We start from the raw sequence: 110446 nt of genomic DNA on the forward strand, positions 1-110446 counted from the left end.
GGGCGATGTTGAAGAAGTACCCGGACACCTACCGCATCGACGTGTACAAGACGCACCGAACCGCCGCGGCGCCGCAGTGGGTGTACGAGAACACGTTCAAGAACGCCACCCGCGCCAAATGGGAGAACGGCACGTTGAGCGGGGCCTACGGCGGCATCCCGTTCCCTGTCCCGAAGACGGGCGAGGAGGTGATGTGGAACCACATCCTGCGCTGGGGCGGGGAGGCCGTGCAGTACGTCGCCAACTGGTACGTGCTGTCGGCCGACGGAAACGCAGTGCTGGTTTCCGACACCCGGAACGAACAGCAGTTTCCGTACTACTACCGCGAGGGCTCGCCCGAGCAGTTCGACAAGGGTGACGGCGCGTACTGGCTGGTGCGCATCCTCAACGTCGGCCCGCCGCTGCGCGCGGGCGAGGCCCTGCTGGCGCGCGAGAGCACCGACTTCAACAAGCTCGCCACCTGGGTCTACCTGACGGGCCAGCGCCGCGTGCGCAAGCTCCCCAATGCATGCTGTGACGTGCCCACGCCCGCCGCTGCCGGCGTCATGAGCTTCGACGAGATCGACACCTGGACCGGGCGGCTGGACCGCTTCGACTGGAAGATCGTCGGCAAGAAGGAGATGTTCATCCCCTACAACGGCAACAAGTTCCTGCAGCCCAAGACCGATGCGGAGGTGCTCACCAGGCAGCACTACAACCCGGACCACATGCGCTGGGAACTGCACCGTGTGTGGGTGGTGGAGTCGAACCTGAAAGCGGGCCAGCGCCACCAGGCGCCCAAGAGCCGCTACTACTGCGACGAGGACACCTGGGTCTGCGTGCTTGGCGACCGCTGGGATGCGAAGGGCCAGCTGTGGAAGACGCTGTGGGCGCAGACCTTCGTCGCGCCCGACCTGCCGGGCAACCCGATCGGCTCGTTCGGCTTCAGCGACCTGATCTCGGGCCAGGGCTTCATCGGCAATCTGTACAACGCGAAGTCCTCGCAGTACCCGGTGAAGCCGCGCTTCCCGGACAGCGTCTTCTCGCCGGACGCGCTGGCCGGCGAAGGCGTGCGCTGAGGTCGGGCGAAGCATCATGCGTTTGTCCACCTTCGCACTGCGCCGGCTTGCGGCCTGCACGCTGGCGGCTCTGCCAGCCCTGTCCGCCGCCACGCCCACGGGGCCGGCGCTGGAGCGCGCGGCGCTGGCCGTGCGTGCGCCGGATCGGGCGGTGCTCGTCGGTGCAGCGCTCGCCGGCGAGCGCATCGTCGCGGTCGGCGAGCGCGGGATCGTCGCGCTGTCGGACGACGGTGCGCACCACTGGCGCCAGGCGAGCGTGCCCACCAGCGTCACGCTGACGGCGGTGCGCTTTGCCGACGCGAAGCAGGGGTGGGCCGTGGGCCACGGCGGTACCGTGCTCGCCAGTGATGACGGCGGCGAACGCTGGAGCCGCCGGCTCGATGGGCGGCAGGCCGCCCAGGCCGTGCTCGACGCCGCACGCACCGGTGGCGACGCGCGCGCGGTGCAGGAGGCCGAGCGCCTGCTCGCCGACGGGCCCGACAAGCCGCTGCTCGACCTGCTGCTGCTCGGCGGGCAGCGCCTGCTGGTCGTTGGCGCCTACGGCTTGGCGCTGGCCAGCGAGGACGGCGGATCGACCTGGCAGTCGTGGATGCCGCGCCTGCCCAATCCGAAGGGCCTGCACCTGTACGCCGCGCGCCAGCGCGGGCAGACGCTGCTGCTGGCCGGCGAGCAGGGGCTGGTGCTGTTGTCCACCGACGCCGGGCACAGCTTCCGCCGTGTCGACACGCCGTACAAGGGCAGCTTCTTCAGCGCTGAGTTGCTGGGCGAACAGGACATCGTGCTCGCCGGCCTGCGCGGCACCACGCTGCGCTCGACCGACGGCGGCGCGAACTGGACCTCGGTCGCGGTGCCGATGCCGGCCTCGATCACCGCGACCGCGATCGCACCCGACGGCCGGCTGCTCGCGGCCAACCAGGCCGGTTTCGTGATGGCGCTGCAGGGCGACCACATGGTGCCGTTGAACACGAGGCCGCTGCCGCCGCTGAACGGGCTGCTGCCGCGCGCGGGCGCGCCGCTGCTCGCCTTGACCGTGCAAGGCGCACAGCGCGCCGAGACTGAACCGGAACGCTCGAAGTGATGGCTGCGTCGAACACCCCTTCCCCGGTCGGGTCCACCGACTTCGATCCGCGCTCTGGCTCGCTGATCGAGCGCGCGCTGTTCAACCACCGCGCCATCGTCGTGCTGCTGTGCGCGCTCGTCACCGCGCTGCTCGGCTGGCAGGCCACGCGGCTGCAGCTGAACGCGAGCTTCGAGAAGACGATTCCGGCGGAACACCGCTACATCCGCAACTTCCTCGCGCACCAGGGCGAGCTCAGCGGCCTGGGCAACGCGGTGCGCATCGCGGTGGCGAACCCCCAGGGCAGCATCTACGACGCGAAATACCTGGAGACCCTGCGCCAGCTCTCCGACGAGGTCTTCCTCGTGCCCGGTGTCGCGCGCAACCAGATGAAGTCGCTGTGGACGCCGACGACACGCTGGGTCGGTGTCACCGAGGAGGGCCTGGAAGGCGGCCCGGTGATCCCGGACGGCTACGACGGCTCGGCGAAAAGCCTGGAGCAGCTGCGCGCCAACATCGCGCGCTCCGGCGAGATCGGCCAGCTCGTCGCGCTCGTCGCGAAGTCGAGCGTGATCTACGTGCCGCTGCTCGCCCACGACGCCGACGGCCGCGCGCTCGACTACACCGCGTTCGCGCAGCGCATCGAGGCCCTGCGAACGAAGTACGAGGTGCAGGGCGTGCGCATCCACGTCACCGGCTTCGCGAAGATCGTCGGCGACCTGATCGACGGCGTGCGCGCGGTGCTCGGCTTCTTCGCGCTGGCGGTCGCGATCGCCACCGCGATGGTGTTCTGGTACACGCGCTGCGTGCGCTCGACGCTGCTGGTCGTCGCCGCGTCGCTGGTCGCGGTGGTCTGGCAGCTCGGGTTGCTGCCGGCGCTGGGCTACGCGCTCGACCCTTATTCGATCCTCGTGCCCTTCCTCGTCTTCGCCATCGGCATGAGCCACGGCGCGCAGAAGATGAACGGGATCATGCAGGACGTCGGCCGCGGGCTGCCCAAGCTCGTCGCCGCGCGCTTCACGTTCCGGCGCCTGTTCCTCGCCGGGCTGACCGCGCTGCTGGCCGATGCGGTGGGCTTCGCTGTGCTGCTGGTGATCGACATTCAGGTCATCCGCGAGCTGGCGATCGCGGCGTCGATCGGCGTCGCGGTGCTGATCTTCACCAACCTGATCCTGCTGCCCATCCTGCTGAGCTACACCGGCGTCAGCGCCAGGGCCGCGCAGCGCAGCCTGCGCGCCGAGGCGGCCGACGCGGCAGGCGCCGGCAAGCAGCCGCTGTGGGCCTTCCTCGACCGCTACACGCAGCGGCGCCACGCGACGCTCGCGATCGTCGTCGCGCTGCTGCTGGGCGCGCTCGGGTTCGCGGCGAGCACGCAGCTGAAGATCGGCGACCTCGATCCCGGTGCGCCCGAGCTGCGCGCCGACTCGCGCTACAACCGCGACGTCGCCTTTGTCAACGCGGCCTATGGCGCCTCCAGCGACGTGCTGGCGGTGATGGTCACGGCCCCCGAAGGCCAGTGCTCGCAGGTCGAGACGCTGAACAAGGTGGACGCGCTCGAGTGGCAGCTGCGTCAGCTCGACGGCGTCGAGAGCACCAACTCGCTCGCGCTGCTGAACCGCCGCGTGCTCGCCGGCCTGAACGAAGGCAGCCCGAAGTGGTACGAGTTCCTGCCCAACCAGGACATGCTGAACACCGTGACGGCCGGCGCGCCGCGGGGCCTGTACAACGACGCGTGCTCGTTGCTCACGCTCTCGGTCTACCTGCGCGACCACAAGGCGGAGACGCTGGCGCGCGTGGTCGAGCATGTCGAGGCCTTCGCCGCGGCGAACGACACCGATGAGGTGAAGTTCCTGCTCGCCGCCGGCTCGGCCGGCATCGAGGCGGCGACCAACATCGTCGTGAAGGACGCCTGGCGCACGATGCTGGCGCTGGTCTACGCGGCGGTCGCGCTGCTCGCGTTCGTGACCTTCCGCTCGTGGCGCGCGGTCGTCGTCGCGATCCTGCCGCTGGTGCTGACCTCGGTGCTCGCCGAGGCGCTGATGGTCGCGCTCGGCATGGGCGTGAAGGTCGCGACGCTGCCGGTGATCGCGCTGGGCGTGGGCATCGGCGTCGACTATGCGCTGTACATCCTCAGCGTCACGCTCGCGCAGCTGCGCGAGGGGCGCAGCCTGTCGGAGAGCTACTACCGCGCGTTGCTGTTCACCGGCAAGGTCGTGATGCTGACCGGCGTGACGCTCGCGATCGGTGTGATCACCTGGGTCGCCAGCCCCATCAAGTTCCAGGCCGACATGGGGCTGCTGCTGGCCTTCATGTTCCTGTGGAACATGCTCGGCGCGCTCGTGCTTCTGCCGGCGCTCGCGCACTTCCTGCTGAAGCGCTCGCCCCCGGTCGCCGAGGACTCGGCCGCCTTCTACGGCGCGCTGAAGGCGCGTTCCTGAAGAGCAAACATCATGGACACCAACACCCCTGCACCCCGCCGCCGCGTGGCGATCGTCGGCGCCGGCCCCGGCGGCCTCGCGGCCGCGCTCGCCTTCCATCGTGCGGGCCACGAGGTGCGCCTGTTCGAGCGACAGGAGGCCGTGCAGCCGCTCGGCGGCGCGGTGCTGCTGTCGCTGCCGGTGCTCTCGGTGCTGCGCGACATGGGTGTCGACATCCGCGATCTCGGCGCCTACGGCATCACCGAGTTCCGCAACCACCGCGGGCGGCTGCGCACGCGGCTGCCGTTCAATCCGCGCGCCGAGGCACGCGCCGGCATTCCCGGCTGGCACTACGGCATGCTGCGCTCGGCGGCGATCGAGCGCATGCTCGCGGTGACGCCGCCCGGGCTCATCCACGCCGGCAAGCGCTTCACGCGCTACGACGAGACGCCAGACGCGGTCACCGCCCACTTCGACGACGGCAGCCAGTGGGAAGCCGACCTGCTGGTCGGCGCCGACGGCATCCGTTCCACCGTGGCGCAGCAGACCCTCGGCGAGCTCGGCCTGTTCCACTGCGGCATCCAGGTCTGGCTCGCGTGGTGCCACTGCGACGACGTGCCGCGCGACGTGGGCTGGATCTCGCACTCGCGCAACGTGCAGGCGAGCTTCTTCCCCATCCTGCACGACGGCAAGCCGGCCGTGGAGTGGTGGGTCGTGGAGCCGTGGAACGATGGCCAGCGTTTCGACGGCGACGTCCGCACCCACCTGATGCGGCACCTGCGCGGCTGGGCCGACCCGCTGCCGCGCCTGGCCGCGGCGACCGACTTCGAGCGCAACTGCTTCCGCTGGGAGATCTACAACCGGCCGGCGCTGTCGAGCTGGTCCAAGGGCCGCGTGTCCTTCGTCGGCGACGCGGTGCACCCGGTCTCGCCCTACGCTGCCTACGGCATGGGGATGGGCATCGAGGACGGCTGGTGGCTCGCGAAGTGCCTGGACGGCGTGGACTTCGCGCAGCGCGACGCGCTGGCCCAGGGCCTCGCGCAGTACGACCGCCAGCGCGTCGCCTACACGAACAAGAACGCCAAGATGGCCCGCTACATGGGCTACCTGTTCCACCGCGCGCCGTGGCCGCTGTCGGCGCTGCGCGATGCCGTGTTCGACCACACGCGCTTCCTCGAGGCGATGCTGGTCGAGAACTACCTGAAGGACGCCGAGATGCAGATGGAGACGCTGCCGATCTCGGCGCACTGATCCCTGGAGCCCCACCCCATGTTCAAGTACTTCCCCACCAACTACGTCTGGAACCTCTCGGTCAACCTCGCCATCGAGATGGGCGCGCGCATCGGCGAGATCGAGACGATGTGCGCGCCGCTGCAGGAGGCCGCCAAGGCGCCCGATGCCGCCGGCACGCAGGCCTTCCGCGAGACCTGGGTGACGATGGCCGACACGCTGTGCGAACTCGCCGCCGAGGACGAGGCGCGTGGCCGCCTGCGCTCGGCCGGCGAGAAGTACCGGCGCGCATCGGCCTACCTGACCACGGCCGAGCGCCTGCAGGCCCACGGCTCTGCGGGGCGCATGGCCATCTATCAGCGCGAACTCGCGCTGTTCCAGAAGGGTCTGCGCCTGCTCGGCGACCCGGTGCGGCGCGTCGAGATCCCCTACGAGGGCAAGCATCTCTCGGCGCTGTACCGCCCCGCCGATGGCCTGGAGCCCGGCCAGTGCGCGCCGATCCTGGTGCAGCTCAACGGCCTGGACTCGACCAAGGAGATGAAGTACCTCGTGGGCCTGCCGGGCTGGCTGGCCCAGCGCGGCGTCTCGTCGCTGATCGTCGACCAGCCTGGGACCGGCGAGGCGCTGCGCCTGCAGGGCCTGACCGCGCGCTTCGACGCCGAGCACTGGGCCAGCCGCGTGGTCGACTGGCTCGAGACCCGCGACGACGTCGATCCCCAGCGCATCGGCTGCGAAGGTGTCTCGCTCGGCGGCTATTACTGCCCCCGTGCGGTGGCGATGGAGCCGCGCTTCGCCTGTGGCGTGGCCTGGGGCGCCAACCACGACTGGCGCGACGTGCAGAAACGCCGCCTGGAGAAGGAAGGCGACTTCCCGGTGCCGCACTATTGGGCGCACGTGTGCTGGGTGTGGGGCGCGAAGGACACCGCCGACTTCATGCGCATTGCCGAGGACGTGCACCTGGACGGCGTGATCGAGAAGATCCGCGTGCCCTTCCTCGTGACGCACGGCGAGAAGGACAGCCAGATCCCGCTGAAGTGGGCACACCGCACCTACGAGCAGCTCGTCAACAGCCCGAAGCGCGAGCTGAAGATCTTCACCGACCGCGAAGGCGGCGTGCAGCACGCGAGCTTCGACAACAGCATCAACGCCGGCCAGTACATCGCCGACTGGGTGGCCGAGACCCTGGGCGGCCGCACCGGCGCCTGAGCCTCTTCTTCCTCAACCCCGACCTCCGAGACCCCTCATGAACATCATCGGACTGGACGCCCTCGTCTTCGCCGTCGACGACCTCGGCGCCGCATCGCAGTACCTGCGCGACTACGGGCTGCACGACGCCGGCCAAGGGCGCTTCGAGGCGCTGGACGGCACCGCCGTCGTCATCGCCGCCGAGACCGACCCGGCACTGCCCGCGCCGCCGGCACCGGGCTGCCGCCTGCGCAAGACGCTGATGGGCGTGGCCGACGCGGCCGCGCTGCAGGCCATCGCCGCGGAGCTGGGCCGTGACCGCGAGGTGCGGCGCCTGGCCGACGGCTCGATCGAGTCGGTCGACGACGAAGGCTTCGTCATCGGCTTCCAGGTCACGGTGCGCAAGCCCCTCGCGCTGGCGGGCGAGATCAGCAATGCGCCGGGCTCGCCGGTCCAGCGGCCTGTCAACGCCAAGGGCGTCGATGCGCAGGCGCCGCAGATCCGCCCGCGCACGCTGTCGCACGTCGTCTACTTCGTCGCCGACGCGGCACGCGCCGAGGCCTTCTACGTGCAGCGGCTGGGCTTTCGCTGCACCGACCGCTTCGTCGACGTCGGGCCCTTCCTGCAGCCGGCCGGCACGCTGGACCACCACACGCATTTCTTCATCGGAGCGCCGGCCTTCATGAAGGGCTGCGAGCACTTCACCTTTCATTTCGGCGGCCCGACCGAGGTGCTGCAGAACGGCAGCCGCTTCGTCGAGAAGGGCTACCAGGCCTTCTGGGGCCCGGGCCGCCACGAGCTCGGGTCGAACTGGTTCTGGTACTTCAACAGCCCCTTCGGTTGCCACATGGAGATGGACGCCGACATGGACCAGCACGACCCCACCTGGCAGCCGCGCGCCAAGCCGCTGGCGGCCGACAACTCGCAGGTGTTCCTGCTGCGCCACCGCAGCAAGTGGATGCCGGGCCCCGGCACGCCGGAGACGGGTGACTATGCGTGACGCTGCGTTGCGGCTCGGGCCGGCGGCCGAGGTGCCCGAAGGGGGCGCCCGCGGCTACGACCCCGAAGGCCGCGGCCAGGACACGCTGTTCGCCGTGCGCAGCGGCGGCGAGCTGCGCCTGTGGCGCGACCGCTGCCCGCACGCGGGCACGCCGATGGCGTGGCGCCGCCACGCCTACCTGAACGCGGCCGGCGACCGCATCGTGTGCGCCGCGCACGGCGCTCTGTTCGAAACCGGCACCGGGATGTGCGTGCAGGGGCCGTGCCTCGGCCAGGCGCTGCAGCCCGTGGCCTTCACCGTGGACGACGTGGGCGACATCGTGCTGATGCGCCACGCGTCCGCTACACAGGAGACATCCCCATGACAGCAGCAGTGAGCCGTGTGCTCATCATCGGCGGCGGCTTTTCCGGCATGGCCGCGGCCATCCAGCTTCGCAAGGCGGGCATCGGCGTCGACCTCGTCGAGATCGACCCGCAGTGGCAGCCGCTGGGCGCCGGCATCACCGTCGGCGGCGCGACGCTGCGCGCGCTCGAGACCCTGGGCGTGTACCGCCAGGTGGTCGAGCAGGGCTGCGTGTCCGACGGCGTGGACCTGTACACCGCCGATGGCCACAAGATGGCCGAGCTGCCGACGCCGCGCCCGGTGGGCTCCAGCGTGGCCGGCGGCGCCGGCATCATGCGCCCGGTGCTCGCGCGCATCCTCGCCGAGGCGACGCGCGCGGCCGGCGTGGACGTGCGCCTGGGCTGCAGCTTCACGCAGCTGGCGCAGGACGATGCCGGCGTCGACGTAGCCTTCACCGACGGCAGCCGCCGCCGCTACGACCTCGTCGTCGGCGCCGACGGCGTGCACTCCAAGCTGCGCGCGCTGCTGTTCCCCGAGATCAAGCCGCTCGAATACATCGGCCAGGGCGTGTGGCGCGCGGTGATGCCGAGGCCCGCCGAGATCGTGCGCCCGCGCATGTGGTTCGGGCCGCACATCAAGCTCGGCGTGAACCCGGTCTCGAAGACGCACATGTACATGTTCATCACCGAGGACCGGCCGACGAAGGAACACATCGCCGAGGCGACCTGGCCCGAGGTCTTCGCCGGGCTGATGCGCCCCTTCGCCGACCCGCTGGTGCAGGCGCTGATCCCGCATGCGCTGCTGCCGCAGGCCGCGATCGACTACCGCCCGCTGGCCAACCTGCTGGTGCCCGCACCGTGGAACCGCGGCCGCGTCGTGATGATCGGCGACACCGTCGCGGCGACGACGCCGCACCTCGCCTCGGGCGCCGGCATCGGCATCGAGAGCGGCATCGTGCTGGCCGAGGAGCTCGCGCGCCACGCCGATCTGCAGACTGCGCTGGACCGCTTCCATGCGCGCCGCTGGGAGCGCTGCCGCCTCGTGATCCACAACTCCGAGCGGCTGTGCCGCATCGAGATCGAAGGCGGCGACAAGCAGGAGCACGCCCGCATCATGCGCGAGTCGCTCGTCGCGCTGGCGCAGCCGATCTGACAGGCGGCTGCGATGGTCACGACGGATTCGCGCCGCGGGCGCGTGGCGCTGATGGTGGCGCACTGCGCCGGCATGGTGGACCTGGTGGCGCTGCCGGTGTGGGTCGGCACGCTGATCGGCCACTACGGCTTCGACCCGCAGCAGGCCGGCGGCCTGGCGACGTTGTTCCTCGCCGCGGCGGTGCTCGCCAGCGTGGCGCTCGCGCCGCGCTTCGGCCGGTTGCCGAGGCGCGCGATCGTTGCCGCGGGCTTCGGCGTTGCGGCGCTGGCCTTCTTCGGCGCCTCGCTGCGGCAGGACTTCGCGGCGATGGCACTGCTGCACGCGCTCGCCGGCCTCGCGGCCGGCTCGGCGCTGAGCGTCACGCACGGCACGATCGCGCGCAGCGCGAACCCGCACCGGCTGTTCGCGATCGTCGGCATTGCGCTCGGCGTGTTCGCGATCGCCTTCTTCGCGGTCGTTCCTCCGCTGCTCGCGGCGCTCGGCGGCGTGGCCCTGTTCCGCGTCTTCGCGGCGGTGATGGTGGTCGCCGCGTTGGTGGCGCTGTTCGCCTTCCCGCATGCCGACGGCGCGCCCGCGGGCGGATCCACACCCCCATCGGCGAGCGCCCCGCCGATGCCGCGCGCCGTGTGGTTCGGCATCGTCGGCATCGCCTGCATGGGCCTGGTGCAGGCGATGACCTTCGCGTTCCTCGAACGGGTCGGTACCGAACGCGGCTTCGGCCTCGCGGCCGTCACCGGCGTGCTGGTCGCGCTCAGCTTCGTCAACCTGTTCCCCGCCGCGCTCGCCGCGCTGCTGGAGAGGCGCTTGTCGGCACGCGCCGTGCTGCTCGCCGGGCCGGTGCTGCAGGCGGTGCTCGTCGCGCTGATCATGCAGTCGACCGTGTTCGCGCCGTACGCGGCGGCGGCCTCGGTGTTCGCCGCGGTGATGATCTTCACGCACACCTTCGGCTTCGGGCAGCTCGCGCGGTTGGACGCGAGCGGCCGCGTGCTGGCCGCGACGCCGGCGATGCTGATGACCGGCGCGGCGATCGGCCCGATCCTCGGCGGCACGCTGGTCAAGACCTTCGGCTACGGCAGCCTCGCCGTCGCCGCCGCGGCGATCGCCGCGATCGCCGTCGCCTGTTTCTCGCGGCTGCCCGTCCCGGCAGCCGTCGCCTCCCGGAGCGCCCTCGCATGACACCCCGCCGCCGTTTCGTCGACCTGTCGATCTACCTCGAGAACGACGTGCTGTCCGACCCGCCGCCGCTGGCCCCGAAGATCACCTACCAGAAGCACGCCGACACGCTGCCCGAGTTCATGGCCATGCTGCCCGGCACGAGGCCCGAGGACTACCCCGACGGCGAGGCCGCCGCGGCCGAGTGGGTGACGCTGACCACGCACAACGGCACGCACCTGGACGCGCCGTGGCATTTCCACTCGACGCAGGATGCCAAGCTCGGCGGCGCGCGCCCGTCGATCACGATCGACCAGGTGCCGCTCGAGTGGTGCTTCCAGCCGGGCGTCAAGCTCGACTTCCGCCACTTCCCCGACGGCTACGTCGCGACCGCGGCCGATGTCGAGGCCGAGCTGGAGCGCATCGGCCACGAGCTGCAGCCGCTGGAGATCGTCGTCGTCAACACACGGGCCGGCTCGCGCTATGGCCACCCCGACTACCTCGGCGCCGGCTGCGGCATGGGCTACGAGGCGACGATGTACCTGCTCGAGCGCGGCGTGCGCCTGACCGGCACCGACGCGTGGAGCTGGGACGCGCCGTTCTCGTACACCGCGAAGCGCGTCGCCGAGACCGGCAACAAGGCGCTGATCTGGGAAGGCCACAAGGCCGGCCGCGACATCGGCTACTGCCACCTCGAGAAGCTGCACAACCTCGAGGCGCTGCCACCGCACGGCTTCACGATCAGCTGCTTCCCGCACAAGATCCGCGGCGCCAGCGCCGGCTGGACGCGGGCAGTGGCGATCTTCGAGGAGTGACGGTGCTGCGCCGCCCGTTCGTCTCGATGCGTGGCCGCCCGCTCGGCGTGCGCCAGCGGCTGTGGCTGGCCGTGGGCTCGCTCGTCGCGCTGCTGCTCGTGCTGGCCTGCGGCGCGGTGTGGCAGCTGCGCGAGATGAGTGCGCAGTTGCACACCATCGTCGAGGGCCACCGCCAGCGCGGCGAGCTGGCGCACCGGCTGCATGCCGCGCAGCTGAAGTGGATGGAGCGACTGCGGACGTTGCTGGTGGTCAGCGATGCGGATGACCTGAAGGCCCAGACGGCCGAATTGAAGGCGGCCGAGCGCGCGTACCTGGACGCCGAGGCCGCGATGGACGCCGCGCTGGAGCGTGGCGCCGCGGACCCCGCCATGCGCGCCGGCCTGGCCGAGGTGCGCCAGCTGCGCGAATCCGTCGCCCCGCTGTACGAGGCAGCGATGAAGAGCCTGCAGGGCGGTGCCGGTGCCGAGGGCGCGCTGGCCTTGCTGCTGCCGGCGGAGTCGGCCGAGGGGCGCTGGCGCGCCCAGATCGACACGCTGGTGGAGAGCGCCAGCCGCGCCACTCACGACGAGTTCGCGCAGGCGACGCGGCGGCAGCGGCTGGCCACGCTGGGCCTGGCGGCGGTGGCCGCGTTGGCGATCGGGGCGGCGCTCTCGATGGCCGCCGGCCTGGTGCGCGGCATCACCCGGCCCATCGCCGGCGCGGTGGCGGTGGCCGAAGCCATCGCCGACGGCCGGCTCGACGGGCCGATCGACACGGGCCGCGGCGACGAGTTCGGCCGCCTCGCCGCCGCGATGGCGACGATGCAGGGCCGCCTGCGCGACACCGTGCGCGCGCTGGGCCACTCGGCCGATTCGGTGCACGGGGCCAGCCGCGAGATCGGCGCCGGCAGCCAGCACCTGTCCGACCGCACGGAGCAGTCGGCCGCGCGCCTGGCCGAGGCGGCAACGGCCGTGCGCGGCCTCGGCGCGACGCTGGCCGCGGGCGTGGACGCTGCGCGCGAGGCCGCCGCGCGGGCCGGCGGCGCACAGCGTGATGCGCAGCAGGGCCATGACGCGGTCGCGCGGCTGGTGGCGCAGATGCAGTCCATCGAAGCGGCCGCGCGGCGCATCACGCAGATCGTCGAGGCCATCGACGGCATCGCCTTCCAGACCAACGTGCTGGCGCTGAATGCCTCGGTGGAGGCGGCGCGCGCCGGCGAGCACGGGCGCGGCTTCGCCGTCGTCGCGGCCGAGGTGCGCCAGCTGGCGCAGCGCGCCGCGCAGGCCGCGGGCCAGATCCGCGGACTCAGCAGCGAGACCTCGGAGCGCATCGGGCAGGGCTCGGCCAGCGTGGCCGATGTGGATGCCGCCGTGAACCGCCTCGTCGACACGGTGCGCGGCGTCGCGCAGACGGTGGAGGGCATCGCGGCCACCTCGGCCCAGCAGAGCGAGGTGCTGGCTCGCATCGACGACGCCGTGCTGCAGCTGGACGGCAGCACGCAGCAGAACGCCGCGCTGGCCGAGCAGCTGACCGCGGCCGCAGCCTCGCTGCAGCAGCGTGCCGGCGAGCTGCAGGGCGTGATTGCCGGCTTCCGGGTCGGCGTGGCGACGCAGAGCGCGCCGGCCGCGGCGGTCGCCGCCGGGCTGCGCGGCCTGCCGCTCGACCGGACGGGCGAAGCGTGATGGCCCCTGGCCGCGCTTTTCATGCGTTGGCAGTGCTGCTGCTGACGCTCGCTTCTGCGGCGCCAGGCGCGCAAGCCCAGCCGCTGGCCATCGGCTTGACGGCGCCGCTGAGCGGCCCCGATGCGGCCTACGGCCTGGGGCTGCGCCATGGTGCGCAGCTGGCCGTGGCGCGCGCCAACGCGGGCGGCGGCGTGGCCGGCCGGCCGTTGGAACTGCTGGCGCTGGACGATGGCGGCGACCCGCAACGCGCAGCGGCCAATGCGCAGCTGCTGCTGGAGCGTGGCGCGGTAGCGCTCACCGGTGTCCACGGGGCGCGCGCCACCGCCGCGGTGGCGGCGGTGCTGGCACCGGCCCCGGGCGAAGCACCGCGCGCCGCACTGGTGGGGCCGGCCACCGGCGCCGAGCCGCTGCGCGATCCGCCGCGCCCCGGCGTCTTCCACCTGCGCGCCGGTGCGGCGGAGGAGGCCAGCGCGGCGTTGCTGCACTTGGACACGCTGGGCGTGAGCCGCTACGCGCTGATCGCGCAGGCCGATGCGCAGGGCGAGTCCGGCCGCGAGCGCGTGCTGTTCGAGCTGACGCGCATCGCGACCCGGCCCGTGGCCAGCGAACGCCTGGCAGAACGCGCCACGCCCGCCGAGCTGCGGCGCCTGGTCGACCAGGTCTGCGCGCTGCGGCCCGAGGCGGTCATCCTGGCCCTCGATGCCGTGCAGGCCAGGGCCGCGCTGGCCGCCGCACGTGCGCAGCCCTGCGCCGCGCACTACCTCGTGTTCAGCGAGGCCGGGGCCGCGCTGGCCGCGCGGCCGTCGGGCAGCAGCGGGCCGCATCCGCTGGCGGGCCTGCTGGTGACACAGGTGGTGCCGCATCCGGGCAACGTGCTGCATCCGCTGGTGGCCGAGTACCAGCGCGCGCTGGTGGCGCACGGGGCCGCCCCGGGCAGCCATCCCTCGCTGGAAGCCTATACCGCCACGCGTGTCATCCAGGAGGCGCTGCGTGCCTGCGGCCGTGAGGCCGGGCGCGCCTGCCTGCTGCAGGTGCTGGCCGCGCGCGCGTTCGAGCTGCCGGGGCTGAAGGTGCAGTTCGGCCCTGCGCAGCGCCAACCGCGGCCCTTCGCCGAGATCACCTTGCTCGATGGCGAAGGGCGCTTGCGGCGCTGAGCCGCCGCCGCTTCGCCGCGACCTCGCGCGCACCAGACAAGACATCACCATCCCACCGGAGAAATCAGTGACCTTTCCCCCCATCCACCGCGTCGTCACCGGCCACGATGCCGATGGCCGCGCGATCGTCGCCAGCGACGGGCCGCTGCCCACCGTCGTCGAGATCCAGGCCATCCCCGGCACCGTCTTCCACGAGGTGTGGGAAACGGGCGCGACCCCGGCGCCAGTGGACAACGGCGCCGACCCCACGATCGGCCCGTTGAAGCTGCCACCGCCTAAGCAGGGCACGCGCATCCGCTTCGTCGACATCCCGCCGGACACCGAGGACTTCCTCGCGAAGGGCGCGGCCCGCATGAAGGACGCCTTCACCCAGGCCGGCGATGCCGCGGCCTCGACGGTGCGGCGCGACTCGCCGCATCCGCTGATGCACCGCACCGAGTCGATCGACTACGGCATCGTCATCGACGGCGAAATGACGCTGGTGCTGGACGACGGCGAAGTGCTGCTGAAGCGGGGCAGCGTCGTCGTGCAGCGCGGCACCAACCATGCCTGGGCCAACCGCTCCGGCCGGCCCTGCCGCATGCTCTTCGTGCTGGTCGACGGCGCCTACGAGCCGACGATCGCCGCCGCGCTGGCCCGGCGCTGATTCAACGCAAGGACACACGCCATGAAGCTCGCCACCTTGAAGGACGGCACGCTGGACGGCCGGCTCGTGCTGGTTTCGCGCGACCTGGGCCGGGCCGTCGCCGCGACGGCCTTCGCGCCCTCGATGATCGATGCCCTGCAACGCTGGGACGCCGTGCAGTCGCCGCTGCAGGCCTTGGCCGACGCGCTGGACGCCGGCACCGCGCCCGGCATCTTCGCCTTCGACCCCGCCGCCTGCGCCGCGCCGCTGCCGCGCAGCCCGCAGTGGCTCGACGGCTCGGCCTTCCTGAACCACGGCCGGCTGATGGAGCAGGCGTTCAACACGCCGCCGATCCCCGATTTCGACACCGTGCCGGTGATGTACCAGGGCGCGAGCGACGACTTCCTCGGCCCTCGCGACGACGTGCCGCTGCCCGACGAGGCACACGGCATCGACTTCGAAGGCGAGTACGGCGTCGTCTGCGGCCCGGTGACCATGGGCGTGTCGCCCGAGGCCGCGCTCGGCTGCATCCGCCTCGTCTTGCAGCTGAACGACTGGAGCCTGCGCGCGCTGGGGCCCCACGAGATGAAGACCGGCTTCGGCTTCCTGCAGGCCAAGCCGTCGACCGCATTCGCGCCGGTCGCGGTGACGCCCGACGAGCTGGGCGATGCCTGGCAGCACGGCCGCGTCGCGATGCCGCTGCACGTGCAGTGGAACGGCGCGCGTTTCGGCGAACCGAACGGGCGCGAGATGAACTTCCACTTCGGCGAGCTCGTCGCGCATGCGGCGCGCACGCGGCGGCTTTCGGCGGGCACGATCGTCGGTTCGGGCACGGTGTCGAACGTCTCGCGCGCCGCCGGCTCGGCGTGCATTGCCGAACGCCGCGTGATCGAGAAGATCGACGAGGGGGCGATCCGCACCGGCTTCATGCGCTTCGCCGATCGCGTGCGCATGCAGGCGATGTTCGCCGACGGGCGCGAGGGTCCGTTCGGCGTGATCGAGCAGCGCGTCGTGCGCGGCTGAAGGCGGGGTCGACATGCGTGTGCTCGTCACCGGGGCCGGCGGCTTCATCGGCCGCGTGCTCGTCGCGCGGCTGCTCGACGCGGGGCTCGATGGCCGGCGCGTCGATCGGCTGGTCGGGGTCGACCTTTCGCTGGACGATCTGCCCGAGGATGCGCGGCTGCGTCCCGTCACCGGCTCGATCGCCGATGCCGAGGTCCTCGAGCAGGCGCTGCGCGAGCCGGTGGACGTGGTGTTCCACCTCGCCAGCGTGCCGGGCGGCGCGGCCGAAGCGGCACCCGACCTCGGCCGACGCGTCAACCTCGATGCGACCGCGCGGCTGCTCGCCTTGCTGCGCGAGCAAGGCGGCTGCCCGCGCCTGGTATTCACGAGCACCGTGGCGGTCTATGGCGATCCGCTGCCGGCGATCGTTGACGAGCAGACGCCGCCGCGACCGGCGATGAGCTACGGCGCGCACAAGCTCGCGGCCGAGGTGCTCGTCGCCGATGCGGCGCGGCGCGGCTGGGTCGACGCCTGTTCGCTGCGCCTGCCCGGCGTCGTCGCGCGGCCCGGCGACGGCGCAGGGCTGGTCTCGGCCTTCATGAGCCAACTGTTCTGGAGGCTCGCCGCCGGTGAGTCGATCGTGCTGCCGGTCAGCGCGGACGGCACGGCCTGGTGGATATCGGTCGGCGCCTGTGTCGACAACCTGCTGCACGCGGCCGCGATCGACACGGCGCGGCTCGATGCGCGGCGCGTCGTGCAGATGCCGGCGCTGCACCTGTCGATCGGCGCGGTGGTGGATGCGCTGGCCCGCCGCCACGGCGAGACGCGCCGCGTGCTCGTGCGGTACGAGCCGCAGCAGCAGGTGCAACGCCTGTTCGCGACCTTCCCACCGCTGCACACGCCGCAGGCCGAGGCGCTCGGCTTCTGTCACGACGGCACTGTCGACGTGCTGGTCCGTCGCGCGACCGCGGGCTGACGTGCCGCGGGGCCTCCTACGGTGCTGCGGCGCAGCTGAGCCATTGGTTTCCAGAGAGGCTGCGACGTGCGGGGTGTCGGAGCGAGCGGCAAGCCGATCGCCGTCCGCCCTAGACCGGAGCCTGAAGCTGCAACCCGACGATGCCCGCGACGACAAGCCCGATGCAGGCGATGCGAGCCAGCGTGGCCGGCTCTTGGAACAGCAGCATGCCCACGACTGCCGTTCCCGCAGCGCCAATGCCAGCCCAGACCGCGTAGGCGGTCCCCACCGGAATGACCTTGAGCGTGAGGCCCATGAGCCAAACGCTAAGGATGGCGGCGCCGACAGAGACGATCGAAGGGACCAGCCTCGTGTAGCCATCTGAGAGCTTCATGCTCACCGAGAACGCGATCTCGAGAAGCCCGGAGGCCAGGATAAGTAGCCAGGCCGAGGTTGTGCTGGTGATGGCGAGCATAGGCAACGAAGTTCAAGCAGAAGGGAGAGGACTCTGTCATCTCGGGTTCGGTGCGTCCAGAGCTCTCATTCGATACTCCTCACCATGAAGACGCTGAGCGTTGCGTTGCTGCTGCCAGGAATTCGGCGAGCGAAAGCTTCAGCACGTTTACGACCCGGTGCAACGTCGCCTTGGCTGTCACTGAAGCATCGGTGGACGAGTTGATCTGGAGAGGTCGCAACCGCGCCGTGATCACAGGAACGGACCCGCTACCGCGAACGACCGCATACCCAAGGCGGGAACGGCTGCTGCGGGTCGGGAGCCGCCTCTGACGTGTCGCTGGCAGTGGCGCCGGCGCGGTGAGTGCTCAGGCTGCCGCGACGGCCGCGCTCGCGCCGCCGGCAACGATCAGACTCGCGGCCCAGACCAAGTCGAGGTCGAGCCAGGCGCGTTCGAGCGCGCGCAGCCCGAGCCAGTGGTAGACGAGCAAGGCCGCGCCAAGCCCCGCGCCGAGCATCGCCGCCGTGTGCACTGCGGCGACGAGCGCGGCGCCACCCACAGCGCGCGCCGGTGCGAGCGCCGTCGCTGCGTCGGTCATGCAGATCCCGAGCGCGAACGGCAACAGCATCAGGCCCGCGCCATGCGCGGTTGCCATCAGGAACGACCAGAGCGCGACCTGGGTCGGCCGCACGCGCGCAAGAAACCGCGGGTGCCGACGGTTGACGAGGCGCCAGACTCCGAAGGCGACCACGAGCAGCCCGGCACCGATCCGGATCGGCCGCTGCCAGGCGAGCAGCGAGCCAATGGCGGCGAAAGGCAGCAGCACGACCGCCATCGCGGCCAGGTGGCCCAGGGCCAGCGGCGCCATCGTCATGACGACGGCCCAGCCGCGGCGCTCGGTCATCCCGTTGGCCACCGCGAGGGGCCAGCCCATCGCCGGGTTCAGGCCGTGGTAGGCGCCGATCGCCACCACCGCCAGCCACAGGGCCGTGCCCTCGTCCGCGGTCGTCAAGCCGACGGGTAGCAGAACGAGTCGGTCGAGCAGTCGCCGCCCTCCAGGCGAACCTGGTGCGCGCCGTAGCCGGGGTCGAACTGGACGAAGAACTCGCGGTCCAGCGTGATGCCGCCTGCGTCGCCCACGTTGCACATCACCTGCACGCCGGGAACGCCCTGCGGGTAGAACTGCGTGTCCCAGCGGCTGTAGAGCCCGTTCGTGAAGTAGACGCGCTTGCCGTCGCGGCTGATCTCGGTCATCTGCGGGCCGCCGCCGAAGGCGCGCCCTGTCGGATGCGGATCGTGGCGCGCGATGCCACCGATGCGCACGCTGCCCGAGAGCTTCGGGCTCATCGGGTCGCTCACGTCGTATTGGCGCAGCTCGCCGGTGCCCCAGCAGGCGACGTAGAGGAAACGGTCGTCGAGCGAGAGGTCGATGTCGCTGATCAGCGGGGGCGCGGCGCCGAAGCCCTGCAGCAGCGGCGGCAGCAACGACTTGTCGGCCGGCTCGGCCGGAATGGTCGCCGTCTTCCTGGCGTGAAACTTCCCGCCTTCGCGCCACCAGGTCCAGACCGACCCTTCAAGGTTGGTCGTGTCGACGACGACGCCGAGGAAGCCGTATTCCTTCGTCGGGTCGTGCGCCGGGCGCACCTCGAGCGCCATCTGGTGATTCGCGCCGAGATCGATCGTCTGCAGGTGCTTGCGGCCACGCAGATCCCAGAAGTGCAGCTGATGGCCGTACTTGTTGCCCAGCAGGTCGTCGGCGACGATGCCGTTCTCGAATTGCGGCGGCAGCCCCCACTCGCTCGAAACCATCCAGTCGCGCGGCAGGTTCCACCAGAAGTCGTAGTGCAGCTTCTGCGGGCCGCGGTCGATCTCCCACTTGCCGAGGATCTCGAAGCTCTCGCAGTCAAGGATGAAGACACCGGGCGGGCCGTCGGTGCCATCCTTGCCGCCGCCGCCGAGCGTGCTGATGTAGACGCCTTCGGGCCCGCAATGCACGGTGTGCGGGCGCGAGTAACCGGTCTTCTTGAATACCTCCTCCGGCTCGATCACCTTGGCGATCGTCGGCTTGCGCGGGTCGGGTTCGGTGTCGAGGATGTAAATGCGCGACGAACGGATGCCGGGGACGATCAGGTAGCGCCGGCGCAGGAAGGCGTGGCCCGACATCGGCGCCAACGCCGAGCTGCAGGCGTTCCAGCCGAAGTGGTGGAACTCGTCGCCCTTGTACGGCATGTCGAGCCGGTTCAGCACGCGGCCATAAGTTTTCGAGCCCGGGTCGAGATCGACGGTCGCGATCGCGTCGGGCCGGGCCGCGTCAGGCGACAGCAGCGCGGTGTAGCAGAACTTCTCGCGCGGTGCTTCCATCGCCAGCTTCGGGGACGCATGGAAGGTCGGGTCGGGTCGCATCGAGTCGAGCATGGCAAAAGCCTCCTCGAAAGGGGGAGGTCACTATTCGCCTGCCCCGGCGCGATGTCAAGCCAACGTTGCGAGCAAGGTGACGGTCGCGCGTTAGCCCGGAAGCACCGGGCAAATTGCCCGTTGCGCTCAGAACTTGTAGCGCAGCCCGAGCCCGAGCAGGTGCTCCTCGATCAGCGTGTCCGCGGCGTCCCTCGCCCAGGTCAGGTCCAGCGTGAGCTCGGCCGTGACGGCCTCGTTGAGGCGCCAGCCGAGGGCACCGCCAAGCAGCGGGCGCCAATCGCGCGCGGTCGCCTGGCCGCTGGCCGACGTTTCGAGGTACGCGGCGCCGGCACGGCCGGTCAGCTCGAAGTAGCGCCCGTAGCGCCCGCTCCACGCGGCAGCGATGACCAGCCCGCGCACGTGTGCGTCGGTGGCCGGGCCAAACCCGTCGGCGCCGAATCGCGCGCTGCCGAAGTCGACCCAGAAGGCCTCGACGGCCGGAACGCCGAAGCGATAGCCGCCGCCCACCTTGCCGCCGGTGGCGGTGTCCTCGCGGCAGCGGCAAGTGACGAAGCCGGGCTCCGACACATTCTGCGCGGCGCCCACCGAAGCGAACCCGTAGGCGCCGCGCGCGGGGTGCTCGCCTGCTTCCTGCGCAGCCACGCCGCCGGTGGCCAGCAACAACGCGGCGAGTGCCGCCATTTGCCGGACGATGCCGGTCTGTCCATCTTGCATACCGCTCTCCCTCTTCGTTAGGTTCGAAGCGGCGCATGTTAGCCGCGACCAGCGATGCATGCGTCCGAAAACGGCGCGACGGCCTCGCGAGGCGGGCCTAGGCTGGGGCCCTGTTCAATGCCTGCAGCGGGAGCACCCTCATGGCCTCGATCCACCAACGAATCTGCATCGCCGTGGCGCCCGAATACGCCTGGGCGGCATTGCGCGATGTCGGGGCACTGCACACCCGCCTCGTCCGGGGCTTCGTGATCGACTGCCATCTCGAAGGCGGCGCCCGTCTCGTGCGCTTCGCCAACGGCCTCGAGGTGCGCGAAGCGATCATCGACATCGACGACATGCGGCGGCGTGTGGCCTGGTCGGCCACCGGCGGGCGGCTGAGCCACCACAACGCATCGGCCCAGGTGCTCGACACCGGCGACGGCGGCTGCGAAGTGGCCTGGGTGGCCGACCTTCTGCCCGATGCGATGGAGCCGGCCATCGCGGCGATGATCGAGCAAGGGCTGGCCGCGATGCGCGCGACGCTCGAATCGCAGGCGCCGGCCGTGGCCGCCTCGGCCGAGGCGGATTGGCGGGGCGGTTGACCCGCCGCGCTACACCTCGCCCGCGCGCCTCAGCGTATCCATCACCGGCCGGTGCAGCAGCCCGCGCAGGCTCCACCAGCCGGCGGCCAGCGCGAGCCAGGCGCCGGCCAGCGCGCCGGCCAGCGGCACCCAGGGCTGGGCCGTCCACGGAAACTCGAAGGCATAGCGCGCCAGCGCGCCGCCCACGCCCGCCGCGGCCAGCGTGGCCAGCAGGCCGGCCAGCGCGCCCACGCCGAGCAACTCGGCGCGCTGCACCTGGCCGAGCAGCTTCGCGCCGGCACCGCAGGCGCGCATCACCGCGTACTCGCGTGCCCGCGCCTCGCGCGTGGCGCTGACGGCGGCGAACAGCACCGCCAGGCCCGTCGCCAGCGTGAACGCGAACAGGAACTCGACCGCGCGGATGACCTGGTCGAGCACCTGCTGCACCTGGCGCAGCGAAGCCGAGACGTCGATCGCGGTGATGTTCGGGAAGCGCGCGGTCAGCGTGTTGTCGAACGCCCCGGCGCCCTCGGGCGCGCGAAAGGCGGCCATGAAGCTCACCGGCAGGTCGGGCATCTCGGCCAGCGGGTACATGACGAAGAAGTTGGCCCGCATCGAGCCCCAGTCGACCTTGCGCACGCTGGTGATGCGCGATTCGCGCAGCGTGCCGCCGATGTCGAAACGCAGCGTGTCGCCCAGCTTCACGCCCAGCGTCTCGGCCACGCCCTGCTCGATGCTCAAGCCGTCGGCCTCGCCTTCGGTCCAGCGACCGGCCACGAGCTGGTTGTGGGGCGGCATGGCCGGCGCGTGGCTGAGGTTGAACTCGCGCTGGATCGTGCGGCGCGCGCGCTCGTCGTCGGCGAAGCGGTCGCCCGTGGGCTGGCCGTTGATCGCGACGAGGCGGCCGCGGATCATCGGGTACCAGTCGTAGCCGGCCGCCACGCCACCCTTGGCCAGCGCGGCGCGGAAGTCCGCCGCCTGGTCGGGCTGGATGTTGATGACGAAGCGGTTCGGCGCGTCCTTCGGCGTGGCCGCGCGCCAGCTGTCGATCAGGTCGGTGCGCAGCAGCACCAGCAATGCCAGCGCCATCAACCCGACCGCCAGCGACGAGACCTGCAGCACGCTGAAAGCCGGCCGCGCAGCGATCTGCCGCGTGGCCAGAATCAGCCAGCGCGGGGCGCGCGCCTCCGGCACCGCGCGGCGCAGCAGCCACACGGCCAGCCAGGCCAGCACGGCGAAGACCGCGATCGCCCCGGCGAAACCACCGACCGCGATCGCGCCCAGCATCGGGTCGCGGGCGACGCTGAGCAGCAGCGCGGCAAAGCTCGCGGCGCCGCCCAGCAACACGCCCAGCGAGGCCGGCCGCAGCTGGCCCACATCACGCCGGATCACGCGCAGCGGCGGCACCTTGGCCAGTTGCAGCACCGGCGGCAGGCCGAAGCCCAGCAGCAGCGTCAGCCCGACGCCGAGGCCGAACAACGCCGGCCAGGCGCTGGGCGCGGGCAGCCCCGCCGGCACCAGCGCGCCCAACAGCTTCACGAACAGCAGGTGCATCGCGAGCCCGGCGGCGACGCCGGCCCCGCTGGCCAGTACACCGAGGCCAACGAACTCGATCGCGAACGCGCCGGCGATGCGCCGCTGCGACAGGCCCAGCACGCGCAGCATCGCGCAGTCGTCGAGATGGCGCTGCGCGAAGTCGCGCGCGGCGATCGCCACCGCCACCGCCGCCAGCAGGGCCGCGAGCAGCGCCACGAGGTTGAGGAACTTCTCGGCCCGGTCCAGCGTCTGGCGCATCTCGGGCCGGCCCTGCTCGAGCGATTCGACGCGCATGCCGCGCAGGCCCTCGCTCTTGATCTTCGTGCCGGCCCATTGCGTGAACTCGCGCGCCGCCGCCTCGCGCCCGGCGGCTGCCGCCGCCGCGAGCCGGTAGGTCACGCGGCTGGCGGGCTGCACCAGGCCGGTGGCGGCGAGGTCGGCCTCGTTGAGCATCACGCGCGGCGCGAAGTTGAGGAAGCCCGCGCCGCGGTCGGGCTCGATCACGATGATGCGGGCCAGCTTCAGCCGCGCATCCCCGAGCAGCAGTGTTTCGCCCAGCTTCAGGCCGAGGCCATCGAGCACCGCCGCGTCGGCCCACGCCTCACCCGGCGCCGGGCCCGAGACGATCTGCACCTCGCCGGCCCCCTCGTCGACGGTGAGGCTGCCCCGCAGCGGATAGCCGGCGGTGACCGATTTCACCGCCACCAGCCGGCTCGCGCCGCCGCGCTCGTCCGGCGCCCGCGCCATGCTCGGGAAGGCCGCGGTGCGCACGGTCGCGAGCCCCGCCGCGCGGGCCTGGGCCTCGAACGCGGGCGGCACCGGGTGGTCGCTGCTGATCACCGTGTCGCCGCCCAGCAGCCGCGCTGCATCCCGCGTCAGGCCGGCCTGCAGCCGATCGGCGAAGAAGCCGACGGCCGTCAGCGCCGCGACCGCCAGCAACACCGCCACCAGCACCAGCCGCAACTCGCCGGCGCGGAAATCGCGCAGTGCCTGCTGCGCCGCCAGACGCCAGATGGAGGGTTCGGTCTCCGAGGGTTGCTGCCGAATCGCGTTCATGGGCGAACGGTACACGCATCCGGAAAGGCCATCAGTCAGGGGTCCGGGGTGACGGGCCGCGCCTGGTCAGCCACTCGAGGGCGCGCTCGCGCTCCGCCTCATCGATCGCCAACGGGCCCGCCGCCGAGGCCGGCGCGGTCGATGGGGCCGGCGGCAGCGTCATCCCGGGCCGCGGCGACGGGCCCCGCCTGTCCAGCCATTCGAGGGCGCGTTCGCGTTCCGTCTGGTTCACCGGCATCTGGCGGGCCGCCGTAGCCAGGCTGATTGGCGAGCTGGCGGCCGTGCGGCCGCGCGTGGCCGCGTTGGTGCTTGCGGCGCCGGGCGCTGTCGGCGGCGCGGCGGCTGATTCCGATTCAACGGGTGCGGGCGCAGGCTGCGTGGCGGCCACCGGCGCAGGCGCAGGCGCAGGCGCCGGTGGCAGTGCCCGTGCCGGCGCGGCCGTCGGCACGGGCAACAAGGGCACGGCGCTCGCCGCCGCCGCGGGCGCCGCCAATGCCGCGTCCGCGCTGCGTTCACCGGCGGGCCACGGCTGCAACGACCACCACACTGCACCGAGCAACGGCGTACCGACGGCGGCCGCCGTGATCCATTCACGCACCCTCCCGGCGCGGCGGGCCGGGGCGCGCGCCGCCGCCGAACGCGGCCGTACAGCAGGCTCGGGCTCGGCGTGCGGCGAACTGGCGCGGGCCGGCATGGCGATGCGGGTGAGCGGCGTGGCCAGATCGGACGATGGCGGCGCGCCATCCGCAGCCAGCACCCAGCCTCGCTTCAACGACGCCGACAACGCAGCGTCCGCCAGCGCCTCCTTCGTCAGTGCGATCAATACCCGATGCGGCCTTTGCACCGGCGCGTCCGCATCGTGCGCCTCGAGCAACCGCCGATTCAGGGTGTGCGCCTGCTCCAGGTGCCAGGGCGTCCAGCTGCGCTCCAGTGGCGCTTCCGGGCCTGGCAGGTAGCGGCGCAGCATCGCGGCCAGGCTGAACACATCGCAGCGCCAATCGAGCTGCAGGGTCGGCGCCAGATCACCCTCGCGGCCGGCTTCGAGCGCACTGAGCAGGCGCGGCGATTGGTACGCGTACTCGACCTGGCCCGCGATCGGCAGCGGCTGGCTCAAGCCCTCGCCGGGGAACAGCGAGAACGCGAAGTCGATCAACGCCAACTGCTCGAAGCACGGCGTCATCACCGCGCCCGGCACGGCGGGGTCGAAATCCGCCGGGCCAACGGGAATGCAGATGTTGTCGGCTTTCAGGTCGAGGTGAACCAGGCCCAGTTCGTGAATGGCGTCCAGCGCCATCAGGCAGTGGCGTGCCAGGGCCCACCAGTGCGCGCAATCCTCGAACACGTGCCGAAGTGGCGTGCCGTCTCGTTGCACTGGCAGCAAGGTCACCCAGTGGTCGACCGTCACGCCCGCATCGTAGGTCCGCAACAGCTCCAGCCGGCCCTCCTCGCCGCGATCGAACGGCTCCACACGGGGCGCCGGCGCGATGCCGAGACCGACCAGGCGCGTGAGGATGCGTTCCTCGCGCTCCGTCCAGTGGCGCAAGTCGCCCGCGTCCGTGGCCAGGAAGCGCTTGCTGTAGCGCCGCCTTTCCCCCGGCCTGGACTCCTCGCGAAAGACCTCCACATGGTGGCCTGTGACCATGCGCAGGCGGCCTCGGCCGAAGACGAGGTCGATGTCGGAGCGGTTCATCAATCGGTTCCTTGATCGCTTGGCACCGGCCCCAAGCACTTCGCAGCGCCGGGACAACGGCGTATCTTGCCGCGCAGGCAGCCGGCCCCAGGCGTCGCTCAGGTATTGGCCCCCAGGAACGCCGCTTGCTCAGGGCATCGGTCGGCCTTCGTGGCTCGAATGCACGTACTTGTCTCACAAGTTGGAGATCGAAGTGGTCAGCAAAAGCACGATTTGTCTCTGGTACGACGGCACCGCCCTGGAGGCCGCGCAGTTCTACGCCGAGACGTTTCCGGACAGTTCGGTGGGAACGATTCTTCGCGCGCCCGGCGACTATCCGGCCGGCAAGCAAGGCGATGTCCTGACGGTCGAATTCACCGTGGCCGGCATCCCCTGTCTCGGGCTGAATGGCGGCCCGGGGTTCAAGCACAGCGAGGCCTTTTCGTTCCAGGTGGCGACCGACGACCAGGCCGAAACCGACCGCTTGTGGAACGCGATCATCCGGAACGGCGGCCAGGAAAGCGCCTGCGGCTGGTGCAAGGACAAGTGGGGGCTGTCGTGGCAGATCACGCCGCGCGCTCTCACCGCCGCGATCGCCGACCCCGATCGCGCGGCGGCCAAGCGCGCCTTCGAGGCGATGATGGAGATGGGCAAGATCGACATCGCTGCCATCGAAGCGGCCCGGCGCGGCTGAGGCTCGGGCAGGCGCACCCGCCGGGCTTGAGCGCTTCGATGCGGCGTGGGACGATCCCGCGGATGAGCAGCCGCCCACCCGCCCCCCATCACCTGCGCGACCTCGCCCGGCTGCGCCGGGTTCGCGACCGGATCGATCGCGAGTACGCGCAGCCCCTGGACGTCGAGGCCCTCGCCCGCGGCGTGCACATGTCGGCAGGACACCTGAGCCGCCAGTTCCGGCTGGCCTACGGCGAATCGGTCTACGCCTACCTGATGACGCGGCGCATCGAGCGCGCGATGGCGCTGCTGCGCCGCGGCGACCTGAGCGTCACCGAGGTCTGCTTCACCGTCGGCTGCTCGTCGCTGGGCACCTTCAGCACCCGCTTCACCGAGCTGGTCGGCGTGCCGCCCAGCGTCTACCGACGCGAGTCGGCGGGCGAGACGGCGGGCATGCCCTCGTGCGTGGCGAAACAGGTCACGCGACCGATCAGGAATCGAGAAGCGCCGGTCGCCGACCCGCCCCTAGACTGGCCGCCACCCCAACCCCACGGATGAACACCATGGACATCACCATCCACCACGCCTTCCTGCCGCAAACCGACCCGGATGCCGCGCTGGGCTTCTACCGCGACACGCTCGGCTTCGAGGTGCGCAACGACGTCGGCTACAACGGCATGCGCTGGATCACCGTCGGCCCGGCCGGCCAGGCCGGCCCGTCCATCGTGCTGTACCCGCCGGCCGCCAGCCCCGGCGTCACCGATGACGAGCGCCGAACGATCGCCGAGATGATGGCCAAGGGGACCTACGCCACCATCATCCTGTCCACCGCCGACCTCGAGAGCACCTTCGCGCGGCTGCAGGCCTGCGACGCCGAGATCGTCGAGGAGCCGACCGACCAGCCCTACGGCGTGCGCGACTGCGCCGTGCGCGACCCCGCGGGCAACCTGATCCGCATCCAGCAACGCCGCTGAGCATGGCCACGAGGAAAGGCACGTCCCCGCCCGCACTGCACGCCGCCGACAGCCACGACCTGATCCGCGTGCAGGGCGCGCGCGTGAACAACCTCAGGGACGTCAGCCTCGCGATCCCGAAGCGCCGCCTGACCGTGTTCACCGGCGTCTCGGGCTCGGGCAAGAGCTCGCTGGTGTTCGACACGATCGCCGCCGAATCGCAGCGGATGATCAACGAGACCTACAGCGCCTTCGTGCAAGGCTTCATGCCGGCGCTGGCGCGGCCCGAGGTCGACGTGCTCGACGGCCTGACGACCGCGATCATCGTCGACCAGGAGCGCCTGGGCGCCAACGCCCGCTCCACCGTCGGCACCGTGACCGATGCGAACGCGATGCTGCGCATCCTGTTCAGCCGGCTGGGCCGGCCGCACATCGGCCCGCCCAGCGCCTTCGCCTTCAACGTCCCGTCCGTCCGGGCGGCCGGTGCGATCACGGTCGAGCGCGGCGAGGGCAAGACCCAGACGGTGAAGAAGACCTTCACCCGCACCGGCGGCATGTGCCCGCGCTGCGAGGGCATGGGCTCGGTCACCGACTTCGACCTGCCCGCGCTGTACGACGACAGCAAGTCGCTCAACGAAGGCGCGCTGACGATCCCCGGCTACAGCATGGACGGCTGGTACGGCCGCATCTTCCGCGGCTGCGGCTTCTTCGACCCCGACAAGCCGATCCGCAAGTTCACCAAGCGCGAGCTGCACGACCTGCTCCACAAGGAGCCGACCAAGATCAAGGTTGACGGCATCAACCTGACCTACGAGGGCCTGATCCCGAAGATCCAGGCGTCGATGCTGGCCAAGGACATCGACGCGCTGCAGCCGCACATCCGCGCGTTCGTCGAGCGCGCGGTCACCTTCACGACCTGCCCCGAGTGCGGCGGCACCCGGCTCGGCCCCGAGGCCCGCTCGTCGAAGATCGAGGGCAAGAGCATCGCCGATGCCTGCGCGATGCAGATCAGCGACCTGGCCGAGTGGGTGCGCGGCCTCGGAGAACCCTCGGTCGCACCGCTGCTGGCCGCGCTGCAGCAGTCGCTCGACGCGTTCGCCGAGATCGGCCTGGGCTACCTCTCGCTGGCCCGTCCGACGGGCACGCTGTCGGGTGGCGAGGCGCAGCGCGTCAAGATGATCCGCCACCTCGGGTCCTCGCTGACCGACGTGACCTATGTCTTCGACGAGCCGACGATCGGCCTGCACCCCCACGACATCGGGCGGATGAACGAGTTGCTGCTGCGCCTGCGCGACAAGGGCAACACCGTGCTCGTCGTCGAGCACAAACCGCAGACGATCGCGATCGCCGACCACGTGGTCGACCTCGGGCCGGGCGCCGGCACGGCGGGCGGCACCGTCTGCTTCGAGGGCAGCGTCGACGGCCTGCGGGCCAGCGGCACCCTCACGGGCCGCCATCTCGACGACCGGGCCGCTGTGAAGAAGACGGTGCGAAAGCCCGGTGGCCGGCTGCCCATCCGCGGCGCGGCGCTGCACAACCTGCGCAACGTCGATGTCGACATCCCGCTCGGCGTGCTGGTGGTCGTCACCGGGGTCGCCGGCTCCGGCAAGAGCTCGCTGATCCACGGCTGCCTCCCCGCCACGGCGGGGGTGGTGGCGATCGACCAGGTCGCCATCCGCGGCTCGCGGCGCAGCAACCCGGCCACCTACACCGGCCTGCTCGACCCGATCCGCAACGCGTTCGCGAAGGCCAACGGCGTGAAGCCGGCGCTGTTCAGCGCCAACTCCGAGGGCGCCTGCCCCAGCTGCAACGGCGCCGGCGTCATCTACACCGACCTGGGCCCGATGGCCAGCGTCGCCACGGCCTGCGAGGAGTGCGGGGGCAAGCGCTTCCAGGCCTCGGTGCTGGCGTATCGCCTCGGCGGGCGCGACATCAGCGAGGTGCTCGAAATGCCGGTGGCCGAGGCCCAGGCCTTCTTCGGCGCCGGCCCGGCACGCACGCCGGCCGCCCACACCATCCTCGGGCGGCTGGCCGACGTGGGCCTGGGCTACCTCAGCCTCGGGCAGCCGCTGACCACGCTGTCCGGCGGCGAGCGGCAGCGCCTGAAGCTGGCCACCCAGATGGCCGAGAAGGGCGACATCTACGTGCTCGACGAGCCGACCACCGGCCTGCACCTGGCCGACGTCGCGCAGCTGCTCGGCCTGCTCGACCGGCTCGTCGATGCCGGCAAGTCGGTCATCGTCATCGAGCACCATCCGGCGGTCATGGCGCATGCCGACTGGATCATCGACCTCGGCCCCGGCGCCGGCCACGACGGCGGCCGGATCGTCTTCGAGGGCACGCCGGCCGAGCTCGTCGCCGCCTGCGCCACCCTCACCGGCGAGCACCTCGCGGCCTACGTCGGCCGCTGAGCGGGGCCTTCGCCGGGGCCACAAGCCCCGGTCGATTGAACGCAGCGTGCAGTCCCGCCGAAACCCGCGGCGCCGGCGCGGTGCTTCAATCGTCGGCATGGACACCACCGCCACCTCCCCTGCCCTGCCCGCCCTGTACCTCTCGCACGGCTCGCCGATGACGGCGCTCGATGCGGGTGATGCCGGCACCTTCTGGCGGCAGCTCGGCCCGGCAATCACGCGTGCCTTCGGCCGCCCGCAGGCCGTGCTCGCCGTCTCGGCCCACTCCCTGACGCGCGAGCCGGTGCTGCTGGCGGCGCCGCGGCACGAGGCGGTGTACGACTTCTCGGGCTTCCCCGACGCGCTGTACCAACTGCGCTACGACGCCCCCGGCGCACCGGCGCTGGCCGAGCGCGTGGCCGCGCTGCTGCGCGCGGCCGACCTGCCGGTGCATGTGGTGGCCGAGGGTGGCCTGGACCACGGCATCTGGACCCCGCTGCGTTCGATGTTCCCCGAGGCCGACATCCCCGTGCTGCCGCTGGCGTGGCCGCCGATGTGGGCGCCCGACAGGCTCTACGCGCTCGGCCGCGCGCTGGCGCCGCTGGCCGCCGAGGGCGTGCTCATCATGGGCAGCGGCGCGATCACCCACAACCTGCGGCTGTTCATGAGCGGGCGCGGGCCGGTCGACGCGCCCGAGCACACCGAAAGCGCGGCCTTCCGCGGCTGGGTGAACGAGCACGCGGCCGTGGCCGACTGGCCCGCGCTGTTCGACTACCGCGCCCGGGCTCCGCACGCCGCGCACATGCACCCGACCGACGAGCACTGGCGCCCGTTCTACGTCGCCGCCGGTGCCGGCGGCGGCACGCCCGGGGTGCGCCTGCACGCCAGCGTGACCTACGGCCACCTCGGCATGGATGCCTACGCCTTCGGGCCGCAAGCGGCGCAACTCGCCGGGGCACTGGGCAAACACTGAGCGGCTCCCCGCGGCGGCCGGGGCATGATGCGCGCCATTTGACGACCACCGCGCCCGGCCGGCACGACCGGCTTCCGGCGCACGAAGGGCCCATCTTGTCCACCCTCAAGACCCGCCTCGCGCACATTCCCGAAGGCGCCGCCGCGCTGTTCTTCGTCCAGATGTTTTCCACGCTGGGCTTCGCGGTGCTGTATTCGACGCTGGTCCTCTATGCCACCAAGCACCTGCACTTCCCGACCAAGGACGCGGCCGCGGTGATGGGGGTGTTCGGCGCCTTCAACTACGGGCTGCACCTGTTCGGGGGCTGGTTGGGCGGGCGGTTCCTGAGCAACCGCAACCTCTTCGTCGGCGGCATGGTGCTGCAGGTGATCGGCTGCGCCAGCATCGCCACCGGCACGCTGGCCGGGCTGTACTGGGGGCTGGCGCTGTTCCTGACCGGCAGCGGGCTGAACGTCACCTGCCTGAACATGATGCTGACGCAGCGCTTCACGCCGGAGGATCCGCGCCGCGAAGGCGCGTTCCTCTGGAACTACGCCGGCATGAACGTCGGCTTCTTCGTCGGCTTCACGGTCGCGGGCCACTTCCAGCTGACCGAGCGCTACACGCCGCTGTTCCTCTTCGCGACGCTGGGCAACGTGGCGGCGATCGCGCTGGCGCTGGCGAACTGGAAGACCCTGGCCGACCGGGCCACCCCGCTGCTGCAGGCGACGCCCGCCGCCTTCCGCTGGCGCTTCGCGGTGGGCGTGGCGATCCTCGTCGGTGTGGTGCCGATCGTGTGGTGGGGGTTGCTGACGCCGGGCGAGACCGGCACGCTGGTCAAGTGGATCTGCGCCGGCATCTTCCTCGCGCTCGTGTGGCTCACGGTGAAGCACCCCGACGCGCGCGAGCGCAACAACATGTGGGCCTACCTGATCCTCTCGCTCGGCTCGCTGGTGTTCTGGGCGCTGTACCAGATGGCGCCCAACGGGCTGCAGACCTTCGCCGACAACAACGTCGACCGCATCGTCTGGGGCATCGAGGTCGCGCCGCAGTGGATCCAGAACATCAACACCCTTGTGATCGTCGTCGGCGGGCCGCTGATGTCGGCGCTGTTCGTCAGCCTGCGCGCACGCGGCTGGCGCATCGACATCCCCCAGCAGTTCGCCGTCTCGCTGCTGCTGATGGGCCTGGGCTTCCTGTTGCTGCCGGCCGGCATCGCGCTGGCCGATGCGCGCGGCATGGTCGCCTTCGGCTGGCTGTTCTGGAGCTACGTGCTGCAATCGGTGGGCGAGCTGCTGATCTCGCCGATCGGCTACGCGATGATCGGCAAGCTCGCGCCGCGCCAGCACCAGGGCGTGATGATGGGCGCATGGATGCTGGTGACGGGCCTCGCCTCGCTGTTCGCCGGCGACTTCTCGGGCATGCTGCCCGAGCCGGCCGGCAGCACACCGGTGGCGACCAACCCGGTCTATGGCCACCTCTTCGCCGAGCTCGGCTGGGGCAGCGTCGCCGTCGGCGTCACGCTCGTGCTGCTGATCCCGGTGTTGCGCCGCCTCATCCGCGACCAGGACACGCCGGCGATCGACGAGCTGGTGCCGGCGGTTGCGCCGCGGTGACGGCGCACGGACGGGCCACCCTCATCCGGCAGGCTCGGCGGCCACGTCACGGTGCCGCGCGGGCCGCAGCGTCGACGACAGTGCCGCGCTCAGCAGCACCAGCGGCAGGCCGATGGCGAAAGTCCAGCGGATGCCCCAGTGCTCGGCGACAAAGCCGAGCAGCGGCGGCGCCAGCAGGAAGCTGACGAACGAGATCTGCGCCAGCGCGGCCACGTTGGTGGCGGCAGGCCGGTCGGTGCGTCGTGCCGCCGCTGACATCGCGAGCGGAAACATCACGCTGGTGCCGACCCCCATCAACGCAAAGCCGAGCAGCGCGAGCGGCGCGGCCGGTGCGACGCTGACCAGCAGCGTGCCCAGGCCCAGCACGCCGAGCAGCGTGCGCGCGATTGCCGACGGGCTGTGGCGCTCGACGAAGCGGTCCGCCACGTAACGTGTGCCGCCCTGGATGAACGCGATGCAGGTCACGGCCATCGCACCGAAGAACGGCGCGGCGCCGAGCGCATCACGCATGTAGATGGCCGACCAGTCGATGCCCGCGCCTTCGAGCACCAGCCCCGAGAGCGAGAACAGCACCAGGCCCATGATCGCCAAGGTCGGCCGCGCAAAGTGATGCGCCGGCTCCTCGCTGCTGCCGCTGCGCTGCGGCGCGCCGTCGAAGCGGCCGAGCAGCAGCAGCACGAGCAGGCCGGTGAGCGGCACGACGGCTGCCAGTTGCCACTGCGGCGGGATCGCCAGCCGGGCCGCCAGCGCGCCCAACAGGCCGGCGCCGAAGAAGCCGAAGCTCCAGAACGCATGCGCCCGGTTCATGATGCGTCGCCCACGCTGGTGCTCGACGCGGTCCGCCTCCAGGTTGACGACCAGCTCGATCGCCCCGATGCACAACCCGGCCGGCAGCAGGCACAGGAACAGCGACAGCGGCCCGCGCGCGTGCGCGGCCAGCGCGTAGAACACCGGCAGCAGCGGCATCAGCACGAGCAGCGTGCGGCGGTGCCCGATGCACTCGACCGGCCGCCCGGCGAAGCTCAGCGAGACCAGCGTTCCGCAGGCTGCGCCGATCAGGCCGAGGCCGAGCTCGCCCTCGGTCACCGCCATCGAACGCTGCAGCTCCGCCAGGCGCGGGTAGAAGCCGCCGAGCGAAAAGGCATACAGGAAGAACGCCGCGAAAACCTGGCGGTGTGCGGGCAGCGGCAGGCCGAAGCGACGGACGTGGTGGAGGGGCATGGGGTGACGAAGGACAGGACGCGCGATCCTGCCATGACCGGCGCTCGACGACGTGGCATGGCGCGATGCCCGCTTTTCCGCAGGAGGCGGGGGCGCTGCCAGGCCACCGGCAGAGCCCGTCCGCCGGGCTGCGGCATCATCGGACACCATGTCGACCGCCACTGTCCGCACCGTGCTGCCGCTGTCCCTGGTCACCGGCACCAGCATGCTGGCGATGGACCTCTACCTGCCTGCCGTGCCGGTGCTGCAGGCCCAGCTGGGCATCGGCGTTGCGGCGGCACAGGCCACCGTGGCCATCTTCCTGGCCGGGCTCGCGGCGTCGCAGCTGGTGTGGGGAGAGGCGCTGAACCGGCTGGGGCCGCGACGTTGCCTGCAATGGGGCGTCGGTGCGCTGGTGCTGGCGAGCGTCGTGTGCGCGTTGGCGCCGGGCATCAAGACGCTGCTGGTGATGCGGCTCGTGCAAGGCATTGCCGCCGGCGCGGCGACGGTGATCGCCCCCAGCGTCGTGCGCGCGACGCTCAGCGACACCGACCTGGTCAGGGGCATCGCCGCGATCTCGATGGTCGAAGCCGTCGTGCCGGCGGCCGGGCCGGCGCTGGGCGCACTGCTGCTGCAGCTGATCGACTGGCGCGGCCTGTTTTGGATCGTCGCCGGCATCGCGCTCGCGGTGCTGCCCTTCGTCGTGCGTGTCGCGCCGGCGCGGCTGCCAGGGCTGGACCAAAGCGCGCGAAGCGGCTGGCGCGACATCCTGCGCAACCGCCGCTTCATGCGCCTTGCGCTGTCCCATGCGCTGTGTGTCGGTGCGCTGCTGATGTTCGTGGCCAGCGCGCCGCAGCTGATGGCCAACGCCCTGCACCTGCCGCCCTCGGCCTTCGCGGCGCTGCAGGTGGTCGGCGTCGGCGCCTTCATCGTCATGGCCAGCCAGTCGGGGCGCATCGCCCGGCGGCTGGGCAACGGCGGCGCGGTCCACCTGGGCGCCTGGATCCAGCTCGGGCTGTGCAGCACCTTGCTCGCCGGTGCCGCAGCGACCACGCTGCCGTATGCGGCCATCGCGGTGTTCTGGGCCGGCTTCTGCGGAGCATTGGCCGTGCGCGGGCCGCCGGCCTTTGGCGACGCGCTCACGCTGCCGCCGGAGCAATTGGGCCGTGCCTCGGCGCTGCTCGTGCTGGCGCTGCTGTGCATCGGCTCGCTGGGCACACAGCTGGTGGCGCCGTTCATGGCCGGCGACTCGATCGTGCCGCTGGCAGCGGCGATGCTGGCGATGCTGCTCGCCAGCATCGTCCTGGTGCTGCCCTACCCGCCGCGGCCCGCGACGCCCGGCATGCTGCCAGCCGCCAGACACGCCGAACGTTGAGCGGCGCAAGCGGCCGCAGTCGCGTCAGCCGTCGCCAAGCCGCTTGGCCATGCGCGCGGGCAAGCGCCTTTCCACGAAGAGCTCTCGGACTTCCGCAAGGCTCAGGTACCGGCCGGCCTTGCCTTGCTTGCCCATCACCTGAAGCAGGATCGGCCACTCGCCGTCCATCAGTCGCCTGTCGATTTGGCGCCTGCGTCCTGCTGCTCGCTCAAAGTTGGCGTCCATCATTCGCTTCAGGTCGTCCAAGCTCAATCCGCGCTCGGCCCGGCCATCGGCATCCAGCTGGTCGCCGGCAAACTCGTCGAGCCGGTCCAACTCGGCCCGCTTGATCGTCGCTTTCTCATCCAGCATTCGGGAGCCCGCCCCCTTCTTGTCCAAGGGGCCGCCCCTCAGTTCATTGAGCCGCAGCCCGCCCAGCGCATTGCGGGTCAACTGCAGGGGGCTCAACCCGTTGGCCATGAGCGCGATCGCGCGGATCGCGGCCGCAGGCAGGTCGGGTGCTCCGTCGCCAGCCTTGGCCACGCCCACAATGGTCTTGGTCACCTCACCAATGGATGCCTTGTCGTCAGGCAACAGACCTTGAGCCACCAGGGCCCGCAGGAACGGGCACGGGTTGTTCGGGGAAACGTCGTTTTCGGTCTTTGGGGCTCTTGGCATTCAACCTCCGGCATTGGCGAGTCGCCGCCATCGTAGCCGTTGGATGAATCTGCTCAGCAGGTCACGAGATCGGTGTGCGCGAAGCCCTTCGTGTAGTCGAGCACGGAGAAGACTTCCGGCACGACGCGGAACAGCGCGATCTCCTCCGGTGCGGGCATCTTCATCTGTGCCGTCGCGGCGGACGCATCCGGGTACTTCAGCGGCATCATCCGCAGCACTTTCTGCGCCTCGGCGCGGTCGGTGACGCGGTGGGCGCGGGCCGCCATCGACAGGCCGGTGATCGACATGATGTCGGGCGTGTCATGGTCGATCGTGATCGACACGCGATCGTCGCGCGCGAGGTTCCTGGCCTTCTGGCTCTCCAGCCCGCAGAGGAACCACAGCGTCAGGCCCTCGTTCACGTAGCCCACCGTGGTGGCCTGCGGCCAGCCGTCCGGTCGCAGCGTCGCGATGGTCATGATCCGGTGGCCATCGAGCAGGGCCAGGATCTTCCGCTTCATCGAGTCGTCCATGAGCATCTCCGCAGCCACCCATCGGCTGAACGGGCAGCTTGTCGCTGCACGGCGCCGCGCACATTGATTGCCATCAACGCGACCACAGGGGCTGGCAGCTGCCACGGGCCTGTCACCAATGTTTCAACGCGGCGTCAAACCGGCCGCCTAGGCTCTCGCTCGCTTCGCCGCCATCCGTGCGACGAACCCATCCACCACAGGAGCGAGATCGATGAAGTTCAACACCGTGGCGCTTGCCGCCATGCTGACGCTGGGCCTGGGCGCCCAGGCCGCCACCGGCCCGAGCAGCAGCCAGAGCCCTTACCTCGTGCCCACCGCCGAGGGCGTGCAGACGACCTCGGTGCTGACCGTGGGCGACGCCGCCGACAACGGCTACACGATGGTCGGCATTCCCGACGGCATGGGCGCCTACGACAACGGCGACGGCACCCTCACCGTCACGATGAACCACGAGCTGGGCAACACCGCGGGCACGGTTCGCGCGCACGGCAGCACGGGCGCGTTCGTCTCCAAGTGGGTCGTGCGCAAGAGCGACCTGAAGGTGCTCTCCGGCCAGGACATGGTGCAGTCGGCCACCGACGTCTACACCTGGGACACGGTGAGCAACGGCTGGGTCGCCGGCACCACCGCCTTCAACCGCCTGTGCTCGGGCGACATGGCCGAGCCGAGCGCGTACTGGAACCCGAAGAGCAAGAAGGGCGTCAAGGGCGCTCGCATCCACATGAACGGCGAGGAAGCCGGCGCCGAAGGCCGCGCCTTCGCCTGGGTGATGGGCGAAGGCGGCGCGCCGAACACGGCCTGGGAGCTGCCCGCGCTGGGCCGCTTCTCGTGGGAGAACGCGGTCGCCAACCGGGCCAAGCAGGACAAGACCATCGTCGTCGGCACCGACGACTCGTCGGTCGAAGGCCAGATCTACGTCTATGTCGGGCAGAAGCAGGCCAGCGGCAACGTGATCCAGAAGGCCGGCCTGCACGGCGGCAAGCTGTACGCGATCAAGGTCACCGGCAACCAGAACGAGGACACCAGCGACCTGCCCTTCGGCCCCTCCGCCGATGGCCACTTCACGCTGGTCGACGTGACGCCCACGACCTACGGCGCCGGCAGCGGCGTGGCCCTGAACAGCGCCACCGTGGCCGCGGGCGGCAGCAGCTTCCTGCGCCCGGAGGATTCGGCCTGGGACTGGAAGCACCCGAACGTGCTGTACGTGGCGACCACCTCGAGCACCACCGGCCGCTCGCGCATCTGGCAGTTCGACTTCAGCGACATCGCCCACCCCGAGCTGGGCGGCACGGTCAAGGTCGCCGGTGACGGCGGCGCCAACGGCTCTGTGTTCCAGATGGCCGACAACCTGACGGTCGACAAGAAGAGCGGCCAGGTGGTGTTCCAGGAAGACGTCGGCAACAGCGCCCGCCTGGGCAAGGTCTGGGGCCTGGACCCGGCCAGCGGCGCGGTCCGGGAGCTGGCCGCGCACGACGCCGACCGTTTCCTCACCGGGGGCGCGCGCTTCCTGACCCAGGACGAGGAGTCGTCGGCCATCATCGACGTGAGCGACCTGCTCAAGGGCGTCGCGGCCTACGATCTCAAGGCCTATCGCTACTACCTGCTGACCACCCAGGCGCACTACGCCATCGCGGGCGAGCTGGTCGAAGGCGGCCAGCTGCAGCTGATGGCCGTGCCGGCCGCCCTGGTCAAGTAGGCGCCTGCCATCCGCTGCCGAGGCGCTCGTTCAGCCGACCGCGGCTTCCGCGGCGCGGCTGGGCGTTGAAGCCGCGGCCAGCATCGGCGCGGCCGCCTCGGCCGGGCGCGGCGTCAGGTCGATCTCGAAGCGGAACCGGTTGCCGTGGCCGGCGACGCTGTGCGCCTCGATGTCGCCGCCCATCAGCCGCACAAGCTGGCGGCAGATCGCCAGGCCCAGGCCGGTGCCCTGGCTGCGGTGCTGCGCATCGCCGACCTGCTCGAAGGGGTGGAACAGCCGCGCGATCTGAGCCGCGCTGAGCGGCTCGCCGGCATCGGCCACCTCGAAAGCCAGCCGCGTCGGCGACGGCGCCGTGACCCGCAGCGCCACCTCGCCCTGCGCGCTGAACTTGACGGCGTTGTCCAGCAGGTTCAGCAGCACCTGGCGCAGCCGGCGTTCGTCGGCGCAAATCATGGCCGGCACGTCCGGCGCGATCTCGGCGACCAGGTTCAGCGCGGGCTTCATCCGCGCCCGCACGTCGATGATGTCGAACACCACGCGCGCGGAGTCACGCAGCTTGAACTCGTGCGGGCACAGCTCGAAGCGGCCGGATTCGATCTTGGCCAGGTCCAGGATGTCGCCGATCAGCGCGAGCAGGTGCTCGCCGCTGTGGCGGATGGTGTCGACGCTGCGCCGCTGCGCGTTGGTCAGGGCCGGGTCGGCCTGCAGCAGTTGCGCGAAGCCGAGGATGCCGGCCAGCGGCGTGCGCAGGTCATGGCTGATCGTCGCGAGGAAGCGGCTCTTGGCCTGGCTGGCGCGCTCGGCGCGCTGGCGCGCCGCCTCGATCTGGTGGCCCGCCTCGCGCAGCGCATCGTCGGCCTGGGCGCGCCCGCGGGCGTAGCGGATCGCGCGGGCCAGCGACGCGGCGTCGACCTGGCCCTTGATGAGGTAGTCCTGCGCGCCGGCGCCCAGCGCCTGCACCGCCACGTCCTCGTCACTCAGGCCGCTGAGCACGATCAGCGTCGGCGTGCGCGGCGCCTGGCTGAGCAGGTCCTGGACGGTGTCGATGCCCGAGCTGCCGGGCAGCCCGAGGTCGAGCAGCACGATCTCGGCGCCGCTGCCGCGCAGTACCTCGATGCCGGCGCGCAGATCCTGCACCCAGTGCAGGCGGTAACCCGGGCCGTCGAGCGGCACGGCGGCGAGCATCTCGCGGATCAGCCGCGCGTCGGCCGGGTTGTCCTCGATCAGCAGGATCGTGCGCTCGGCGCTGTCGCCGCTGTCGACGGTACGGGCGGTATTCATGGCGAGGCCCTTCGTGGCGAGCCCCGCGCGGGGCTCAGGTGGGTGGCAGGGTGACGACGGTGAGCCAGAACTGCTCGATCGACTGCACGATGTGGTTGAACTGGTGCAGGTCGACCGGCTTGGTCACATAGCAGTTCGCACTCAGGTGATACGCCCGCAGCACGTCTTCCTCGGCCTGCGAGGTGGTCAGCACGACGACCGGAATCAGCTTCAGCGAAGGGTCCGACTTGACCCTCGCCAGCACTTCGCGCCCGTCCATGCGCGGCAGGTTCAGGTCGAGCAGGATCAGGTCGGGCCGGTGCGCCGCCTCGTAGGGCGGGCGGCGGTACAGGTAGTCGAGCGCCGCGACGCCGTCCTCGACCACGTTCACTTGGGTCCAGACCTTGCCCCCCTTCAGCGCCTCGCGCGTCAGGCGCACATCGCCGGGGTTGTCCTCGACCATGAGGATCTCGATCGCTCGGGCAGACACGTCCATCACCACTCTCCTGCGTAGGCCGTGGGATGACGGCACGCAGCCCACTGTAGGCCCGGCACGTGCCCATGCGAAAGCCGGGCAACCCAGGGGTCGGGTGAATGATAAAGATCATGTCCTCACTTGAAAAGCTGGACGATAGATCAGTAATTTACGCCTTTGATCAGAACTGAGTCAACAGAAACTTGCGTGCACCCGCCCTTCACCCCCTGGAGTCGTACCGCCATGCAGAACCTCACTGTCCGGATGCAGCTCTCGCTCGCCTTCGCCTCGCTCGCCGCGCTGGTGCTGGGCGTTTCCTTGCTGTCGCTGTATGACCTGCGCAGCCTGAACGAGACCTTCTCGTACATCGTCCACCAGTCCTCGGTGCAGGAGCTGAGGGCGATCGACGTGCGCGCGGCGGCCAACCGCCGGGCGCTGGCAGTGCGCAACCTGGTGCTGGTGCAGACCCCGGCCGAGCGCGACAAGGAGCACGCCGAGATGACCCGGGCCGGCGAGGACGTGCAGGCCGCGCTCGACGCGCTGCAGGCCTCGCTGGCGGCCGAAGAGCAGCCGGACCCGCGCGACCGCGAACTGCTCGGCCGCATCCAGCAGGTCGAGAAGGCCTACGCCCCGGTGGCGGCATCGATCGCGGCGCTGGCCATGGCGGGCCAGCGCGACGAAGCAATCGCCCGCATGAACACCGACTGCCGGCCGCTGCTGGCCTCGCTGCGCGAAGCGACGGGTGATTTCGTGGCCTACAGCCAGCAGCAATCGAAGGCCACCCTCCAGGCCAGCGAAGCGGCCTATGCGACGCAACGCGCCGTGCTGGCGAGCCTGTGCGCCTTGTCGCTGGCGGTCGCGGCGGCCATGGGCTGGTGGATCACCCGCCGCCTGGTGGGCGCGCTCGGCGCCGAGCCGGCCGACCTGAATGCGGTCGCCCAGCGCGTGGCCGATGGTGACCTGAGCCCGCTGCGCGGGGCCGAGGCTGCGCCGGCGCGCAGCGTGCTGGCCGCGATGGCCCACATGCAGCGCAAGCTGGTGCACCTGATCGGCCAGGTGCGCGCCAGCTCCGACAGCATCGCCACCGCCTCGGCCCAGATCGCGATGGGCAACGCCGATCTCTCCGGCCGCACCGAGCAGCAGGCCAGCGCCCTGCAGCAGACCGCCGCGTCGATGCAGCAGATGACCGAGAGCGTGCGTGTCAATGCCGAAAACGCCCAGCAGGCGCGCCAGCTGGCCAGCGCCGCCGCCGAGGTGGCCAGCCACGGTGGCGAGGTGGTGGGCCACGTCGTTCAGACCATGCAGGGCATCACCGAGTCGAGCCGCCGCATCGGCGACATCATTGGGGTGATCGATGGCATCGCATTCCAGACCAACATCCTGGCGTTGAACGCCTCCGTCGAGGCCGCGCGCGCCGGCGAGCAGGGCCGCGGCTTCGCGGTGGTGGCCAGCGAGGTGCGCGGGCTGGCCCAGCGCAGCGCCAACGCGGCGCGCGAAATCAAGTCGCTGATCGGCGAATCGATCGGCCAGGTCGAGACCGGCAGCGAGCTCGTCGGCCAGGCAGGCCGCACCATGGACGACATCGTGCGCCAGGTCAGGCGCGTCAACGACCTGATCAACGAGATCGGCGCGTCGACGCTGCAGCAATCCAGCGGCATCACGCAGGTCAACCAGGCGGTCGCGTCGATCGACCAGGGCACCCAGCAGAACGCCGCGCTGGTGGAGGAAAGCGCCGCCGCCGCCGAGAGCCTGAGCCAGCAGGCCAAGGGGCTGGCGCAGGTGATCTCGCTGTTCCGCATCGCCGCGCAGCGCGACGACGCCCCGGCCCCGGGCGCGAACGCCCACGCTACGCCGTCTGCAGCATGCCTTTGAAGCTGTAGCCGACCTTGGGCTCCGACTGCAGCGGCACGGCCGACGGCGTGGCCCGCTCGATGCGGCGGCGCAGGCGGTAGATGGCCGCATGCAGCAGGTTGTCGGCCTCGGTGGCCGGATCGCGCCCGAGCCGCTCGCACAGCGTGGCGCGGGTCACGGTGGCGCCGTTGGCCACGGCGAAACACTCCATCACCGCGAAGTCGCCTTCGCTGAGCTCGATGCGGGTGCCCTCGGGCGCCACCAGCGTGTGCGAGGCCCGCTCGAGCCGCCAGACGTTGGATTGCTCGCGGCTGGCGACCACGCGCCGCTGCACCGCCCCGATCGCCAGCGCGACCTGCTCGACGCGCACCGGCTTCATCAGGTACATGTCGGCACCGGCACGCAGCACGTTGTCGAACACCTCGGTGCCGACCCGCCCCGAGACCACCACGATGCCGGCGTGGCCCTTGCGCCGGATCAGGCGGATCAGGTCGATCCCGTCGACGCCGGGCAGCATCAGGTCGACGACGTAGAAATCGAAGTCGAACGCGCCCGCCGAGGTGAGGAAGTCGTCGCTGTCGCCGAACACCGTCGCCGCCACGCCCTGCTGGCGCATGCACTGCGCGAGGTAGTCGGCGTATTCGCGGTCGTCGTCGATGATGGCCAGGGTGGCCGGCAGCGCACTCGTCACGCCTCGATGCCCTGTGGAATGCAGATGCGGATGATGGTACCGCGGGGCTCGCCGGGCATGAGCTCCACCCGACCGCGATGCCGGTCGACCACCCGCCGCACGATGTACAGCCCGAGCCCCGCGCCGGTGCCGGCCCGCGCGTTGGCGCCGCGGGTGCCCTTGTCGAAGACCGTCGGCAGCAGCGTGGGCGGGATCCCCGGCCCCTCGTCGGCCACCTCGAAGCACAGCGACGGCGGGTCTTCGCCGTCGGTGATGCGCAGCCGCACCGGCGAGCCCGGCGGCGAATACGCCAGCGCGTTGACCAGCAGGTTGCACAGCGCCAGCCGCATCATCGCCGGCTGCAGCTGCGCGGTGCGCAGCTCGGAGCGCGACTCCACGACGACGCGGTGGCGCTCATCCGGGCCGATGTCGTGCACCACCAGGCTGACCAGCGCGTCCAGGTCCACCTCGGCCACGCCGCCCGGATCGCCGGCGGTCAGCATCGTGGCGGCGGCCAGCGCGTTGTTGAGCGTGCCGATGACATGGTCGAGCACGTGCTGGGCGCGGTCCAGCCGCTGGCGCACCTCCGGCCGCACCTGGTCGCCGGATTGGGCGATCGCCTGCGCGGCGCCGTCCAGTGCGGCCGACGCATTGTGCAAAGGCTGGCGCACCTCGTGCGCGAGCAACTGCAGCATCTCCTCACGCTCGTCGAGCAGCCGGCGCAGCGTTTCGGATTCGCCCTGCGCCTGCAGGCGGATCGCGCGCTCGCGGGCGAGCTCGCGCGAGTGCTCCAGCTCGCGGGTCAGCGCCTCCTCGGCGTGGTGGCGGCCGATCGCGTAGCGGATGGCGCGCACCAGCATGGGCGCATCGACCTTGCCCTTGATCAGGTAGTCCTGCGCACCGGCCTGCAGCGACTGCACCGCCACCTCCTCGTCGGCCAGCCCGCTGAGCACGATCAGCGTCGGCATGCGCAGGGCGCTCGCGCGCAGGCGCTGCACGGTCTCCAGGCCGTGGCTCTCCGGCAGCCCGAGATCGAGCAGGATCAGGTCGAAGTCGCCCTCGCGAAGCCGCTCGACGCCGCCCCCCAGCGTGGCGGCGTGGCGCACCGTGACGGCCAGGCCCAGCGCGCCGGCCTGGACGAGCAGCATCTCGATCATGCGCGCATCGCCCGGGTTGTCCTCGATCAACAGGATCCGGACGGGTTCGCTCGTTGTCATGCGTCAGTCGGCGGCCGCAGTGGCGCGCGGCAAGGTGAAGTGAAACGCCGAACCCTGCCCCGGCACCGACTCGGGCCAGATGCGCCCGCCGTGGCGCTCCACGATGCGCTTGCACAGCGCCAGCCCGATGCCGGTGCCCGGGTAGGCGCCGCGGCCGTGCAGGCGCTGGAACAGCACGAAGATGCGCTCGAAGTAGGCCGCCTCGATGCCGATGCCGTTGTCGCGCACCGTGACGTGCCAGGCCTCGCCCTCGGGGTGGGCCTCGATGCCGATGCGCGGCGCCGCCTCGCCGCGGAACTTGATCGCGTTGCCGATCAGGTTCTGCATCAGCTGCACGAGCTGCGTCGCGTCGCCGTTGACCTGCGGCAGGGCGCCGACCTCGATGCGCGCGCCGCTTTCCTCGATCGCCAGGCGCAGGTAGCCGAGCGCCGTGTCGACCACGGTGTGCAGCGCCACCGGCGCGAACGGGCGTGCCTTCGTGCCGACGCGCGAGTAGGTCAGCAGGTCGTTGATCAGGCCCTGCATGCGCTTGGCGCCATCGACCGCATAACCGATGAACTCGCGCCCGTCGGCGTCGAGCTTGTCGTGGTAGCGCTGCTCGACGAGCTGCAGGTAGCTGGCGATCATGCGCAGCGGCTCCTGCATGTCGTGCGAGGCCACGTAGGCCAGCTGCTCGAGCTCGGCATTCGAGCGCTGCAGCGCGGCCTGGGCCTGCTCGCGCACCGCCACTTCCTGCGCGAGCTGGTCGTTGCGCTCGGCCAGCTGCCGGCGCATGGCCGACAGCGCGATCTGGGTGCGCACCCGGGCCAGCACCTCGGCGCCGTCCAGCGGCTTGGTCACGTAGTCCACCGCGCCGGCCTGGAAGCCGGTCACCTTCTGCGGCGTGTCCGACAGCGCGGTCATGAAGATCACCGGGATGTCGCGCATCGCCTCATCGGCCTTGAGCCGGCGGCAGGTCTCGAAACCGTCGAGGCCCGGCATCAGCACGTCGAGCAGGATCAGGTCGGGGCGCACCAGCGCGGCCCGGCCGAGCGCCTCCTCGCCGCCCTGGGCCACGACGACCGCGTAGCCCTCGCGCTCCAGCTCGCCGGCCATCACCTGGAGGTTGGCCGGCATGTCGTCGACCACCATCACGATGGGCGGCGGCAGTGGGCTCGGGGAGGCGTCCTGGGGCATGACGGGCAATCCTGCAAGGCAAGGCCAGCACGGCCTTTGCGAAAGCTCAGACCTGCCGCGCGCCCGGGTGATGTTACGCGTTGTGTGCGCCAGCGCCGGGCGCTAGCATGCACCGCAGTAGTCACCACGTTGGAGACCAGTGTGTGGGCGCGGGCAGCGACGACGAAGGTCCCCTCGATGCGATGGGCCGCGGCAGGCGTGCTGGCCGCGGTACCGGCCATGGCGGCAGCCCAGGACGCGGCCCCGCCCGACGCGGCGGCCTCGGCACCGGGCGGGCACGTGGTCGTGGTCGGCCAGCGCGCCAGCCTGGTCAGCGCCCAGCAGATCAAGCGCCAGAGCCTGCCGATCGTCGATTCGGTGGTCGCCGACGACATCATGCGGCTGCCCGATTTCAGCGTCACCGAGGCGCTGCAGCGCGTGACCGGCGTGCAGATCCAGCGCGACCGCGGCGAGGGCACCGCCGTCACCGTGCGCGGACTGAGCCAGGTCGAAACCACGCTGAACGGGCGCGAGGTGTTCACCGCCGGCACCGGCCGCGCGCTCGACTTCGCCGACTTCCCGGCCGAGCTGGTGGCCGGCATCGACGTCTACAAGACCAGTTCGGCCGAGCATCTCGAGGGCGGCATCGGCGGCCTGGTCGACCTGCGCACGCGCCGGCCCTTCGATTTCGCCGGCAGCCAGGTCGTCACCTCGGCGCGCTGGGTCCACGGCGACCTCGGCCAGCGCGATGCGCCGCAACTCGCCGCGCTGGCCAGCCAGCGCTGGGCGCTGGCCAGTGCCGGCGAGTTCGGCGCACTGTTGTCGGCCTCGCTGCAGCGCCGGGCCTGGCGCGAAGACCTGAAGAGCACCGGCACGCCGCTGCTGCGCCCCGACATCGCGCCCGGCGCCACGGTGGCCAGCAGCACCTCCGAAACCACCAGCGTGGGCACGCGGCGGCGCTCGGCGGCGTCGGCCGTGCTGCAGTGGCGCCCCGCACCCGACCGCGAGCTCTACGCCGAGGCTGCCTACCAGGAGTTCGTCACCCGGCAGGATTCGCACCAGATCAACGCCAGCGCGCCGCGGGCGCCGGCCGAGGAAGGCGCCCCCCCGGTGTTCGACCCGTCCAGCGTGGTCTTCTTTCCCGGCAGCACCGAGGTGCAGCGCATCACCTGGCTGAACGCGCCGCTGTCGATCCTGAGCTTCGCCCGCGACACGATCGACCGCAACCAGCAGGCGGCCCTCGGCGGCAGCTGGCGCGGCGAGGCGCTGAGCGTGAAGGCCGACCTCAGCCATGCCCGCAGCTACAACAACCTGTTCTTCAGCGGGCCCATCTTCGCCGGCACGGCCGCCTCGTTCACCCACGACGTTTCCGGCCGCGCGCCCAGCACGCGCGTCGATGGCACCGACCTGTCCGACCCGGCCAACTTCAGCTACGCCGGCATCGCCTACCGCACCCGTCCGTTCCGCGGCGAGCTGACGGCCGCACGGGTCGACGGTGAGTGGGCCCTGGACGATGGGCTGCTGCGCGCGCTGCAGGGCGGCCTGCGCCTCGCGCGCCGCAGCGCGCACAACGCTCCCGGCCTGATCTTCGCGGATGCGCCGGTCAGCGGCATCGGCGCCGACGACATGCCCGGCTTCGTCTCGCCCAACCCCTTCGGCAACTTCTTCCCCGATACCGGGGTGGCCAGCCTGCGCGACTACATGGTCGGCAACCTGGCGCTGGCGCGCGACCCGGCGGCGCTGCGCGAGGCCTTCGGCATCACCGCGCCGATCCCCGACAGCGGCAACCCACTGAGCCTGTGGCACATCGGCGAGACGACGCAGGCGGCCTACGTGCAAGCCCCGTTCGAGCATGCGGCCTGGCGGCTGGACGGGCAGTTCGGCCTGCGCGCGGTCCGCACGCACGAGGCGGTCGACGGTTACCAATCGGTGCCCAGCAGCGGCGACATCGCCCAGATCGCGATCGACAGCAGCTACACCGATTGGCTGCCGAGCGCCAACCTGCGCTGGCGGCCGATCGCGCGCTGGACCGTGCGCGCGGCCGCATCGAAGACCGTGACGCGGCCCAGCTTCGAGCAGCTCTCGCCCTCGCTGACCCTGGTGCCCAACCCGGTCGACCCGCGGCTGAACCAGGGCTTTGCCGGCAACCCGGCGCTACACCCCGTGCGCGCGGAGAACCTCGACCTCGCGCTCGAGCACGATGCTGGCGCCGCCGGCGCGGTCGCGCTGACCGGTTTCGTCAAGTGGGTCGACGGTTTCGTCGCCAATGCCAGCACGCCCGAGATGCACGACGGCCAGCTCTACCAGGTCAACCGCCCCTACAACAGCCAGCGCGCCCGCATCCAGGGCCTGGAGCTCGGCGGCCACTGGTTCTTCCTCGGCCTGCCGGGCGCCTGGCGGGGCCTCGGTGTGCAGGCCAGCTACACGTACATCGACAGCGAGACGCCGAACATCCTGCTGGCCGCGCGCACGCCGCTGCAAGGCCTGTCGCGCAACAGCGCCAACCTGATCGGCCTGTACGAATACGGTCCGGTCACCGCGCGGGTGGCGTGGAACTGGCGCGAGCGCTTCATCAGCGGCACCACCCTCATCGCCGGCGTGGGCGCCTTCCCGGCCTACACCGCCGGCTACAGCTGGCTCGACGCGTCGCTGCAGTACCGGGTGAACGAGCGGCTGACCGTGGCCGTGGAAGGCGGGAATCTGTCGCGCACGATGCGCCGTTCGTACTACGGCAGCGCGACCCGGCCTCAAGCTGCGCTGTTGAATGACCGACAGTACAGCATCGGCGCCACGCTGCGCTTCTGAGCGACCCGACAGCCCATGGTTGCCGGGCGGACAATCCGCCACGATGTACGACGACCGCTGCCCGCCGACACCGCCAGCTCTGTTGCGCCGCCTGGCGCAGCGCCTGGCGCCATGGTTGCTGGCGCTGGCGGCGGCGCTGGCGGCGGCGCCCGCACGGGCCGCGATCGACCTGCCGGCCTGGCGCCGTGACGCCGCCGCGGCGCGCGTGCTGGCCGAGAACGACCTGCCGCGCGCCATGGCCGAGGCACGCCGCCTCGAGGCCGCGCTGCCGCCCGACGCGCCGGCCACCGACCGCGCACGCGTGCTGAACCTGCTGGCGCGCATCGAGACCTACCAGGGGCTGAGCATCGAGTCGGAAGTGCATTCAAAGCAGGCCTTCGAGATCGCTTCCGCCAGCGGCGACAAGATCGGCCAGGCCGAGTCCGACCTGAACGTGGCCTTGAATTCGATCAACCTGGGCAAGCTCGAAGAGCTGGTCAAGTCGACCAACCGCGCGGTCGCCACGCTCGAGAACGTGGACCGGCCCGATCTGCTGAGCGAGGCGCTGTTGCGCGCCACCGTGATGTACCGCCGCTTCGAGCAGTTCGAGGAGTCGGTGGCCGTTGCCGTGCAGGCGATGGAGATCGCGCGCCGATCGGGCAACCCGCTCGCACTGGCCTACGCGCACCAGGGGCTCGCGATCTCCTACGACCAGAGCTTCCGCCAGGCTGAATCGCAGCAGCACTACCAGGACATGCTGGTGCAGGCCCGAGCGGCCAAGTCGCGCATGATGGAAGGGTTCTCGGTCAGCGGCATGGCAGCGCAGGCGTTGCGCAAGAAGGATTACCTCGTCGGCGAGCGCCTGTCGCGCGACAGCCTGGTGATCTTTCGCGAAATCGGCGCGCCCTTCGCCGAGGCCTTCGCGCACTACGGCCTGGCCGAGGCGCTGCGCGCGCAATCGCGTCTCGGGGAGGCGATGGCCGAACTGGAAAAGGCCCATGCGATCTACGATCGCCGCCCGAACCGCATCGGCCTGTGGTTCGTCCTGAACACGCGCAGCGCCATCCAGCAGGCGCTGAAGAATTTCGCGGCGGCGCAGGCCGATGCCGAGCAGGGCTACGACATCGCCAAGAGCCTGGGCTTTGCCATCTACACCAGTGCAGGCGCGTTGCGGCTGTCCGAGGTGGCCGCCGCGCGCGGCGACTACAAGCAGGCCTACGCCTGGTCCAACCAGGCACGCGAGCTGTCCGGCCAGGCGGCCCGCGAGCGTGCCAGCCGCCGCATGGTGGAATTGACCCAACGCTACGAGAGCGAAAGCCGGCAGCGCCAGATCGACGAGCTGACACACCGCAACGAGCAGCAGACCGCCGAGCTGCGCCAGCGGGAGCTGCAGCAGCGCTGGCTGTGGACGCTGCTGGTGGGCAGCGTCGTGGTGACGACCACCATCGTCTACTTCCTGCTGCGCCTGCGCCGCTCGCACCAACTGCTGCGTTCGGTCAACGCCGAGCTGGCGCGCTCGCGCGATGCGGTGCGCGAGCTCAATGCCGGCCTCGAGCTGCGCATCGAAGCGCGCACGGCCCAGCTGCGCCAGCAGGCGCGCTACCTGCGCACCCTGATCGACATGCTGCCGCTGTGGGCCTGGTTCAAGGACACCGACAACCGCTACCTCGTCACCAACCAGGCGCATGCCCGAGCGCGCGGGCACCGTGCCGACGAGATGATCGGCAAGACCGACCGCGAGCTGCTGCCGGCACCGCAGGCCGAGGCATCCCTGGCCGAGGATGCGCAGGTGATGGCCTCGCGCGAACGGCGCATCACCGAGATCGCCGTGCCCGACAACGGGCGCGAGACCTGGATGGAAAGCTTCAAGGCCCCGGTGCTCGACGACGACGGCACGCTGCTGGGCACCGTCGGCGTGGCGCGCGACATCAGCGCGCAGAAGGCCACCGAGGCGGCACGCGAGGCCGCGCTCGAGGAAGCCCACCGCCTGGCCGGCACCCGCAGCGCCTTCCTCGCGCAGATGAGCCACGAGTTGCGCACGCCGCTGAACGCCATCCTCGGCTTCGCCCAGATCCTGCAGAGCCACGCGCCGCTGGACGAGCGCCAGGCACGCAGCGTGGCGATCATCCAGCAAAGCGGCCAGCACCTGCTGGCGCTCATCAACGACGTGCTGGATCTGGCGCGGGTGGATGCCGGCAAGCTCGAGCTCGCGCCGCACGACATGCCGCTGGCCCCCTTCCTGGCGGTGGTGACCGACATCATCCGCGTCAAGGCCGACGAGAAGGGGCTGACCTTCAGCGTCTCCGCGCCGCCCGACCTGCCGGCCGCCGTTCGGGCCGACGAGATGCGGCTGCGCCAGGTGCTGCTGAACCTGCTGGCCAATGCCGTCAAGTTCAGCGATGCCGGCCTGGTCACCTTGCGCCTGCGGCGCTTGCCCGTCGAAGGCGCCACCGGCGAGCCGCCTCTGCTGAGGCTGCGCTTCGAGGTCAGCGACAGCGGTGTCGGCATGAGCGCCGAGCAGTTGGCCCGACTGTTCCAGCCCTTCGAGCAAGTCGGCGACGCGCGCCGCCGCTCGGGCGGCACCGGGCTGGGGCTGGCGATCAGCCACCAGCTCGTGCGCCTGATGGGCAGCGAGCTGCGCGTGCGCAGCCAACCCGGCCAGGGCAGCGTGTTCTGGTTCGATCTCGACCTGCCGATATCCGCCGAACCGGCCGACGGCGGCGCCGATGCCGGGCCGCTGCTGGGCTACGAAGGCCGGCGCCGGCGCGTGCTGGTGGTGGACGACGCGGCGCCGCTGCTCGCGCTGATGAGCGACTCGCTGGGCGTGGCCGGCTTCGAGGTGGCCTGCGCCGCCAACGGGCAGGAGGCGCTGGACCGCGCCGTCAGCTTCCAGCCCGACCTGGTCGTGATGGACATGACGATGCCGGTGCTCGGTGGGCTGGACGCGCTGCGCCGGCTGCGCGCGATGCCGGCCTTCGCCGACCTGCCGGTGATCATGAGCACGGCCAGCGAGCGCGGCGGCGCCGAAGCCGCCTGCATGGCGGCTGGTGCCAGCATGTTCCTGCCCAAGCCGGTCGACCCGCCGGTGCTGCTGCGCGCCATCGGCCGCCTGCTGGGCCTGAGCTGGATCCACGCCGGCGCCGAGCAGCAGACCTCGGCCCCGCTCGACGGCGACGGCGCGGTGGTCAGCTTGCCCGAGGACGAGATGCAGGCCCTGCTGCGCCTGGCGCGCTTCGGCAACATGCGCGAGATCCGTGCCCGCGCCGAGCACCTGCAATCGCTCGACCCGCGCTACACCGCCTTCGCCGAGCGCCTGCGCCGCTTGGCCGACGGCTACCAGTCGCAGGCCATCCTGGCGCTGGTCGAATCCTGCCAGCCTGCCTGATCGTCAGGTGCATCGCGCACCTTTCAGGGTTTTCACGGGCGCCGGTTTGTACGGTCGTACAACACAATTTGAACGATCGTACAAACCACTCCGCATTCCCTGCCCGCACCATGAAGCTGCTGACCTACCGCCACACGCAAGCCACCGAGATCGGCGCGCTGCTGCCCGGCGGCACCGAGCTGCTGCGGCTGCAAGCGGCCAGCGTGCTGCGCAACGGGCAGCCCGCGGCCTGCTTCATCGACATGCTGGCTTTCCTGCGTGGCGACGAGGCTGCGCGCGAGCGCGCACAGCGCCTCATCGACTGGGCCCTCGCCAACCGGCCTGATGGCCTGCTGCTGAAGGCCGGCGAGGTCGACTGGCTCGCGCCGGTGCCGGTGCCCGAGTCGATCCGCGAGTTCATGAACTTCGAGCAGCACGTGATCAACTGCGCGCGCCGCTTCGGCATGCCGCCGTGGCGGCAGAAGCTCGATCGTCTCGTCGAGCGCCGCTTCGGCCGCGCGCGCACGCTGGCCTACCGCAGCAGCCGGCCCTGGTACGAGCGGCCGGTGTACTACAAGGGCAACCGCTTCTCCGTCGTCGGGCCCGGGGCCGAGGTGCAGATCCCGCACTACACGAAGGTGTTCGACTACGAGCTCGAGTTCGGCATCTTCCTGTCGCGCGGCGGCCGCAACATCCCGCGCGAGCGGGCCCACGAGCACATCGGTGGCTATGTGGTCTTCAACGATTTCTCGGCGCGCGACATCCAGGGCCGCGAGATGGGCGGCCGGCTCGGCCCCGCCAAAGGCAAGGATTTCGACACCGGCAATGCGATGGGCCCGCTGCTCGTCACGCCCGACGAGATCCCCGACCCCTACGACCTGGCGATGCAGGCGCGCATCAACGGCGAGCGTGTCTCGCTGGGCAACAGCCGCGACATGCGCTTCCGCTTCGACGACGTGCTGCACTACGTCTCGCAGGCCGAAACGCTGCACCCCGGCGAGTTCTTCGGCTCGGGCACCTGCTCGGGCGCCGAGGGCGTGGGCTGCGGCGCCGAGCACGGCCGCTTCCTGAAGCCGGGCGACGTGATCGAGCTGGAGGTCGAGCACCTGGGCGTGCTGCGCAACCGCATCGTGGCCGCGCCGGCCGAGGCGCATGCCGCGCCGATCCTTCAACCGCTGCAGCCTGCCTGGAGCTGAGCCGATGGCCACTGCCCGAAAGAAAGCCGCACCCGCAAGCGAAGCCCCCGACCGCCGGCAGAACATCCTGCTCGCGGCCGAGAAGCTGTTCGGACTGCGCGGCTTCCACGCGGTGTCGATCCGCGACATCGCCGCCGAGGCCGGCGTGCCGCTGGCGCTGGTGGGCTACTACTTCGGCGCCAAGCACGAGCTGTATCACGCGATCTTCGAATCCTGGCAGGGCTCGATCGACCAGCGCCTGGCCGCCTTGCGCGCCGCGGCGGGCGACCTGCGGGCGAAGGACACGCTGGAGCGCATCCTCGCCGCGTGGATCAACCCACTGGTCGAGCTGGCGCGCCACCCTGAAGGGCAGTACTACGCGCTGATGGCCGCCCGCGACCTCGCCTCGCCGACGCCCGAATCCGAACGCGCGCAGCGCGAGTTCTTCGATCCGATGGCCCACGCCTTCATCGACACGCTGCAGCAGGTGTTCCCCAAGGCGACGCGCGCCCAGGTGGCCTGGTGCTACCAGTTCATGCTCGGCGCGGTGCTGCACTACCTGACCGACGTGCGCGTCGAGCGCCTGTCGCGCGGCGAAGCCCGCGCGGCCGACCCGGCGGCGCAGGCGGCCTTGATGCGTTTCGTCGCCGCGGGCTTTCGCGGCGTGCTGCCCTGACCGAACCGAACGACACGAGCCCCGAAGGAGACAAGACCATGGACACCCTCAACCCGCTGACCCGCCGGGCCGCCCTGGCCCGCGCCACCGCGATCGCCGGCGCACTCGCGGCACCCGCGTTCGCCACCCGCGCCGCGACGACGAAGATCACCTACGGCTACTCGGCCGTGTCCGACTTCGCAACCGTCTTCATCGCCGCCGACGAGGGCCTGTTCGCCCGGCGCGGGCTGGAGGTCGAGCCCAGGTTCATCCCGATCAACTCGACCATTCCGGCCGCCATCCAGGCCGGCTCGCTGCAGATGGGCGGGCCCACGCCGACCGGCTACCTGCAGGCGGTGCTGGGCGGGCTGGACCACGTGGTCGTCGGCGGTGGTGGCGTGCTGTCCAAGACCTACACCGAGCTGGGCCTCGTCGCCCGCGCCGGCGCCGGCATCCGCAGTGCGCAGGACTGCGTGGGCAAGAAGATCGGCGTGCCCGGCATCGGCGCCTTGCTGCACGTCGCGTTCCGCCAGTGGCTCAAGCTCAACGGCATCGATGCGAACAGCGTCAGCTTCGTCGAGTCGCCCTTCCCGCAGCATGCCGACATGCTGCGCGGCGGCGCGATCGATGCCGTCGTCACCGGCGGGCCCTTCATGACCCGCATCGTCGACGGTGGTGGCGGCTACGTCGCCTCGTACTTCACGACCTTCCTGCCCGAGGGCTACCCCACCGTGCTGCATGTGGCGCGGCGCGACTGGGCTGCCGCCAACGCCGCCGCGGTGCGCGGCTTCCGCGAGGCGATCAACGAGGCCGCCGCCTTCCTGCTGCAGCCGAAGAACGACGTTCGCGTGCGCGAGCTGATGGCCAAGTACCTGAAGCTGCCGGCGCCGGCGGTCGCGAAGATGCAGATCTCGCCGCCCGGCCCGATCGTGACGGCCAAGCAGCTGCAGTGGTGGGGCACCTTGCTGCGCGAGCAGGGCCTGGCCAGCACGCAGCCGAACTACGCCGAACTGATCGCCAAGGCCTGATGCGATGAACGCCGCCATGGCCCCGGTGATGAGCCTTCGCACCACGCCCCGCAACGCCGCGCCGCCGCGTGAGACGGTGCTCGAATTCGACGCGCTGGCCGTGCGGCTCGGCGGGCGCGAGATCCTCACGCCCACCCACCTCGCCATCGGCCATGGCGAGTTCGTCTGCGTGATCGGCCCGTCGGGCTGCGGCAAGACCACGCTGCTGCGTGCCGCTGCCGGCTTCGTGCCGGCCACCGGCGGCGCGGTGCGCCGCCACGGCCGGCCGGTGACGGGCCCGTCGCGCGAGGTCGCCTTCGTGTTCCAGGACTACGGCCGCGCGCTGCTGCCCTGGCGCACGGTCGCCGGCAACATCAGCCTGGCGCTGGAGGCGGCCGGCGTGCCGAAACCCGAGCGCCCGGCGCGCATCGAGCGCGTGCTGGCAACCGTCGGGCTCGCGGCCCATGCGACGAAGTTCCCCGCCCAGCTCTCGGGCGGCATGCAGCAGCGCGTGCAGATCGCCCGCTGCCTGGCGCAGGAGCCCGAGCTGCTGATGATGGACGAGCCCTTCGGTGCGCTCGACGCGATGACCCGCGAGCGCCTGCAGGACGAGCTCGCCCGGCTGGTCCGCGAGCAGGGCCTGACGGTGATGTTCGTCACCCACGACCTCGAGGAAGCCATCTACCTCGGCGACCGCGTCATCGCGCTGCGCGCCAACCCCGGGCCCGATCGGCCCAGCCTGGCGCGCGTGATCGAGGTGCCGATCGACCACCCGCGCGACCAGCTCGCGACCAAGGAGCATCCCGAGTTCCTGCGCCTGCGGCGCGAGCTCTACCAGCACCTGGGCCACGGCCATGGCTGAGCGCGTGCTGCACCTGCTGCGGGCCCTCGCCGTGCCGGCTGCGCTGTTGGTGCTGCTGGAGGCCTACGCCCGCACCGCCGGCCAGGCCAGCGACGCGCTGGCACCGCCCAGCGCCGCGGCGCTGGCCTTCGTGCGCCTGGTGGCCCACGGCGCGCTGCTCGAGGCCACCGGCTTCACGCTCACCGCCGCCGCGCTGGGCCTGGCGGCAGGCAGCGCGCTGGGCATCGTGCTGGGGGTTGCGCTGGGCCTGTCGCGCCGGCTGTCGGCGAGCTGCTCGCTTTCGATCGAGCTGTTGCGCCCGGTGCCCTCGGTGGCGCTGATCCCGCTGGCGATGCTGGTGTTCGGCTTCGGGCTGAACATGGAGCTGGCGGTGGTGGCCTTCGCCACCTTCTGGCCGATGCTGGTGCTCACCCGCGCCGCGGTGCAGCAGGTCGAGCCGAGGCTGCTCGAGGTGTCGGCCGCGCTCGGCCTGTCGCCGCTGGCGCGCGCCCACAAGATCGTGCTGCCCGCCGTGTTGCCGCGCCTGTTCGTCGCGCTGCGCCTGGGCGTGGCGATCGCGCTGGTAGTGGCGGTGACCGTCGAGATCGCGGCCAACCCGAGCGGCATGGGCTATGCGCTGATGCTGGCGCAGCAGAGCCTGGATCCGGCGCAGATGCTGGCCTGGCTGGGCTGGATCGGGCTGCTGGGCTACGTGCTCAATGCGCTGGCACTGCGCCTGCAGCGCGCGCTCGCTCACCGCATGGGCGAGGTGGCCCCATGACCGGCCGGCAATTCGCCACGGCGATCGCCAGGGCGGCCGAAGCGGGCGCTGTGCTCGCCGCGCTCGTCGGCCTGTGGTGGTCGGCCAGCCACGCCGGCTGGATCAGCCGGGTCTTCCTGCCCACGCCCGAGGCGGCCGGTGCCAGCCTCGTCGACGGCTTGGCGGGCGGCCCGCTGGCCGGCTTCACGCTGGCCACGCTGGGCCGCATGCTGGCCGGCTGGCTGCTGGCCTCGCTGCTGGGCATTGCGCTGGGCCTGTGGATCGGCAGCTCGGCCACGGCACGCACCTGGCTGCAACCGATGCTCGAGTTCGTGCGACCGTTGCCGGCCTCGGCACTGGTGCCGCCGGCGATCGCGGTGTTCGGCCTGTCCAGCGGCATGGTGCTGTCCGTCGTCGCCTTCGGCGCGATGTGGCCGGTGCTGCTGGCCACCGTGCACGGCGTGGCTGGCGTGCACGCGCGGCTCAATGAAGTCGCCGCCGCGCTGCAACTCTCGCGCATCACCTTCGTGCTGCGCATCGCACTGCCGCACGCGCTGCCCGATATCCTGGCCGGCATGCGGCTGGCGATGACGGTCTCGCTGATCATCTCGGTCGTCGGCGAGATGATCGCCTCGCAGTCGGGCCTCGGCCAGGCCATCTTGCTGGCCGCGCGCTCGTTTCGCGCGAGCGAGCTTTTTGCCGGCGTGATCCTGCTCGGGGCGATCGGCGTCGTCAGCAACACCGGCCTCGCACTGGCCGAACGCCGGCTGCTGCGCTGGCAACAACACCCCTGAGGAAGGACCCATTCATGACCCGCCGCTTCGTCGACCTGTCGATCTTTCTCGAAAACGACGTCGCCTCCGACCCGCCCGGGCTGGAGCCGAAGATCACCTACTTCACCCACGAGCACACCTACGAGCAGATCGCGCCGTTCTTTCCCGGCCTGCGGCGCGAGGACCTGCCCGATGGCGAAGGCTGGGCGGTCGAGCTGGTGCAGCTGTCGACCCACAACGGCACCCACCTCGATGCGCCCTGGCACTTCCACAGCACGATGGATGCGGCGCTGGGTGACAAGCGCCCCTCCATCGCCATCCACGAGGTGCCGCTGGAGTGGTGCTTTCAGCCCGGCGTGAAGCTGGATTTCCGCGACCGGCCCGACGGCCACGTGGTCGGCGCCGACGAGGTCGAGGCGGAGCTCGCGCGCATCGGCCACGAGCTGAAGCCGCTCGAGATCGTCGTCGTCAACACCCGCGCCGGCTCGCGCTACGGCCAGCCCGACTACGTCTCGGCCGGAGCCGGCATGGGCTACGACGCGACGATGTACCTGCTCGAACGCGGCGTGCGCCTGACCGGCACCGACGCCTGGAGCTGGGACGCGCCCTTCGTGCACACCGCCAAGAAGTACACCGCGTCGCACGACGCCTCGCTGATCTGGGAAGGCCACAAGGCCGGCCGCGACATCGGCTACTGCCACCTCGAGAAGCTGCACAACCTCGAGGCGTTGCCCCCCGATGGCTTCTTCATCAGCTGCTTCCCGCACAAGGTGCGCGGCGCTTCCGCCGGCTGGACACGGGCCGTGGCGATCTTCGACGACGCGCTGATGTCCACCGTGAGCTGAGGCCCACGGGGCCTCCACAAAACACCCGAGGGCACGGCCACCGTGCCCCGACCCGAGACAACTTTCTCTCTCCTCCCAGCGATGGTGGCCCCGCCCCGGGGCGGGCTGCCGCATGCGCTTTTCTTCACCACCACGCCAGGAGACATCGATGAAACCCGCCCACCTCTTTCGCGCCGGCGCCGGCTGCGCCGCCACGCTCGCTCTTCTCGCCGCGCTGCCCGCCGCCGCGCAATCCAGCGTCACCGTCTACGGTGTGTTCGACCTCGCCATCGCGCAGCGCCAGCTCGCCGGCCAAGAGGCCGTGCGCAACGTCGACAGCGGCTTGATGGAAACCTCGCACATCGGCTTTCGCGGCAGCGAAGACCTTGGGCAAGGGCTGAAGGCCAACTTCGACCTCAGCAGTTTCATCCGCCTGGACGCCGGCGAGGCCACGCGCGGCATCCCCGGCGAAGCCTTCTGGAGCCGCGCCGCCTGGGCCGGCCTGTCGGGCGACTGGGGCAGCCTGCGCCTGGGCCGCGTCTCGACGGCGAACTTCATCGCGACGATGCGCTTCAACCCCTTCGGCCCGGCCGCGGGGCTGAACCCGACCTTCCTGCACACCTACATCGGCAGCGCCGCGCAGCCGATGACCACCGGCAGCGGCGCGACCGACTCGGCCTGGAGCAACTCGCTGTCCTACGCCTCGCCGAACGTCGCGGGCTTCGTGCTGGGCCTGCAAGCCGCGCCGTCGGAGGGCGGCACCGCCGGCAGGCGCGTGGGGGCGAGCTTGAGCTACGGGGCGCCCGGCCAGCCGCTGGCGGCGATGCTGACCTACGACCGCACCGAGCACGCCACGCTGAGCTTCCCGCTCGCCATTCCCACGCTGCCGGGCGCCGTGCCGCCCTTCACCGGCACCGACTTCGCGACCTGGCAGCTCGGCGTGTCGTGGGATGTCGGTGCCGCCAAGCTGTTCGGCCAGGTCGCCGACACGCAGATCGACGGCAGCCGCGCCGGCCCGCCACCTGCCGCCAAGACCATCGACCTGCGCACCTGGCAGCTCGGCGTCTCGGTACCGCTCGGTGCCGGCGCGCTGCTCGCCTCGGCGGCGCGCACCGAGCGCGACCTGAACTTCAGCGGCCTGGGCGCCACGGACCAGAGCCGCACGACGATCTCGGTCGGCTACGACTACAACCTGTCCAAGCGCACCGACGTCTACGCCGTCGCGATGGGCGACCGCGTCACGGATCTCGACAGCGGCACCACGCTCGCGCTGGGCCTGCGGCACCGGTTCTGAACATCGACCGATTTCGCTGAGGAGAGCGAATTGGGGTGCCGCAAGGTACCCCTTTTTTTCGCCGGCCAGGCACCCGGCGAGCGCCCCTATCATCGCCGCCACGATATCCGGGGGGAGGGAAAGGCCGTGAAGGTCCTGCGCCGCCGCCGGCGCGCATTACGTCGACCTGGCCGACGGCCGCCGCTTCGTGTGCGACTTCCCTGCCGTGCTGCAGGCCGACGTCGCGGCCGCCGGCCGCGTGGCCGTCAGCGGTGCCAGCACCGTGCCGGCCTTGTCGTCGGCGGTGGTCGAGCAACTGTGTACCGGCTGGCAGGCCATCGACAGCATCGACCTGTGCATCGCGCCCGCGCAGTCCGCGCCGCGCGGCGAAGCCACGCTGGCCGCCGTGCTGGGCTACTGCGGCGCACCGATCGAGGTCTGGCAGGGTGGGCGCTGGCGGGCCCGGCGCGGCTGGGCCGAGCCCGAGCCGGTGCGCTTCAAGCGCCTCGCGCCGCGTCGCGGCGCGCTGTGCGACATCCCCGACCTCGAGCTGTTCCCGGCGCGCTACCGGGTGCGGCAGCGCGTGATGTTCCGCGCGGCGCTCGAGGTCGGCCTCGCGCAACGCGCCTTCGCGCTGCTGGCCGGCCTGCGCGCTGCCGGCTGGCTGCGCCGGCCCGAGCGGCTCGCGCCGCTGCTGACGCGCAGCGCGCCGATGCTCGACGCCCTGGGCAGCGCGCTGGGCGGCATGGTCGTTCGCGTGCGCGGCATCGACGGTGCAGGCCGTGCTGCCGGTCGCGCCTGGCACGTCGCCGCCGACCACGACCACGGCCCCGAAATCCCGTGCATGGCCGCCATCCTGCTGGCACGCCGCCTCGCCCGCGGGGACGGCCCCGCACCCGGCGCGCACACCGCCACCGGTCTGCTGCCGCTGGCCGACTTCGCGCCCGAGTTCGAACGCTGGGGCATGGTGACCGACATCGAAGACGAGGCGGACGCCGTATGACCGGCTACGTCGTGCTCAAGTGGCTGCACGTGCTGTCCAGCGTGTTGCTGGTGGGCACTGGCTTCGGCTCGGCGTTCTATCTGTTCTTCGCCAACCGCAGCGGCAGCATTGCCGCGCAGGCGGTGGTGGCACGGCTGGTGATGCGGGCGGACACCTGGTTCACCACGCCGGCGGTCATCGCGCAGCCGATCACCGGACTGTGGCTGGCGCATCTGGCCGGCTGGCCGCTCAGCACGCCCTGGCTGGCACTGGCGATGGCGCTCTACCTGGTCGCCGGTGCCTGTTGGCTGCCGGTGCTGTGGCTGCAGGCGCGCATGGCCGCGATGGCGGGTGATGCGCTGCGCGGCAACTGCGCATTGCCATCACGCTACTGGCTCCATGCGCGCTGGTGGGAGCGGCTCGGCTACCCGGCCTTCACCGCGATGCTGGTCGTGTACTACCTGATGGTCGCCAAGCCGCCGCTGTGGGGGTAGGCGCCGCTCAGGGCAGCAGCACGCTGCTGCCCGTGGTCTGACGCGCCTCCAGCTCGCGGTGCGCGCGCGCCGCCTCGGCCAGCGGGTAGCGCTGGTCGATGCGGATCCTCACCGCGCCGGACTGGACCACCTGGAACAGCTCGTCGGCCATCGCCTGCGTGCGCTCGCGCGTCGCGATGTGGGTGAACAGCGTCGGCCGGCTGACGAACAGCGAGCCCTTGGCCGCCAGCACGCCGATGTCCAGCGGCGCCGGCTTGCCCGAGGCGCTGCCGAAGTTGGCCAGCAGGCCGAAGGGCGCCAGGCAGTCGAGCGACTTCATGAAGGTGTCGGCGCCGACCGAGTCGTAGACCGCCTTCACGCCCTTGCCGCCGGTGATCTCCTTGACCCGCGCGACGAAGTCCTCGTGCCGGTAATTGATGACGTGGGCCGCGCCATGGTCACGCGCCAGCGCGCATTTCTCGTCGCTGCCAGCGGTGCCGATCAGCTGCAGGCCGAGCGCACGCGCCCACTGGCAGGCGATCAGGCCGACGCCGCCGGCCGCGGCGTGGAACAGCACGAAGTCGCCGGCGTGCAGCCCGCCTTGCGGCAGCGTCTGGCGCAGCAGGTACTGCGCGGTCAGGCCCTTGAGCATCATCGCCGCACCGGTCTCGAAGTCGATCGCGTCGGGCAGGCGCACCACGCACCTGGCCGGCATCACGCGGCGCTCGCAGTAGCTGCCGGGCGGCTGGCTGGCGTAGGCGGCGCGGTCGCCGGCCTCGAGGTGCAGGACACCCTCGCCGACCGCCTCGACGATGCCGGCGCCTTCCATGCCCAGCTGCAGCGGCAGCGGGTTCGCGTACACCCCCGTGCGCTGGTAGACATCGATGAAATTCAAGCCGATCGCCTCGTGGCGGATGCGCACCTCGCCCGGGCCCGGTTCGCCGACCTGGGTGTCGACGAGCTGCATCTGCTCGGGTCCGCCGTAGGCGTTGATCTGGATGGCGCGGCTGGGCAAGGTCATCGGGCGGCTCCTCGTTCGGTTTGTACGGTCTCGGGTATCGTGCCACCCTTTGCCGATCGCCGCGCCGCCCCGCCGATGAAACCCCACGCCCTGACCCCGCGACTTGCGCTGCTGCTGACGCTGCCGCCGCTGCTGTGGGCCGGCAACGCGGTGGTCGGGCGGCTGGCGGTGGGCGCGGTGCCGCCGGTGGCGCTGAACTTCACGCGCTGGCTGCTCGCCTTCGCGCTGCTGTGGCCGCTCGGCCGCCGCGCGCTGGCCGACCGCGCGGCCCTGGCCGAACGCTGGCCGCACCTGGCGCTGCTGGGCCTGCTCGGCATGGGCAGCTACAACGCGCTGCAGTACCTCGCGCTGCACAGCTCGACGCCGCTGAACGTGACCCTGATTGCCGCCAGCATGCCGGCCTGGATGCTGGCCTTCGGCATGCTCCTGCATGGCGTGCGCCCCACAGGCCGCGAACTGGCGGGTGCGCTGCTGTCGCTGGCCGGCGTGGCCCTGGTGATCGCGCGCGGCGAGCCGGCGCGGCTGGCCGAGCTGAAGTTCGTCGCCGGCGACCTGCTCATGCTGCTGGCGGTCGTCAGCTGGGCGCTGTACAGCTGGCTGCTGGCGCGGCCGCCGGCCTCGATGCGCGACGAGCAACGGCCCGACTGGGACTGGGCCGGCTTCCTGCTGGTGCAGATCGCCTTCGGCCTGACCTGGAGCGGTGCCGCGGCCGGCGTCGAGGCGCTGGTGGCCGACGACGCGCGCTGGCACTGGTCGCCCTGGGTGCCGGCCATCCTGCTGTACGTGGCCGTCGGTCCGTCGCTCGTGGCCTACCGATGCTGGGGCCTGGGCGTGTCGACCGTCGGGCCGGCGGTGGCCTCGTTCTTCGGCAACCTGACCCCGGTGTTCGCGGCCATCCTGTCGGCCGCGCTGCTCGGCGAGGTGCCGCGCTGGTACCACGGCGCGGCCTTCGCGCTGATCGTCGGCGGCATCTGGTGGTCGACGCGCCGGGCGCGCTGACGGCGAGCGGATCGCCACACGACGCACGAGCCCCGGCGGCTGAGTCCAGAATCCGCTCCATGAACCTTCGACGCCACCTCATCCAGCTCGCCGGCGCGCTGGCGCTGACCGCGTTCGCCGGCGCCCACGCCGCCAGCGGCCCCTACGACGAAACCGCCGACGCACGGCAGGACGTGCAGCACGCCTTCGATGCCGCGGCCAAGGCCAACCGCCCGGTGTTGATCATCTTCGGCGCGAACTGGTGCAAGGACTGCCGTGCGCTCGACGCCGCGCTGAAGGCCCCGGCCAATGCCGGGCTGATCGGCAAGGAGTTCGTCGTCGTCAAGGTCGACGTCGGCAACTTCGATCGCCACCTCGACATCGCCGAGCGCTACGGCAACGCGATCAAGAAGGGGATCCCGGCGGCCGCGGTGCTGTCGCCGAAGCAGGAGCTGCTCTACACCACCCGCGGCGGCGAACTTGCCAACGCGCGGCAGATGAGCGAGACCGGCGTCTACGACTTCTTCCGCCAGGTCGTCGCGAGCGCGAGAGCCGGCCGGTGAACGCTGAAACGCCCGCCGGCATCCTGCGCTTCTGGTTCGGCGACGAGCCGCGCAGCGCGGCCACGAGCCCGGATTGCGCCCGGCTGTGGTGGAGCAAGCAGCCCATGGTCGACGCGGCGATGCGCGACCGCTTCGGGCCGTGGGTCGAGCGCGCAGGCGCCGGCGCGCTCGACGATTGGGCGGCGACACCCGAAGGCCGGCTCGCGCTGATCCTGCTCACCGACCAGTTCCCGCGCAACATCCACCGCGGCACGCCGGCGTCGTTCGCGCTCGACCCCCGGGCCCGTGCCTGGTGCCGCGAGGGCCTGGCCACCGGCGCCTTCGACACCCTGCTGCCGATCCAGCGCCTGTTCGCCTACCTGCCGCTCGAGCATTCGGAATCCCTGTACGACCAGGATCGCTGCGTCGGTCTGATGCAGGGCCTGCGCGCCGAGGCGCGGGCGGCCGAGCGCAGCGCCTACGACGGCTTCGTCGACTACGCCGAGCGCCACCGCGAGGTCATCCGCCGCTTCGGCCGCTTCCCGCATCGCAACGTGGTGCTCGGCCGTGAGAGCACGGCCGAGGAGCAGGCCTTCCTGCAGACACCCGGCTCGTCGTTCTAGAACGTTCCGGGGTACAGGCCGCCGTCGAGCAGCCAGTTCTGGCCGGTGATGAAGCCGGCGTGTGCGCTGCAGAGGAATGCGCAGGCGGCGCCGAATTCCTCCGGCGTGCCATAGCGCTGCGCGGGCACCGCGAGACGGCGCTGGTCCCACACCGATTCGGCGGGGCGGCCCTGCCGCTCGGCGGCGGCCTGCATGGTCTTTCGCAGGCGGTCGGTGTCGAAGGGCCCCGGCAGCAGGTTGTTGATCGTCACGTTGCGCCCGGCCAGCCGCGGCTGGCGCGCGAGGCCGGCGATGAAACCGGTCAGCCCGCTGCGCGCACCGTTGGACAGGCCCAGCGTGTCGATCGGCGCCTTCACCGCGGCCGAGGTGATGTTGACGACGCGGCCGAAACCGCGCTGCGCCATCGCGTCGACCGTCGCCTTGATCAGCGCGATCGGGGTCAGCATGTTGGCGTCCAGCGCAGCGATCCACGCGTCGCGGTCCCAGTCGCGGAAGTCGCCCGGCGGCGGCCCGCCGGCGTTGTTGACGAGGATGTCGATCTGCGGTGCCGCCTCGAGGGCCGCGACGCGGCCCTCCTCGGTCGTGATGTCGCCGGCGACCGGCCGCACCTCGATGCCTGGCGCGAGCCGGCGCAACTCGGCCGCCGTCTCGTGCAGCGCGTCGAGCCCGCGCGCGGTGATCACCACGTTGACGCCCTCGGCGGCCAACGCCGCCGCGCAGCCCTTGCCCAGCCCCTTGCTCGCCGCGCAGACGAGCGCCCACTTGCCCTTCAACCCGAGGTCCATTGCAACTCCTTGCTCAAGCTCATCCCGCCCTGCCGCTGGCCAGCAGCCACACGCCCGTCAGCACCAGCGCCGTGCCGGCGACCAGCAGCGGCGTGAACGGCTCGCCGAGGAACACGACGCCCATCGTGATCGTGCTCATCGGGCCGACCATGCCGGCCTGCGAGGCGAGCGTCGGGCCGATGCGCTCGATGGCCATCATCACCATCCACACCGGCGCCACGGTGCACGCCGTGGCATTGAGCAGCGACAGCCACAGCACCGGCTCGGCCACGCGCGCTGCCGACAGCGGGTTGAAGGCGAGGAAGTGGGCGATGCAGAACAGGCAGGCGATGCTGCCGGCCCAGCCGGCCAGCCGCATCGACCCCAGCCGCTTCACCCACTGGCCGCTCATCACGAGGTAGACCGCATAACTCAGCGCACTGCCGAAGACCAGGGCAGCGCCGAGAGCGGCCCCCTCGCCCTGCACGTTCAGCTCCTGCCCGAAAACGAGCACCACGCCGGCGTAGCTGACGCCGAGCGCGAGCGCCTGCCGCCAGTTCACCTTCTTGCCGAGGAACAGCACGGACAGGCCGAGCACGATGGTCGGGTTGAGATACAGGATCAGCCGCTCCAGGCTCGCGCTGATCAGCGCCAGGCCCATGAAATCGAGCAGGCTCGCGAGGTAGTAGCCCGAGAAGCCCAGGCCCAGCAGGGCCAGCAGCTCGCGCCGCGTCAACGCCGCCTGGCCGCGCCCGGCCCACCACGCCATCACCACGAACAGCGGCAGCGCGAACAGCATGCGGTACATGATCAGCGTGACCGGATCCACGCCGTGGCGGTAGGCCAGCTTCACGATGATGGCCTTGCCCGAAAAGGCGATCGAGCCGGCCAGCGCGAGCAGCAGCCCGGGCCAGCGCGGCGGGTGCACGGACGCGCCGAAGCTGCGCGATGGCATGGTCGCGCCGGTCATGCGGTTAGTCGATTCTGCGACGGCGATGCGCGCGGCCGGGGGCCGGCAGGCGGCGGGGAACCGTCGGCGCAGCCAAGGGCGCGGACGCATGAGCCCGAGCGGGTACCGGCTCCCAGCCCGCGCCAACCGCCGAATGTCATGCACCGGCAACACAGATCAAAACCCCACCGCCGCCCCATCCCGCCGCGGGTCGCTGGCAGCGACATAGCCTTCGACCGAAGGTTCGCCCTGGCGCCAGATGAACTGCCCCGCACCGAAATCCTGGTAGCTGTCGTTGATCTGCTCGATCTCATGGCCCAGCGCCTGCAGCCCGGCCACGGTGTCGTGGCGCATCGAGGTTTCGGCGTTGATCTGCAAGCCCTGGTTGAAGCGCCAGCGCGGCGCATCGCAGGCGGTCTGGGGGTTCTGGTGGTAATCGAGCATGCGCACCAGCGTCTGCAGGTGGCCTTGGGGCTGCATGTTGCCGCCCATCACGCCGAAGCTCATCTGCGGCTCGCCGTCGCGCATCAGGAAGGCCGGGATGATGGTGTGGAACGGGCGCTTGCGCGGCGCGACGATGTTGGGGTGGTGCTCGTCCAGCGTGAAGCAATGGCCGCGGTTCTGCAGGCTGATGCCGTACTCGGGCACCACGACACCCGAGCCGAAGCCCATGTAGTTGCTCTGGATGAAGCTGACCATCATGCCGCGCTCGTCGGCCGCGGTGAGGTAGATCGTGCCGCCCTTGACCGGGTTGCCCGGCGCAAAGGGCCGCGCGCGCTTCGGGTCGACCAGCCGCGCGCGCTCGGCGAGGTAGGTGTCGTCCAGCAGGTCCTGCGGCCGCAGCGACATGCTGGCCGGGTCGCTGACGTAGCGGTAGACATCGGCGAAGGCCAGCTTCATCGCCTCGATCTGCAGATGCTGGCTTTCGATGCCGTCCGGGTCCAGCCCACCGATGTCGAAATGGCGCAGGATGCCCAGCGCGATCAGGGCCGCGATGCCCTGCCCGTTCGGCGGGATCTCGTGCAGGCGGTAGCCGTGGCGGTAATCGATCTCGATCGTGTCGACCCACTCCGGCCGGTAGGCCGCGAGGTCGGCCTCGGCCATCGCGCCGCCCTGGGCGGCCGCCTGGCGGGCGATCGCGGCGGCGATCTCGCCGCGGTAGAAGGCCTCACCCTGGGTCTCACCGATCAGGCGCAGCGCACACGCCGCGGCCGGCATGCGAAACAGCTCGCCCACCTCGGGCGCGCGGCTGCGCGGCAGGAAGGTCTCGGCAAAGCCCGGCTGCGTCACCAGTTCGTGCACGCGCGCCGCCAGCGCCCACTTCTGCTGCACGATCACCGGCACCGCGTAGCCGCGCTCGGCGACCTCGATCGCCGGTGCCATCAGGTCGGCGAAGGGCAGCTTGCCGTAGCGCTGCGACAGCGCGACCCAGGCCGACACGGCGCCGGGCACGGTCACCGCATCCCAGCCGCGTGCCGGCGGGGCCTTGCCGTCGGGGCCGTGGCGGCCGCGGAAGTAGCTCGGCGTCCAGGCCTGGGGGGCGTGGCCCGAGGCGTTCAGGCCCTGCAGGCGCTGGCCGTCCCAGACGATCGCGAAGGCGTCCGAGCCCAGGCCGTTGCTGCACGGCTCGACCAGCGTCATCACCGCGGCAGTGGCCACCGCGGCGTCGACCGCGTTGCCGCCCGCGGCGAGCATGCGCAAGCCAGCCTGCGCGGCCAGCGGGTGCGACGTGGCGACGACGTTGCGTGCAAAGACCGGCGTGCGCTGGCTCGCGTAGCCGTTGGCCCAATGAAAATCGTGTCTCATCGTGGTGGCTTTCGGGTGGGTGGGACAGTCTGCCACCGATGGGCATTCCCAGGCTTCGCAGTCAGTCGATCGAGCGTTCGGCGACGTAGCGCTTGACCTTCGGCGGCGCTTCGCCGAGGTGGAAGGCCAGGCGCTGTTCGCGCAGGCCGATGTCGGCGGCGGTGAAACGCTCGTGGCGGCGCTGGTGCTCGACCCAGTTCTCGTCGACGAAGTATTCGACATAGCGGCCCGGCACCGAGGTGTCGCGCAGCAGCGCCCAGGTCAGCGCGCCCTGGCGCAGGCGCGCACGGCGGGTGACCTGCATCACGCGGGCGAAGTCGTCGGCGCGCGCCGGGTCGATGTGGTATTCGACCGTCACCATCACCGGGCCGTCGTCGGGGGCGACCTCGATCGCCACCTCGGGCAGGTTGGCCGGCGACGCGGGCGTCAGGTCTTCGTCGCCACCGCCCTCGACCGACACCCGGCGCGTCGCCAGCAGCGCCAGCGGGCCGAACACGGCCGCGGCGATCACCGCCGTGCGCACGTTGCTCAGGCCCGCCACCTGGCCCCACAGCAGCGAGCCCGCGGCCGACCCGCCCATCAACGCCATCTGGTAAATCGACATGCCGCGGGCGCGCACCCAGTTCGGCAGCGCGAGCTGGGCCGAGATCGTCAGCGAGTTGGCGGTCGAGATCCAGGCCATGCCGGCCACCACCATCGCCGGCAGGGCCATCCAGACCTGGGGCGAGAAGACCACGATCAGCGACATCACGGCATGCACCAGCGTGCCGTAACGGACGAACTGGTCGCGGTTGAAGCGCGCCCGCCAGCGCGGGAACAGCAGGGCCGCGGTCACCGCGCCGCCGCCCAGGCAGGCCAGCAGCACGGTGAAACTGCCCGGCCCGCCGCCGTGCAGGCTCTTGGCGACCAGCGGCAGCAACGCCATCAGCGCGGTGGATTGCAGGAAGAACAGGAAGATGCGCAGCAGCACCGCCCTCATGCGCGGCGACTGCATCACGTGTTGCCAGCCCACGCGCATCGCGCCGACGAAGCGCTCGCCGGGCAGCGCGCTTTCCTTGTGCTTTGATTTCCAGCGCAGGATCAGCACGAAGGCGCCGAAGGCCAGCGCCGCGTTGAGCACGAAGACCCAGGCGCTCGAGGTGGCTGCGAGGATGGCGCCGGCGACCACCGGCCCGACGATGCGCGACAGGTTCATCGCCACGCCGTTCAGGGCCAGCGCCTGCGGCATGTGGTGGCGCGGCACGATGTCGGGCACGATGGCCGCGAACACCGGCCAGCGCATCGCCAGCCCGATGCCGTTGGTGAATGTCAGCGCAATCAGCAGCGGCGCGGTCAGCGCATCGGCCAGCGACAGCACCGCCAGCACCACCGCGTTCAGCGCGACCCACAGCTGCGTGCCGGCGAAGTAGCGCCGGCGGTCGAGGATGTCGGCCAGCGCCCCGCTGGGCAGGCCGAGCAGGAAGACCGGTAGCGTCGACGCCGTCTGCACCATCGCCACCAGCACCGGGCTGGTCGTCAACGTGGTCATCAGCCAGGCGGCCGCCACGTCGTTCATCCACATCGTGATGTTGGCGGCCAGCCAGGCCAGCCACAGCATGCGGAACACCGGTGTCGCGAACGGCGCGAGCGCCGAGGTCGAATGCGCGGGGTCGGCAGCAGTGGTGGCGGATTCGGTCGTCACGTGCCTAGTGTCGCGTCATGGGCAGCGGAATGGAAAGGCCCGCGGAAGCGGGCCGTCCTATCCAGGGCGTGCGCGGATCTGGCTTCGCCAGTCCGCTGCGCGAGCCCCCTCGGGGGGGCAGCGAGCGCCAGCGAGCGTGGGGGCACCTACTCTTCCTGGAACGCCTCCTCGCGCTTGTTCTTGATCGACGGCAGCATCACCACCACGATCATCGCCGCGGCGGCGGCCAGCAGGCCGGCCGACAGCGGACGCTGCACGAAAGTGAACCAGTCGCCGCGCGACAGCAGCAGCGCGCGGCGCAGGTTCTCCTCCATCATCGGCCCGAGGATGAAGCCCAGCAGCAGCGGGGCCGGCTCGCAGCCGAGCTTGAAGAACAGGTAGCCGATGAAGCCGAACCCGGCCGCCATGTAGACGTCGAAGTTGTTGTTGTTCAGCGTGTACAGGCCGATGCAGCAGAAGGTCAGGATGGCCGGGAACAGGTGGCGGTAAGGCACCGTCAGCAGCTTGATCCAGATGCCGATCAGCGGCAGGTTCAGGATCACCAGCATCAGGTTGCCGATCCACATCGACGCGATCAGGCCCCAGAACAGCTCGGGGTTGCTCGTCATCACCTGCGGGCCGGGCTGGATGCCCTTGATCGTCATCGCGCCGACCATCAGCGCCATCACCGCATTGGGCGGGATGCCCAGCGTCAGCATCGGGATGAAGCTGGTCTGCGCGCCGGCGTTGTTGGCCGATTCGGGGCCGGCCACGCCGCGGATGTTGCCCTTGCCGAAGACCTCTTCGCCCGGGCGGCCCTTCATCTTCTTCTCGACCGTGTAGGCCGCGAACGAGGCCAGCAGCGCGCCGCCGCCCGGCAGCACGCCGAGGATGGAGCCCAGCGTCGTGCCGCGCAGCACGGCGGGGAAGGCGTCCTTGAAATCCTGCCGGGTCGGCCACAGGCCGCTGACGCTCTTGGTGAAGACCTCGCGGTGCTCGGCCGGGCGGCCCAGGTTGGCGATGATCTCGCCGAAACCGAACACGCCCATGGCGATGGTGACGAAGTTGATGCCGTCGGTCAGCTCGGCGATGTCGAAGCTGTAGCGCGGCACGCCGGAGATCACGTCGGTGTTGATCTGCCCCAGCAGCAGGCCGAGCAGGATCATCGCGATCGCCTTGACCAGCGAGCCCGAGGCCAGCACCACCGCGCCGATCAGGCCGAGCGTCATCAGCGAGAAGTACTCGGCCGGGCCGAACTTGAAGGCCAGCTCGGTCAGCGGCGGCGCGAAGGCGGCGATGATGACCGTGCCGACGCAGCCGGCGAAGAACGAGCCCAGGCCGGCCGCTGCCAGCGCGGCACCGGCGCGGCCGCGGCGGGCCATCTGGTAGCCGTCGATCGCGGTGACGACCGAGCTCGATTCGCCCGGCACGTTGATCAGGATCGCGGTGGTCGAGCCGCCGTACTGCGCGCCGTAGTAGATGCCGGCCAGCATGATCAGCGCCGGCGTCGCGTCCAGCGAGTAGATCGACGGCAGCAGCATCGCGATCGTCGCCACCGGGCCGAGGCCCGGCAGCACGCCGATCAGGGTGCCGAGCACGGCGCCACCGAAGGCATACAGCAGGTTGGTGAGCGTGAACGCGGTCTGGAAACCGAGCCCGAGGTTGGAAATCAGGTCCATCTTGATCTACCTCGATCTCAGCCGCCAAGGAAGGCCGGCCACATGGGGATGGTCAGCTTGAGGCCGACCACGAAGACCGCCCAGGACAGCACGGTCAGCACGATCGAGTTGATGATCGAGCCGAGCCAGGTGTGCTCGTCGCTGGCGTAGGCCGAAACGAGCACGAGGACCGGCAGCGAGATCACCATGCCCAGCCGCGGCAGCATCGCGCCGAACAGCAGCACGGCCGCGAGGATCACCAACAGGGGCTTCCACGCGAAGGCGCCGACCGGCTCGCCATCCTCGGTCTCGATGGTCAGGGCTTCGAACAGGATCATGCCGCCGAGCAGGGCCAGCAGGATGCCGAGACCGAAGGGGAAGTAGGCCGGGCCCGGTCGGGCCGAGCTGCCGAAGCTGTAGTTCAGGGCGCCGATGGCAAAGCTGCCGCCGACGATGACGAACATCAGCCCGGACCAGAAGTCCTTCTGGCTCTTGATCTTCACGGAGTTGTCTCCTCGCTCGACAAAGGGGGTTGCCGACGATTCTAGGAAGACCCCCTGGCCGCGCTGCTGTGGAATACACGTAAGCGCAAGCCGAAGGCGAGCCGCCGGCAAGTGTGTCGAGGAGGAGGGGCAACGGGATGCCCGCGCCTGAAAAGAAAGCGGTGCTGACGGCGTTGCAGCGCCGTCAGCACCGAAAGATCAACCAACCAAGCTTTGCGATTGCGAAGCCCGATGCTGGTTGTGGAGGGATCTATCGATTCGTATTCCCTGAGCAGATACCTTGGTCGCTTCGAGCGTATTCGGGTCTTCAGCCCCCGCTATAGGGAAAGCCGCAAAGGCCAAACAGTTCGAACAGAATCTCGAGCATCACGATCTCCTCGGGTGGGGTTCCAACAAGCGTCCTTGCAATGGAATGGATTTCAGCAAAGAAGCGCCCTTTGCGAACCTACAAACCCTTGTAGGCCCCCCCGCCAGGGCTGGCGATTACCCGCTAGGGCTGGATCAGGCCGAGCGAAATGGCCTTCAGGACGGCCACGTGCTTAGACGAGGTGTCGAGCTTGCGAAACACGTTTCGCAGGTGGAAGTTGACCGTGTTCTCGCTCATGCCCAGGATCTGCCCGGTCGCCCAGGCGGATTTGCCTTCCATCGTGCGCAGCAGCACCTCGCGCTCGCGCGGCGTCAGGCTCGGCAGCGCCCCCGTGGCGGCCGGGGGCACCAGCAGCCGCTGGGCCGCATCCTGGCAGTGCACGGCCAGCAGCTGCAGGTCGGCGAGCAGCCGGGTGACCTTCTGGTCACTGCGCGGCAGCGGCCGCTCCCGATCCAGCCCGAGCAGGAACTGGCGGTTTCCCGGCAGGCGCAGGGCGACCGAGATTCCCGTGCGATAGCCGTAGGGCGCCGCCCGCTCCCACAGCTCGGGCGTCCCGGCCTGGGTATAGAACTTCTGGTCGTACATGAATGGCAGGCCGGCGGTGCGCAGTTTGGTCAACACCGGGTCCTGCTTGGACAATTCCGGGTCCGCGCCCAACGCCGCAAAGTCTTCGGGCCGGTTGCCGATGTAGAGGAAATCGGGCTCCCGCTCGGCGTGCTCGATCACCAGCACCGAGGAAACCAGGCCGAAGTCCATCGCATGGGCGAAGTCGATCAACCGACGGCGGAAGGTCGCCTTGTCGGCCGACTGGCTGACTTCGAAGTAGTTTTGCAGTCGCAAGGGGCGCCTCCCGAATGCCGGCCCGATGGATCCACGGCGCACTACCAAGGTTGACGGCTTGAACGGCGCGCGGAATGGGCCCGAGACTACACCCGATTTCTCATGCAGGGGTGCAGGACATGCGGCAAGAGTCGACGATGGTGATCGCCACCTGGCGGCCGGTCACCCGAACCGTGCGGGACTGGATGCACGACGCCCGACGCTTCAGGCGCATTGCGACCACGCACGGCACGGCCCGCCACGACACCGGCGTGCGTTCGGGCCGGGCGCTGTGGGGCATCTGGACGAGCGACTGCCCGATGGGGATCTGCTGGGAGTGGGCCGAGCTGCGGCCCGGCATCGTGACACTGGCCAACCCGCTGCACGTGCTCTCCAACGTCGCGCTGCTGTCGGACGGTGGTGACCGGCTCGACGGCGCACGCATGCTGCTGGAGCTGAACAACACCGTGCACGCGATGAACTGGCAGCGCGAGGTCTGCGCCGAGTTGCTTCGGTCGGATGCGACCGCCGTCGCATAGGGCTGTGCCGGCCGCCTGGATCAGCCCGGCGCCTCGCCCTCCCAGCGGGGCGTGCAGCGCAGCACTTCCTCCAGCGTCGTGAGCCCCTGGGCGACCTTCGCGAGGCCGGCCACCCGCAGCGGCTGCATGCCCTCGGTCACGGCCTGGCGGCGCAGCTTGGCGGGGTCCAGGTGCGGGTGGATGGCCGCGCGTGCCGGCTCGCTCATCATCATCAGCTCGTACAGCGCCGCGCGGCCGCGGTAGCCGGTGCCCCGGCAGGCCGGGCAGCCGACCGCCTTGTGCGGGCGGATCGTGCCGGCCAGGCGCCACGGCGCGGCGAGCGCCTGCAGCGCCTCGACGGTGATAGCCGGATCCGGTTGCTTGCAGCTCGGGCACAGCGTGCGCGTGAGCCGCTGGGCGAGCACGCCGATCACCGTGGCGGTGATCAGGTAGGGTGGCACGCCCAGGTCGATCAGCCGGGTGATCGAGGCCGGTGCGTCGTTGGTGTGCACGGTCGAGAACACCAGGTGGCCGGTCAGCGAGGCCTGGATCGCCATCTCGGCGGTCTCGAGGTCACGGATCTCGCCGACCATGATGATGTCCGGGTCCTGCCGCATCAGCGCGCGCAGCCCGTCGGCGAAGCCCAGGTCCAGCGCCGGCTGCACCTGGGTCTGGTTGAAGGCCGGCTCGACCATCTCGATCGGGTCTTCGACGGTGCAGACGTTGACCTCCTCGGTGGCGAGCTTCTTCAGCGTCGAGTACAGCGTCGTCGTCTTGCCCGAGCCGGTCGGGCCGGTGACGAGGATGATGCCGTGCGGGTGCTCGATCAGCTCGTTCCAGCGCCGGGCCTCGTCGGGCGCGAAGCCGAGCGACTCGAAGGGCTTGTCGACCGTGCCGGGGTCGAAGATGCGCATCACGACCTTCTCGCCGAAGGCGGTGGGCAGCGTGGACAGACGCATCTCCACCTCCCCGCCGCCGCCGGGCACGTTGTCGGGCCGGCGCGTCTTGATGCGGCCGTCCTGCGGGCGGCGGCGCTCGACCACGTCCATGCGGCCGAGCAGCTTGATGCGTGCGGTCATCGCGCTCATCACCGGCGCGGGCACCTGGTGCACCAGGTGCAGCACGCCGTCGATGCGGAAGCGGATCACGCCGGTGTCGCGCCGGGGCTCGAGGTGGATGTCGCTCGCGCGCTGCTCGAAGGCGTATTGCCAGAGCCAGTCGACGATCTGCACCACGCCGGAATCGTTGGCGTCGAGGGCGTTGTCCTTGACCTTGCCCATGTCGACCAGCTGCTCGAAGCTGACGCTCGCGCCGGCCAGCTCGCCGGTCTTCTTGGCGGTACGCACGTTGGCGGCCAGCGCGTAGAACTCGGCCGTGAAGCGCGCCACGTCGTCGGGCGTGGCGAGCACCAGCTTGATCGCGCGGCGGGTGTGGGCCTCGATGTCGGGCAGCCAGGCCACGTCGAAGGGCTCGCAGGTGGCCACCGTGATCTCGCTCGTGCCCACGTGCAGCGGCAGCGCGCGCCGCGTTTCGGCATAGGCCAGCGACATCACGTCGGCTACCTTGCTGGCGTCGACGCGCAGCGGGTCGATGCGCTGGAACGGCAGGCCGAAACGGCCGGCCAGCCAGCGTGTGAGGGCCTCGGTGTCGAGCGCGCTGGCGTCGCGCGCGTCCTTCAGCCCGGCCCCGCCCAGGCGCAGCAGGGGGTGCAGGCTGGAGCCGGCCTGGCCGAAGCGCCGGGCCAGCGTATCGGCCTCCTGCGGCGCGAGCAGCCCGTCGTCGCGCAGCCACTTGAGCAGTTGCCGCATGTCGAGCCTTCCCTTGGGCGGCACCGCGTGGCGGGGGGACGTGCCAGCAGGGGAATCGGTCGACGCGGTCATGGGGGCTCTTCAGTCGGCGGGAGGAGACAAGGGCCTGACCATGCGCAGCCACTTGCGTGCCGGCAGGCCGTAGCGTTCTTCGATGTTAGCGGCGCGGGCCGTCAGTTCTTCGCGGTCCGGCACCTTTACGTTGCGCGCGGCGACGATCACCGTGTTGCCTTCACGGGTCGGCCGCAGGCTCCAGACCTGGCGCCGGCCGAAGGCGGCGGCGATGTGCTCGGTGCTCTTGGTGAAGCTGGCGTCGCGGCCGAACAGGTTCACCGTCATCACGCCGCCGTGGGCGTCCAGCACGTCGCGGCAGGCGGCATAGAAATCCTCATCGTCCAGCACCGGGGCCGCGGCCTCGTGGTCATACAGGTCGACGTTGAGCACCTGGGCGATGCCGGCGTGCGCGGGGTCGGCCACCCAGCGGCCGGCGTCGCCCTCGATCACGGTCAGCCGCGAATCGTCCGGCGGCAGCCGGAACCACAGCCGGTTCGCGCCGATCACGGTCGGGTTGATCTCGACCACCGTGGTCTTCATGCGCAGCACCTTGTGACAGAAGCGCGTAATCGCACCGGCGCCCAGGCCGAGCTGCACAGCATGCCCTTCGACCACCTCGGCCATGGGGCGCCACAGCATCCAGGCCATCATGCGCTGGATGTACTCCAGCTCCAGCGCCTGCGGCCTGGCCAGCCGCATTGCGCCCTGCACCCAGGGCGAATCGAGATGAAGGTAGCGGACGCCGTCGTGCTCAGACATCGTCGCGCCGGCAAGTTCCTGGGTTCGGGTGGCCATCGGCGGCGATTGTAGAAAGGGCCCCGCGCGGGGCCCCTTCGAGGTCGTGCTCAGGCCGCCTTCGCCTGAACCGGTGCGCGCCAGCGCGCCATCAGCTCGGCCCACTTCGCACGCGCGGCCTGCAGGTGGCGCGCCTTGACGTGCCCGTAGCCGCGGATGTCTTCGGGCAGCTTGGCGATCTCGACCGCCAGGGCCAGCTTGTCGGCGCTCAAGGAGGCCAGCAGCTCGTCGATCGCCGCGCGGTACTCGCCGATCAGCGCGCGCTCGGTGCGGCGCTCCTCGGTGCGGCCGAAGGGGTCGAGCGCGGTGCCGCGCAGGCCCTTCAGCTTCGCGAGCAGCCCGAAAGCCGTGCGCATCCAGGGGCCGAAGGGTTTCTTCACCAGCTCGCCCTGCTCGTTCTTCTTCGCGAACAGCGGCGGCGCCAGGTGGTGCACCAGCTTGAAGTCGCCCTCGAACTGCGCGTTCAGCTTGGCCAGGAAGGCCGGGTCGGTGTGCAGCCGGGCAACCTCGTACTCGTCCTTGTAGGCCATCAGCTTGAACAGGTAGCGCGCGACCGCCTCGGCCAGGCGGGTCGAGGGGCCGAGCTTGCCCTCGGCGGCTCGTACCTTCTCGACGAAGGCCCGGTAGTCGGCGGCGTAAGCGGCGTCCTGGTAGCCGGTCAGGAACTCGACGCGCTTGGCGATGGTCTCGTCCAGCGACGGCCGCTTGACGAACTGGATCACGGCCGCGGCCTTGAACAGCGCCTTCACCGAGGCCAGGTCGTGCGCGCAGCGCCGGCCCCATTCGAAGGCAGCCTTGTTGTTCTCGATCTGCACGCCGTTCAGCTCCATCGCGCGCATCAGCGACTCGCGCGTCAGCGGGATGCGGCCGTGCTGCCAGGCGAAGCCCAGCATCAGCGGGTTGGTGTAGATCGAATCGCCCAGCAACTGCACCGCGGCCTCCTCGGCATCGAAGGCAGCGAAGCGGCTCGGGCCCACGGCCGCGGCGATCGCCTGCTCGCACTGCGCTGCCGGGAAGGTCCACTCGGTGTCGGAGACGAAGCTGGCGGTCGGCGTGGCATGGCTGTTCAGCGCGACGAAGCTGCGCTCGGGGTGCATCGCGCCGAGCGTGGTCTTGCTCGCGGCGACGATCGCGTCGCAGCCGATGACGAGGTCGGCCTTCGCGGTGTCGACCTTGGTCGTGTGGATGGCCTCGGGCGTCTCGGCGATCTGCACGTGGCTCCAGGTCGCGCCGCCCTTCTGCGCGAGGCCGGCCGCGTCCTGCGTGACGATACCCTTGCCCTCGATGTGCGCGGCCATGCCGAGCAGCTGGCCGATCGTGATGACCCCCGTGCCGCCGACGCCGGCCACGACGATGCCCCAGGCCGATTCGCAGCGCGGCAGCGCGGGCTCGGGAATCTCCGGCAGTTGGCCCAGGCTCGGCCCGCTGCCCTTCTTCGGCTTCTTCAGCCTGCCGCCCTCGACGGTGACGAAGCTCGGGCAGAAGCCCTTGACGCAGGAGAAATCCTTGTTGCAGGAGTTCTGGTTGATCTGGCGCTTGCGGCCGAACTCGGTTTCCAGCGGCTCGACCGAGACGCAGTTGCTCTGCACCGAGCAGTCGCCGCAGCCCTCGCAGACCAGCTCGTTGATGACCACGCGCTTCTCGACCTCGGCCATCGTGCCGCGCTTGCGGCGCCGGCGCTTCTCGGTCGCGCAGGTCTGGTCGTAGATGATCGCGGTGGTGCCCTTGATCTCGCGGAACTCGCGCTGGATGCGATCGAGCTCGTCGCGGTGGTGCACGGTGACGCCAGGGGCCAGCACCGCGCCGTCGTACTTGGCCGGCTCATCGGTCACGATCACCAGCTTCGCGGCACCTTCGCTGACCAGGCTGTTCATGATCTGCAGCACCGAGTGGCCCTCGGGCCGCTCGCCGACACGCTGGCCGCCGGTCATCGCGACCGCATCGTTGTAGAGCACCTTGTAGGTGATGTTCACGCCCGCGGCGATCGACTGGCGGATCGCCAGGATGCCGCTGTGGAAGTAGGTGCCGTCGCCCAGGTTCGAGAAGATGTGCTGCTCGTTGGTGAACGGCGCCTGGCCGACCCAGGGCACGCCCTCGCCGCCCATCTGCGTGAAGGTCTCGGTGTGGCGACCCGGCATCCAGTTGACCATGTAGTGGCAGCCGATGCCGGCCACCGCCCGCGAGCCCTCGGGCACGCGGGTGCTGGTGTTGTGCGGGCAGCCCGAGCAGAACCAGGGCGTGCGGTCGCCGGTCTTCACCTCGAGTGCCGCCAGCGCCCGCTCCTTCGCGTCGATCACGGCGATGCGCTCGTCCATGCGCGCCGCGATGTCGGCCGGCACGCCGAGCTTCTTCAGCCGCTTGGCGATGGCCTTGGCAATGATGGCCGGCGTCAGGTCGGCCTTGGCACGCAGCAGCCAGCTCTCGCTCGGGTTCGGCACCGACCATTCGCCGCCGGACGAATCGCCCTCCTGCTCGTCGAACTTGCCCAGCACGTTGGGCCGCACGTCCGGCCGCCAGCCGTAGAGCTGCTCCTTGATCTGGTACTCGATGACCTGGCGCTTCTCCTCGACGACGAGGATCTCCTGCAGCCCGGTCGCGAAATCACGCGTGATCGTCGCCTCCAGCGGCCACACCACGTTGACCTTGTGCAGGCGCAGGCCGATCGCGCGGCAGGTCGCGTCGTCCAGGCCCAGGTCGGCCAGCGCCTGGCGCGTGTCGTTGAAGGCCTTGCCGCTGGCGGCGATGCCGAAGCGGTCGTGCGCCGTGGCGATGACGTTGTAGTTCAGGCGGTTCGCGCGCACGTAGGCCAGCGCGGCGTACCACTTGTAATCCATCATCCGCGCCTCCTGCTCCAGCGGCGGGTCGGGCCAGCGGATGTGCAGGCCGCCCGGCGGCATCTGGAAGTCTTCCGGCACGACGATGTTGACGCGGTCGGGGTCGACGCTGACGCTGGCGGCCGACTCCACCACTTCCTGGATCGTCTTCATGCCGCTCCACAGGCCCGAGAAGCGGCTCATCGCAAAGGCATGCAGGCCCATGTCGAGGATGTCCTGCACGCTGCTCGGGAAGAAGGTCGGGAAGCCGCAGGCCTTGAAGACGTGGTCGCTCTGGTGCGGCGCGGTCGAGCTCTTGGCCACGTGGTCGTCGGCGGCGATCGCGATCACGCCGCCGTGCCGGCTCGTGCCGGCCATGTTGGCGTGCTTGAAGACATCGATCGAGCGGTCGACCCCCGGGCCCTTGCCGTACCAGATGCCGAAGACGCCGTCGTACTTCGCCTTTTCCTTGAACAGGTCGAGCTGCTGCGTGCCCCACACGGCCGTGGCGCCCAGCTCCTCGTTGACGCCCGGCTGGAAGACGATGTGGTTGGCGGCCAGGTGCTTCTTGGCGCTCCACAGCGCCTGGTCGTAGCCGCCCAGCGGAGAGCCGCGGTAGCCACTGACGAACCCGGCCGTGTTCAGGCCGGCGCGGGCATCGCGCGTGCGCTGCAGCATCGGCAGCCGCACCAGCGCCTGCACCCCGCTCATGAAGGCCCGACCGGTGGGCAGCGCGTACTTGTCGTCGAGCGAGACCGATTCCAGCGCGCGGCGGATCGATTCGGGCAGCGGGGCATTCATGGCGGGCGGTGCTCCTGGGGGGCCGAGACGGCGTTCTGGGCGACATGCCAGCGCGCCCACGGGCTTGTGGCCCGGCGCACTCGCAAAGGGGGTGGGTGAGTGCGCAAAGTGTAGGAGCAAGCGCGCGACAGGTGCTTTCTTTCGATTGCCTTGGCATGGAGCTTTGAGAAACAATCTTGCGTCATGAAGCCAAGAAGGGAACCAGCATTGCCGAAGCCAGCCAAATCGGGGAAAACCAGTAGGCCCGAGCCGGCCACCGCCACGGCCGCCGTGCCTGCCGCCGGCGTGGCGCTGGATCGCTACGACGTCGCGATCCTCGATGCGCTGCAACGCGATGCCCGCCAGTCCAACGCCGACCTGGCCGCCGCGATCGGGCTGTCGGCCGCGCCCACCTGGCGCCGCGTGCGCCGGCTGGAGGAACTGGGCGTGATCACCGGCTACCGCGTCGACATCGACCGACGCAAGATCGGCCTGGGCGTGCTGGCCTTCGTACGCATCGACGCCGACCGCGACAACGCCGAGGCAACGCGGGCGCTGGAAGATGCGATCCGCCAGCTGCCCGAAGTGATCGCCTGCCACTACATCAGCGGCGCCGGGACCTTCGAGCTGCAGGTGCTGGTGACGGACCTGGACGCCTACTCCCGCTGGACGATGGACACGCTGTTCAGGCTGCCCAACGTGAAGGACCTGCACACCAGCTTTTCGCTCGGCGAGATCAAGGCCGGCGCAGCGCTGCCGCTGGGCCACCTGCGGCCCGCCGGCGCGTGAGACCCCTGCGCCACCCCAAGGCGCCTGAGTTAGGCTCACGCCCATGGACCTGACCCCCGCCCGCCGCGAGCTCACCACCGGCCGCCTGTGGCTTCAGGCCGGCCACGAGGGGTTGGCCATCGCGGTGGCGGATTTCTATCGGCGCAACCGCCGGCATTTCGCGCCCTGGGATCCGCCGACGCCCGAGAGCTTCTACACGCCGGCCACGCAGGCCGAGCGCATTCGCCTGGGGCTCAAGGCCTTTGCCGAGGGCGCGGCGTTTCGCTACTGGATCATGCTGGCGGCCGAGCCCGACCGGGTCATCGGCTCGATCCACTTCAGCCAGATCGCGCGGGGTGCCTTCCACAGCTGCGTGCTCGGCTACGCGCTCGACCAGCACTGCCAGGGCCAGGGCTACATGCATGAGGCGCTGTCGACCGCGATCGACGAGATGTTCTCGACGCGCGTGAACCTGCACCGCATCCAGGCGGCCTACCGGCCCGAGAACAAGCGCAGCGGCGCGGTGCTGGCGCGGCTGGGCTTTCGCCACGAGGGGCTGGCGCGCGATTACCTCTTCATCGACGGCGCCTGGCGCGACCACCACCTGACCGCGCTGACCAACCCCTTGTTCGCCGAGCCGGCCGACTGGTAGGCCGCCGCCCTCAGTGCACGGCGTGCTGGCCGTGCCCGCCGTGCGCGGCGTGGTCGCGCGCGATGTGGTGCCCGGTCGCGGCGCCGGCCAGTCGCGCGAGCGTCTCGGCGGCGTGCCGCGTGCGGGCGACGATGCTGCCCGCCTCGACCTGGGCCGCGTCGTAGACGATCTCGCCGTTGAAGACCGTCTGCATCACGCCGATCTGCATCAGCTCGGCGGCCGGCGTCTCGATGGGGTCGTGGTCCAGGACCACCAGGTCGGCCAGCTTGCCGACCTCGATCGAGCCCACCTTCGCCTCCAGCCTCAGCGCGCGGGCCGCGTTGATCGTGTAGGCTGCGATCATGTCGGCCACCGGCACCGCCTCTTCGGCGTGCAGCGCCTGGCCGTGGTACGGCGAACCGGCGAACGGGTTGGTGCGCGTGGCGGCGATCTGCGTGGCCGCCAGGGGCGTGTTCGGCATCGGGTCGCCCGGCGCCGCATCCACCGGCCAGTCGCTGCCGCCCACCAGCGTCGCGCCCGCGGCCTTCAGGCTGCCGGCCGGGTACATGTAGCGGTGCGTCTCGGGCAGGAGGTAGGGCTGCACCGCGTCGATCGAGTACTCGTCCGGCTGGGCCCAGAACAGCTGCATGTTCGCGACGACGCCGAGCGCCTTGAAGCGCGCGAAGTCGGCCGGGTCGACGATCTGCAGGTGCGCGATCTGGTGCCGGTTGTCGCTCGTGCCGTTGGCCTGCTTCGCGACCCCGAGCGCGTCGAGCACCGCGTGCGTCGTGAAATCGCCGATCGAGTGGGTGTGGATCGTGAAGCCCTCCTTGTCGAGCCGCGCGACGTAGCGGTTCAGCACCGCCTGGTCGAAGTAGCGGCCCCCGTAGTTCGCGGTCGCCTGGCCGTTCGCATCGAGGTAGGGCCTGGTCATCGCCGCGGTCTGCGTCGGGTACTCGATCACGCCGTCGGAGAAGATCTTCACCGCGTCGGCCTGGATCAGCGGGTGCGCGGCGTACTTCGCGCGCAGGCCCAGCAGGCGCTGGTACTCGGCCTCGTCGTCGACGATGTCCGACATCAGCGCAGCACGCACGCGCATCTTCAGCGTGCCGGCCGCTGCCAAGGCGTCGTAGACCTCGAGCGTTGATTCGCCGGCCCAGGCATCCTGCACCGCGGTGATGCCCTTGGAGCGCACCAGGTCCAGCGCCTGCTGCGCCAGCGCGACACGCTGCTCCAGCGTCAGCGGCGGGATGATCGAGTCGACCAGACCTTGCGCCGCGTCCTTCAGGAAGCCGGTCGGGTTGCCATTCGCATCCCGCTCGATCTGGCCGCCCGGTGGGTCGGCGGTGGCCGACGTGATGCCGGCCAGCGCCAGCGCCCTCGTGTTGACCCACTCGGTGTGGCCGTCGATGCCGTGCAGGGCCACCGGCCGCGTCGCGCTGATGCGGTCGAGATCGGTGGCGGTGGCGACGAAGTTGGTCGGGTTGACGTTGACGATCTCGATCCACTTGCCCTCGGGCACAGGCTGCGGCTCGTTCGGCAGGCAATCGGACAGCGCATAGGCGACGATGTCGTCCACCGTCAGCGGCACGCCGTCGACGCTGCACTGCGCGAGGCGCTCGGCGCCCATCACCGGGTGGATGTGGCTGTCGATGAAGCCGGGCAGCACGGTGCGGCCGCCCAGCTCGACCACCCGCGTGTCGTGCCCGATGTAGTCGGCCACCTCGGCATCGCTGCCGACCGCGACGATGCGGGCACCGCGCACGGCCACCGCAGTCGCCGTGCGGCCGGAGGCGTCCATCGTGCGAACCTGGCCGCCGCGCAGCACCAGCGTGGCCGCTTCGGGCCGATTCAGGTCCCAGTCCAGGCAACCGGCCAGCACGGCCGCGGCAGCGGCCGCCGCGACGAGCCAGCCGGCCCGGGCTGGGGCAAGGCAATGGCGAAAGCGAAGGCAAAAGCGAAAGCGCACGGTGCTCGTCTCCTGGCGCCGCAAGGGCGCTCGTCGTGGTGGTGGCCGACTCTGGCCGGCCACCCGAACCGCGACAACCCTGCAGATGCACGGTCAGCCGCCGGGTTACCCTGCCGCCCATGAACCTCGCGCGCTTCTCGTCGCTGGTGCTGGCCTGGCAGCGGCTGGCGGCCGACGCACCGGCCGAGGGCTTCCGCGCCGCGGCGCTGCACCTGCTCGAGCCGCATCTGGCCTTCGATTCCGCGTGGTGGGGCATTGCGAACCCGCAGGCCGGCCAGGTCTCGGTGATGCAGGGCTACCTCCACCGGCTGCCGCCCGAATTCACCGAGGACTGGTGGCGCATCGCCGACGTCGATGCGCTTGCACGGCGCTGCGCCGAGCAGCCCGGCATCACCGTGCACGACGACGGCAGCCGGCCCGGCACGCCGGCCGAAGATGCTTTCGATGCACGCTATGGCCTGGCCAGCGCGCTGTCGACCCTCGTGCACGACGAAGCGACCGGCCTGTACTGCTTCCTGTCGCTGTTTCGCGGCGAGTCGAGGCCCGCGTTCAGCGAAGCCGAGCGCGCGTTCACCGAGCTGCTGGTGCCGCACCTGGTGCTGGCCGAGCGGACGCACTGGCGGCTCGCGCTGCGGCGCCAGCTCGGGGCGGCCGGCACGCACCAGGCGCAATCCGACGATGCGGGCTACCTGCTGGACGCCTCGCCGGATTTCTGCCGCGCGCTCGTCGGCGAATTCCCGGCCTGGCCCGGCGGCCCCTTGCCCCTGCCGCTGCAGCCGCTGCTGCGCGCCCGCGGCGGGCAATGGCAGGGGCGGCGGATCGAGATCCACATCGAACCGCTGAACGAGGCCGACAGGGCCGACGAGGACCGCGCCGCGCCGAACGCGTGCTGCCGCATCCTGCTGCGCGCCCGCATCGGCCACGGGCTGACACGGCGCGAGGAGACCATCGCCCGGGCCTACGCCGCCGGCGATTCGTACAAGGAGATCGCGCGCCAGCTCGGCCTGTCACCCACCACCGTGCGCGGCTACCTGCGCGAGTGCTACCTCAAGCTGGGCGTGTCGAACAAGGCGGCCCTCGGCGGCGTGCTGCTGCGCGGTGCGCCGGACGCCACGGCGCCGAAGCGCTGAGGCCGCCCTTCAGCGCCTGGACGGCAGGCTGCCGACCACCCCCTGGACCAGCCAATCCATCTGCGCGATCTGCTCCGCCCCCATCACCGCACCGGCGGCCTGGCGCTCGCGGCCGGTGTTGTCGACCAGGCGACCGGCAAAGGGCCGGAACTCGCCGCTGCGCAGCGCGGGCTCCTTCTGCGCCACGGCCTCGCGCGCCGCAGGTGCGAGCTGCGGGCTCAGGGCGGCCAGGCGCACCATGCCGTCGCCGATGCCGCCCATGTGGGCCGCCGGCTGCCAACGGCCGTCGATCAGCGCCTTGGCCCGGCGGATGTAGTAAGGCCCCCAGTGCTGGGTCACGGCGGCCAGCTGCGCATGCGGCGCCACCTCGCCCATGTCGCTCTGGTAGGCCACCAGCGCGACCTTCGCCTCTTCGGCAGCCTGGGCCACGGCGGTCGACGCCGAGTGGTTCGTCAGCACGTCGGCGCCTTGGCGGACCAGCGTCAGCGCCGCATCACGCTCGCGCGCCGGGTCGAACCAGGTGTCAAGCCAGATCACCTTGACCTCGGCCTTCGGGTTGACCGAACGCATGCCCAGCGTGAAAGCGTTGATGCCCTGCACCACTTCGGGCACCGGGAAGCCCGCCACGTAACCGGCGACGCCGCTCTTGCTGTGGTGGCCGGCGATCATGCCGGCCAGGTAGCGCCCCTCGTAGAAGCGCGCGTTGTAGGTCGACAGGTTGGGCGCGGTCTTGTAGCCGCCGGCCACTTCGAAGCGCACGGTCGGGAACTCGGCCGCGACCCGCAGCGCCGGCTCCTGGTAGCCGAAGCTGGTGGCGATGATGAGCTGCTGGCCCTGGGCGGCGAGGTCACGCATCACGCGCTCCGCGTCGGCGCCTTCGGCCACCGACTCGACCACCGTCGTCTTCACGCGCGGGCCGAGAAAGGCCTCCAGATCGTGCCGGCCCGCATCGTGCTGGTAGGTCCAGCCGGCCTGGCCGACCGGGCTGACGTAGACGAAGGCGACCTTCAGCGGCGCCGCGGCCGACGGCGCGTCGGCGGCATGGGCCGCCGTGATAGCGAGCAGGGCGGCGCACAGGGCTTGTCTGAGCATGAGCATCCTCGGCGTGGCGGCCCGTGCATTCTCACCGCGGCCGAAGGCGGGCCGACGGGCGTCGATGCCCACCGGGAAAAACCCCAGGTCCAGGCACGGGGTTTGCGTTCGGTTCCAAGCCAGAATGCCGGACTTGCCTATTCAAGCCCGATCGCGGGTTCCCCGATCCCCCACGTGCGGCACAACCGCCCCATGGAGATTCACATGAGCATCCATCGCCCGACCCTCACCCCGAACGCCGTGGCCCTGGCTGCATTGGCCCTGTGGGCAGCGGCTGCCGGCGCGCAAGCCAAGACGCTGGTCTATTGCTCCGAGGGTTCGCCCGAGAACTTCACCCCGGCGCTGAACACCACCGGCACCAGCTTCGACGCGGCGCGGCCGGTCTATGACCGCCTGACGCATTTCGTGCGCGGCAGCACCCAGGTCGAGCCCGGCCTGGCCGAGAGTTGGACGATCTCGCCCGACGGCAAGACCTACACCTTCAAGCTGCGCGGCGGCGTGAAGTTCCACAGCGTGCCGGGCTTCACGCCCACGCGCGAGTTCAACGCCGACGACGTGATCTTCTCGTTCGAGCGCCAGTGGAAGGCCGACCATCCATACGCCAAGGTCTCGGGCGGCAAGTACGACTACTTCGCCGACATGGGCTTCAAGGACGACCTGGTGTCGATCGAGAAGGTCGACCCGCTCACCGTGCGCATGACCTTCAAGAAGCCCAACGTCACGATGTTGCCGAACCTCGCGATGGACTTCGCCGCCATCCACTCGGCCGAGTACGCCGATGCGCTGGCCAAGGCCAACAAGAAGGAGCAGTTCGACCAGGTCCCCGTGGGCACCGGCCCGTTCAGCTTCGTGGTCTACCAGAAGGATGCGGTGATCCGCTACAAGGCCAACAAGGCCTACTGGGGCGAGAAGGCCCTGGTCGACGACCTGGTCTACGCGATCACGCCGGACGCGACCGCGCGCTACTCCAAGCTCAAGGCCGGCGAATGCCACCTCACCGGCTACCCGCGTCCGGCCGACCTGCCCGAGATGCAGAAGGACCCGGCGCTGAAGGTGACCAACCTGCCGGGCCTGAACATCGCCTACTGGGCGTTCAACACCCAGAAGCCGCCGTTCGACAAGAAGGAGGTCCGCCAGGCCTTCACGATGGCGATCGACAAGGCCGCGATCCTGAAGGATGTCTACCTCGGCGCCGGTACGGCGGCGAAGAACTTCATCCCGCCGACCATGTGGGGCTACAACAACCAGGTGCAGGACTGGCCGCACGACGCGGAGAAGGCCAAGGCCTTGCTGGCCAAGGCCGGCGTCAAGACACCGATGGACGTCGACCTCTGGTACATGCCGGTGCAGCGCCCGTACAACCCCAACGCCAAGCGCATGGCCGAGATGATGCAGGCCGACCTGGCCAAGATCGGCGTCAACGCCAAGCTGGTCACCTACGAGTGGGGCGAGTACCGCAAGCGCCTGCAGCAGGGCGAGCACCTGACCGGCATGCTGGGCTGGAACGGCGACAACGGCGACCCCGACAACTTCTTCTTCCTGCATGGCTGCGATGCCGCACGCCCGGGCGGCCAGAACCTGTCGAAGTGGTGCAACAAGACCTTCGACGAGAAGCTGGAGAAGGCGCGTTCGCTCACCGACAACAAGGCTCGCACCAAGCTCTACGAAGAGATGCAGGCGATCGAGCACGAAGAGGCACCCGACTTCAAGATCGCCCATTCGGTGGTCTACGAGGTCATGCGCAAGGAAGTCACGGGCTACAAGCAGAGCCCGTTCAACACCCATGAATTCAAGGGCGTGAGCCTGAATTAGCCCCCACGCTCCTTCGGAGCGCCACGAAGACCGTACTGCGAGAGAAGATGACGATGTTTGCCCATACCCGTGTCGCGCTCGGCCTGCTGTTGCTGGTCGGCATGGCTGCCCTGGCCGGCTGCAAGCCCGGCGTGCCCGACACGGTGAAGATCGGCGTGGCCCAGCCGCTGACCGGCCCCTTGAAGGAGCTTGGCCAGGACATGGTCGATGGCACCAGGATGGCCATCGACGACATCAACAAGGAAGGCCTGAAGATCGACGGCAAGATCGTCAAGCTGGAACTCGTCACCGCCGACGACAAGGCCGATGTCGAGGCCGGCAAGGCCGCGGCCAGGACGCTGGTGGACGCCGGGGTGGTCGCCGTCATCGGCCACCTGAACTCGGGCGTCAGCATCGCGGCCGCGCCGATCTACGCCGAGAAGATGATCCCGCAGCTGGCGATCTCGACCAACCCGAAGTACACCAAGCTCGAGCTGCCGACCACGCTTCGCCTGGTGGCCAACGACGACCTGCAGTCCAAGGCCATGGGCTCGATCGCCAACAGCCTGCCGGGCGAGCACGTCTACGCGGTGGTCGACGACGCCACGCCCTACGGCAAGGGCCTGGCCGACACGGCCGCCGCCCAGCTCAAGGGCAAGACGATCGCGATCCGCACCTCGCTGGACGACAAGACGACCGACTTCAAGGCCCTGGTGCCACAGCTGGTCGAGAAGAAGGTCGACGTGTTCGTCACCACGCTGGCCGACTTCCAGGTGGTGGCGCTGGCCGACCAGATGGTGGCCGCCGGCATGAAGAACATGCAGATCATCGGCAGCGACACGATCAAGACCGAGGGCATGCTCAAGGCGAATACGGCGGTCGGCACCATCTATGCGACCTCGCCGATCATCGGCGCCAGCGAGTTCACCGGCGGCAAGCCCTTCCTCGACCGCTTCCGCACGCTGTACAAGCACGAGCCGATCTATGCCGCACACTACGCCTACGACGCGGTGTGGGTGCTCAGCGCCGCGATGAAGCAGGCCAAGTCGGTCGACGGCGCCAAGCTGGTGCCCGCGCTGAAGTCGGTCGATGCCCTCGCCCCGGTGACCAGCAGCATGCGTTTCGGGCCGGACGGCGAGCAGCGCTACGGCTCGGTCAGCGTCTACCAGCTCAACCGCGGCAGCTGGTTCCTCTTGACACGCAGCGACGTCTGGTGACGAGCCGGTGCGCCTTCGACGAAGCGGCCTTCGGGCCGCTTGATCTTTCATGCTGAAGTTCCTCTGGCGCCGTCTGGCGCTGACGATCCCGACCTTCTTCGCGCTGATGTTCGTCACCTTCGTGGCCATCCGGCTGGTGCCGGGTGACCCGGTCGAGGTGCGCGTCGGCGAGCGCGGCATCTCGCCCGAGCGGCTGGCGCACTTCCGCCACGAGCTCGGCCTCGACCAGCCGGTGTGGAAGCAGTTCCTCGACTACGTGTGGCAACTGCTGCATGGCGACTTCGGCACCTCGCTGGCAACCAACCAGAAGGTGCTGACCGAGTTCGCCGCGCTGTTCCCGGCCACGCTGGAGCTGAGCCTGTTCGCGATGCTGTTCGCCGCGCTGATCGGCTTGCCGGCGGGCACCATCGCCGCCGCCAGGCGCGGCAGCCTGTACGACCAGACGCTGATGGGCCTGTCGGTCACCGGCTACTCGATGCCGATCTTCTGGTGGGGCCTGCTGCTGATCATGTTCGTCGGCGAGCGCTGGGGCCTGACGCCCGTGTCTGGCCGCATCGACCTGATCCAGTACTACTTCGAGCCGGTCACCGGCTTCATGGTGATCGATGCCTGGCTCTCGGGCCAGGCCGGCGCGGTGAAGGACGCCCTGCACCACCTCGTGCTGCCCGGCATCGTGCTCGGCACGATCCCGCTCGCGGTGATCGCCCGCATGACACGCTCGGCGATGCTCGAGGTGCTCAGCGAGGACTACGTGCGCACCGCCCGCGCCAAGGGCCTGCCGGCCTGGCGCGTGGTCGGGCTGCATGCGCTGCGCAATGCCCTGATCCCGGTCGTCACGGTGATCGGGCTGCAGGTCGGGGCGCTGATGGCCGGCGCGGTTCTGACCGAAACCATCTTCTCCTGGCCGGGCATCGGCAAGTGGCTGATCGAATCGATCGCCCGGCGCGACTACCCCGCCTTGCAGGGCGGCGTGATGCTGGTGTCGAGCATCGTGATCGGCGTCAACCTCGTCGTCGACCTGGCCTACGGCCTCATCAACCCGCGCATCCGCCATGGCTGAAGCCCAACTCGTGTCCGTGCCGGTCGCATCACCCGCCCCGCCCTCCCCGCTGCGCGCGTTCTGGCAGGCCTTCAGCGAGAACCGCGGCGCGGTGGCCGGGCTGGTCGTCGTCTCGATCGTCGTGCTGCTGGCGCTGTTCGCCGACTGGATCGCGCCCCATTCGCCGACCGAGCAGTTCCGCGACGCGATCCGCGCGGCCCCGGCCTGGGCCGACGGCGGCTCGGCCCGCTTCCTGCTGGGCACCGACAGCCTGGGCCGCGACATGCTCTCGCGCCTGATCCACGGCGCCCGCGTGTCGCTGTTCATCGGCCTGTCGGTGATGGGCGTGTCCTTCGTGATCGGCGTGCTGCTGGGCCTGGCCTGCGCGTCGCTCGGCCAGGTGGTCGACGTGGTCGTCACGCGGGTCATGGACCTGATCATGGCGGTGCCCAGCCTGGTGCTGGCGATCCTGGTCGTCGCGGTGCTCGGGCCGAACCTGATCAACACCATCGTGGCCGTGACGATCGTCTACCTGCCACGCTACGTGCGCCTGCTGCGCGCCTCGGCGATGGCCGAGCTGCAGAAGGATTACGTCACTGCCGCCAAGGTGGCTGGCGTCGGCCCGTGGCGGCTGATGTTCACGACCGTGCTGCCGAACTGCCTCGCGCCGCTGATCGTGCAGGCGGCGCTCGGCGTGTCGGACGCGATCCTTGAGGCCGCCGCGCTGGGCTTCCTCGGCCTGGGCGCGCAGCCGCCGACCGCCGAGTGGGGCACGATGCTCGCCGACGCGCGCGAGTTCATCCGCTCCGACCCCTGGCTGGTCACGCTGCCCGGCCTGGCCATCCTGACCACCGTGGTGTCGATCAACCTGGCCGGCGACGGCCTGCGCGACGCGCTCGACCCGAAAATGAGAAAGACATGACCCAGCCGTTGCTGGACATCAAGGGCCTGACCGTCAGCTTCGCGACGCGTGGCGGCGCCTTCCGCGCCGTCGATGGCGTCGACCTGGCCGTCGCGCCGAACGAGGTGCTCGCGATCGTCGGCGAATCGGGCTCGGGCAAGTCGGTCGCGATGCTGGCCATCATGGGCCTGCTGCCCTGGACGGCGACCGTGAAGGCCGAGCGCATGCACTTCGCCGGCCAGGACCTGCTCGCGATGACGCCCAAGCAGCGCCGCGCGCTGGTCGGGCGCGACGTCGCCATGGTCTTCCAGGAGCCGATGAGCTCGCTGAACCCCTGCTTCACGGTCGGCTACCAGATCGCCGAGGCGCTGGCCGAGCACACCGGGCTGGATCGCAGCGCGCGCAAGGCTCGCGTGATCGAGCTGCTCGAACAGGTCGGCATCCCCGATCCGGTGCGCCGCGCCCGGGCGTTTCCGCACCAGCTGTCGGGTGGCATGAGCCAGCGCGTGATGATCGCGATGGCGCTGGCCTGCAAGCCGCGCCTGCTGATCGCCGACGAGCCGACCACCGCGCTGGACGTCACGATCCAGGCGCAGATCCTGGACCTGCTGCAGGCGCTGCGGCGCGACACCGGCATGGCGCTGGTGCTGATCACGCACGACCTGGGCGTGGTGGCCGAGTGCGCCGACCGCGTGCTGGTGCAGTACGCCGGCCGGCCGGTGGAGACGGCGAGCGCCGATGCGCTGTTCGCCGACCCGCACCACCCCTACACCGCCGCGCTGCTGGCTGCGCTGCCCGAGCGCGCGCGCCAGGGCGAGCGGCTCGCGGCGATCGACGGCATGGTGCCCGGCCAGTTCGACCGGCCGGCGGGCTGCCTGTTCGCCCCGCGATGCCCGTTCGCTCAACCGGCTTGCCGCACCGTCGCGCCGCAAGCGGCGACCCCGGCGCTGGGGCGCGCGCTGTGCATCACGCCGCTGGTCCACGGTGAGCCGATGCCCCTGCCGGCAGAGGTGCAGGCAGCATGACGTCCGCTCACCCTGTCGTGCTCGAAGCACGTGATCTGCGGCGCGAGTACCCGGTCTCGCGTGGCCTGTTCCAGCCGCCGGCCGTCGTGCAGGCGCTGGCCGGCGTCAGCTTCTCGGTGCAGGCCGGGCGCACGCTGGCGGTCGTCGGCGAGTCGGGCTGCGGCAAGTCGACGCTCGCACGCCTGCTGACGATGATCGAGTCGCCCACCCGCGGCGAGCTGCTGATCGACGGCAAGGACGTGGCCCACGCCGATGCCGCGCTGCGCCGCCAGCTGCGCCGGCAGATCCAGATCGTCTTCCAGAACCCCTATGGCTCGCTGAACCCGCGCCAGACGGTCGGCGCGGCGCTGATGGAGCCGCTGCTCGTCAACGGCATCGGCGATGCGGCGCAGCGCGAGGCCCGGGCCCGCGCGATGCTTCGCCAGGTCGGCCTGCGCGAGGAGCATTTCGGCCGCTACCCGCACATGTTCTCGGGCGGCCAGCGCCAGCGCGTCGCGATCGCCCGCGCGCTGATGCTCGAGCCCCGCGTGCTGGTGCTCGACGAGCCGGTGTCGGCCTTGGATGTCTCGATCCGTGCGCAGGTGCTGAACCTGCTGGACGACCTGCAGCAGGCGCTGGGCGTGGCCTACATCTTCATCTCGCACGACCTCGGCGTGGTGCGCCACGTGGCCGACGAGGTGATGGTGATGTACCTCGGCCGCTGCGTCGAACAGGGTCCGCGCGATGCGGTGTTCGACACGCCGCGCCACCCCTACACCAAGGCGCTGCTCTCGGCCACCCCGACCGTGGACGTGGCCCTGCGGCGCGAGCGCGTCATCCTCAAGGGCGAGCTGCCCTCGCCGATCGACCGGCCGAGCGGCTGCCCCTTCCGCACCCGCTGCCCGATCGCCGAGCCGCACTGCGCCGAGGCCGAGCCGGTGCTGCGGCCGATCGGCGTGCAGCAGGTGGCGTGCTGGCTGGCCTGAACCCCGCAGGCGCCCCGGCCGTGAGTTGACGCAGGTCAATCGCCTCGGCCTTCGCGGCGTGGCCGGCTGGACTCGGCCCGCCATCGGCCCTATGGTTTGCGCTGGATCGGAGGGGCTGACCATGGAATCGAGCGACCGGCCGCAGGTGATGGTCGTCGACGACCATGCCGAGAGCCTGGCCGTGATGGGCGAATTGCTGCACCCGCGCTACCGGGTGCGCAGCGCAAACTCGGGCGCACGGGCGCTCCAGCTGCTCGCCGCCGACCCGCTGCCGGACCTGCTGCTGCTGGAAGTGATGATGCCGGGCCTGGACGGATTCACCGTGCTGCGCCGGCTGCGCGACCAGCCGCGCACGCGCGAGTTGCCGGTGATCCTCGTCACCGCGATGGGCGACAACGCCGACGAGGAGCGCGGCCTCGCGCTCGGGGCGGTGGACTTCCTGGCCAAGCCGATCCGGCCGACCGTGCTGCAGGCCCGCGTGGCCACCCATGTCGAGCGGCAGCAGGCCCGCCTGCACCTGGCCCGCCAGAACCGCGAACTCGGTGCCGAGGTCGGCCGACGCATGCGCGAGAACCTGCGCATCAGCCAGGTCACCCTGCATGTGCTGCGCCGGCTGGCCGAGACGCGCGACAACGAGACCGGCAACCACCTGCGCCGCACCAGCGCCTACGTGCGGCTGCTGGCCACCCGCCTGGCGGACCACCCGCGGCACGCCGGCGCGCTGGAGGCCCATTCGATCGACCTGATGGCGCGCTCGGCGGCGCTGCACGACATCGGCAAGGTCGGCATCCCCGACCGCGTCCTGCACAAGCACGGGCCGCTCGATGCCGACGAGCGCGCGCTGATGCAATCCCATGCCGCGCTGGGCGCGGGCGTCATCGAACGCGCCGAACGCGATGTCGGCGGCAGCGAGGGCCTGGGCTTCCTGCGCTGCGCGAAGCAGATCGCCCGCCACCACCACGAGCACTGGGACGGCACCGGCTACCCCGACCGCCTGGCCGGCGAGGCGATCCCGCTGCCGGCGCGGCTGATGGCGGTGGCGGACGTGTTCGACGCGCTGACCTCGCCGCGCCTGTACAAGGAGGCCTGGGGTTTCGGCGATGCGCGCAAGGCGATCCTGGCCGAACGCGGGCGCCAGTTCGACCCCGACGTGGTCGACGCCTTCGACGCGGTCTTCGACGAGCTGTGCGCCGTCGCACGCAGCCTGGCCGACGCGGCGGCCGACGCCATCATGGTGCTGTGACGCGCCGCCTTGCCGTCAGGGCGGCAGGGCCAGCCGCTCGCGCACCGCGGCGACGTGCTCGCCAACCTCGTCGACGACCTGCTTCAGGCGCTCCTCGGTGCAGTCGAGCTCGTGGCACCAGTAGCTCAGCTCGACCGGGTCCATCGTGTTGATCCGGCCCGGGTCCAGCGGCCTGACCGGTTCGGCCGGCTCGTTCATGCCGGCAGGTGCGTCGCGGTTCATGATGCCCTCCCTTTCTGGTACGTGCCCATCAGCACCGCCTCGCCGAGCACATGGCCATGCATGGCCTGCTGGAGCTCGGCCTTCGTCGGCTGCGTCAGGTCCGGCAGGCGGGTGTCCAAGGCGTAGAGCTTGAAGAAGTAGCGGTGGCGCCCGATCGGCGGGCAGGGGCCGCCATAGCCGGTGCGGTGCCAGTCGTTCAGGCCGTCGCGGCAACCGGCGGGCAGGGGCCGGCCCTCGCCGGCCAGGCCGCCGGCACCGGGCGGGATGTCGAACAGCACCCAGTGCACCCAGGTGCGCTGCGGGTGCGCCGGGTCCGGTGCATCGGGGTCGTCGACGATCAGCGCGAGGCTGGCGGTGCTCGCCGGCAGGTCGCGCCATTGCAGCGGCGGCGCGACGTCGTCGCCTTCACAGGTGCAGCGGCGCGGGATGGCAGCGCCATGCACGAACAGTGTCGAACTCAATTCCATCGTGCACCTCCGGTTGCGCCGGGAAGCGTCGGCACAGTGTGGCCAGAGCCTGCGCCAGCGGCAAGCCCGGTGGCCAATCCCCTGACGGCAATGCGATCAGCCTGCGGCCGATTCTGAAAGCCCGGTCGGCGCCGGGCTTGCGTTGCCGCAATCCGCCGCTCGCGGCCCGGCCAGCCAGCGCGCCACCTGCTCGGCCACCCAGGGCCCGTCGTCCAGCGCCAGGTCGTGCCCGGCCCAGCGGTGCAGCGCGATCGGCCAGCCCCATGCGCCGGCCAGCGCCTGCGAGCAACGCGGGTCGACCAGCCGATCGCCCGCGCCGGCCAGCACCAGGGTTGGCACGGGCGGGGCCTGGTGCGGCGCCCGGTAGCGCAGCGCGGCGAGCAGCTGGCGCAACGCGTTGCCGGGCGTGACGGGCCGTGCCTCGCGGATGGCTGCCCACTCGGCGGCGACCGCCGCGTGGGCTTCGGGCCGCGCGCTGGTCAGGCGCAGGATCGTCGACTCGCGCACCGCGTCGCCCCCGCGCCCGGCCAGCAGGCCGGCCAGCGCGGCGTAGTTGGCCGGGCGCAGGCGGCGGTAGAACGGGCTGAGGCGGGCCAGGCTGGTATTGAGCAGCACGCAGCCGGCCAGCTCCTGCGGTCGGCGGACCGCCCAGTCCAGCGCCACCATCGCACCGAGCGACAGCGCAAGCAGGTGGTACGGCGGCGCGACCCCCTGGTCGGCCAGCTGCCGGCGCGCGGCCTCGACCATCGCCGCCACGCTGGCCGGGCTGTGCGCGCGGTGCAGCGCGCCGTTGCCGGGCAGGTCGAGCGCGATCACCTGCGCACCTGGCAGCCGCATGCGCAGCTGGTCCGGGAACCGGCCCCAATGGCCGCTCTCGCGCGTCAGCCCGCGCAGCAGCATCCAGCTCGACATGGCCGTCACCGCATGGGCCTGCGGTACCAGCGGGCCAGCGCCTGCTGGTGGTGGTGGTCGCGCAGTGCCCCCTCGGGCAGCCAGCGTGCATGGCTGGCGGCCGCGCGGCCGATGAAATCGAGCAGGCCCAGGTGGCGGCGCAGCACGCGGTGCTGGCGATGCTCGATCAGCGGGTTGAAGATGCCCTGGCGCGAGAACATCTGGCGCGGGTTCTTCTTGACCCACAGCCACGAGCCCATCTCCAGCGTCAGCGGCAGGAAGGGCTGGGCCGGCCAGCCGGCGCGGGCGCGCAGGTACAGGTGGTCCCAGAGGTCGCCGTGCGTACGGTACTGGCGGCTTTGCGGCTCGATCACGTAGCGGTGGTGCAGCAGCGCGCGGTCCAGCATCTCGGCCAGCACGTGCAGCTCGGCCAGGTGCTCGATCGGGCGCGCGGTGTGCGCGAACGGGAACCACAGCCGGTCGTTCATGCCGAAGCCCGAGTGGCAATCGAGCACCAGCGTGAACGGCCGGCCGAGCAGCTCGGCCTCGACGAAAGCGCACAGCGCCTGGCTCTCGCACTCCATCGGTGCACCGCGCGCGCCGCGGTACCAGGGCAGTCGCGGGCTCAGGCGCTGGCCGCCGAGGGGCCAGGGCACCGGCTCGCGCGCCTCGACCGGCGCGTTGCGCATCAGGTCCACCCCGCGCGGGTTGCTGCGCGTGCCCCGCCAGACGCCGCCCGGGTTGAGCAGCGGCACGAAGGCCAGCCGCATCGATTGCAGCTGCTGGTGCAACGTCTCGTCCCAGCCCAGCCGCATCACGAGGCTGCGCAGGTAGGCGATCACGACCTCGGCGCCGATGCGCTCCAGCCCGTGCACGCCGCCCACGAAAAGCACCGCCGGCGCGTCGGCCCGCGCGGCGCCGAGCAGGTAGGCATGCACCGGCAGCGGCCGCCCGTCGACCTCGACCTCGCACAGCAGGCGCCGCTCGAGCTGCGGCGCGCCCAGGCGCAGCAGGGCCTGCAATTCGAGCAGCTCGGGCAGGTCGGCGCGGTGGCGGGCGGTCACACGGTGGGCGCTTCGGAGGCGAAGCGGCGAGCATAGCGGGCCCGCCCGTCATCAGGCGGTCACACGGCCGCGCCATGGGCGCCGCCGTGCGGCCGGTTAGCGCCGGTGCGGGCGTGCCACCGTGCCGCGCAGCTCGCGCGCCACCTGCGGCGCCGCGTAGACCTTCTCCAGCGCCTGCAGGATGGCCTGTGCATGCACCGCCAGCGAGCGCGCCTTGTCGTCGGTGTAGACGTAGCGCCCGCCCAGCGCCTCGAGGTTCGAGTCGAACATCAGGCCGACCCACTCACCGCGCCGGTTGACCAGCGGCGAGCCCGAGTTGCCGCCGATGATGTCGGCCGTGGTGACGAGGTTCAGCGGCACCTGTGGATCGATGTGCGAGCGCGCCTTGGCCACCGCCGGCGACAGATTGAAGGGTGCCTTGCCGTCGAACGCATCGGCCCGCGCGACCAGGCCGCCGACCGTCGTCTTCCACGGCGTCGCAACTCCGTTGGCGTCGTAGCCGGCGACCTTGCCGTAGGACAGGCGCAGCGTGCCGGTGGCGTCCGGCGGCAGATCGCGGCCATAGATGGCGAAGCGTGCCTGGCCGAGGCGCTCGGCAGCGTGTTCGATCGGCGTGTCGATCTTCTCCTCGCGCCAGCGTGCCAGCTCGCGCCGCAGCGGGTAGGCTTCGCGGGCCAGGCGGATCAGCGGGTCGTCCGAGGCTTCGATCGCCGCCACGCCGCCGCCCAGCAGCGCGCGCCGCACCGCCAGCTCGTCGAGCCGGCTCGCCCGCACCGCCTGCTCGGCCGTGGCCTGCGGCGTCGCGCCGGCCAGCGTGGCCTTCACGTAGGCATGCTCGTTGCCCAGCAGGTCCCGGGCCTCGGCCAGCAGGCCGGCCAGGCGCGCGACCTCCAGATCCTTGTAGTAGGGCACCTCGGCGAGCACGCGGCGCTCGATCTCGGGCAGCGCGGCATCGCGGAACTTGGCCAGGCGCTCGCCCTCCGGCAGGCGGCGTTCGTAGGCCTGCTCGACCAGGTCGCCGGCCACCGAGAACAAGGTCTTGTAGCCGTACCCGATGGCCTTCAACTCCTTGACCTTCGCCGCGTGGCGGGCGGTGGCGGCCTCCACGTCGGCCCAAGGATCGCCGGCCAGGCCGCGCGCCGCGTAGGCCGCGCGAAAGCGCGCCTCATCGGCCTGCTTCGCCGCCATCAGCGCCGGCGTCGACAGGGCCGCGTACTCGCCGCGCATCGCCTTGAGCCAGTTCTCGGTGCCGAACAAGCGATCCAGCGCCTGCCGCGCCGCCTCGGGCGAGCGGGCGGAGTAGGCCTGCAGCAATGCCTGCTGCGCCCGCGCGCTGGCCAGGTCGAGCGGCAACTCGATATCGCGCTGGAACTTCAGCTGGGCCAGTGTCTGCAGGCGGTCGGTGTGGCCGGGGTGGCCGGCGACGAAGACGACGTCGCCCTCGGCCAGCGGTGCGCTGGCGAGCTTCAGGTGATCGGGTGTCGTGGCCGGGTGGCCGTTTTCGTACGCCCGCATCAGCGCGAAATCGAAGGCGTAGCGGGGGAAGACGAAGTTGTCGGGATCGCCGCCGTAGAACGCCGCCTGGTATTCCGGGGCGAAGACCAGCCGCACGTCGTCCCACTGCTTGTAGCGGTACAGGTGGTGCACCGAGCCGCTGTACAGCGCCACGACCTCGCAGCGCAGTTGGCCGGCGCCCGGCTGCCCGGCAGCCTCGCAGCGCTTCTCGATCTCGCCGATGCTGGCCTTGCGCAGCGTGTTGCGCTGCTCGTCGGTGCTGCCAGTGGCCATGGCCTGCTGCACGGCGGCGCTGACGTCCTCGGTGCTCTGCAGCACGCGGGCGGTCTCGCCGGGGCAGCGCAGTTCAGCCGCACGGGTGGGGGCCACGAAGCCGTGGCCGGCCAGATCCTTGCCGGCGCGCGACAGGCGCTCGATACAGCCCAGCGCGACGTGGTGATTGGTCAGCAGCAAACCCTGGCCGGACACGAAGGACGCCGACGCGCCCAGCTTCACCGAGGCCTTCTGCAGCCGGCTCAGCCACTCGGGCGTCAGCGTGACGCCGTAGCGCTGCTGCACGGCCGCGACGGGCGGGTTGTCGAAGGTCCACATCCCTTCATCGGCCTCGGCCGCCAGGCTGGCCGCGAGTAAAGAAGTGGCAAGCACGGCCCCGCGGGCCGCGCGTGGTCGAGCACGCATGGAAGATCCTCCTGAGATTGTTCGAGCGATGCACCGCCTCATGGCGGTGTCGCGGCGATTGTGCGTGACGCAACGGCCCTGGGCGGCCGTTCAGGCGCCGGTCGCTTCGCCCTCTTCGTCGGCCTCGGCCGTGGTCTCTTCTTCCGCCTCGGTCTCGGTGGGCTCGGCTGGCTTGACCAGCGTCACCGGCACCGGCGACGAATGCAGCATGGCTTGCGAGACCGAGCCCTGGAAGGCCGACAGCAGCCCGCTGGTGCCGTGCGAGCCCATGATCACCGCGTCGCAGCCTTCGCTCTCGATCAGCTCGATCAGCGCGTGTGCCGGGTCGCCGGTGACCAGCAGTTCGGTCGCGTCGAGCCCGGCATCACGCAGCAGCGACTCGGCCGTCTCCAGCGCATGCTGGCCGGCGGCCTCGGCGATGTGGCCGAGCGCGTCCGGGTCCGGCGAGCGCATCCACTCGTACAGGTTGGCCGGCGGCTGCACGTTGGCCAGCACCAGTTCGGCCCGCAGGCCCTCACGCACCAGGGCGATCGCGTGGCGCAGCGCGGCGAGCGACAGCGGCGAGCCGTCGATGGGTACGAGGATCTTCATGCAAGGCACCTCCGTTGCCGACCATCGTGCCGCTGTGCGGCCCGATGTGCAAGGGCGCCGGTCAGGCCGCGGCCGAGAAAACCCGATCCAGCTCGTGCTGCCAGCCCGCGCGCGCGGCGGCATCGACGAAACTGGCTTCGAAGCTGTTGCGCGCGAGCTGGTAGGCCTCGCGCGCCCCGAGTTGCGGCAGCGCAGCGAAGGTCTGCACGAAGTTGTCGTTGAGGTAGCCGCCGAAATAGGCCGGGTCGTCGGAATTGACGGTGGCCACCAAGCCAGCCGCCAGCAGCGCCGGCAGCTGGTGCTCGGCCAGCGACGGGTAGACGCACAGCTTGACGTTCGACAGCGGGCAGACCGTCAGCGGCACGCGTTCGGCCGCCAGGCGCTGTACCAGCGCCGGATCCTCGACGCAGCGCACGCCGTGGTCGATGCGCTCGGCTTTCAGCACATCGAGCGCACTGCGGATGTATTCGGGCGGCCCCTCCTCGCCGGCATGGGCGACCACATGCAGCCCGAGTTCGCGGCAGCGTGCGAACACGCGGGCGAACTTCTCCGGCGGGTGGCCGCGCTCGGAGCTGTCGAGCCCGACACCAATGAAATATTCGCGGTAGGGCAGCGCCTGCTCGAGCACGGCCAAGGCCGCGTCCTCGCTCAGGTGGCGCAGGAAACACAGGATCAGCGACGCGCTGATGCCGAACTCGGCGTGCGCGCGCCGGCAGGCGTGGTGCAGGCCGAGGATCACCGCCTCGATCGGCACCCCACGCTCGGTGTGGGTCTGCGGGTCGAAGAACAGCTCGGCGTGAACGATGTTCTCGCCCGCGGCCTTCTCGAAGTAGGCCCAGGCCATGTCGAAGAAGTCCTGCTCCTTCAGCAGCACGCTGGCGCCGGCGTAGTAGATGTCGAGAAAGCTCTGCAGGTCGGTGAAGGCGTAGGCCGCGCGCAGCGCCTCCACGCTGGGGTAGGCCAGCTTCACGCCATTGCGCTCGGCCAGCTTGAAGATCAGCTCGGGCTCGAGCGAACCCTCGATGTGGATGTGCAGTTCGGCCTTGGGCATCACGCGCAGCAGCGCGGGAAGCTGGTCGCGGCCGATGCGGTCGAAATCGATGCCCATGGCGGAATACTCAGTTCGCGATTTGGCCCAGGAAGGCGCGGATGCGCGGGTTGTCCTGGTTGTCGAAAAAATCCTTCGGCGGGCGATCCTGCAGGATGCAGCCCTTGTCGAAGTAGAGCACGCGGTCGGCCACTTCCTTCGCAAAACCCATTTCGTGGGTGACGACGATCATCGTCATGCCGCTCGCGGCCAGGCCCTTCATCACGTCGAGCACTTCCTTGACCGTTTCGGGGTCGAGCGCGGAGGTCGGCTCGTCGAACAACATCACCCGCGGCTGCATCGCCAGCGCGCGGGCGATCGCCACGCGCTGCTGCTGCCCGCCCGACAGCGCGAACGGGTGCTTGTGTGCATGCGCCTGCATGCCCACTCGCTCGAGCAGCGCCATCGAGCGCTGGTCGGCCTCGGCGACGCTCAGGCCGCGCACCCGGCGCGGCGCCAGCGAGACGTTTTCCAGCACCGTCAGGTGCGGGAACAGGTTGAACTGCTGGAACACCATGCCGACTTCGGCATGCAGCGCCTTCAGGTGCTTGGGGTTGTCGTCGACGGGGATACCGTCGATCGTGATCGCGCCGCTGTCGTGCTTCTCGAGCCGGTTCAGCGTGCGCAGCAGCGTCGACTTGCCCGAGCCCGACGAGCCGATGATGACGGCCACCTCGCCGGCGTTGAAATGGGTGCACACGTCACGCAGCACATGGGCCGGGCCGAAGTGCTTGTTGACCTTGTCGACGGTGATCAGCGGCGTCATGTGAGCCCCTCGTCCGACGGATACGTCGGCCGATCCCCCGCGGGGATGGCGGGCCGGCTTGGGAGCGGCCCGGCGCTCGGCCCGCAATCGCATGTTGACCCCGGACGACTCATGGTTGGCGCCCCTCGATGTCGAAGCGGTGCTCGATGCCGTTGGTGATCTGCGTCAACAGCGTGGTCATCACGAGGTAGAGGATCGCGGTGGTGATCAGGATCGGCACCGGCTGGAAGGTCGACGACTGCACCCGCGCGCCGACGTTGGTCAGCTCGACGACGCCGATCGAGTAGGCCAGCGATGAATCCTTCAGCAGCGCCACCACGTTGTTGACCAGCGGCGGCAACGCCACCTTGAAGGCCTGCGGAAAAGTGATGTCGCGCAGCGTATGCCACTTGGAAAGGCCCAGCGAGCGCGCCGCCTCGAACTGGCCCTTGGGCACCGACAGCAGGCCGGCGCGGAAGGCCTCGGCGTTGTAGGCACCGACATTGAGCGACAGCGCGAGCACCGCCGCGGTGAACTCGGTCATCCGCGCGGCGTCGGAGAGCCACTCGGAGCCGAAGGACTTCGCGATCTCGGGCAGCGCGAAGTACACGAAGAAGATCTGGACCAGCAGCGGCGTGCCGCGGATGACCCAGATGTAGAAGCTGCAGACCCAGCGCACGGGCAGGATGCGCGAGGTCTTGCCGAGCGCCGCGAGCAGGCCCAGCACGACCCCGATGACGCCGGACACGATGGTCAGCTCGAGCGTCACCACCATGCCTTCGGCGAAGAACTTGGCGTTCGGCCCGATCGGGGCCGGCGCTACCGCGATGAGGCTGGCCGCCACCCACAGCGCCAGCACGAGGCCCAGCGAGGCCGTCACGATGGTGGCCTGGCTGCGCCGTTGGCGCGTCCAGCCTGCAGGCCACCCAATGGCAGGTATCGTCATGATCACTCGTGCGAGGTCTTCTCGGGGGTGGTCTTGTTCAGTGCCCGCTTACTTGCAGCGCACGTCCTCGCCGAAGTACTTGGTCGACAGCGCCTCGTAGCCGCCGCCCTTGGCCATGAACTCGCCCAGGGCCTTGTTGTAGGCGTCGGCCAGGCCGGCGTTGCCCTTGGCGACCGCGGCGGCAATCTTCTCGACGAACAGCATGCCGTTCGCCCGCAGGCCGGTGCCCTTGTTGTTCTTCAGCACGTCCATCACGACGAACTTGTCGGTCACCCAGGCGTCGGCGCGGCCGGACATCACGGCGGCCTGCGCGTCGGGATCTTTCGGGAAGTTCTTCACTTCCTTGACGCCCGGGATCTTCTGCGCCGCCTCGAGGTAGGAGCTGCCGGTCTGCACTGCAATCACCTTGCCCGCCAGGCTCTGCGCGGTCTTCAGATCCGGGTTCTTGCTGACGATGGCGCCGCCCGAGCAGTAGTGCGGGTTGGTGAAGGTCACCGCCTTGGCGCGCTCCTCGGTGATGCCGTGCGAGGCGATCACGAGGTCCCAGCGGTCCTGGCCCAGGCCGGTCAGCAGCGCGTCGAAGCCGAGCGTCTTCCACTCGATCTTCAGGCCCATCTTCTTGGCCACGCCTTCCATCAAGTCGACCTCGAAGCCGGTCAGCTTGGAGCCCTCGAAGAAGTTGAACGGGGCGTACTGGCCCTCGGTCGCGACGATGATCGTGCCGGCCTTCTTGATGGCATCGACATTGCGGGCCGATGCCACCGTCGAGCCGAACATCATCACGACGGCGGCGGCGCCGGCAACCCAGGACGTAATACGCGACATAGGAAAGCTCCTCGAATGGGATGGCCCGACGAATGGCGGGGCACGGGTTTGGTTGGTGCGCCGCATCCTACTACCGGGCATGCGCGCACCAGAGGGCACGGGCGGTCTCCCGGATCGGGATTGGCCCTAGGTGATTCAACGCAAGGATCGCGCCTGGGTGGGCGGGGTTTCCGGCGGAATGTGCCGGGCGGGGTGGTGCCGGCGTGAACCAGATTGGATGCCCAATCGGCCGGAGTTTTCGTCGGTTTCGGGCCCGATACGGCGCCCCGCGCTGTCGAAAATTCGGCGCGCGCCCCCGCACGGCAGGCAAAGGCGCCGGCCCGCCGGGGGCGGGCCGGCCGGGCTTACTTGCCTTCGCCGGGCACCTTGCCCTCGACCCCCTTGACGTAGAACTTGACGCCGCCGAGGAAGGTGTCGTCGGCGGCCACGTCCTTGGCCAGCTGTTCCTTGCCGGTGTTGTCGACGATCGGGCCCTTCCAGATCACCAGGCTGCCGTCCTTCAGGCCGGCCTTGACGGCGTCGAGCTTGGCCTTCGCTTCGGCCGGCACGTCGGCGGCGACCGAGACGAAGTCGATCGCGCCTTCCTTGACGCCCCACCAGCTCTTGCCGGTGGCCCACTTGCCTTCCAGAGCGTCGCGCGTGGCCTTGACGTAGTACGGGCCCCAGTTGATCACCGCCGAGCCGAGGTGGGCCTTCGGGCCGTAGGCGCTCATGTCGGAATCCCAGCCGAAGGCGCGCTTGCCCTTGTCCTCGGCCGTCTTCAGCACCGCGGCCGAGTCGGTGTTCTGCATCAGGATGTCGGCCCCGCCGTTGATCAGCGCGGTGGCGGCCTCGGTTTCCTTGGGCGGGTTGAACCACTCGTTGACCCAGACCACCTTGGTCTTGATCTTCGGGTTCACGCTCTGCGCGCCCAGCGTGAACGAGTTGATGTTGCGGATCACCTCGGGAATGGGGATCGAGCCGACCACGCCCAGCGTGTTGGTCTTGGTCATGCTGCCAGCGATCACGCCGGCCATGTAGGCACCCTCGTAGGTGCGGCTGTCGTAGGTGCGCATGTTCTCGGCGGTCTTGTAGCCGGTGGCATGCTCGAACTTGACGTTCGGGTTGTCGGCCGCGACCTTCAGCATCGGCTCCATGTAGCCGAAGGTGGTGCCGAAGATCAGCGTGTTGCCCTGGCCGATCATGTCGCGGAAGACGCGCTCGGCGTCGGCGGCCTCGGGCACCTTCTCGACGAAGCTGGTGACGACCTTGTCGCCGAACTCCTTCTCGAGCGCCTTGCGGCCGTTGTCGTGCGCGAAGGTCCAGCCGCCGTCGCCCACCGGGCCGACATACGCGAAAGCGATCTTCAGCGGCTCGGGCTTGGCCGGGGCCGAGGCGGCGGCGCTGGCCGCGGCGGGCGCAGCGGCCTCCTCCTTCTTGCCGCAGCCGACCAGCACCGCGACGGCGGCGAGGGCGGCGGTGCTGAGCAGGGTTCGCTTCGAAAGGCTCATGGGGACTCCGTGTTGTTGGGGTGGAATGCGTCGCGGGATGATAGGCAGGCGTCAGCTGCCGGGGAAGAACGGCTTGCCGAGCGAGGCCGGCATATTGACCTTGATCCAGTTCGGGTTGCGCGAGATCAGCACCAGCACGACGATGGTCGAGAGGTACGGCAGCATCGTCAGCCACTGGCTCGCGATCTGCACGCCCTCGCCTTGCAGGTGGAACTGCAGCATCGTCACGCCGCCGAACAGGTAGGCGCCAAGCAGGACACGTGCCGGCCGCCAGGTCGCGAAGGTCGTCAGCGCGAGCGCGATCCAGCCCTTGCCCGCGACCATGCCCTCGACCCACAGCGGCGTGTAGATCACCGACAGGTAGGCACCGGCCAACCCGCACAGCGCACCGCCGGCGACCACCGCCGCCAGCCGGATGCGCCGCACCGGGTAGCCCAGCGCATGCGCCGACTCGGGCGACTCGCCGACCGCGCGAAGCACCAGCCCGGCGCGCGAGCGGTAGAGGAACCAGGCCAGCGCCACGGTCAGCGCGATCGCCCCGTAGACCAGCGGGTGGTGGCGAAACAGCGCCGGGCCGACGAGCGGGATGTCGGCCAGGCCGGGGATCGCGTACTGTGGCCGCTCGCCGATGCGCTGCTGCACGTAGCCGATGCCGACGAAGGCCGAGAAGCCGGCGCCGAACAGGCTCAAGGCGAGGCCGCTCGCGTACTGGTTGGTGTTGAGCCAGATCACCAGCACGCCGAAGGCGGCGGCCATCAGCGCCCCGGCGCCCATGCCGGCGGCGAAGGCGAGCACATCGGAGCCCGTGTGCACCGCGGTCGCGAAGCCGGCGATCGCGGCGACCAGCATCATTCCTTCGGCGCCGAGGTTGACGATGCCGGCGCGCTCGTTGACCAGCAGCCCCATGCCGGCGATCGCGAGCACGGTGCCGGCGTTCAGCGTGGCCGCCAGCAGCAGGGCGATCTCGTTCATGCCGCCACCTTCGTGCTCATGCCCCGCCCCAGGCGGACTCTGTAGTGGATCAAGGTATCGCAGGCCAGCAGCGCGAACAGCAGCAGGCCCTGGAACACGCCGGTCAGCGCCTTCGGCAGCCCGAGGCGCGACTGTGCGAGCTCGCCGCCGATGTAGAACATGCTCATCAGCACCGCCGAGAACACGATGCCCACCGGGTGCAGCCGGCCGACGAAGGCCACGATGATCGCCGCGAAGCCGTAGCCGGCCGGCACGTAGGGCGTGAGCTGCCCGAGCGGCCCGGCGGCTTCGAGCCCGCCCGCCAGCCCCGCCAGGCCGCCCGAGGCCAGCAGCGCCGTCCACAGCGCGCGGCGCGACGAGAAGCCGGCGTAACGCGCCGCCGCCGGCGCCAGGCCGCCCACCTGCAGCGCGAAACCGCGGTAGGTGCGAAACAGGAACACCCACAGTGCGCCGACCGCCGCCAGCGCGATCAGCGTGCCGATGTTCATGCGCAGCCCGGCCACCAGGCGCGGGATCTTCGTGCTCGCGTCGAAGGTGATGGTCTGCGGGAAGTTGTAGCCCGCCGGGTCCTTCCAGGGCCCGTAGACCAGCCAGGCCAGCAGCATGTCGGCCACGTAGACCAGCATCAGGCTGACGAGGATCTCGTTGGCGTTGAAGCGATCGCGCAGCAGCGCCACCAGCCCCGCCCACGCCATGCCGCCGGCCATGCCGGCCAGCAGCACCGGCACGACGATGCCGCGGCCCAGCCACGCGGTGCCCGGCCCGGCCTGCATCGCGACCCAGCCGGCCGCCAATGCCCCGACAACGAACTGGCCCTCGGCGCCGATGTTCCAGATGTTCGAGCGAAAGCACAGCGCGAGGCCCAGCGCAATCAGCACCAGCGGCACCGCCTTGACCGACAGCTCGGACAGCGCATACGCACTCTTCACCGGCTCGACGAAGAAGACCTGCAGGCCACGCACCGGATCCTTGCCGAGCAGTGCGAACAGCACGACGCCGGCCAGCACGGTGATGGCCAGCGCGAGCAGCGGCGAGCCGACGGACATCAGCTTGGACGGCTGTGGCCGGGGCTCAAGCCGCAGCATGCGACACCTCCGTGGCGGGCGTGGCGGACGGCCCGTCCGATGAGGGCCACAGCCCGGACATCCACTCGCCGATGCGCTCGACGCTGGCCTCGGCGGTGGCGATGGTCGGCGAGAGGCGCCCGCGCGCAATCACCAGCAGCCGGTCGCTGATCTCGAACAGCTCGTCGAGCTCCTCGCTGACGACGAGCAGCGCGCAGCCCTCGTCGCGCAGGCGCAGCAGCTCGCCGCGGATCTGCGCCGCCGCGCCGACGTCCACCCCCCAGGTCGGCTGGGCGACGATCAGGACCTTGGGCTTGGCATCGATCTCGCGGCCGACGAGGAACTTCTGCAGGTTGCCGCCCGACAGCGAGCGCGCCGCCGCGTCCGGGCCGCCGGCCTTGACCTTGAAGCGGGCGATCAGGTCGGCCGCCAGCGCGCGCGTCGCGGCCAGATTCAGCCAGCCGCCGCGGCCCACCGTCTGGGTGCGCGTCAGCAGCGTGTTCTGCGCCAGGCTGAGCGATGGCACCGCGCCGCGGCCCAGCCGTTCCTCCGGCACGAAATGCAGGCCCAGCAGCCGGCGCTGGCGCGGCGAGGCGACGGCGATGTCGTGGCCGAAGAGGGTGACCGAGCCGCGTGGCGCACGCCGGTCCTCGCCCGATAGCGCGGCCATCAGCTCCTGCTGGCCGTTGCCCGACACGCCGGCGATGCCGACGATCTCGCCGGCCCGGACCTGCAGCGACACGCCGGCCAGGGTGACGCCGAACGGGTCCTGCTGCGGCAGGCTCAGCTTCTTCACCTCCAGCGCGACCGCGCCGGTGTGCGCCTCGCGGTGCGCCAGCGCCGGCGGCTCGGCGCCGATCATCAGGCGCGACAGGCTGGCGTTGGTCTCCTGCGTCGGATCGACCTCGCCGGTGACCTGGCCGCCGCGCAACACGGTGCAGTGGTGGCACAGGTCGCGGATCTCGTCGAGCTTGTGGCTGATGTAGAGGATGCTGCAGCCCTCGCTGCTCAACTGCCGCAGCGTGACGAACAGCTTCTCGACCGCCTGCGGCGTCAGCACCGAGGTCGGCTCGTCGAGGATCAGCAGGCTCGGCTTCGTCAGCAGCGCCCGCACGATCTCGACCCGCTGGCGCTCGCCGACGCTGAGCGTATGCACCGGGCGCAGCGGATCCACCTCGAGCCCGTAGCCGGCCGCCACCTGGCGGATGCGCTCGGTCACCTGCGCCAGCGTGTGCTCCTTGCCCAGGCCCAGCCAGACGTTCTCGGCCGCGGTCAGCGTGTCGAACAGCGAGAAGTGCTGGTAGACCATGCTGATGCCCAAGGCGCGCGCCGCCGCCGGGCTGGCCACCTTCACGGGCTGGCCGTTCCAGAGGATCTGGCCGGCGTCGGGCTGGGTCGCGCCGTAGATGATCTTCATCAGCGTCGACTTGCCCGCGCCGTTCTCGCCCAGCACGGCATGGATCTGGCCCGGCGCGACGCGCAGGTTCACCCCGTCGTTGGCGCGCACGGCGGGGTACTGCTTGGTGATCGCAGTGAGTTCGAGGCGAAGCATGGGTGGCGGCGCGGCGGGCGCCGCGGGTTCAGAAATGATATTCGGCGCGGATCATCGGCGATTTCGCGAACGCGCCGTCACCGGCCGGGCCCTTGTGGTCGTTGCCGAACTTGTTCAGCCAGTACTGGTACTCGATGCCCAGCTTGAAGGTGTTTTTGCCGCCGAACAGCGTGGTCACGTCGTACATCACCTGCATGTCGATGTTGGTCTCGGGCTTGGTGTCGGCGCCGAACTCGTCCTTGCCCTTGGCGGCGATGAAGTTGGCGTAGCCCTCGAACGACAAGGGCAGGCTGCCGATGGGGATGCCCCAGGCCGCCGTCAGCATCGGGTGCGGATCGTAGCTGTAGCGCGGCGTGGCGACGCCGGTGAAACCGTTGTAGGGCGCATTGCTCTCCCACAGCTCGAGCAGGCTCACGGCGAGGAAGCCCGGCACGTCGAAGTTGACCGTCGGGCCAGCCACCAGCATGCGCTTCTTGGAGTTGTAGCCGGCGTCGTTCTTCACGTTGGCATCGAAGCCGAGCGTGAGGCCCAGGCCGCGCACCGGCCCCCACTTGAACGCGGTGCCGGTGGTCTTCTCCAGGTCCAGCGTGTGGCGGTAGACGATGTAGACCTCCTGCGCGCCGTTCTTCGAGCCGACCGAGGCCGGGTCCTTGTCGTCCGACAGCAACAGGTCGATGTTGAAGAAGTTGCTCCCGTACTTGTAGCCGCTGACGTGGTTGAAATCGAGGATGTCCTTGTGGATGTCGGTCGCGCCGAACGGCTCGGCGAACTTGTCGCCGGTGCGGTAGCCGATCGACGTGTCGCTCCAGTCGGCGGCCTGGGCGGCGGCGGTCGAGAGGGCCAGGGCGGCGGCAAGGGCAAGTCGGGCGCGGGAGAGCATGGGGGGTTCCTTGGTGGATCAGGGGTTGGGGGAGGTTCGTCGGTATCGCGTGCGGCCGGCGACCCAGGCCGCCGCGACGTTGCGTTCGTCGGCCAGCGTCAGCCAGGCGAAGACGCGTGCATGCAAGGCCTGTTCCGACAGGCCGGCGATGGCGCCGCGCGCGACCGCGTCACGGTGCGTGGCGACGGGGCCATGCGCCCAGTCCCAGGCCACCACGTCCGCCACCGCGCCGGGCTCGAGGGTGCCGATCTCGTGCCCCAGGCCCAGCGCCTCGGCGGCGCCGCGCGTGGCCGCATGCAGCGCCGCCCAGGCCGACAGCCGCTGGCCCTGCAGCGCCTGCACCTTGTAGGCCTCGGCCAGCGTGCGCGGCATCGACAAGCTGGTGCCGCCGCCGACATCGGTGCCGATCGAGACACGGTGGCCGCTGGCGACCGCGGCACGCCAGTCGAACAGGCCGCTGCCGAGAAAGAGGTTGCTTGTCGGGCAGTGCGCGATGTGCGCGCCGGTCGAAGCGAGCAGGGCGCGGTCCTCGTCATCGAGCCAGATGCCGTGCGCCAGCACCGAGCGTTCGTTCAGCAGATCGAAGCGGCGGTAGACATCCAGGTAGCTGCGCGCCTCGGGAAAGAGCTGGCCCACCCAGCGCACTTCGTCGGGGTTCTCGGCGACGTGGGTCTGCATGTACAGGCCGGCATGGCGCCCGAGCAGCTCGCCCGCCATCGCCAGCTGCGCCGGCGTGCTGGTGATCGCGAAGCGCACGGTGACTGCGAAGGCCGCGCGGCCGCGGCCGTGCCAGCGCGCGATCAGCGCCTCGCAGTCGCGCTCGGCGCCCGCCACGTCGTCGCGCAGGCCCTCGGGCGCATGGCGGTCCATCAGCACCTTGCCGGTGACGATGCGCATGCCGCGCTCGTCGGCCGCGGCGAACAACGCCTCGGCCGACGCGGCATGCACGGTCGGGAAGACCACCGCCGCGGTCGTGCCGTGGGCCAGCAGCGCATCGAGGAACAACGCCGAGCCGGCGGCGGCCACCGCGGGGTCGGCAAAGCGCTGCTCGGCCGGGAAGGTGTAGGTGTCCAGCCAGTCGAGCAGGCTGCTGCCGTAGCTCGCGATCACGTCGAGCTGCGGGCAGTGCACATGGGTGTCGATGAAGCCCGGCAGCAGCAGGCGGCCGCGGTGGTCTTCACGCTGCCAGTCGTCGCCGGGCGGCTGGCCGCCGGGGCGCACGTCGACGATGCGACCATCTTGGATCAGCATCCAGTGGTCGGGGCGAAAGCGCACCGCCGGGCTGTTCACGTCGTCCAGCGCAGGCGTGCCGGTGAAATCCAGCAGGTCGCCGCGCAGTGCGAGCCGGCTCGTGCTCGTGGCGGCGCTCATTGCAGCGCTCCTGCGGCGGGCCCATCGACCAGCTCGCGCGCCACCGTGCGGATCGCCTCGCGCACCCAGCGCTGCGCGGCCGAGGCGTGGGTGCGGTCGTGCCAGAGCTGGTAGTAGGCCATCGGCGGAAAGCGCAGCGGGCAAGGCACGATGCGCACCGGCAGCCGGCCGACATAGCGCAGGCAGAACAGCTTGCCGGTCGTCAGCACCAGGCGGCTGCCCGGCAGCATGGCCGGCACCAGGCCGAAGTGCGCGCAGCGCACGGCGATGCGGCGCGTCTGGCCCTGCAGGCTCAGGTATTCGTCGATCACGCCGGGCGCGCCGGGGTGCAGCGGGGTCGGCGCGACGTGGTCGCTCGCGAGGTAGCGCTCGACCGTCCAGCTCTTCGGGCTTCGCACCGCTGGGTGATCGTCGCCGACCAGGCAGACCACGTCGTCGCTGATCAGGCGGCCCAGGTGCAGCTCGCCCGGCGGGCGCATCCAGTTGCCGACGACCACGTCGACCTCGCCCAGGGCCAGCTTGGTGCGGTAGTCGGCGTCGCCGGTCAAGGGATGCAGCGCCAGCCGGATGCCCGGCGCGCGCTCGCGCAGGCGGGTGACCAGCGTCGGCAGGAACCGCGGGTCGAGGTAGTCGCTGGCCGCCAGGTTCAGCGTGAACTCGGTGTCCGCCGGGTCGAAGCGGCGGCCGGCGCGCGTCGGGCCGAACAGTGTTTCGGCTTCACGCAGAAGGCGCTGGGCGGGCCCGAGCAGCGCGAGCGCCGCATCGGTGGGCACCATGCCCGTGCCCGAACGCACCAGCAGAGGGTCGCCGGTCAGCGAGCGCAGGCGCTTGAGTTGCGTGCTGACCTGGGGCTGGGTGCTGCCCAGCCGCAGGGCGGCACGCGAAACGCTTCGCTCGGAGATCACGGTGGACAAGACCCTCACCAAATGGAGGTCGATGTTCGTCAAAGAGGGGTTCATCGTCATACGGCACACCATATGCAAGCCATGCGCCTGCAAGCATGCGCCATGATCCAGGGCCTGTTCACACTACGGAGACCCGGGTCTGCGTAGTGTGAGCAGGCCCTAGTTCGTCGTACGTTCGGGCGAACCCGCTTGGCGCCCGGCTGCGCGGCGTGGCAGTGTCCCGAGAACGAACCTCCCCTTTCGCGATGAGCAAACCACCGATCCGCTTCGTCTTCCGCGGCCAGCTGGCCGAGGCGAGCGCCGAGGAACCGACCCGCAGCGTGCTGCAGTGGCTGCGCGAGGACACGCGCGCCTGCGGCAGCAAGGAAGGCTGCGCCGAAGGCGATTGCGGCGCCTGCGCCGTCATCGTGGCCGAGCTCGACGAAGACGTGCCCCCGCCGACCCGCGCCCTGCGCCTGGCCGGGCTCGCGCTGCGGCCGGTCAATGCCTGCATCCGCTTCCTGCCGACGCTCCACGGCAAGGCCCTGCTGACCATCGAAGACCTCGCCGCGCCGGATGGCACGCTGCACCCGGCGCAGCGGGCGCTGGTCGACCACCACGGCTCGCAGTGCGGCTTCTGCACGCCGGGCTTCGCCGTCTCGCTCGCGCTGTGCCATGAGCGGCATGCCGAAGCCGGCACGCGGCCGACGCGGGGCGAGCTGGCTGACGAGCTCGCCGGCAACCTGTGCCGCTGCACCGGCTACCGGCCCATCCTCGATGCCGGCGAGGCGATGGGGGGCACGCCCGGCCCGCGGCTCGCGCTCGAGGGCATGGCCGATCAACTGCGCGCCCTGCGCGCCGAGCAAGCGCCCCTGTCTGTCCCTGGCTTCGAGGCACCACGCACGCTGGCAGCGCTGGCCTCAGCGCGCGCGGCCCGGCCCGGGGCGACCTTGCTCGCCGGAGCGACCGACATCGGGCTGTGGGTCAACAAGCAGTTCAAGCCGCTGCCCGACCTGATCTACCTGGGCGACGTGGCGGAACTGCGCCGCATCACGGAATCGGCGTCGATCCTGCGCATCGGCGCCGCCGTCACGCTCGAAGACGGCTGGGCCGCGCTGGTCGCGCGCTGGCCGGCGCTGGCCGAGATGGCCAGGCGCTTCGCCGGCCCGCCGGTGCGCCATGCCGGCACGCTGGTCGGCAACCTCGCCAACGGCTCGCCGATCGGCGACACCGCGCCGGTCCTGATCGCGCTCGGCGCAAGCTTGACGCTGCGGCGGGGCGACGCCACGCGTGACATGCCGCTGCAGGATTTCTATTTGGATTACATGAAGAATCAGCTCGCACCGGGCGAGTTCGTCGAGGCGGTGGCGGTGCCGCTCACCACCACCACCGACCCGGGCTGGCACGTGCAGGCGCACAAGCTGTCCAAGCGCTTCGACTGCGACATCTCGGCCGTCAGCGCCGGCTTCGCGCTGCGGCTGGAGGGGGAACGCATTGCCGAGGCGCGGCTTGCGTTCGGCGGCATGGCGGCCATCGTCAAGCGGGCCGCCGGCGCCGAGGCCGCACTCGTCGGCCAGGCCTGGACCGAGGCGACGCTGCGCGCCGCGCAGCACGCGCTCGCCAGCGACTTCGCGCCGCTGACCGACCTGCGCGCCAGCGCCGCCTATCGCGGCCAGGCCGCGGCCGCGCTGCTGGAGCGGCTGTGGTGGAGCACCCGGCCGGTGGACCCGCTGCCGGAGGCCGCGCTGCGGGTCTTCGCCTGAGGAGACCGGCACGATGGAAATGACCCCGCCCCGCGCTGCGACCGCCCCGGTCGTCGGCGCCGCGCTACCGCACGAATCGGCCACCTTGCATGTCAGTGGCCGCGCGGCCTATGTCGACGACCTGCCCGAACTGGCCGGCACGCTGCATGCCGCGCTGGGCCTCTCACCCGTCGCGCACGGCCGCCTGCTTGGCATCGACGTAGAGGCGCTGAAGCTTGAGCCCGGCGTGGTCGCGGTGCTGACGGCCGCCGACATCCCCGGCCGCAACGACTGCGGGCCGATCGTGCACGACGACCCAATCCTCGCCGACGGCACCTTGCGCTACCTCGGCCAGCCGGTGTTCGCGGTGATCGCGACGAACCGCGAGGCCGCGCGGCGCGCCGCCGCCCAGGCCAAGCAGGTGCTGCGCATCGAGCCCTTGCCGGCGCAGTTGTCGGTG

96 protein-coding genes and 1 pseudogene are annotated in these 110446 nt (G+C 70.8%); 53 read left to right on the top strand and 44 right to left on the bottom strand.

The window, feature by feature from the left end:
• From VJ693_RS14995 to VJ693_RS15065, 15 genes are all read left to right on the top strand, one after another.
• On the top strand, positions 1-1058 hold a 1058-nt coding region (locus VJ693_RS14995; protein WP_324155360.1), incomplete at its 5' end, for a DUF1329 domain-containing protein.
• 16 nt (positions 1059-1074) lie between these two features.
• On the top strand, positions 1075-2136 hold the full coding sequence (locus tag VJ693_RS15000; RefSeq protein WP_324155362.1) for a WD40/YVTN/BNR-like repeat-containing protein: 1062 nt from the start codon (positions 1075-1077) through the stop codon (positions 2134-2136).
• Positions 2136-4553: an efflux RND transporter permease subunit gene (locus tag VJ693_RS15005; RefSeq protein WP_324155364.1), complete on the top strand. Its 2418-nt coding sequence runs from the start codon at positions 2136-2138 to the stop codon at positions 4551-4553. The genes VJ693_RS15000 and VJ693_RS15005 overlap by 1 nt, the downstream gene beginning before the upstream one ends.
• 12 nt (positions 4554-4565) lie before the next feature.
• On the top strand, positions 4566-5783 hold the full coding sequence (locus tag VJ693_RS15010) for an NAD(P)/FAD-dependent oxidoreductase (protein WP_324155366.1): 1218 nt from the start codon (positions 4566-4568) through the stop codon (positions 5781-5783).
• Positions 5784-5801: 18 nt separating this feature from the next.
• On the top strand, positions 5802-6968 hold the full coding sequence (locus tag VJ693_RS15015; RefSeq protein WP_324155368.1) for an alpha/beta hydrolase family protein: 1167 nt from the start codon (positions 5802-5804) through the stop codon (positions 6966-6968).
• A 37-nt stretch (positions 6969-7005) separates the two neighbouring features.
• Entirely contained in the window at positions 7006-7947 is a 942-nt protein-coding gene (locus VJ693_RS15020) for a VOC family protein (RefSeq protein WP_324155369.1), read from the top strand.
• A complete protein-coding gene (locus tag VJ693_RS15025) occupies positions 7940-8311 on the top strand; it encodes a Rieske (2Fe-2S) protein (RefSeq protein ID WP_324155371.1) in 372 nt (123 codons plus the stop codon). Before VJ693_RS15020 ends, VJ693_RS15025 begins: the two co-directional genes overlap by 8 nt.
• The gene (locus VJ693_RS15030) at positions 8308-9441 is read left to right on the top strand and encodes an FAD-dependent oxidoreductase (RefSeq protein WP_324155372.1); all 1134 of its coding nucleotides are present in this window, start codon (positions 8308-8310) and stop codon (positions 9439-9441) included. Before VJ693_RS15025 ends, VJ693_RS15030 begins: the two co-directional genes overlap by 4 nt.
• 12 nt (positions 9442-9453) lie before the next feature.
• A complete protein-coding gene (locus tag VJ693_RS15035) occupies positions 9454-10617 on the top strand; it encodes an MFS transporter (protein WP_324155374.1) in 1164 nt (387 codons plus the stop codon).
• The gene (locus VJ693_RS15040; RefSeq protein ID WP_324155375.1) at positions 10614-11408 is read left to right on the top strand and encodes a cyclase family protein; all 795 of its coding nucleotides are present in this window, start codon (positions 10614-10616) and stop codon (positions 11406-11408) included. Before VJ693_RS15035 ends, VJ693_RS15040 begins: the two co-directional genes overlap by 4 nt.
• Before the next feature lie 2 nt (positions 11409-11410).
• Positions 11411-13069 (top strand): methyl-accepting chemotaxis protein, encoded by a 1659-nt coding sequence (locus tag VJ693_RS15045; RefSeq protein ID WP_324155377.1) that lies wholly within the window; start codon positions 11411-11413, stop codon positions 13067-13069.
• Between the two features lie 32 nt (positions 13070-13101).
• Entirely contained in the window at positions 13102-14223 is a 1122-nt protein-coding gene (locus tag VJ693_RS15050; protein ID WP_324155507.1) for an ABC transporter substrate-binding protein, read from the top strand.
• 67 nt (positions 14224-14290) lie between these two features.
• Entirely contained in the window at positions 14291-14869 is a 579-nt protein-coding gene (locus tag VJ693_RS15055; protein ID WP_324155378.1) for a cupin domain-containing protein, read from the top strand.
• A 21-nt stretch (positions 14870-14890) separates the two neighbouring features.
• Positions 14891-15871: a fumarylacetoacetate hydrolase family protein gene (locus VJ693_RS15060; RefSeq protein ID WP_324155380.1), complete on the top strand. Its 981-nt coding sequence runs from the start codon at positions 14891-14893 to the stop codon at positions 15869-15871.
• A 13-nt stretch (positions 15872-15884) separates the two neighbouring features.
• Positions 15885-16826 (top strand): NAD-dependent epimerase/dehydratase family protein, encoded by a 942-nt coding sequence (locus VJ693_RS15065; RefSeq protein ID WP_324155382.1) that lies wholly within the window; start codon positions 15885-15887, stop codon positions 16824-16826.
• 109 nt (positions 16827-16935) lie between these two features.
• Here the strand turns inward: VJ693_RS15065 and VJ693_RS15070 are convergent, their stop codons facing one another.
• From VJ693_RS15070 to VJ693_RS15085, 4 genes are all read right to left on the bottom strand, one after another.
• Positions 16936-17280 carry a multidrug efflux SMR transporter gene (locus VJ693_RS15070; protein WP_324155384.1) on the bottom strand — a complete coding sequence of 115 codons (345 nt, stop codon included), beginning with the start codon at positions 17278-17280 and terminating at the stop codon, positions 16936-16938.
• A 346-nt stretch (positions 17281-17626) separates the two neighbouring features.
• Positions 17627-18193 carry a hypothetical protein gene (locus tag VJ693_RS15075; RefSeq protein WP_324155508.1) on the bottom strand — a complete coding sequence of 189 codons (567 nt, stop codon included), beginning with the start codon at positions 18191-18193 and terminating at the stop codon, positions 17627-17629.
• A gap of 74 nt (positions 18194-18267) precedes the next feature.
• Positions 18268-19674, bottom strand: coding sequence for a selenium-binding protein SBP56-related protein (locus VJ693_RS15080; protein WP_324155386.1), 1407 nt, complete (start codon positions 19672-19674; stop codon positions 18268-18270).
• A gap of 126 nt (positions 19675-19800) precedes the next feature.
• Positions 19801-20388 (bottom strand): hypothetical protein, encoded by a 588-nt coding sequence (locus tag VJ693_RS15085; RefSeq protein WP_324155388.1) that lies wholly within the window; start codon positions 20386-20388, stop codon positions 19801-19803.
• Positions 20389-20528: 140 nt separating this feature from the next.
• Here VJ693_RS15085 and VJ693_RS15090 point away from each other — a divergent pair, with 140 nt between their 5' ends.
• Complete coding sequence (locus VJ693_RS15090) at positions 20529-20969, top strand: SRPBCC family protein (protein ID WP_324155390.1); 441 nt, start codon at positions 20529-20531, stop codon at positions 20967-20969.
• A gap of 9 nt (positions 20970-20978) precedes the next feature.
• On the opposite strand, the gene VJ693_RS15095 is transcribed toward VJ693_RS15090, so the two are convergent.
• Positions 20979-23540 carry an ABC transporter permease gene (locus VJ693_RS15095; protein ID WP_324155392.1) on the bottom strand — a complete coding sequence of 854 codons (2562 nt, stop codon included), beginning with the start codon at positions 23538-23540 and terminating at the stop codon, positions 20979-20981.
• A 31-nt stretch (positions 23541-23571) separates the two neighbouring features.
• Positions 23572-25287, bottom strand: a complete 1716-nt coding sequence (locus VJ693_RS15100) for a hypothetical protein (RefSeq protein ID WP_324155399.1) — start codon at positions 25285-25287, stop codon at positions 23572-23574.
• 136 nt (positions 25288-25423) lie between these two features.
• Between VJ693_RS15100 and VJ693_RS15105 the strand changes: the two genes are divergently transcribed.
• The 6 genes from VJ693_RS15105 to VJ693_RS15130 all read left to right on the top strand — a co-directional run bounded on the left by VJ693_RS15105 (position 25424) and on the right by VJ693_RS15130 (position 31792).
• Positions 25424-25903, top strand: a complete 480-nt coding sequence (locus tag VJ693_RS15105; RefSeq protein ID WP_324155510.1) for a VOC family protein — start codon at positions 25424-25426, stop codon at positions 25901-25903.
• Positions 25904-25965: 62 nt separating this feature from the next.
• Positions 25966-26439 carry a helix-turn-helix transcriptional regulator gene (locus tag VJ693_RS15110; protein ID WP_324155401.1) on the top strand — a complete coding sequence of 158 codons (474 nt, stop codon included), beginning with the start codon at positions 25966-25968 and terminating at the stop codon, positions 26437-26439.
• Between the two features lie 5 nt (positions 26440-26444).
• Positions 26445-26855: a VOC family protein gene (locus VJ693_RS15115; protein WP_324155403.1), complete on the top strand. Its 411-nt coding sequence runs from the start codon at positions 26445-26447 to the stop codon at positions 26853-26855.
• A gap of 2 nt (positions 26856-26857) precedes the next feature.
• Positions 26858-29245, top strand: a complete 2388-nt coding sequence (locus VJ693_RS15120) for an excinuclease ABC subunit UvrA (protein ID WP_324155406.1) — start codon at positions 26858-26860, stop codon at positions 29243-29245.
• 97 nt (positions 29246-29342) lie between these two features.
• Entirely contained in the window at positions 29343-30197 is an 855-nt protein-coding gene (locus tag VJ693_RS15125) for a class III extradiol ring-cleavage dioxygenase (protein ID WP_324155408.1), read from the top strand.
• Between the two features lie 95 nt (positions 30198-30292).
• Positions 30293-31792 (top strand): oligopeptide:H+ symporter, encoded by a 1500-nt coding sequence (locus VJ693_RS15130; protein WP_324155410.1) that lies wholly within the window; start codon positions 30293-30295, stop codon positions 31790-31792.
• Positions 31793-31813: 21 nt separating this feature from the next.
• On the opposite strand, the gene VJ693_RS15135 is transcribed toward VJ693_RS15130, so the two are convergent.
• Positions 31814-33013 (bottom strand): MFS transporter, encoded by a 1200-nt coding sequence (locus VJ693_RS15135; protein ID WP_324155412.1) that lies wholly within the window; start codon positions 33011-33013, stop codon positions 31814-31816.
• Positions 33014-33161: 148 nt separating this feature from the next.
• On the opposite strand from VJ693_RS15135, the gene VJ693_RS15140 reads away from it, so the two are divergent.
• The gene (locus VJ693_RS15140) at positions 33162-34367 is read left to right on the top strand and encodes an MFS transporter (RefSeq protein ID WP_324155414.1); all 1206 of its coding nucleotides are present in this window, start codon (positions 33162-33164) and stop codon (positions 34365-34367) included.
• A gap of 24 nt (positions 34368-34391) precedes the next feature.
• Here VJ693_RS15140 and VJ693_RS15145 read toward each other — a convergent pair whose 3' ends face one another.
• Both VJ693_RS15145 and VJ693_RS15150 read right to left on the bottom strand, forming a co-directional pair.
• Positions 34392-34940 carry a hypothetical protein gene (locus tag VJ693_RS15145; RefSeq protein WP_324155415.1) on the bottom strand — a complete coding sequence of 183 codons (549 nt, stop codon included), beginning with the start codon at positions 34938-34940 and terminating at the stop codon, positions 34392-34394.
• Positions 34941-35077: 137 nt separating this feature from the next.
• The gene (locus VJ693_RS15150; RefSeq protein WP_324155417.1) at positions 35078-35524 is read right to left on the bottom strand and encodes a pyridoxamine 5'-phosphate oxidase family protein; all 447 of its coding nucleotides are present in this window, start codon (positions 35522-35524) and stop codon (positions 35078-35080) included.
• A gap of 223 nt (positions 35525-35747) precedes the next feature.
• Between VJ693_RS15150 and VJ693_RS15155 the strand changes: the two genes are divergently transcribed.
• Positions 35748-37232, top strand: a complete 1485-nt coding sequence (locus VJ693_RS15155; RefSeq protein WP_324155418.1) for an alkaline phosphatase PhoX — start codon at positions 35748-35750, stop codon at positions 37230-37232.
• Positions 37233-37262: 30 nt separating this feature from the next.
• Here the strand turns inward: VJ693_RS15155 and VJ693_RS15160 are convergent, their stop codons facing one another.
• Both VJ693_RS15160 and VJ693_RS15165 read right to left on the bottom strand, forming a co-directional pair.
• Positions 37263-38513: a hybrid sensor histidine kinase/response regulator gene (locus tag VJ693_RS15160; RefSeq protein ID WP_324155420.1), complete on the bottom strand. Its 1251-nt coding sequence runs from the start codon at positions 38511-38513 to the stop codon at positions 37263-37265.
• A 34-nt stretch (positions 38514-38547) separates the two neighbouring features.
• On the bottom strand, positions 38548-38988 hold the full coding sequence (locus tag VJ693_RS15165; RefSeq protein WP_324155422.1) for a response regulator: 441 nt from the start codon (positions 38986-38988) through the stop codon (positions 38548-38550).
• 222 nt (positions 38989-39210) lie between these two features.
• On the opposite strand from VJ693_RS15165, the gene VJ693_RS15170 reads away from it, so the two are divergent.
• Entirely contained in the window at positions 39211-40839 is a 1629-nt protein-coding gene (locus tag VJ693_RS15170; protein ID WP_324155424.1) for a methyl-accepting chemotaxis protein, read from the top strand.
• Here VJ693_RS15170 and VJ693_RS15175 read toward each other — a convergent pair.
• The 3 genes from VJ693_RS15175 to VJ693_RS25710 are packed head-to-tail and all read right to left on the bottom strand — an operon-like array spanning position 40814 to position 43881.
• Positions 40814-41509 carry a response regulator transcription factor gene (locus tag VJ693_RS15175; RefSeq protein WP_324155426.1) on the bottom strand — a complete coding sequence of 232 codons (696 nt, stop codon included), beginning with the start codon at positions 41507-41509 and terminating at the stop codon, positions 40814-40816. The two genes, VJ693_RS15170 and VJ693_RS15175, sit on opposite strands and share 26 nt — an antisense overlap.
• Positions 41506-42705, bottom strand: coding sequence for a hybrid sensor histidine kinase/response regulator (locus tag VJ693_RS15180; RefSeq protein ID WP_324155428.1), 1200 nt, complete (start codon positions 42703-42705; stop codon positions 41506-41508). Before VJ693_RS15180 ends, VJ693_RS15175 begins: the two co-directional genes overlap by 4 nt.
• Positions 42706-42708: 3 nt before the next feature.
• Positions 42709-43881, bottom strand: a complete 1173-nt coding sequence (locus VJ693_RS25710; RefSeq protein ID WP_414652291.1) for a sensor histidine kinase — start codon at positions 43879-43881, stop codon at positions 42709-42711.
• Positions 43882-44058: 177 nt separating this feature from the next.
• Here VJ693_RS25710 and VJ693_RS15195 point away from each other — a divergent pair, with 177 nt between their 5' ends.
• From VJ693_RS15195 to VJ693_RS15250, 12 genes are all read left to right on the top strand, one after another.
• Complete coding sequence (locus VJ693_RS15195; protein ID WP_324155430.1) at positions 44059-46665, top strand: TonB-dependent receptor; 2607 nt, start codon at positions 44059-44061, stop codon at positions 46663-46665.
• A gap of 43 nt (positions 46666-46708) precedes the next feature.
• Entirely contained in the window at positions 46709-50029 is a 3321-nt protein-coding gene (locus tag VJ693_RS15200) for an ATP-binding protein (protein WP_324155431.1), read from the top strand.
• Positions 50030-50139: 110 nt separating this feature from the next.
• Positions 50140-51204: a fumarylacetoacetate hydrolase family protein gene (locus VJ693_RS15205; RefSeq protein ID WP_324155432.1), complete on the top strand. Its 1065-nt coding sequence runs from the start codon at positions 50140-50142 to the stop codon at positions 51202-51204.
• A gap of 4 nt (positions 51205-51208) precedes the next feature.
• Complete coding sequence (locus VJ693_RS15210) at positions 51209-51859, top strand: TetR family transcriptional regulator (RefSeq protein ID WP_324155434.1); 651 nt, start codon at positions 51209-51211, stop codon at positions 51857-51859.
• Between the two features lie 38 nt (positions 51860-51897).
• A complete protein-coding gene (locus tag VJ693_RS15215) occupies positions 51898-52866 on the top strand; it encodes an ABC transporter substrate-binding protein (protein ID WP_324155436.1) in 969 nt (322 codons plus the stop codon).
• Between the two features lie 4 nt (positions 52867-52870).
• The gene (locus VJ693_RS15220) at positions 52871-53707 is read left to right on the top strand and encodes an ABC transporter ATP-binding protein (protein WP_414652292.1); all 837 of its coding nucleotides are present in this window, start codon (positions 52871-52873) and stop codon (positions 53705-53707) included.
• A complete protein-coding gene (locus VJ693_RS15225; RefSeq protein ID WP_324155437.1) occupies positions 53700-54467 on the top strand; it encodes an ABC transporter permease in 768 nt (255 codons plus the stop codon). The genes VJ693_RS15220 and VJ693_RS15225 overlap by 8 nt, the downstream gene beginning before the upstream one ends.
• Positions 54464-55240: an ABC transporter permease gene (locus VJ693_RS15230; protein ID WP_324155438.1), complete on the top strand. Its 777-nt coding sequence runs from the start codon at positions 54464-54466 to the stop codon at positions 55238-55240. Before VJ693_RS15225 ends, VJ693_RS15230 begins: the two co-directional genes overlap by 4 nt.
• A 14-nt stretch (positions 55241-55254) precedes the next feature.
• On the top strand, positions 55255-56064 hold the full coding sequence (locus tag VJ693_RS15235) for a cyclase family protein (protein WP_324155440.1): 810 nt from the start codon (positions 55255-55257) through the stop codon (positions 56062-56064).
• A gap of 148 nt (positions 56065-56212) precedes the next feature.
• Complete coding sequence (locus VJ693_RS15240; protein WP_324155441.1) at positions 56213-57337, top strand: porin; 1125 nt, start codon at positions 56213-56215, stop codon at positions 57335-57337.
• Between the two features lie 187 nt (positions 57338-57524).
• The gene (locus VJ693_RS15245) at positions 57525-58319 is read left to right on the top strand and encodes a saccharopine dehydrogenase (protein WP_324155442.1); all 795 of its coding nucleotides are present in this window, start codon (positions 57525-57527) and stop codon (positions 58317-58319) included.
• Positions 58316-58792, top strand: coding sequence for a DUF2269 domain-containing protein (locus VJ693_RS15250; RefSeq protein ID WP_324155444.1), 477 nt, complete (start codon positions 58316-58318; stop codon positions 58790-58792). Before VJ693_RS15245 ends, VJ693_RS15250 begins: the two co-directional genes overlap by 4 nt.
• Positions 58793-58799: 7 nt before the next feature.
• Here the strand turns inward: VJ693_RS15250 and VJ693_RS15255 are convergent, their stop codons facing one another.
• Complete coding sequence (locus VJ693_RS15255) at positions 58800-59792, bottom strand: quinone oxidoreductase (protein ID WP_324155445.1); 993 nt, start codon at positions 59790-59792, stop codon at positions 58800-58802.
• 75 nt (positions 59793-59867) lie between these two features.
• On the opposite strand from VJ693_RS15255, the gene VJ693_RS15260 reads away from it, so the two are divergent.
• Genes VJ693_RS15260 through VJ693_RS15270 form a run of 3 tightly spaced genes read left to right on the top strand, consistent with a single transcriptional unit; the run spans position 59868 to position 61935 of the window.
• On the top strand, positions 59868-60791 hold the full coding sequence (locus VJ693_RS15260; protein ID WP_324155447.1) for a DMT family transporter: 924 nt from the start codon (positions 59868-59870) through the stop codon (positions 60789-60791).
• A gap of 59 nt (positions 60792-60850) precedes the next feature.
• Positions 60851-61333 carry a thioredoxin family protein gene (locus VJ693_RS15265; protein ID WP_324155448.1) on the top strand — a complete coding sequence of 161 codons (483 nt, stop codon included), beginning with the start codon at positions 60851-60853 and terminating at the stop codon, positions 61331-61333.
• Positions 61330-61935 (top strand): DUF924 family protein, encoded by a 606-nt coding sequence (locus tag VJ693_RS15270; protein WP_324155450.1) that lies wholly within the window; start codon positions 61330-61332, stop codon positions 61933-61935. The genes VJ693_RS15265 and VJ693_RS15270 overlap by 4 nt, the downstream gene beginning before the upstream one ends.
• On the opposite strand, the gene VJ693_RS15275 is transcribed toward VJ693_RS15270, so the two are convergent.
• The 7 genes from VJ693_RS15275 to VJ693_RS15305 form a co-directional block, all read right to left on the bottom strand.
• Entirely contained in the window at positions 61932-62720 is a 789-nt protein-coding gene (locus VJ693_RS15275; RefSeq protein ID WP_324155451.1) for an SDR family oxidoreductase, read from the bottom strand. The two genes, VJ693_RS15270 and VJ693_RS15275, sit on opposite strands and share 4 nt — an antisense overlap.
• A gap of 19 nt (positions 62721-62739) precedes the next feature.
• Positions 62740-63669, bottom strand: a complete 930-nt coding sequence (locus VJ693_RS15280) for a DMT family transporter (RefSeq protein ID WP_414652293.1) — start codon at positions 63667-63669, stop codon at positions 62740-62742.
• 156 nt (positions 63670-63825) lie between these two features.
• Positions 63826-65454, bottom strand: coding sequence for a gamma-glutamyltransferase family protein (locus VJ693_RS15285; RefSeq protein WP_324155452.1), 1629 nt, complete (start codon positions 65452-65454; stop codon positions 63826-63828).
• Positions 65455-65515: 61 nt separating this feature from the next.
• Entirely contained in the window at positions 65516-67135 is a 1620-nt protein-coding gene (locus tag VJ693_RS15290; RefSeq protein WP_324155454.1) for an MFS transporter, read from the bottom strand.
• A gap of 146 nt (positions 67136-67281) precedes the next feature.
• Positions 67282-68793: a tripartite tricarboxylate transporter permease gene (locus tag VJ693_RS15295; RefSeq protein WP_324155455.1), complete on the bottom strand. Its 1512-nt coding sequence runs from the start codon at positions 68791-68793 to the stop codon at positions 67282-67284.
• Positions 68794-68810: 17 nt separating this feature from the next.
• The gene (locus VJ693_RS15300; RefSeq protein ID WP_324155456.1) at positions 68811-69275 is read right to left on the bottom strand and encodes a tripartite tricarboxylate transporter TctB family protein; all 465 of its coding nucleotides are present in this window, start codon (positions 69273-69275) and stop codon (positions 68811-68813) included.
• Positions 69276-69765: 490 nt separating this feature from the next.
• On the bottom strand, positions 69766-70482 hold the full coding sequence (locus tag VJ693_RS15305; RefSeq protein ID WP_324155457.1) for a helix-turn-helix transcriptional regulator: 717 nt from the start codon (positions 70480-70482) through the stop codon (positions 69766-69768).
• 137 nt (positions 70483-70619) lie between these two features.
• Between VJ693_RS15305 and VJ693_RS15310 the strand changes: the two genes are divergently transcribed.
• Positions 70620-71000 (top strand): hypothetical protein, encoded by a 381-nt coding sequence (locus tag VJ693_RS15310; RefSeq protein WP_324155458.1) that lies wholly within the window; start codon positions 70620-70622, stop codon positions 70998-71000.
• 20 nt (positions 71001-71020) lie between these two features.
• On the opposite strand, the gene VJ693_RS15315 is transcribed toward VJ693_RS15310, so the two are convergent.
• The 3 genes from VJ693_RS15315 to VJ693_RS15325 are packed head-to-tail and all read right to left on the bottom strand — an operon-like array spanning position 71021 to position 77250.
• The gene (locus VJ693_RS15315; protein ID WP_324155460.1) at positions 71021-72859 is read right to left on the bottom strand and encodes a GspE/PulE family protein; all 1839 of its coding nucleotides are present in this window, start codon (positions 72857-72859) and stop codon (positions 71021-71023) included.
• Positions 72860-72868: 9 nt separating this feature from the next.
• Positions 72869-73636, bottom strand: coding sequence for a spermidine synthase (locus tag VJ693_RS15320; protein ID WP_324155461.1), 768 nt, complete (start codon positions 73634-73636; stop codon positions 72869-72871).
• Between the two features lie 50 nt (positions 73637-73686).
• A complete protein-coding gene (locus VJ693_RS15325; RefSeq protein WP_324155462.1) occupies positions 73687-77250 on the bottom strand; it encodes an indolepyruvate ferredoxin oxidoreductase family protein in 3564 nt (1187 codons plus the stop codon).
• A gap of 183 nt (positions 77251-77433) precedes the next feature.
• On the opposite strand from VJ693_RS15325, the gene VJ693_RS15330 reads away from it, so the two are divergent.
• Both VJ693_RS15330 and VJ693_RS15335 read left to right on the top strand, forming a co-directional pair.
• Entirely contained in the window at positions 77434-78018 is a 585-nt protein-coding gene (locus tag VJ693_RS15330) for an Lrp/AsnC family transcriptional regulator (protein ID WP_414652295.1), read from the top strand.
• A 43-nt stretch (positions 78019-78061) separates the two neighbouring features.
• Positions 78062-78649 carry a GNAT family N-acetyltransferase gene (locus VJ693_RS15335; RefSeq protein ID WP_324155465.1) on the top strand — a complete coding sequence of 196 codons (588 nt, stop codon included), beginning with the start codon at positions 78062-78064 and terminating at the stop codon, positions 78647-78649.
• 10 nt (positions 78650-78659) lie between these two features.
• Here VJ693_RS15335 and VJ693_RS15340 read toward each other — a convergent pair whose 3' ends face one another.
• Complete coding sequence (locus tag VJ693_RS15340) at positions 78660-80597, bottom strand: amidohydrolase (RefSeq protein WP_324155466.1); 1938 nt, start codon at positions 80595-80597, stop codon at positions 78660-78662.
• A gap of 119 nt (positions 80598-80716) precedes the next feature.
• On the opposite strand from VJ693_RS15340, the gene VJ693_RS15345 reads away from it, so the two are divergent.
• Complete coding sequence (locus VJ693_RS15345) at positions 80717-81727, top strand: helix-turn-helix domain-containing protein (RefSeq protein ID WP_324155467.1); 1011 nt, start codon at positions 80717-80719, stop codon at positions 81725-81727.
• 9 nt (positions 81728-81736) lie between these two features.
• Here the strand turns inward: VJ693_RS15345 and VJ693_RS15350 are convergent, their stop codons facing one another.
• The gene (locus VJ693_RS15350) at positions 81737-82819 is read right to left on the bottom strand and encodes a BMP family ABC transporter substrate-binding protein (RefSeq protein ID WP_324155468.1); all 1083 of its coding nucleotides are present in this window, start codon (positions 82817-82819) and stop codon (positions 81737-81739) included.
• 204 nt (positions 82820-83023) lie between these two features.
• On the opposite strand from VJ693_RS15350, the gene VJ693_RS15355 reads away from it, so the two are divergent.
• The 7 genes from VJ693_RS15355 (at position 83024) to VJ693_RS15385 (ending at position 91000) form a co-directional block, all read left to right on the top strand.
• Positions 83024-84631 carry an ABC transporter substrate-binding protein gene (locus VJ693_RS15355; RefSeq protein ID WP_324155469.1) on the top strand — a complete coding sequence of 536 codons (1608 nt, stop codon included), beginning with the start codon at positions 83024-83026 and terminating at the stop codon, positions 84629-84631.
• Positions 84632-84684: 53 nt separating this feature from the next.
• The gene (locus tag VJ693_RS15360) at positions 84685-85827 is read left to right on the top strand and encodes a branched-chain amino acid ABC transporter substrate-binding protein (protein ID WP_324155470.1); all 1143 of its coding nucleotides are present in this window, start codon (positions 84685-84687) and stop codon (positions 85825-85827) included.
• 49 nt (positions 85828-85876) lie between these two features.
• Positions 85877-86887, top strand: coding sequence for an ABC transporter permease subunit (locus tag VJ693_RS15365; protein ID WP_324155471.1), 1011 nt, complete (start codon positions 85877-85879; stop codon positions 86885-86887).
• Entirely contained in the window at positions 86880-87788 is a 909-nt protein-coding gene (locus tag VJ693_RS15370; protein ID WP_324155472.1) for an ABC transporter permease subunit, read from the top strand. The genes VJ693_RS15365 and VJ693_RS15370 overlap by 8 nt, the downstream gene beginning before the upstream one ends.
• Positions 87785-88792, top strand: a complete 1008-nt coding sequence (locus VJ693_RS15375) for an ABC transporter ATP-binding protein (RefSeq protein ID WP_324155473.1) — start codon at positions 87785-87787, stop codon at positions 88790-88792. Before VJ693_RS15370 ends, VJ693_RS15375 begins: the two co-directional genes overlap by 4 nt.
• Positions 88789-89757, top strand: coding sequence for a dipeptide ABC transporter ATP-binding protein (locus tag VJ693_RS15380; protein WP_324155475.1), 969 nt, complete (start codon positions 88789-88791; stop codon positions 89755-89757). The genes VJ693_RS15375 and VJ693_RS15380 overlap by 4 nt, the downstream gene beginning before the upstream one ends.
• A 121-nt stretch (positions 89758-89878) precedes the next feature.
• Positions 89879-91000 carry an HD-GYP domain-containing protein gene (locus tag VJ693_RS15385; protein WP_324155477.1) on the top strand — a complete coding sequence of 374 codons (1122 nt, stop codon included), beginning with the start codon at positions 89879-89881 and terminating at the stop codon, positions 90998-91000.
• Positions 91001-91015: 15 nt separating this feature from the next.
• On the opposite strand, the gene VJ693_RS15390 is transcribed toward VJ693_RS15385, so the two are convergent.
• The 17 genes from VJ693_RS15390 to VJ693_RS15470 all read right to left on the bottom strand — a co-directional run bounded on the left by VJ693_RS15390 (position 91016) and on the right by VJ693_RS15470 (position 108283).
• Positions 91016-91222: a DUF3606 domain-containing protein gene (locus tag VJ693_RS15390; RefSeq protein ID WP_324155478.1), complete on the bottom strand. Its 207-nt coding sequence runs from the start codon at positions 91220-91222 to the stop codon at positions 91016-91018.
• Positions 91219-91689 (bottom strand): YbhB/YbcL family Raf kinase inhibitor-like protein, encoded by a 471-nt coding sequence (locus tag VJ693_RS15395; RefSeq protein ID WP_324155480.1) that lies wholly within the window; start codon positions 91687-91689, stop codon positions 91219-91221. The genes VJ693_RS15390 and VJ693_RS15395 overlap by 4 nt, the downstream gene beginning before the upstream one ends.
• A 96-nt stretch (positions 91690-91785) precedes the next feature.
• Positions 91786-92601, bottom strand: coding sequence for an alpha/beta hydrolase (locus VJ693_RS15400; protein ID WP_324155482.1), 816 nt, complete (start codon positions 92599-92601; stop codon positions 91786-91788).
• Between the two features lie 5 nt (positions 92602-92606).
• A complete protein-coding gene (locus tag VJ693_RS15405; protein ID WP_324155484.1) occupies positions 92607-93644 on the bottom strand; it encodes a M14 family zinc carboxypeptidase in 1038 nt (345 codons plus the stop codon).
• Positions 93645-93740: 96 nt separating this feature from the next.
• The gene (locus tag VJ693_RS15410) at positions 93741-95837 is read right to left on the bottom strand and encodes a S46 family peptidase (RefSeq protein WP_324155486.1); all 2097 of its coding nucleotides are present in this window, start codon (positions 95835-95837) and stop codon (positions 93741-93743) included.
• A gap of 90 nt (positions 95838-95927) precedes the next feature.
• On the bottom strand, positions 95928-96428 hold the full coding sequence (locus VJ693_RS15415) for a universal stress protein (protein WP_324155487.1): 501 nt from the start codon (positions 96426-96428) through the stop codon (positions 95928-95930).
• A gap of 61 nt (positions 96429-96489) precedes the next feature.
• Complete coding sequence (locus VJ693_RS15420) at positions 96490-97536, bottom strand: adenosine deaminase (RefSeq protein ID WP_324155489.1); 1047 nt, start codon at positions 97534-97536, stop codon at positions 96490-96492.
• A 10-nt stretch (positions 97537-97546) separates the two neighbouring features.
• On the bottom strand, positions 97547-98281 hold the full coding sequence (locus tag VJ693_RS15425; protein WP_324155490.1) for an amino acid ABC transporter ATP-binding protein: 735 nt from the start codon (positions 98279-98281) through the stop codon (positions 97547-97549).
• A gap of 109 nt (positions 98282-98390) precedes the next feature.
• Positions 98391-99206 carry an amino acid ABC transporter permease gene (locus VJ693_RS15430; protein WP_324155492.1) on the bottom strand — a complete coding sequence of 272 codons (816 nt, stop codon included), beginning with the start codon at positions 99204-99206 and terminating at the stop codon, positions 98391-98393.
• Between the two features lie 48 nt (positions 99207-99254).
• Positions 99255-100031, bottom strand: a complete 777-nt coding sequence (locus VJ693_RS15435) for an ABC transporter substrate-binding protein (protein WP_414652296.1) — start codon at positions 100029-100031, stop codon at positions 99255-99257.
• 344 nt (positions 100032-100375) lie between these two features.
• Complete coding sequence (locus tag VJ693_RS15440; RefSeq protein ID WP_324155494.1) at positions 100376-101521, bottom strand: BMP family ABC transporter substrate-binding protein; 1146 nt, start codon at positions 101519-101521, stop codon at positions 100376-100378.
• 51 nt (positions 101522-101572) lie between these two features.
• Complete coding sequence (locus VJ693_RS15445) at positions 101573-102493, bottom strand: ABC transporter permease (protein ID WP_324155495.1); 921 nt, start codon at positions 102491-102493, stop codon at positions 101573-101575.
• On the bottom strand, positions 102490-103578 hold the full coding sequence (locus VJ693_RS15450) for an ABC transporter permease (protein WP_324155497.1): 1089 nt from the start codon (positions 103576-103578) through the stop codon (positions 102490-102492). The genes VJ693_RS15445 and VJ693_RS15450 overlap by 4 nt, the downstream gene beginning before the upstream one ends.
• On the bottom strand, positions 103565-105109 hold the full coding sequence (locus tag VJ693_RS15455) for an ABC transporter ATP-binding protein (protein ID WP_324155499.1): 1545 nt from the start codon (positions 105107-105109) through the stop codon (positions 103565-103567). Before VJ693_RS15455 ends, VJ693_RS15450 begins: the two co-directional genes overlap by 14 nt.
• A gap of 28 nt (positions 105110-105137) precedes the next feature.
• Positions 105138-105989, bottom strand: a complete 852-nt coding sequence (locus tag VJ693_RS15460) for an outer envelope protein (protein WP_324155500.1) — start codon at positions 105987-105989, stop codon at positions 105138-105140.
• Positions 105990-106007: 18 nt separating this feature from the next.
• Positions 106008-107360: a guanine deaminase gene (gene guaD, locus VJ693_RS15465; RefSeq protein WP_324155502.1), complete on the bottom strand. Its 1353-nt coding sequence runs from the start codon at positions 107358-107360 to the stop codon at positions 106008-106010.
• The gene (locus VJ693_RS15470) at positions 107357-108283 is read right to left on the bottom strand and encodes a LysR family transcriptional regulator (RefSeq protein ID WP_414652298.1); all 927 of its coding nucleotides are present in this window, start codon (positions 108281-108283) and stop codon (positions 107357-107359) included. The genes guaD and VJ693_RS15470 overlap by 4 nt, the downstream gene beginning before the upstream one ends.
• 227 nt (positions 108284-108510) lie before the next feature.
• On the opposite strand from VJ693_RS15470, the gene xdhA reads away from it, so the two are divergent.
• Together xdhA and VJ693_RS15480 are read left to right on the top strand one after the other, a co-directional pair.
• On the top strand, positions 108511-110007 hold the full coding sequence (gene xdhA, locus VJ693_RS15475; RefSeq protein WP_324155505.1) for a xanthine dehydrogenase small subunit: 1497 nt from the start codon (positions 108511-108513) through the stop codon (positions 110005-110007).
• A 13-nt stretch (positions 110008-110020) separates the two neighbouring features.
• Positions 110021-110446 (top strand): annotated as a pseudogene (locus VJ693_RS15480) (xanthine dehydrogenase molybdopterin binding subunit); the annotation flags it as partial.

Source organism: Ideonella sp., assembly GCF_035254525.1.
GTDB lineage: Bacteria > Pseudomonadota > Gammaproteobacteria > Burkholderiales > Burkholderiaceae_C > Ideonella.

Bases quoted from the DNA above. Each gene is read 5' to 3' on its own strand.
- VJ693_RS15355 (WP_324155469.1), top strand. From the start codon at position 83,024: ATGAGCATCCATCGCCCGACCCTCACCCCGAACGCCGTGGCCCTGGCT.
- VJ693_RS15135 (WP_324155412.1), bottom strand. From the start codon at position 33,013: ATGCCCCTCCACCACGTCCGTCGCTTCGGCCTGCCGCTGCCCGCACAC.
- VJ693_RS15410 (WP_324155486.1), bottom strand. From the start codon at position 95,837: ATGCGTGCTCGACCACGCGCGGCCCGCGGGGCCGTGCTTGCCACTTCT.
- VJ693_RS15295 (WP_324155455.1), bottom strand. From the start codon at position 68,793: ATGGACCTGATTTCCAACCTCGGGCTCGGTTTCCAGACCGCGTTCACG.
- VJ693_RS15330 (WP_414652295.1), top strand. From the start codon at position 77,434: ATGAAGCCAAGAAGGGAACCAGCATTGCCGAAGCCAGCCAAATCGGGG.
- VJ693_RS15115 (WP_324155403.1), top strand. From the start codon at position 26,445: ATGGACATCACCATCCACCACGCCTTCCTGCCGCAAACCGACCCGGAT.
- VJ693_RS15440 (WP_324155494.1), bottom strand. From the start codon at position 101,521: ATGAGCCTTTCGAAGCGAACCCTGCTCAGCACCGCCGCCCTCGCCGCC.
- VJ693_RS15215 (WP_324155436.1), top strand. From the start codon at position 51,898: ATGGACACCCTCAACCCGCTGACCCGCCGGGCCGCCCTGGCCCGCGCC.
- VJ693_RS15090 (WP_324155390.1), top strand. From the start codon at position 20,529: ATGGCCTCGATCCACCAACGAATCTGCATCGCCGTGGCGCCCGAATAC.
- VJ693_RS15420 (WP_324155489.1), bottom strand. From the start codon at position 97,536: ATGGGCATCGATTTCGACCGCATCGGCCGCGACCAGCTTCCCGCGCTG.
- VJ693_RS15225 (WP_324155437.1), top strand. From the start codon at position 53,700: ATGGCTGAGCGCGTGCTGCACCTGCTGCGGGCCCTCGCCGTGCCGGCT.
- VJ693_RS15400 (WP_324155482.1), bottom strand. From the start codon at position 92,601: ATGTCGAGCTGGATGCTGCTGCGCGGGCTGACGCGCGAGAGCGGCCAT.
- VJ693_RS15320 (WP_324155461.1), bottom strand. From the start codon at position 73,636: ATGGCCACCCGAACCCAGGAACTTGCCGGCGCGACGATGTCTGAGCAC.
- VJ693_RS15085 (WP_324155388.1), bottom strand. From the start codon at position 20,388: ATGCAAGATGGACAGACCGGCATCGTCCGGCAAATGGCGGCACTCGCC.
- VJ693_RS15250 (WP_324155444.1), top strand. From the start codon at position 58,316: ATGACCGGCTACGTCGTGCTCAAGTGGCTGCACGTGCTGTCCAGCGTG.
- VJ693_RS15325 (WP_324155462.1), bottom strand. From the start codon at position 77,250: ATGAATGCCCCGCTGCCCGAATCGATCCGCCGCGCGCTGGAATCGGTC.
- VJ693_RS15000 (WP_324155362.1), top strand. From the start codon at position 1,075: ATGCGTTTGTCCACCTTCGCACTGCGCCGGCTTGCGGCCTGCACGCTG.
- VJ693_RS15350 (WP_324155468.1), bottom strand. From the start codon at position 82,819: ATGCTCAGACAAGCCCTGTGCGCCGCCCTGCTCGCTATCACGGCGGCC.
- VJ693_RS15005 (WP_324155364.1), top strand. From the start codon at position 2,136: ATGGCTGCGTCGAACACCCCTTCCCCGGTCGGGTCCACCGACTTCGAT.
- VJ693_RS15445 (WP_324155495.1), bottom strand. From the start codon at position 102,493: ATGAACGAGATCGCCCTGCTGCTGGCGGCCACGCTGAACGCCGGCACC.
- VJ693_RS15205 (WP_324155432.1), top strand. From the start codon at position 50,140: ATGAAGCTGCTGACCTACCGCCACACGCAAGCCACCGAGATCGGCGCG.
- VJ693_RS15025 (WP_324155371.1), top strand. From the start codon at position 7,940: ATGCGTGACGCTGCGTTGCGGCTCGGGCCGGCGGCCGAGGTGCCCGAA.
- VJ693_RS15360 (WP_324155470.1), top strand. From the start codon at position 84,685: ATGTTTGCCCATACCCGTGTCGCGCTCGGCCTGCTGTTGCTGGTCGGC.
- VJ693_RS15385 (WP_324155477.1), top strand. From the start codon at position 89,879: ATGGAATCGAGCGACCGGCCGCAGGTGATGGTCGTCGACGACCATGCC.
- VJ693_RS15070 (WP_324155384.1), bottom strand. From the start codon at position 17,280: ATGCTCGCCATCACCAGCACAACCTCGGCCTGGCTACTTATCCTGGCC.
- VJ693_RS15455 (WP_324155499.1), bottom strand. From the start codon at position 105,109: ATGCTTCGCCTCGAACTCACTGCGATCACCAAGCAGTACCCCGCCGTG.
- VJ693_RS15180 (WP_324155428.1), bottom strand. From the start codon at position 42,705: ATGACAACGAGCGAACCCGTCCGGATCCTGTTGATCGAGGACAACCCG.
- VJ693_RS15080 (WP_324155386.1), bottom strand. From the start codon at position 19,674: ATGCTCGACTCGATGCGACCCGACCCGACCTTCCATGCGTCCCCGAAG.
- guaD (WP_324155502.1), bottom strand. From the start codon at position 107,360: ATGAGCGCCGCCACGAGCACGAGCCGGCTCGCACTGCGCGGCGACCTG.
- VJ693_RS15110 (WP_324155401.1), top strand. From the start codon at position 25,966: ATGAGCAGCCGCCCACCCGCCCCCCATCACCTGCGCGACCTCGCCCGG.
- VJ693_RS15200 (WP_324155431.1), top strand. From the start codon at position 46,709: ATGTACGACGACCGCTGCCCGCCGACACCGCCAGCTCTGTTGCGCCGC.
- VJ693_RS15460 (WP_324155500.1), bottom strand. From the start codon at position 105,989: ATGCTCTCCCGCGCCCGACTTGCCCTTGCCGCCGCCCTGGCCCTCTCG.
- VJ693_RS15395 (WP_324155480.1), bottom strand. From the start codon at position 91,689: ATGGAATTGAGTTCGACACTGTTCGTGCATGGCGCTGCCATCCCGCGC.
- VJ693_RS15035 (WP_324155374.1), top strand. From the start codon at position 9,454: ATGGTCACGACGGATTCGCGCCGCGGGCGCGTGGCGCTGATGGTGGCG.
- VJ693_RS15170 (WP_324155424.1), top strand. From the start codon at position 39,211: ATGCAGAACCTCACTGTCCGGATGCAGCTCTCGCTCGCCTTCGCCTCG.
- VJ693_RS15240 (WP_324155441.1), top strand. From the start codon at position 56,213: ATGAAACCCGCCCACCTCTTTCGCGCCGGCGCCGGCTGCGCCGCCACG.
- VJ693_RS15165 (WP_324155422.1), bottom strand. From the start codon at position 38,988: ATGGACGTGTCTGCCCGAGCGATCGAGATCCTCATGGTCGAGGACAAC.
- VJ693_RS15235 (WP_324155440.1), top strand. From the start codon at position 55,255: ATGACCCGCCGCTTCGTCGACCTGTCGATCTTTCTCGAAAACGACGTC.
- VJ693_RS15120 (WP_324155406.1), top strand. From the start codon at position 26,858: ATGGCCACGAGGAAAGGCACGTCCCCGCCCGCACTGCACGCCGCCGAC.
- VJ693_RS15380 (WP_324155475.1), top strand. From the start codon at position 88,789: ATGACGTCCGCTCACCCTGTCGTGCTCGAAGCACGTGATCTGCGGCGC.
- VJ693_RS15030 (WP_324155372.1), top strand. From the start codon at position 8,308: ATGACAGCAGCAGTGAGCCGTGTGCTCATCATCGGCGGCGGCTTTTCC.
- VJ693_RS15160 (WP_324155420.1), bottom strand. From the start codon at position 38,513: ATGAATACCGCCCGTACCGTCGACAGCGGCGACAGCGCCGAGCGCACG.
- VJ693_RS15040 (WP_324155375.1), top strand. From the start codon at position 10,614: ATGACACCCCGCCGCCGTTTCGTCGACCTGTCGATCTACCTCGAGAAC.
- VJ693_RS15195 (WP_324155430.1), top strand. From the start codon at position 44,059: ATGCGATGGGCCGCGGCAGGCGTGCTGGCCGCGGTACCGGCCATGGCG.
- VJ693_RS15365 (WP_324155471.1), top strand. From the start codon at position 85,877: ATGCTGAAGTTCCTCTGGCGCCGTCTGGCGCTGACGATCCCGACCTTC.
- VJ693_RS15370 (WP_324155472.1), top strand. From the start codon at position 86,880: ATGGCTGAAGCCCAACTCGTGTCCGTGCCGGTCGCATCACCCGCCCCG.
- VJ693_RS15375 (WP_324155473.1), top strand. From the start codon at position 87,785: ATGACCCAGCCGTTGCTGGACATCAAGGGCCTGACCGTCAGCTTCGCG.
- VJ693_RS15425 (WP_324155490.1), bottom strand. From the start codon at position 98,281: ATGACGCCGCTGATCACCGTCGACAAGGTCAACAAGCACTTCGGCCCG.
- VJ693_RS15390 (WP_324155478.1), bottom strand. From the start codon at position 91,222: ATGAACCGCGACGCACCTGCCGGCATGAACGAGCCGGCCGAACCGGTC.
- VJ693_RS15430 (WP_324155492.1), bottom strand. From the start codon at position 99,206: ATGACGATACCTGCCATTGGGTGGCCTGCAGGCTGGACGCGCCAACGG.
- VJ693_RS15280 (WP_414652293.1), bottom strand. From the start codon at position 63,669: ATGACCGGCGCGACCATGCCATCGCGCAGCTTCGGCGCGTCCGTGCAC.
- VJ693_RS15125 (WP_324155408.1), top strand. From the start codon at position 29,343: ATGGACACCACCGCCACCTCCCCTGCCCTGCCCGCCCTGTACCTCTCG.
- xdhA (WP_324155505.1), top strand. From the start codon at position 108,511: ATGAGCAAACCACCGATCCGCTTCGTCTTCCGCGGCCAGCTGGCCGAG.
- VJ693_RS15285 (WP_324155452.1), bottom strand. From the start codon at position 65,454: ATGAGACACGATTTTCATTGGGCCAACGGCTACGCGAGCCAGCGCACG.
- VJ693_RS15275 (WP_324155451.1), bottom strand. From the start codon at position 62,720: ATGGACCTCGGGTTGAAGGGCAAGTGGGCGCTCGTCTGCGCGGCGAGC.
- VJ693_RS15155 (WP_324155418.1), top strand. From the start codon at position 35,748: ATGAAGTTCAACACCGTGGCGCTTGCCGCCATGCTGACGCTGGGCCTG.
- VJ693_RS15230 (WP_324155438.1), top strand. From the start codon at position 54,464: ATGACCGGCCGGCAATTCGCCACGGCGATCGCCAGGGCGGCCGAAGCG.
- VJ693_RS15265 (WP_324155448.1), top strand. From the start codon at position 60,851: ATGAACCTTCGACGCCACCTCATCCAGCTCGCCGGCGCGCTGGCGCTG.
- VJ693_RS15060 (WP_324155380.1), top strand. From the start codon at position 14,891: ATGAAGCTCGCCACCTTGAAGGACGGCACGCTGGACGGCCGGCTCGTG.
- VJ693_RS15150 (WP_324155417.1), bottom strand. From the start codon at position 35,524: ATGAAGCGGAAGATCCTGGCCCTGCTCGATGGCCACCGGATCATGACC.
- VJ693_RS25710 (WP_414652291.1), bottom strand. From the start codon at position 43,881: ATGCCCCAGGACGCCTCCCCGAGCCCACTGCCGCCGCCCATCGTGATG.
- VJ693_RS15435 (WP_414652296.1), bottom strand. From the start codon at position 100,031: ATGTCGCGTATTACGTCCTGGGTTGCCGGCGCCGCCGCCGTCGTGATG.
- VJ693_RS15020 (WP_324155369.1), top strand. From the start codon at position 7,006: ATGAACATCATCGGACTGGACGCCCTCGTCTTCGCCGTCGACGACCTC.
- VJ693_RS15260 (WP_324155447.1), top strand. From the start codon at position 59,868: ATGAAACCCCACGCCCTGACCCCGCGACTTGCGCTGCTGCTGACGCTG.
- VJ693_RS15415 (WP_324155487.1), bottom strand. From the start codon at position 96,428: ATGAAGATCCTCGTACCCATCGACGGCTCGCCGCTGTCGCTCGCCGCG.
- VJ693_RS15450 (WP_324155497.1), bottom strand. From the start codon at position 103,578: ATGCTGCGGCTTGAGCCCCGGCCACAGCCGTCCAAGCTGATGTCCGTC.
- VJ693_RS15335 (WP_324155465.1), top strand. From the start codon at position 78,062: ATGGACCTGACCCCCGCCCGCCGCGAGCTCACCACCGGCCGCCTGTGG.
- VJ693_RS15220 (WP_414652292.1), top strand. From the start codon at position 52,871: ATGAACGCCGCCATGGCCCCGGTGATGAGCCTTCGCACCACGCCCCGC.
- VJ693_RS15140 (WP_324155414.1), top strand. From the start codon at position 33,162: ATGTCGACCGCCACTGTCCGCACCGTGCTGCCGCTGTCCCTGGTCACC.
- VJ693_RS15095 (WP_324155392.1), bottom strand. From the start codon at position 23,540: ATGAACGCGATTCGGCAGCAACCCTCGGAGACCGAACCCTCCATCTGG.
- VJ693_RS15310 (WP_324155458.1), top strand. From the start codon at position 70,620: ATGGTGATCGCCACCTGGCGGCCGGTCACCCGAACCGTGCGGGACTGG.
- VJ693_RS15065 (WP_324155382.1), top strand. From the start codon at position 15,885: ATGCGTGTGCTCGTCACCGGGGCCGGCGGCTTCATCGGCCGCGTGCTC.
- VJ693_RS15015 (WP_324155368.1), top strand. From the start codon at position 5,802: ATGTTCAAGTACTTCCCCACCAACTACGTCTGGAACCTCTCGGTCAAC.
- VJ693_RS15315 (WP_324155460.1), bottom strand. From the start codon at position 72,859: ATGACCGCGTCGACCGATTCCCCTGCTGGCACGTCCCCCCGCCACGCG.
- VJ693_RS15210 (WP_324155434.1), top strand. From the start codon at position 51,209: ATGGCCACTGCCCGAAAGAAAGCCGCACCCGCAAGCGAAGCCCCCGAC.
- VJ693_RS15075 (WP_324155508.1), bottom strand. From the start codon at position 18,193: ATGGGCTGGCCCCTCGCGGTGGCCAACGGGATGACCGAGCGCCGCGGC.
- VJ693_RS15010 (WP_324155366.1), top strand. From the start codon at position 4,566: ATGGACACCAACACCCCTGCACCCCGCCGCCGCGTGGCGATCGTCGGC.
- VJ693_RS15345 (WP_324155467.1), top strand. From the start codon at position 80,717: ATGAACCTCGCGCGCTTCTCGTCGCTGGTGCTGGCCTGGCAGCGGCTG.
- VJ693_RS15255 (WP_324155445.1), bottom strand. From the start codon at position 59,792: ATGACCTTGCCCAGCCGCGCCATCCAGATCAACGCCTACGGCGGACCC.